Origin of the sequence: Mycolicibacterium bacteremicum (assembly GCF_002086115.1) — a bacterium.
In the GTDB taxonomy this organism is placed as follows: domain Bacteria; phylum Actinomycetota; class Actinomycetes; order Mycobacteriales; family Mycobacteriaceae; genus Mycobacterium; species Mycobacterium bacteremicum.
Window position 1 is genome coordinate 1 of sequence record NZ_MVHJ01000020.1, and the last position, 89846, is coordinate 89846.

The 89846-nt window shown below is 69.0% G+C and carries 89 protein-coding genes, 2 pseudogenes and 2 riboswitches; of the genes and pseudogenes, 39 read left to right on the forward strand and 52 right to left on the reverse strand.

Annotation, left to right across the window (positions count from 1 at the left end):
• Positions 1-476 precede the first annotated feature (476 nt).
• From BST17_RS20100 to BST17_RS20110, 3 genes are all read left to right on the forward strand, one after another.
• A complete protein-coding gene (locus BST17_RS20100; RefSeq protein WP_083060672.1) occupies positions 477-1148 on the forward strand; it encodes an SDR family oxidoreductase in 672 nt (223 codons plus the stop codon).
• A 68-nt stretch (positions 1149-1216) separates the two neighbouring features.
• Positions 1217-2143: an LLM class F420-dependent oxidoreductase gene (locus tag BST17_RS20105; protein ID WP_083060673.1), complete on the forward strand. Its 927-nt coding sequence runs from the start codon at positions 1217-1219 to the stop codon at positions 2141-2143.
• Between the two features lie 133 nt (positions 2144-2276).
• On the forward strand, positions 2277-3662 hold the full coding sequence (locus tag BST17_RS20110; protein WP_083060674.1) for a type II NADH:quinone oxidoreductase Ndh: 1386 nt from the start codon (positions 2277-2279) through the stop codon (positions 3660-3662).
• Here BST17_RS20110 and BST17_RS20115 read toward each other — a convergent pair.
• The 8 genes from BST17_RS20115 to BST17_RS20150 all read right to left on the reverse strand — a co-directional run bounded on the left by BST17_RS20115 (position 3659) and on the right by BST17_RS20150 (position 9423).
• Entirely contained in the window at positions 3659-4285 is a 627-nt protein-coding gene (locus BST17_RS20115) for an urease accessory protein UreD (RefSeq protein ID WP_083060675.1), read from the reverse strand. The genes BST17_RS20110 and BST17_RS20115 overlap by 4 nt on opposite strands.
• A 4-nt stretch (positions 4286-4289) precedes the next feature.
• On the reverse strand, positions 4290-4973 hold the full coding sequence (gene ureG, locus BST17_RS20120) for an urease accessory protein UreG (RefSeq protein WP_083060676.1): 684 nt from the start codon (positions 4971-4973) through the stop codon (positions 4290-4292).
• Positions 4974-4996: 23 nt separating this feature from the next.
• A complete protein-coding gene (locus BST17_RS20125) occupies positions 4997-5671 on the reverse strand; it encodes an urease accessory protein UreF (RefSeq protein WP_083060677.1) in 675 nt (224 codons plus the stop codon).
• Entirely contained in the window at positions 5671-7392 is a 1722-nt protein-coding gene (locus BST17_RS20130; RefSeq protein WP_083060678.1) for an urease subunit alpha, read from the reverse strand. Before BST17_RS20130 ends, BST17_RS20125 begins: the two co-directional genes overlap by 1 nt.
• Positions 7389-7712, reverse strand: a complete 324-nt coding sequence (locus tag BST17_RS20135) for an urease subunit beta (protein ID WP_083060679.1) — start codon at positions 7710-7712, stop codon at positions 7389-7391. The genes BST17_RS20130 and BST17_RS20135 overlap by 4 nt, the downstream gene beginning before the upstream one ends.
• Before the next feature lie 7 nt (positions 7713-7719).
• Positions 7720-8022 (reverse strand): urease subunit gamma, encoded by a 303-nt coding sequence (locus BST17_RS20140; RefSeq protein WP_083060680.1) that lies wholly within the window; start codon positions 8020-8022, stop codon positions 7720-7722.
• Between the two features lie 40 nt (positions 8023-8062).
• Complete coding sequence (locus BST17_RS20145; RefSeq protein WP_083060681.1) at positions 8063-8467, reverse strand: PaaI family thioesterase; 405 nt, start codon at positions 8465-8467, stop codon at positions 8063-8065.
• Between the two features lie 176 nt (positions 8468-8643).
• A complete protein-coding gene (locus BST17_RS20150) occupies positions 8644-9423 on the reverse strand; it encodes an iron reductase (RefSeq protein ID WP_083060746.1) in 780 nt (259 codons plus the stop codon).
• Positions 9424-9639: 216 nt separating this feature from the next.
• On the opposite strand from BST17_RS20150, the gene BST17_RS20155 reads away from it, so the two are divergent.
• The 9 genes from BST17_RS20155 (at position 9640) to BST17_RS20195 (ending at position 21995) form a co-directional block, all read left to right on the forward strand.
• On the forward strand, positions 9640-10056 hold the full coding sequence (locus BST17_RS20155; RefSeq protein ID WP_083060682.1) for a BlaI/MecI/CopY family transcriptional regulator: 417 nt from the start codon (positions 9640-9642) through the stop codon (positions 10054-10056).
• A 14-nt stretch (positions 10057-10070) separates the two neighbouring features.
• On the forward strand, positions 10071-11018 hold the full coding sequence (locus BST17_RS20160) for a M56 family metallopeptidase (protein WP_083060683.1): 948 nt from the start codon (positions 10071-10073) through the stop codon (positions 11016-11018).
• A 77-nt stretch (positions 11019-11095) separates the two neighbouring features.
• The gene (gndA, locus tag BST17_RS20165) at positions 11096-12550 is read left to right on the forward strand and encodes an NADP-dependent phosphogluconate dehydrogenase (RefSeq protein ID WP_083060684.1); all 1455 of its coding nucleotides are present in this window, start codon (positions 11096-11098) and stop codon (positions 12548-12550) included.
• Positions 12551-12650: 100 nt separating this feature from the next.
• Positions 12651-14087: a GuaB1 family IMP dehydrogenase-related protein gene (locus BST17_RS20170; protein ID WP_083060685.1), complete on the forward strand. Its 1437-nt coding sequence runs from the start codon at positions 12651-12653 to the stop codon at positions 14085-14087.
• A gap of 267 nt (positions 14088-14354) precedes the next feature.
• Positions 14355-15704 carry a hemolysin family protein gene (locus BST17_RS20175; RefSeq protein ID WP_234807746.1) on the forward strand — a complete coding sequence of 450 codons (1350 nt, stop codon included), beginning with the start codon at positions 14355-14357 and terminating at the stop codon, positions 15702-15704.
• On the forward strand, positions 15694-16746 hold the full coding sequence (locus tag BST17_RS20180) for a hemolysin family protein (RefSeq protein ID WP_083060686.1): 1053 nt from the start codon (positions 15694-15696) through the stop codon (positions 16744-16746). Before BST17_RS20175 ends, BST17_RS20180 begins: the two co-directional genes overlap by 11 nt.
• On the forward strand, positions 16743-17621 hold the full coding sequence (locus BST17_RS20185) for a class I SAM-dependent methyltransferase (protein ID WP_083060687.1): 879 nt from the start codon (positions 16743-16745) through the stop codon (positions 17619-17621). Before BST17_RS20180 ends, BST17_RS20185 begins: the two co-directional genes overlap by 4 nt.
• Before the next feature lie 41 nt (positions 17622-17662).
• Positions 17663-19879, forward strand: a complete 2217-nt coding sequence (locus BST17_RS20190) for a malate synthase G (protein WP_083060688.1) — start codon at positions 17663-17665, stop codon at positions 19877-19879.
• 46 nt (positions 19880-19925) lie between these two features.
• Positions 19926-21995 (forward strand): vWA domain-containing protein, encoded by a 2070-nt coding sequence (locus tag BST17_RS20195; RefSeq protein ID WP_083060689.1) that lies wholly within the window; start codon positions 19926-19928, stop codon positions 21993-21995.
• Here the strand turns inward: BST17_RS20195 and BST17_RS20200 are convergent.
• Together BST17_RS20200 and BST17_RS20205 are read right to left on the reverse strand one after the other, a co-directional pair.
• A complete protein-coding gene (locus BST17_RS20200) occupies positions 21992-22843 on the reverse strand; it encodes an endonuclease/exonuclease/phosphatase family protein (protein WP_083060690.1) in 852 nt (283 codons plus the stop codon). The two genes, BST17_RS20195 and BST17_RS20200, sit on opposite strands and share 4 nt — an antisense overlap.
• Before the next feature lie 10 nt (positions 22844-22853).
• Positions 22854-24248, reverse strand: coding sequence for an MFS transporter (locus tag BST17_RS20205; RefSeq protein ID WP_083060691.1), 1395 nt, complete (start codon positions 24246-24248; stop codon positions 22854-22856).
• A 57-nt stretch (positions 24249-24305) separates the two neighbouring features.
• Between BST17_RS20205 and BST17_RS20210 the strand changes: the two genes are divergently transcribed.
• A complete protein-coding gene (locus BST17_RS20210) occupies positions 24306-24728 on the forward strand; it encodes a winged helix-turn-helix transcriptional regulator (protein WP_083060692.1) in 423 nt (140 codons plus the stop codon).
• A gap of 63 nt (positions 24729-24791) precedes the next feature.
• On the opposite strand, the gene gcvP is transcribed toward BST17_RS20210, so the two are convergent.
• The 23 genes from gcvP to secA2 form a co-directional block, all read right to left on the reverse strand.
• Positions 24792-27620 (reverse strand): aminomethyl-transferring glycine dehydrogenase, encoded by a 2829-nt coding sequence (gene gcvP, locus BST17_RS20215; RefSeq protein ID WP_083060693.1) that lies wholly within the window; start codon positions 27618-27620, stop codon positions 24792-24794.
• Positions 27621-27655: 35 nt separating this feature from the next.
• Positions 27656-27751: riboswitch (glycine riboswitch) on the reverse strand.
• A riboswitch (glycine riboswitch) is annotated at positions 27752-27849 on the reverse strand.
• Between the two features lie 14 nt (positions 27850-27863).
• Positions 27864-28994, reverse strand: coding sequence for a M20 family metallopeptidase (locus BST17_RS20220; protein ID WP_083060694.1), 1131 nt, complete (start codon positions 28992-28994; stop codon positions 27864-27866).
• The gene (locus BST17_RS20225; protein WP_083060695.1) at positions 28984-29658 is read right to left on the reverse strand and encodes a DUF1028 domain-containing protein; all 675 of its coding nucleotides are present in this window, start codon (positions 29656-29658) and stop codon (positions 28984-28986) included. The genes BST17_RS20220 and BST17_RS20225 overlap by 11 nt, the downstream gene beginning before the upstream one ends.
• Positions 29655-30071 carry a RidA family protein gene (locus BST17_RS20230; protein ID WP_083060696.1) on the reverse strand — a complete coding sequence of 139 codons (417 nt, stop codon included), beginning with the start codon at positions 30069-30071 and terminating at the stop codon, positions 29655-29657. The genes BST17_RS20225 and BST17_RS20230 overlap by 4 nt, the downstream gene beginning before the upstream one ends.
• On the reverse strand, positions 30068-31528 hold the full coding sequence (locus BST17_RS20235) for a 4-hydroxyphenylacetate 3-hydroxylase family protein (RefSeq protein WP_083060697.1): 1461 nt from the start codon (positions 31526-31528) through the stop codon (positions 30068-30070). Before BST17_RS20235 ends, BST17_RS20230 begins: the two co-directional genes overlap by 4 nt.
• Entirely contained in the window at positions 31525-32052 is a 528-nt protein-coding gene (locus BST17_RS20240; RefSeq protein WP_165762314.1) for a flavin reductase family protein, read from the reverse strand. Before BST17_RS20240 ends, BST17_RS20235 begins: the two co-directional genes overlap by 4 nt.
• Before the next feature lie 100 nt (positions 32053-32152).
• Positions 32153-33172, reverse strand: a complete 1020-nt coding sequence (locus BST17_RS20245; protein WP_083060699.1) for a putative NAD(P)H-quinone oxidoreductase, PIG3 family — start codon at positions 33170-33172, stop codon at positions 32153-32155.
• Entirely contained in the window at positions 33169-33999 is an 831-nt protein-coding gene (locus BST17_RS20250; RefSeq protein WP_083060700.1) for an alpha/beta fold hydrolase, read from the reverse strand. The genes BST17_RS20245 and BST17_RS20250 overlap by 4 nt, the downstream gene beginning before the upstream one ends.
• A 141-nt stretch (positions 34000-34140) precedes the next feature.
• Positions 34141-35064 carry a LysR family transcriptional regulator gene (locus tag BST17_RS20255; protein ID WP_234807747.1) on the reverse strand — a complete coding sequence of 308 codons (924 nt, stop codon included), beginning with the start codon at positions 35062-35064 and terminating at the stop codon, positions 34141-34143.
• A gap of 4 nt (positions 35065-35068) precedes the next feature.
• Entirely contained in the window at positions 35069-36346 is a 1278-nt protein-coding gene (locus tag BST17_RS20260; protein ID WP_207573684.1) for a TRAP transporter large permease, read from the reverse strand.
• Positions 36343-36915 carry a TRAP transporter small permease gene (locus tag BST17_RS20265; RefSeq protein ID WP_083060701.1) on the reverse strand — a complete coding sequence of 191 codons (573 nt, stop codon included), beginning with the start codon at positions 36913-36915 and terminating at the stop codon, positions 36343-36345. The genes BST17_RS20260 and BST17_RS20265 overlap by 4 nt, the downstream gene beginning before the upstream one ends.
• Positions 36915-37706, reverse strand: a complete 792-nt coding sequence (locus BST17_RS20270; protein WP_234807748.1) for a maleate cis-trans isomerase family protein — start codon at positions 37704-37706, stop codon at positions 36915-36917. The genes BST17_RS20265 and BST17_RS20270 overlap by 1 nt, the downstream gene beginning before the upstream one ends.
• Entirely contained in the window at positions 37703-38695 is a 993-nt protein-coding gene (locus BST17_RS20275; RefSeq protein ID WP_165762315.1) for a TRAP transporter substrate-binding protein, read from the reverse strand. The genes BST17_RS20270 and BST17_RS20275 overlap by 4 nt, the downstream gene beginning before the upstream one ends.
• 506 nt (positions 38696-39201) lie before the next feature.
• Entirely contained in the window at positions 39202-39825 is a 624-nt protein-coding gene (locus BST17_RS20280) for a MerR family transcriptional regulator (RefSeq protein WP_083060703.1), read from the reverse strand.
• Between the two features lie 190 nt (positions 39826-40015).
• Positions 40016-40510 carry a bifunctional nuclease family protein gene (locus BST17_RS20285; RefSeq protein WP_083060704.1) on the reverse strand — a complete coding sequence of 165 codons (495 nt, stop codon included), beginning with the start codon at positions 40508-40510 and terminating at the stop codon, positions 40016-40018.
• A 48-nt stretch (positions 40511-40558) separates the two neighbouring features.
• Positions 40559-41278, reverse strand: coding sequence for a transcriptional regulator FtsR (ftsR, locus tag BST17_RS20290; RefSeq protein WP_165762316.1), 720 nt, complete (start codon positions 41276-41278; stop codon positions 40559-40561).
• A gap of 28 nt (positions 41279-41306) precedes the next feature.
• The gene (gene garA, locus BST17_RS20295; RefSeq protein ID WP_057166076.1) at positions 41307-41771 is read right to left on the reverse strand and encodes a glycogen accumulation regulator GarA; all 465 of its coding nucleotides are present in this window, start codon (positions 41769-41771) and stop codon (positions 41307-41309) included.
• Between the two features lie 203 nt (positions 41772-41974).
• Positions 41975-42370: a glycine cleavage system protein GcvH gene (gcvH, locus tag BST17_RS20300; RefSeq protein WP_083060705.1), complete on the reverse strand. Its 396-nt coding sequence runs from the start codon at positions 42368-42370 to the stop codon at positions 41975-41977.
• Positions 42371-42399: 29 nt separating this feature from the next.
• Positions 42400-43179: a DUF881 domain-containing protein gene (locus BST17_RS20305; RefSeq protein WP_083060706.1), complete on the reverse strand. Its 780-nt coding sequence runs from the start codon at positions 43177-43179 to the stop codon at positions 42400-42402.
• 2 nt (positions 43180-43181) lie between these two features.
• A complete protein-coding gene (locus tag BST17_RS20310; protein ID WP_083060707.1) occupies positions 43182-43514 on the reverse strand; it encodes a small basic family protein in 333 nt (110 codons plus the stop codon).
• A 16-nt stretch (positions 43515-43530) separates the two neighbouring features.
• Positions 43531-44439, reverse strand: a complete 909-nt coding sequence (locus BST17_RS20315; RefSeq protein ID WP_083060708.1) for a DUF881 domain-containing protein — start codon at positions 44437-44439, stop codon at positions 43531-43533.
• Positions 44432-45073, reverse strand: coding sequence for a CDP-alcohol phosphatidyltransferase family protein (locus BST17_RS20320; protein ID WP_083060709.1), 642 nt, complete (start codon positions 45071-45073; stop codon positions 44432-44434). The genes BST17_RS20315 and BST17_RS20320 overlap by 8 nt, the downstream gene beginning before the upstream one ends.
• 10 nt (positions 45074-45083) lie before the next feature.
• Positions 45084-47402 (reverse strand): accessory Sec system translocase SecA2, encoded by a 2319-nt coding sequence (secA2, locus tag BST17_RS20325; protein WP_456238128.1) that lies wholly within the window; start codon positions 47400-47402, stop codon positions 45084-45086.
• A gap of 148 nt (positions 47403-47550) precedes the next feature.
• Between secA2 and BST17_RS20330 the strand changes: the two genes are divergently transcribed.
• Positions 47551-49485: an ABC transporter ATP-binding protein/permease gene (locus BST17_RS20330; protein WP_083060711.1), complete on the forward strand. Its 1935-nt coding sequence runs from the start codon at positions 47551-47553 to the stop codon at positions 49483-49485.
• A gap of 93 nt (positions 49486-49578) precedes the next feature.
• On the opposite strand, the gene BST17_RS20335 is transcribed toward BST17_RS20330, so the two are convergent.
• From BST17_RS20335 to BST17_RS20345, 3 genes are read right to left on the reverse strand one after another with little or no spacing between them, the layout of a single operon-like run.
• The gene (locus tag BST17_RS20335) at positions 49579-51060 is read right to left on the reverse strand and encodes an FAD-binding protein (protein ID WP_083060712.1); all 1482 of its coding nucleotides are present in this window, start codon (positions 51058-51060) and stop codon (positions 49579-49581) included.
• Positions 51061-51079: 19 nt separating this feature from the next.
• Positions 51080-51574, reverse strand: coding sequence for a VOC family protein (locus BST17_RS20340; protein ID WP_083060713.1), 495 nt, complete (start codon positions 51572-51574; stop codon positions 51080-51082).
• 45 nt (positions 51575-51619) lie between these two features.
• On the reverse strand, positions 51620-52309 hold the full coding sequence (locus BST17_RS20345; protein WP_083060714.1) for a TetR/AcrR family transcriptional regulator: 690 nt from the start codon (positions 52307-52309) through the stop codon (positions 51620-51622).
• Positions 52310-52410: 101 nt separating this feature from the next.
• Here BST17_RS20345 and BST17_RS20350 point away from each other — a divergent pair, with 101 nt between their 5' ends.
• Positions 52411-52851, forward strand: coding sequence for a nitroreductase/quinone reductase family protein (locus tag BST17_RS20350; protein WP_083060715.1), 441 nt, complete (start codon positions 52411-52413; stop codon positions 52849-52851).
• Here BST17_RS20350 and BST17_RS20355 read toward each other — a convergent pair.
• The 5 genes and pseudogenes from BST17_RS20355 to BST17_RS20375 form a co-directional block, all read right to left on the reverse strand.
• Entirely contained in the window at positions 52764-53507 is a 744-nt protein-coding gene (locus tag BST17_RS20355) for an Rv1815 family serine proteinase (RefSeq protein ID WP_083060716.1), read from the reverse strand. The two genes, BST17_RS20350 and BST17_RS20355, sit on opposite strands and share 88 nt — an antisense overlap.
• A gap of 155 nt (positions 53508-53662) precedes the next feature.
• Positions 53663-53851: pseudogene (locus BST17_RS20360) on the reverse strand (LysM peptidoglycan-binding domain-containing protein); the annotation flags it as partial.
• 105 nt (positions 53852-53956) lie between these two features.
• Positions 53957-55363: an NAD(P)/FAD-dependent oxidoreductase gene (locus BST17_RS20365; protein ID WP_083060752.1), complete on the reverse strand. Its 1407-nt coding sequence runs from the start codon at positions 55361-55363 to the stop codon at positions 53957-53959.
• A 10-nt stretch (positions 55364-55373) separates the two neighbouring features.
• Positions 55374-56321 (reverse strand): sterol desaturase family protein, encoded by a 948-nt coding sequence (locus tag BST17_RS20370; protein WP_083060718.1) that lies wholly within the window; start codon positions 56319-56321, stop codon positions 55374-55376.
• Between the two features lie 30 nt (positions 56322-56351).
• Positions 56352-57905, reverse strand: a complete 1554-nt coding sequence (locus tag BST17_RS20375) for a carboxylesterase/lipase family protein (protein ID WP_083060719.1) — start codon at positions 57903-57905, stop codon at positions 56352-56354.
• A 109-nt stretch (positions 57906-58014) separates the two neighbouring features.
• On the opposite strand from BST17_RS20375, the gene BST17_RS20380 reads away from it, so the two are divergent.
• From BST17_RS20380 to BST17_RS20395, 4 genes are read left to right on the forward strand one after another with little or no spacing between them, the layout of a single operon-like run.
• Positions 58015-59268: an acyl-CoA dehydrogenase family protein gene (locus BST17_RS20380; protein ID WP_083060720.1), complete on the forward strand. Its 1254-nt coding sequence runs from the start codon at positions 58015-58017 to the stop codon at positions 59266-59268.
• Between the two features lie 12 nt (positions 59269-59280).
• Complete coding sequence (locus BST17_RS20385) at positions 59281-60375, forward strand: hypothetical protein (protein ID WP_083060721.1); 1095 nt, start codon at positions 59281-59283, stop codon at positions 60373-60375.
• Between the two features lie 20 nt (positions 60376-60395).
• Complete coding sequence (locus BST17_RS20390) at positions 60396-60734, forward strand: DMT family transporter (protein ID WP_083060722.1); 339 nt, start codon at positions 60396-60398, stop codon at positions 60732-60734.
• Positions 60734-61057, forward strand: coding sequence for a DMT family transporter (locus BST17_RS20395; protein ID WP_083060753.1), 324 nt, complete (start codon positions 60734-60736; stop codon positions 61055-61057). Before BST17_RS20390 ends, BST17_RS20395 begins: the two co-directional genes overlap by 1 nt.
• On the opposite strand, the gene BST17_RS20400 is transcribed toward BST17_RS20395, so the two are convergent.
• On the reverse strand, positions 61026-62228 hold the full coding sequence (locus tag BST17_RS20400; RefSeq protein WP_083060723.1) for an MFS transporter: 1203 nt from the start codon (positions 62226-62228) through the stop codon (positions 61026-61028). The two genes, BST17_RS20395 and BST17_RS20400, sit on opposite strands and share 32 nt — an antisense overlap.
• Before the next feature lie 81 nt (positions 62229-62309).
• On the opposite strand from BST17_RS20400, the gene malQ reads away from it, so the two are divergent.
• The 3 genes from malQ (at position 62310) to BST17_RS20415 (ending at position 66373) form a co-directional block, all read left to right on the forward strand.
• On the forward strand, positions 62310-64418 hold the full coding sequence (gene malQ, locus BST17_RS20405) for a 4-alpha-glucanotransferase (RefSeq protein WP_083060724.1): 2109 nt from the start codon (positions 62310-62312) through the stop codon (positions 64416-64418).
• 64 nt (positions 64419-64482) lie between these two features.
• On the forward strand, positions 64483-64923 hold the full coding sequence (locus BST17_RS20410) for a hypothetical protein (protein ID WP_207573685.1): 441 nt from the start codon (positions 64483-64485) through the stop codon (positions 64921-64923).
• A gap of 22 nt (positions 64924-64945) precedes the next feature.
• Entirely contained in the window at positions 64946-66373 is a 1428-nt protein-coding gene (locus BST17_RS20415) for a serine/threonine-protein kinase (RefSeq protein WP_083060725.1), read from the forward strand.
• Here BST17_RS20415 and BST17_RS20420 read toward each other — a convergent pair whose 3' ends face one another.
• Positions 66374-66850 carry an NUDIX hydrolase gene (locus BST17_RS20420; protein WP_083060726.1) on the reverse strand — a complete coding sequence of 159 codons (477 nt, stop codon included), beginning with the start codon at positions 66848-66850 and terminating at the stop codon, positions 66374-66376. It abuts the gene before it with no gap.
• A gap of 136 nt (positions 66851-66986) precedes the next feature.
• Here BST17_RS20420 and BST17_RS20425 point away from each other — a divergent pair, with 136 nt between their 5' ends.
• On the forward strand, positions 66987-67244 hold the full coding sequence (locus BST17_RS20425; RefSeq protein WP_133053559.1) for a hypothetical protein: 258 nt from the start codon (positions 66987-66989) through the stop codon (positions 67242-67244).
• A gap of 52 nt (positions 67245-67296) precedes the next feature.
• Entirely contained in the window at positions 67297-68088 is a 792-nt protein-coding gene (locus tag BST17_RS20430; RefSeq protein WP_109750225.1) for an SGNH/GDSL hydrolase family protein, read from the forward strand.
• Between the two features lie 14 nt (positions 68089-68102).
• Here the strand turns inward: BST17_RS20430 and BST17_RS20435 are convergent, their stop codons facing one another.
• The 3 genes from BST17_RS20435 to BST17_RS20445 are packed head-to-tail and all read right to left on the reverse strand — an operon-like array spanning position 68103 to position 69988.
• A complete protein-coding gene (locus tag BST17_RS20435; protein ID WP_083060728.1) occupies positions 68103-68471 on the reverse strand; it encodes a DUF732 domain-containing protein in 369 nt (122 codons plus the stop codon).
• 43 nt (positions 68472-68514) lie between these two features.
• Complete coding sequence (locus BST17_RS20440) at positions 68515-69117, reverse strand: hypothetical protein (protein ID WP_083060755.1); 603 nt, start codon at positions 69115-69117, stop codon at positions 68515-68517.
• 52 nt (positions 69118-69169) lie between these two features.
• On the reverse strand, positions 69170-69988 hold the full coding sequence (locus BST17_RS20445) for a nuclear transport factor 2 family protein (RefSeq protein WP_083060729.1): 819 nt from the start codon (positions 69986-69988) through the stop codon (positions 69170-69172).
• Between the two features lie 37 nt (positions 69989-70025).
• Between BST17_RS20445 and BST17_RS20450 the strand changes: the two genes are divergently transcribed.
• On the forward strand, positions 70026-70382 hold the full coding sequence (locus BST17_RS20450) for an Rv0313 family protein (protein ID WP_083060730.1): 357 nt from the start codon (positions 70026-70028) through the stop codon (positions 70380-70382).
• 65 nt (positions 70383-70447) lie between these two features.
• Positions 70448-70852: a hypothetical protein gene (locus tag BST17_RS20455; RefSeq protein ID WP_083060731.1), complete on the forward strand. Its 405-nt coding sequence runs from the start codon at positions 70448-70450 to the stop codon at positions 70850-70852.
• A gap of 108 nt (positions 70853-70960) precedes the next feature.
• Here the strand turns inward: BST17_RS20455 and BST17_RS20460 are convergent, their stop codons facing one another.
• The 3 genes from BST17_RS20460 to BST17_RS20470 all read right to left on the reverse strand — a co-directional run bounded on the left by BST17_RS20460 (position 70961) and on the right by BST17_RS20470 (position 75012).
• A complete protein-coding gene (locus tag BST17_RS20460) occupies positions 70961-72040 on the reverse strand; it encodes an NADH:flavin oxidoreductase/NADH oxidase (protein WP_083060732.1) in 1080 nt (359 codons plus the stop codon).
• 12 nt (positions 72041-72052) lie between these two features.
• Positions 72053-73030 carry an amidohydrolase family protein gene (locus BST17_RS20465; protein WP_083060756.1) on the reverse strand — a complete coding sequence of 326 codons (978 nt, stop codon included), beginning with the start codon at positions 73028-73030 and terminating at the stop codon, positions 72053-72055.
• A gap of 176 nt (positions 73031-73206) precedes the next feature.
• Positions 73207-75012 carry a helix-turn-helix domain-containing protein gene (locus BST17_RS20470; protein WP_109750226.1) on the reverse strand — a complete coding sequence of 602 codons (1806 nt, stop codon included), beginning with the start codon at positions 75010-75012 and terminating at the stop codon, positions 73207-73209.
• A gap of 126 nt (positions 75013-75138) precedes the next feature.
• Here BST17_RS20470 and BST17_RS20475 point away from each other — a divergent pair, with 126 nt between their 5' ends.
• The 5 genes from BST17_RS20475 to BST17_RS20495 are packed head-to-tail and all read left to right on the forward strand — an operon-like array spanning position 75139 to position 81385.
• On the forward strand, positions 75139-76629 hold the full coding sequence (locus tag BST17_RS20475; RefSeq protein ID WP_083060733.1) for an aldehyde dehydrogenase: 1491 nt from the start codon (positions 75139-75141) through the stop codon (positions 76627-76629).
• Between the two features lie 27 nt (positions 76630-76656).
• Positions 76657-78024 carry an MFS transporter gene (locus tag BST17_RS20480; protein WP_083060734.1) on the forward strand — a complete coding sequence of 456 codons (1368 nt, stop codon included), beginning with the start codon at positions 76657-76659 and terminating at the stop codon, positions 78022-78024.
• The gene (locus tag BST17_RS20485) at positions 78021-79211 is read left to right on the forward strand and encodes an FAD binding domain-containing protein (RefSeq protein ID WP_083060735.1); all 1191 of its coding nucleotides are present in this window, start codon (positions 78021-78023) and stop codon (positions 79209-79211) included. The genes BST17_RS20480 and BST17_RS20485 overlap by 4 nt, the downstream gene beginning before the upstream one ends.
• 24 nt (positions 79212-79235) lie before the next feature.
• Positions 79236-79670: a cupin domain-containing protein gene (locus tag BST17_RS20490; protein WP_083060736.1), complete on the forward strand. Its 435-nt coding sequence runs from the start codon at positions 79236-79238 to the stop codon at positions 79668-79670.
• A gap of 50 nt (positions 79671-79720) precedes the next feature.
• On the forward strand, positions 79721-81385 hold the full coding sequence (locus BST17_RS20495) for an acyl-CoA synthetase (RefSeq protein ID WP_083060737.1): 1665 nt from the start codon (positions 79721-79723) through the stop codon (positions 81383-81385).
• 14 nt (positions 81386-81399) lie between these two features.
• Here the strand turns inward: BST17_RS20495 and BST17_RS20500 are convergent, their stop codons facing one another.
• Positions 81400-82317: an SAM-dependent methyltransferase gene (locus tag BST17_RS20500; protein WP_083060738.1), complete on the reverse strand. Its 918-nt coding sequence runs from the start codon at positions 82315-82317 to the stop codon at positions 81400-81402.
• A 40-nt stretch (positions 82318-82357) separates the two neighbouring features.
• Positions 82358-82963, reverse strand: coding sequence for a TetR/AcrR family transcriptional regulator (locus BST17_RS20505; protein ID WP_083060758.1), 606 nt, complete (start codon positions 82961-82963; stop codon positions 82358-82360).
• 111 nt (positions 82964-83074) lie between these two features.
• On the opposite strand from BST17_RS20505, the gene BST17_RS20510 reads away from it, so the two are divergent.
• The 8 genes from BST17_RS20510 (at position 83075) to BST17_RS20545 (ending at position 89380) form a co-directional block, all read left to right on the forward strand.
• Positions 83075-84430, forward strand: coding sequence for an aromatic ring-hydroxylating oxygenase subunit alpha (locus BST17_RS20510; protein WP_407937759.1), 1356 nt, complete (start codon positions 83075-83077; stop codon positions 84428-84430).
• Positions 84430-84852 carry a hypothetical protein gene (locus tag BST17_RS20515; protein WP_083060739.1) on the forward strand — a complete coding sequence of 141 codons (423 nt, stop codon included), beginning with the start codon at positions 84430-84432 and terminating at the stop codon, positions 84850-84852. Before BST17_RS20510 ends, BST17_RS20515 begins: the two co-directional genes overlap by 1 nt.
• Positions 84849-85460: a carboxymuconolactone decarboxylase family protein gene (locus BST17_RS20520; protein WP_083060740.1), complete on the forward strand. Its 612-nt coding sequence runs from the start codon at positions 84849-84851 to the stop codon at positions 85458-85460. The genes BST17_RS20515 and BST17_RS20520 overlap by 4 nt, the downstream gene beginning before the upstream one ends.
• Positions 85450-85974, forward strand: a complete 525-nt coding sequence (locus BST17_RS20525; RefSeq protein WP_083060741.1) for a nuclear transport factor 2-like protein — start codon at positions 85450-85452, stop codon at positions 85972-85974. Before BST17_RS20520 ends, BST17_RS20525 begins: the two co-directional genes overlap by 11 nt.
• A 100-nt stretch (positions 85975-86074) precedes the next feature.
• Positions 86075-86635, forward strand: coding sequence for a hypothetical protein (locus BST17_RS20530; protein ID WP_083060742.1), 561 nt, complete (start codon positions 86075-86077; stop codon positions 86633-86635).
• Positions 86632-87036 carry a YybH family protein gene (locus tag BST17_RS20535; protein ID WP_083060743.1) on the forward strand — a complete coding sequence of 135 codons (405 nt, stop codon included), beginning with the start codon at positions 86632-86634 and terminating at the stop codon, positions 87034-87036. The genes BST17_RS20530 and BST17_RS20535 overlap by 4 nt, the downstream gene beginning before the upstream one ends.
• Before the next feature lie 11 nt (positions 87037-87047).
• On the forward strand, positions 87048-88379 hold the full coding sequence (locus BST17_RS20540; RefSeq protein WP_083060760.1) for a Dyp-type peroxidase: 1332 nt from the start codon (positions 87048-87050) through the stop codon (positions 88377-88379).
• On the forward strand, positions 88376-89380 hold the full coding sequence (locus BST17_RS20545; protein WP_083060744.1) for a hypothetical protein: 1005 nt from the start codon (positions 88376-88378) through the stop codon (positions 89378-89380). Before BST17_RS20540 ends, BST17_RS20545 begins: the two co-directional genes overlap by 4 nt.
• Before the next feature lie 18 nt (positions 89381-89398).
• Here BST17_RS20545 and BST17_RS29885 read toward each other — a convergent pair.
• A pseudogene (locus tag BST17_RS29885) lies at positions 89399-89846 on the reverse strand (hypothetical protein); the annotation flags it as partial.

Here is an 89846-nt window from a genome sequence, read left to right on the forward strand (position 1 = left end):
AGGCGGGGTGGGATCAGCGGGCGCCGGGGCCGGCGGAGCCGGAGCCGGCTCGGCATGCGACACCGGCAGCGTCAGCGCCGCCGCGGTCGCGCCTGCCGCGGCGGCCGCCGCCAGGCCCGCAGCAAGTCGCCTGCGGTGTGAGGAATTCACGTCCGACTGATCCATGGAGAAGAAAATACCGTGTTACGGCCGTGACGCAAGTGTGCGTTGCTTTCAGGAGTGTTTTACCCGAAGATAGCTGCACACTGCGTTTTTCGACGCAGACAGCCCAATGAGCCGTTGCTGGCTAGAAGCACTCCCGACGGAGTGCGGCAACGGCGACGACGCCCGGTCGGCGGGTCTCGACGATCTGTCGCCACACCGCCCGAATTCGTTACCGGGCGCGACGGACCGGGCGCGTCGGATTTCGCGCGCTAGCTACCGTCCAGTAACATCGACGGCGTTCGCTGACTCAGCGCTGAGCCAAGGAGGGTTCGATGCACGTGCTGCTCACCGGTGGCGACACCGACCTCGGCCGCCAGATCGCCGGCGGCTTCCGCGATGCCGGCCACAGCGTGGTCATCGCGGGCGCCCGTCGCGCCGAACTGGAAGTGGCGGCCAAGGAACTCGATGTCGATTTCGTGGTCCTCGACAGCATCGACCCGGCCAGCCTGGAAGCCGCGCGAGGCACGCTCCCCCAGCATCTCGACGGCATCGTCAACATCCCGGCCGCCCGGTGGAACGCCGGCGACCCACGCACGCACTCGCTGGCCGATCGGGCCGCAGCCTGGCGACACGCCCTGGACACGACCGTGCTCTCGGCGGTGCTGACCGTCACGGTGCTCGGCGATCAGCTCAGCTCGGGCGGATCGATCCTGAACGTGGTGCCCGAGAACCCGGCCGAGGGCAGCGCTGACGCCGCGATCAAGGCCGCGCTGTCGAACTGGACCGCCGGGCAGGCCTCGCACTTCGGCATCCGCGGGATCACGATCAACACCATCGCCGCCGGCCGCAGCGCGGAGGCAGGCTACCTCGGCACCGGCCCGGCGGCGGGTTCGACAGCCGACGAGATCACCCGTCTCGCACTGTTTCTCACGACGCCGTCCGCCCGCCACATCACCGGCGAGACGCTGCATGTCAGCCAGGGCGCGTTGGCAAGCTTCGGCTGAGATATTCCGGCGTTCGCCGGGAGCTAAACGGGGCGAATTCTCCGCTTCGATGTGGTTACGTGAGCCACATGACGATTCGACTCGGACTCCAGATCCCGAACTTCTCCTACGGCACAGCCGTTTCCGACATCTTCCCGACGGTCGTCGCGCAGGCGCGCGAGGCGGAACAGGCGGGGTTCGACTCCGTCTTCGTGATGGACCACCTCTACCAGCTGCCCGGTATCGGTGCCCCCGAGGAACCGATGCTGGAGGCGTACACGCTGCTGGGTGCACTGGCGTCGGCGACCGAGAACGTGCAGCTCGGCACACTGGTCACCGGCAACACCTACCGCAACCCGACGCTGCTGGCCAAGGAGATCACCACCCTGGACGTGATCAGCCAGGGGCGCGCCGTGCTGGGCATCGGCACCGGCTGGTTCCAGCTCGAACACGACAGCCTCGGCTATGAGTTCGGCACCTTCACCGACCGGTTCAACAAGCTCGACGAGGCACTCGAGATCATCCTGCCGATGCTCAAGGGCGACCGCGTCACCTACGACGGCCGGTACTACAAGACGCAGGAGGCGTTCGCCAATCCCCGCTTCCGCGACCATATTCCGCTGATGATCGGCGGCAGCGGCGAGAAGAAGACCATCCCCCTGGCCGCCCGCCACTTCGACCACCTCAACATCATCGCCGGCTTCGACGAGCTGCCCCGCAAGGTCTCGGTGGTCAACCAGGCGTGCGAGAAGATCGACCGCGACCCGGCCACACTGGAGACCAGCGTGCTGGCCGTCGCGCTGATCGGCGAGCAGTACACCGCCGACCTCATCCCGGACGATTTCAAGCAACAGGCCGTCTACGGCGCACCCGAGCAGGTGGCCCAGCAGCTCAAGGAGAAGGTGTTCGACGCCGGTGTCGACGGCGTGATCCTGAGCGGCTTCACCGTGGGCGGCTACACCCCCGGCGGCGTGACCGCCGTGGCCGAGGCGCTCAAACCGCTCATTTCGGGGTAACCGGCCCAGGGACAGCGCAGACGCGACAACCCCGGGGTGAACAGTCGGTGCGGTGCGCCATCTCACCGCGCTGGTGGGATGGCCACCGACTACCCTAGGGTTGTACTAACAAAGCACTTCTCTAGGAGCAGAAATGAGCCACCCCGGAGCTACGGCGTCGGATCGGCACAAGGTCGTCATCATCGGGTCGGGATTCGGTGGCCTGAACGCCGCGCAGGCGCTCAAGCGCACCGATGTCGACGTCAAGTTGATCGCGCGCACCACCCATCACCTGTTCCAGCCGCTGCTGTACCAAGTCGCGACCGGCATCATCTCCGAGGGTGAGATCGCCCCGCCGACCCGGCTCATCCTGCGCAAACAGCGCAACGCCCAGGTGCTGCTCGGCGACGTCACCCACGTCGACCTGGCCAACCAGGTGGTGCACTCCGAACTGCTCGGACATGACTACGCCACCCCCTATGACACGCTGATCCTGGCCGCCGGCGCCGGTCAGTCCTACTTCGGCAACGATCACTTCGCCGAATGGGCGCCCGGTATGAAGACCATCGACGATGCCCTGGAGCTGCGCGGTCGCATCCTGGGCGCCTTCGAGCAGGCCGAGCGATCCAGCGACCCGGAACGCCGCAAGAAGCTGCTGACATTCGTCGTCGTCGGCGCCGGCCCCACCGGCGTCGAGATGGCCGGGCAGATCCAGGAGCTCTCGGACCAGACCCTCAAGGGCAGCTTCCGCCACATCGACCCCACCGAAGCGCACGTCATCCTGCTCGACGCCGCCCCCGCGGTGCTGCCGCCGATGGGTGAGAAGCTCGGCCTCAAGGCCAAGGAACGCCTGGAGAAGATGGGCGTCGAGATCCAGCTGAACGCGATGGTGACCGATGTCGACCGCAACGGCATCACCGTCAAGGACAAGGATGGCACCCTGCGCCGCATCGAATCGGCCTGCAAGGTGTGGTCGGCCGGTGTGCAGGCCAGCCCGCTGGGTAAGGATCTGGCGGCGCAGTCCGACACCGAGGTGGATCGCGCCGGCCGCGTGGTGGTCAACCCCGATCTGTCGATCCCCGGACATTCCAACGTGTTCGTCATCGGCGATATGGCGTTCGTGCCGGGCGTGCCGGGTATGGCACAGGGCGCGATCCAGGGTGGCAAGTACGTCGCCGCGATCGTGAAGAACGAGGCGGCCGCCCGGGCACACGGCACCAAGCCGAAGCCGCGGGTGCCCTTCAAGTACTTCGACAAGGGGTCGATGGCGACCGTCTCGAAGTGGAACGCCGTGGCCAAGGTCGGCAAGCTCGAGTTCGGCGGGTTCATCGCCTGGCTCGCCTGGCTCGGCCTGCACCTGATCTACCTGGTCGGCTTCAAGACCAAGATCGCCACCCTGCTGTCCTGGGCCGTGACGTTCCTGAGCAGGCAGCGTGGTCAGCTGACCATCACCGAGCAGCAGGCCTACGCCCGCACCCGGATCGAGGAGCTACAGGAGATCGCGGCGGCCGTGCAGGAGAACGAGAAAGCCGCCAGCTAGAGCCGCTCGCCCTGCCAGGTGGACAACGCGCCACCGGCGGCGAGTTCCAGTACCGTGCCGGCGCCGTCGAAATCGGTCTGCGGATAACGTAATTCGCTGATGCAGGCACGGGGTGCGGTGATCTCGTCATCGGCCACCGAGTCGGTGCCCAGCTCCACCCGGTGCCGCAGCAACGGCGTGCCCACGACATCGGCGTGCAGGGATCCGGTCCAGTAGCCGTCCGGCTCGCCCTGCCTGCCGATCTGGATGCGCTCACGAATCCGCGCCCGCCCGGTGTCGCCCAGGTGCAACCGGGTGAGCGTGAGATGCCGTGAGCTACCGGCGATCACGGTCGGCTCGGGGTCGACGTCCAACGCCCCGTGCACCTGGAAGTCCCACGTGCTGTGCGATTCGGGGGTGGCGACGCTGGGCAGCACCAGGGTGGCCGCGACCGACCGCACCCGCAGCTTGGCCCCGGCCTCGACGATGATCCGGACCGCGATGGTGTCACCGCCGAGTGGGGTGGCCGCGGCCGAGAGCAGATGCACCGTGTCGGTGCCCGTGCGCCGGGCGGTCAATCCGCCGGTGCATTCGATGTGCGGCCCGCGCCCGGGTCGCGCCACCAGCAGGACATCGGAACGCACGATGTCAGCCCGACACCGGAACCTGCAGCTGGTCGCGCACCCACTGCAGCACCGGTCCCGCGGTCGGGTCGTCGGTCAGCGAGATGAGCACGAACGGCCGGTCCCCGCGCACCGCGGTCGAATCGCGGCGCATGACATCGAGGTCCGCCCCGACCATCGGCGCCAGGTCGGTCTTGTTGATCACCAACAGATCCGAGAACGTCACCCCCGGACCGCCCTTGCGCGGCACCTTGTCCCCGCCGGCAACATCGATGACGAAGATCTGGACGTCGATGAGACCGGAGGAGAACGTCGCCGTCAGGTTGTCACCGCCGGACTCGACGAGGATGAGATCCAGCCGCGGGTTCGCCGCGATCAGATCGTCGATCGCGTCCAGGTTCGCGGTGATGTCATCGCGGATCGCGGTGTGCGGGCAGCCGCCGGTCTGCACGGCGGTGATGCGCTCATCGGGCAACACGGCGTGCCGGCGCAGGAAATCGGCGTCCTCGGTGGTGTAGATGTCGTTGGTCAGCACGGCCAACGAGAGTTCGTCGCGCAACTGCCGGCACAGCGCGGCGGTCAACGCGGTCTTGCCCGAGCCGACCGGCCCGCCGATCCCGATGCGCAGCGGCTCCCCCGGCTGCCGGACCCGCTTGGGCCGGTCGTGCTGATGGGTGTGTGGTTCGCCGTCGATCAGGTGTGGTGGCATATCGGTCCTTCGGTAGATGTCGGTCAGGAGGAGAACAGCGGCCGCTCCCGGGCGGCGTGGTGCTCGGCCAGCACGTCGAGCAGGGGGTCGGACAGATCTGCGAGCTCCTTGACCGCCTGCGCGGCGGTCTGCTCGCACAGCGCGGACAGCTCGAAGGTCAGGGCGGCCACGTCGGCGGGATCCAGGGCCAGCAGGCGCTGCGCCGCGGTCGCCGAGCCGGTCATCGTGGTGTAGACGAGCGACAGCGCGGTGTGCTCGGGGGCGATGTCACTGGCGCGGCCCACCACGCCGGCCACCACCGGCAGATGGGGTCTGGCGCCCACCGATTCCCATACCGACGGGCCGGCGTTCGGCGCCCCGAACTGCGGCCACACCCGCTTCGCCAGCCGCAGCAGTCCGCGTCCCTGGGCGCGCGAGGCCGCGCGGGCCGCCGGAGACGGTGTGCGAGCGTCGGTTTCGGCGTCGGCCGATTCGACGGTGAGGCCCCCGGAGTGCACGGCCGCGGCCACCGAGGCGCTCACCAATCCCTGGGTGCCGATCCGGCGGCGCAGGTAGGCCCGCAGGGTGCCGAGGTCACTGACCCGGCCCGTGGTGATCGCCTCCTCGATCCCGCCGGAGTGCACGTGCCCGCCGGTCGGCAGCCGCGAATCGGCAAGGGTGAGCAGGGTGGCCAACTGGTGGGCAGACTGGGTGAACATCAGAACAGGAAATAGCGCTGCGCCATCGGCAGTTCGGCGGCCGGTTGTGCGGTCCACACATCGCCGTCGATGCGGACGGTGAAGGTGTCGGGGTCCACTTCGATGCGTGGCGTGGCATCGTTGAGCGGCATCTGCGCCTTGCCGATGTGCCGAACGTTCTTGACCGGAACCAGCTTTCGCCGGATGTCCAGGCGATCGGCCAGGCCGTCCTCGACCGCGGCGGGCGCGACGAAATGCACCGAGGTGGCCGCCGCGGCCACCGGGGCGGCGCCGAACATCGGCCGCGGCAGCACCGGCTGCGGCGTCGGGATGGACGCGTTGGCGTCCCCCATCGCCGCCCACGCGATCATGCCGCCCTTGAGCACGGCGTGTGGGCGCACACCGAAGAAGGCCGGTTCCCACAGCACCAGATCGGCGAGCTTGCCGACCTCGACCGACCCGATCTCGCCGTCCAGGCCGTGCGCCACCGCCGGGCAGATCGTGTATTTGGCGACGTACCGGCGGGCCCGGTTGTTGTCAGCCGCTCCGTCGCCTTCCAGCGCTCCCCGGCGCTTCTTCATCACGTGGGCGGTCTGCCAGGTGCGCAGCACCACCTCACCGATGCGGCCCATGGCCTGGGCGTCCGAGCCGATCATCGAGATGGCACCGATATCGTGCAGCAGGTCCTCGGCGGCAATGGTCGACGGCCGGATCCGGCTCTCGGCGAAGGCGAGATCCTCGGGAATCCGCGGGTTCAGGTGGTGGCACACCATCAGCATGTCGAGATGTTCGTCGAGGGTGTTGACGGTGTGCGGGCGGGTCGGGTTCGTCGAACTCGGCAGCACGTTGGGGTGTGCGGCGACGGTGATGATGTCGGGTGCGTGCCCGCCGCCGGCGCCTTCGGTGTGATAGGCGTGGATGGACCGGCCCTTGATGGCGGCCAGCGTGTCCTCGACGAAGGCCATCTCGTTGAGGGTGTCGGTGTGGATGTTGGCCTGCACGCCGGCGGCGTCGGCGACGGTGAGGCAGGCGTCGATAGCGGCCGGGGTGGTCCCCCAGTCCTCGTGCAGCTTGAATCCGGCTGCCCCGCCGCGCAGTTGCTCCCACATCGCCTCATGGCTGACGGTGTTGCCCTTGCCGAGCAGCGCGACATTCAGCGGCCAGGAATCCAGCGCCTCCAACATCCGGGCCAGATGCCACGAGCCCGGGGTGACCGTGGTGGCCTTGCTCCCCTCGGCCGGCCCGGTGCCGCCGGCGACGATGGTGGTGATCCCGCCGCCGAGCGCCTCCTCCATGATCTGCGGACAGATGAGGTGGACGTGACAGTCGATGGCGCCCGCGGTCACGATGCGCCCGTTGCCGGCGATGATCTCGGTCGACGGACCGACCACCAGGTCCGGGTGCACCCCCGACATGATCTCGGGGTTGCCCGCCTTGCCGATCGCGACGATGCGGCCGTCGCGGATACCGATGTCGGCCTTGATGATTCCCCAGTGGTCCAGGATCACCGCGCCGGTGATGACGGTGTCGGGCGCCCCGTCGGCCCGGGTCGCCCGGGACTGTCCCATGGATTCGCGCAGCACCTTGCCGCCGCCGAAGACGGCCTCGTCGCCGGCCAGACCGGGTCCGCCGCTGCGGTCCTCGGTGATCTCGATGACCAGATCGGTGTCGGCCAAGCGGATCCGGTCACCGGCGGTGGGACCGAACAGGGCGGCGTAGCGCTCACGGGAGAGGGCGGTCACTGCGGGGCGTCCAATCTTCCGGGCGGGTTCAGCGACAGGCCGTGGACCTCACGGCTGCCGCGCAACGGGACCAGCGACACGGTCTGGGCGATACCGGGTTCGAATCGCACCGCGGTCCCGGCCGGGATGTCGAGGCGGTGCCCGTGCGCCGCGGCGCGGTCGAAGGCCAGGGCGGTGTTGGCCTGCGGCAGATGCACGTGGCTGCCGACCTGGACCGGGCGGTCGCCGCTGTTGACCACCTCCAGGGTCAACCGCGGTGCGCCCTCGTTGAGCTCGATTTCACCCTCGCCGTAGAGGATTTCACCGGGTATCGAGGTCATGGCCGCCTCACGGGATCGGATGGTGGACGGTGACGAGCTTGGTGCCGTCGGGGAATGTCGCCTCGACCTGGACGTCGTGCAGCATCTCGGGGATACCGTCCATCACCTGCTCGCGGGTCAGCACCTCGCGCCCGCTGACCATCAGTTCGGCGACGGTCCGGCCGTCGCGGGCGCCCTCCAGGATGTGATCGGTGATGAGCGCCACCGACTCCGGGTGGTTGAGCTTCAGGCCGCGGTCCTGGCGGCGGCGCGCCAGGTCTGCGGCGTAGGAGATGAGCAGCCGTTCCTGTTCATGCGGCGACAAACGCATAGTGCGCGATCCTGCCACGCTGCCGCGAAATCGGCAGCGCTCAGTCGTCGGCGACGTTCTGCAGCCGGACCTGGCCGCGCGCGACGGTGCGGTCGTCCTCGTCGGTGATGGTGATCAACCACAGCTGCTGGCGTCGCCCGCGGTGGATGGGTGTTGAAACCGCCGTCACGGTGCCGGATTTGATGGCGCGCAGGAAGTCGGTGTTGTTGTTGACCCCCACGACGGTGCCGCCACCGTGCTCGGCCAGCCACACGTGGCCGGACACGCTGGCCAGGCTCTCGACGATGGCGCAGTAGACACCTCCGTGCACGATCCCCCACGGTTGCTTGACCTTGTCGGTGATCACCAAGCGGGCGCGCCCGCCGTCCGGCGTCACCTCCAGATACTGCAGTCCCAGTTCGCTGTCGAAGCCGGCGCCGAGGCCGGGCGGCACGGAAGAAGTCACGAGTCAGTGTCTACACCTCGCGACGCGCAGGCCGGCAGGGCAGTACCCGCCATATGCGGAAGGGCCCCACGCGTGATGCGTGGGGCCCTTCCTTCGAGTGGACCGGGGGTCTCTGCAGCCCTCAGGACTCCGGCTCGGTCCGTTAGCCTCGCATGAACAGGATAGGCAAGGCTGCCCTAATTTAGCAAGGCCTTCCCGGCGGCGTTCCTGCCCGAGCCGCGCACCGGCAGGCCGAACCCGACCAGGGCGTCCAGGATCGCCTGGCCACGGCACATACTCGTCAGCTCGCTGGACCCGGCCAGCAGTGGCACCTGGGTGGACGCACCCACCACGGCGGCACCCACGATGTTCCACATCGCCGCGATCGAGATGGCGCCCTCGCTCACGTCGTGCAACCTGGCGAACAGCGGGGCCAGCGCGCGGTGGCTGCGGTGGGCCACCCAGGTGGTCAGCGCCGCCTCGCTGGGCAGCGCCACGATGCCGTCGCGCCGGGAGCGCACCGAGCCGGCGGTGCAGCGTTGCACCAGCTGCGGGTCGTCGGGAAGCGCACGCAGGGTCGGGTCGACCACACCGACCCAGTCGATCGCGCCTTCGGAATCGACGTGCACCCAGAGGTTCTCCAGCCCGGTGTCCCAGGCGCGTCCCTCCAGCGCGACCAGGGGCACCACCCGCCCGATCACCACGTGCGACAACGTCGCGGCCAGCTGCTGGGCCACCGCGGCCCTGCTGTCGGTCTCGGCGACCGCGGCGTCGAACATGAGGCGCAGCCGGTCGGTGGTGACCACCTCGATGAGCGGCCACCAGCGCCGCCGGGACAGATCGCCCATCACGGCCACGCCATACACCCGCGGGCATTCCGGATACAGCTCGCGCAGTCGGCGGCTGGATTCGTGTAGCGGCAGCGCCCGCCGAATCGACATGCGTGCGATCAGTGGATCGTCGACCACGACCGTCATCAGCACCTCCTTCTGTGGTTAGGTTAGCCTTACTATAGTCACAGTCGGCAACGGGGCCAGTGCCTGTGACTGGACTCACAGGAAACCCGGAAATAGCCTTTGACCGGCACAGGAGGGTCCGCCGCCGAGCGGAGGACGCGGGTCGGTGATTGGATACGACGCACGGTAGTAACCGCGTAGTACGCTGTTTTCATTGCTCAGGGGAGTGAACGAAAGATGGCTAAGTTGACGCGACTCGGCGAACTCGAGCGCGAAGTGATGGACCACCTCTGGACCTCGCGCGAACCGCAGACGGTGCGCCAGGTTCACGAGGCGCTGGCCGCACGCCGCGACCTTGCCTACACCACGATCATGACGGTGCTGCAGCGCCTGGCGAAGAAGAACCTGGTCGTCCAGCACCGCGACGACCGGGCCCACCGCTATGCCCCGACCCACGGCCGCGACGAGCTGGTCGCCGGATTGATGGTGGACGCGCTCGATCAGGCCGCCGACTCCGGTAGTCGCGAGGCGGCCCTGGTGCACTTCGTCGAGCGGGTGGGTGCCGATGAGGCCGCCGCGCTGCGCCGTGCGCTGGCAGAACTGGAAGCCAAGCACATGCCGGTCACACCGACTGGCAATTCCGGTACCGACTGAGAGACACTGACGGCGTGTCCGCGCTGGCCTTCTCCGTCGTCGCGCTGGCGCTCGTCGGTCCGGTGCCCGCCCTGCTGGCACGTGCCTCCTGGCCGCTGCGGGCGCCCCGCGCGGCGATCGTGTTGTGGCAGGCCATCGCGCTGGCCGCGGTCCTCTCGGCGTTTTCCGCCGGCATCGCCATCGCCAGCCGGTTGTTCGTCCCGGGTCCCGACGGACGTCCCACCGCCACCTTGACCAGCGAGATCGCGGTGTTGGGCTGGCCACTGTGGGCGCTGTACGTGGTGGTCTTCGCGCTGACGCTGATGATCGGCGCCCGGCTGATCGTCGCCGTCATCCAGGTCGGCGTCGCCACCCGGCGCCGTCGCGCGCGCCATCGCATGGTGGTCGATCTGGTCGGCAGGTGCCGCGATGAGATCAGCACGCCGGCGCGGCGGCCGGCGGGTCTGCGCATCCTGGACGTGGCGCAGCCGATGGCCTACTGCCTGCCCGGCGTGCGCAGCCGGGTGGTGGTCAGCGAGGGAACCCTGACCTCGCTGTCGGAGAGCGAGATCTCGGCCATCCTCACCCACGAACGCGCCCACCTGCGCGCCCGCCATGACCTGGTGCTGGAGATGTTCACCGCCGTGCACCGCGCCTTCCCGCGCTTCGTCCGCAGCGGCAACGCCCTGGACGCGGTGCGCCTGCTGATCGAACTGCTGGCCGACGATGCCGCCGTGCGGGTCGCCGGCCCCACCCCACTGGCGCGGGCGCTGGTGGCCTGCGCCGGTGGCCGCACCCCCTCCGGTGCGCTGGCCGCCGGCGGTCCGACGACCGTGGTGCGGGTCGAGCGGCTGTGCGGCGAGGGCAATAGTCTTGCCCTGGCGGTGGCCGCCTACACGGCGGCGGCGGCCATCCTGATCGTCCCCACCGTGGCGCTGGCGCTGCCCTGGCTGACCGAACTGCACCGCCTGTTCAGCAGCTAGCGGATTACCCGGCGTCCCGATGGCGATCTGGTCAGGGAAAGATCAGCCAGACACACATCGACGCGAAAGGCTCCCGCATGACCAACTCGGGCAATACCGGTAAGGCACAGATCGGGGTCACCGGCCTCGCGGTCATGGGATCCAATATCGCGCGGAACTTCGCCCGGCACGGTTACACCGTTGCGCTGCACAACCGTTCGATCGCCAAGACCGACGCGCTGCTGGCCGAGCACGGCGCCGACGGCAACTTCATCCGCAGCGAGTCCATCGCCGAGTTCCTCGATGCGCTGGAGAAGCCACGCCGGGTGCTGATCATGGTCAAGGCCGGTGACCCGACCGACGCCGTGATCAACGAGCTCGCCGACGCCATGGAAGAAGGCGACATCATCATCGATGGTGGCAACGCGCTCTACACCGACACCATCCGCCGCGAGAAGGCCATCCGCGAGCGGGGCCTGCACTTCGTCGGCGCCGGCATCTCCGGCGGTGAGGAGGGCGCGCTCAACGGCCCGTCGATCATGCCGGGTGGGCCCGCCGAGTCCTATGTGTCCCTCGGCCCGCTGCTGGAGGAGATCTCCGCGCACGTCGACGGCGTGCCCTGCTGCACCCACATCGGCCCCGACGGCGCCGGGCACTTCGTCAAGATGGTGCACAACGGCATCGAGTACTCCGACATGCAGCTCATCGGCGAGGCCTACCAGCTGCTGCGCGACGGGCTGGGCCTGGCCGCGGCCGATATCGCCGAGGTGTTCGCCGAGTGGAACAAGGGCGATCTGGACAGCTATCTCATCGAGATCACCGCCGAGGTGCTCAAGCAGGTCGACGCCAAGACCGGCACACCGCTGGTCGACCTGATCCTGGACGAGGCCGAGCAGAAGGGCACCGGCCGCTGGACGGTCAAGTCCGCGCTCGATCTCGGCGTCCCGGTCACCGGCATCGCCGAAGCCGTCTTCGCCCGTGCACTGTCGGGCTCGGTCGCCCAGCGCACGGCCACCACGGGCCTGGCATCGGGGGACCTCGGGGAAAAGCCGAGCGACGCAGCGCAGTTCACCGAGGACATCCGCCAGGCCCTGTACGCCTCGAAGATCATCGCCTACGCCCAGGGCTTCAACCAGATCCAGGCGGGCTCGGCCGAATACGGCTGGGACATCACCCCCGGCGACATGGCACGGATCTGGCGCGGCGGCTGCATCATCCGGGCCAAGTTCCTCAACCGGATCACCGATGCGTTCGACAACAACGCCGACCTGCCGACGCTGATCGTGGACCCGTACTTCCGCGACGCCATCGAGGCGGCGATCGACAGCTGGCGCCGCGTCGTGGTCAAGGCCACCGAGCTCGGCATCCCGATCCCCGGGTTCAGCTCGGCGCTGTCCTATTACGACGGTCTGCGCACCGAGCGGCTGCCCGCCGCCCTGACCCAGGGCCTGCGCGACTTCTTCGGCGCACACACCTACGGGCGCATCGACACCGATCGCGACAAGCGGTTCCACACCCTGTGGAGCGGGGACCGCACCGAGGTCGAGGCCTGACTTTCTGCTGGTGAGCAGACGCGTACACCCCTTTTCTGCCACGGTTCCAGGGGTAGACGCGTCTGCTCGCCGGAGGGGCCGAGCGCACTAGACTCGAGGTATGCGTTTCCTCGACGGCCACCGGCCCCCGTACGACCTGACCTACAACGACGTCTTCATCGTGCCGGGCCGCTCGGAGGCCGCCTCCCGATTCGACGTGGACCTGTCCACCGTCGACGGATCGGGCACCACCATCCCGGTGGTCGTCGCCAACATGACTGCGGTGGCCGGCCGGCGGATGGCCGAGACGGTGGCCCGCCGCGGCGGCATCGTGGTGCTCCCCCAGGACCTGCCGCTCTCGGCGGTGCAGCACACCGTCGACTTCGTCAAGAGCCGCGACCTGGTGGCCGACACCCCTGTACAACTGGCCCCCGACGACTCGGTGTCCGACGCGCTGGCGTTGATCAACAAGCGCGCGCACGGCGCGGCCGTCGTGGTGTCCGAGGGCAGGCCCATCGGTGTGGTCACCGAGGCCGGCTGCGCCGGGGTGGACCGCTTCGCCCGGGTTCGCGACGTGGCCGTCAGCGATTTCGTCACCGCGCCGGCGGGAACCGATCCGCGCAAGATCTTCGACCTGCTGGAGCATGCCCCCGTCGACGTCGCGGTGCTGACCGATGCGACCGGTGAGCTGGCCGGGGTGCTCACCCGCACCGCCGCGGTGCGCGCCGGCATCTACTCCCCCGCCGTCGACGCGGCCGGCCGGCTGCGCATCGCCGCCGCGGTGGGCATCAACGGCGATGTCGGCGCCAAGGCCCGCGGGCTCGCCGAGGCGGGCGCCGACGTGCTGGTCATCGACACCGCCCACGGGCACCAGGCCAAGATGCTGGACGCGGTCGCCGCCGTCGCCGCGCTGGACCTGGGTCTGCCGCTGGCCGCGGGCAACGTCGTCTCGGCCGAGGGCACCCGGGACCTGATCAATGCGGGCGCCTCGATCGTCAAGGTCGGGGTCGGCCCCGGTGCCATGTGCACCACCCGGATGATGACCGGCGTGGGACGGCCGCAGTTCTCCGCCGTCGTCGAATGTGCCGCGGCGGCATCCGAACTCGGCGGCCACGTGTGGGCCGACGGCGGCGTGCGGCATCCGCGCGATGTGGCGCTGGCGCTGGCCGCCGGCGCGTCCAACGTGATGATCGGCTCCTGGTTCGCCGGCACCTACGAGTCCCCCGGTGATCTGCTGCGCGACCGCGACGGCCACCCGTTCAAGGAGAGCTACGGGATGGCCTCCAAGCGCGCGGTCGCCGCCCGCACCGCCGGCGACGGGGCGTTCGACCGCGCCCGTAAGGCATTGTTCGAGGAGGGCATCTCCAGCTCGCGGATGAGCCTGGACCCGCACCGCGGCGGCGTGGAGGACCTGCTGGACCACATCACCTCCGGTGTGCGCAGCACCTGCACCTATGTCGGCGCGACCACGCTGCCCGAACTGCACGACAAGGTGATCCTCGGCGTCCAGTCCGCCGCCGGATTCGCCGAGGGTCATCCACTGCCGACCGGTTGGTGACTGCGGCCGGTCCGCCGCAGGCGGCTGACATCCGGTGCGCCGCGGGCGGCTAACATATAGCGATTCCGTCGCCGGATGACATCACCGACCAACAGAGAGGGACCCCGTGCCACAGGCACCCGTGGAGACCCCCGGTTCGCAGGTGGGCCCGGGGATACCGCTGGGCACACCGGCCCCGGGCAGCGAACCGGGCGACGGCGAGCCGTCCCCTAGTCGGCCGGGCATGCGGCCCGGCAGCCATCCGGTGAGGTGGCCGTGAATCTCACCATGACCCTCCTGAGCCTGCTCGCGTTCGTCCTGCTGACCGCGGGCACCGCGATATTCGTGGCCGCCGAGTTCTCGCTGACCGCCCTGGAACGCAGCATCGTCGAGGCCAACGCCCGCGCGGGCGGACGACGCGACCAATTCGTCCGCAAGGCACACCGCTCGCTGTCGTTTCAGCTGTCCGGCGCCCAACTCGGCATCTCGATCACCACACTGGCCACCGGTTACCTCGCCGAGCCCGTCGTCGCCCGGCTGCTCTACACACCACTGACCGCGATCCGGATCCCGGCCGACTGGGTCAGCGGTATCGCACTGGCGCTGGCCCTGCTGATCGCGACATCGGTCTCGATGATCTTCGGTGAGCTGGTGCCCAAGAACCTGGCCGTCGCCAAACCGCTGCCCACCGCGCGCTTCGCCGCCGCACCGCAGTGGTACTTCTCCAAGCTGTTCACCCCGGTGATCAAGGCCACCAACGGCACCGCGAACTGGATCCTGCGCCGGCTGGGCATCGAACCGGCCGAGGAACTGCGCTCGGCCCGCTCCCCGCAGGAACTGGTGTCGCTGGTGCGCACCTCGGCACGCAGCGGATCGCTGGATGCCGACACCGCGCTGCTGGTCGACCGCTCCCTGCAGTTCGGCGACCGCTCGGCCGAGGAACTGATGACCCCACGCTCGAAGATCGAGTCGCTGGAGATCGAGGACACCGTCGCCGATCTGATGGCCGCCGCGATCCGCACCGGATACTCGCGGTTCCCGATCGTGGACGGCGACCTGGACCAGACCGTCGGGATGGTGCACGTCAAGCAGGTGTTCGAGGTGCCCGCCGAGCTGCGCGCACGAACCCCGCTGTCCCGGCTGGCGGTGCCGGTGCCGACGGTGCCGTCCACCCTGGACGGCGATGCGGTGATGACGCAGATCCGCGGCAACGGCATCCAGACCGCCATGGTGGTCGACGAATACGGCGGCACCGCGGGCATGGTCACCGTCGAGGACCTCATCGAGGAGATCGTCGGCGACGTCCGCGACGAGCACGACGACGCCACCCCGGATGTGGTGCAGAGCCGCACCGGATGGGAGGTGTCCGGACTGCTGCGCATCGACGAGGTCGACTCCGAGACGCCGTTCCGGGCGCCCGAGGGTGATTACGAGACCATCGGCGGGTTGGTGCTGGAGAAGCTGGGGCACATCCCCGAGGTCGGCGAGACCGTCGAGCTGACCGAGTTCGATCCGGACCGGCCCGGCGATCCGGCGGTGCGCTGGCACGCCCGGGTGCTCAAGATGGACGGCCGACGCATCGACCTGCTGGAACTGGTCCAGGTCGACGGCGATGAGGAGGACACCGATGGGCGGTGATCTGTTCGCGGTCGGGCTGACGGTGCTGCTGCTGGCGCTCAACGCGTTCTTCGTCGGGGCCGAGTTCGCGCTCATCTCGGCGCGCCGGGACCGCCTCGAAGCCCTCGCCGAGCAGGGCAAGAAGCGCGCCGTGACGGTGATGCGGGCCGGCGAGAATCTGTCGCTGATGCTGGCCGGCGCCCAGCTCGGCATCACCATCTGCTCGATCCTGCTGGGCCGCGTCGGCGAGCCCGCGGTGGCGCACCTGCTGGAGAAACCGGCCGCCCTGATCGGCATCAGCGAGGCGATGCTGCACACCGTGTCGTTCGTCATCGCGCTGGCCATCGTGGTCACCCTGCACGTGCTGCTCGGCGAGATGGTGCCCAAGAACATCGCCATCGCCGGGCCGGAGAGCACCGCGATGCTGCTGGTGCCGCCGTATCTGGTCTACATCCGGGCGGCCAAACCCTTCATCGCGTTCTACAACTGGGCGGCCAACACCACGCTGCGGGCCCTGCGGGTGGAACCCAAAGACGAGCTCGACGTCACGGTGTCGACCGTGGAGTTGTCCGACATGATCGCCGAGTCGCTGTCGGAGGGGCTGCTCGACCGCGAGGAGCACACCCGGCTGACCCGCGCCCTGCAGATCCGGGACCGCCATGTGGCCGACCTGGCCATCCCGCTGGACCGGATCCATGCGGTGCCGGCCGCCCGGCCCGGCGCGGGACCCACCATCGCCGCGGTGGAGCGGGCGCTCTCGGAGACCGGCTACTCCCGGTTCCCGGTCACCAATGCCGACGGTAGCTACCTGGGTTACCTGCACATCAAGGATGTGCTGCCGGTGCTCAGCGATGAGCTCACGGTGCTCGACGCCGCCATGGTGCGCCCGTTGATCCAGGTGCCCTCGACACTGCCGCTGCCCGATGCGCTGACCCGGCTGCGCCGCAACAAGAGCCACCTGGCACTGGTGACCAACGGCGGCCGGGTGACGGCGATGGTCACGCTGGAGGATCTGGTCGAGGACCTGGTCGGTACCGTGCGCGACGGGACACACCGGGTGTGATCGAGCTCGACGAGGATGTCTGGACGGCCCGCGAGGCCGCCCACCGACGGCGGGCCGAGACGTTCCTGGCCCCGCACTCCGAGCGGGCCCGGCGCGGCGAGCCGCATCCGGTGTGGGACTTCCTGTTCACCTACTACAGCCTGCGGCCGCGGCAGCTGCGCCGCTGGCATCCGGGCTTCGGGGTGGCGCTGACCGGACCGGGCGCGCGGCGGTTCCTGAACCGGACGGGTTACGTCGAGTCCGACGGTCTGGTGTCGGTGTCGCGGGATCTGCTGCTGTCCCGGCGCGACACCGTCGATTTCGTCGCGGGCCTATTGGGCCGCACCGCGGACCGGCCGGCCCGGTTCAACTGTTTCGGCCTGCACGAGTGGGCCATGGTGTACCGCTCCGACGATGTCCGGCACTCGGCCGTGCCACTGCGGCTGGGGTCGGCGGGCACCGATGCGGTGGTGGAATCGATGCCGCTGCGGTGCAGTCATTTCGACGCGTTCCGGTTCTTCACACCGGCCGCCGCGGTGCGCAACGCCGAGCCGTTGTCCAGGGACAGCCAGGTCGACCGCGAGCAGCCCGGCTGTGTGCACGCCGGGATGGATCTGTACAAGTGGGCCTACAAGCTGGGTCCGCTGGTGGACTCCGAGCTGCTGATGGACTGCCTGGATCTGGCCGCCGCCGCGCGCGTGCTGGACATGTGTGCCAGCCCATATGACCTCACCGACTATGGTTTTGCACCGGTGGCTGTCGAAACCGCCTCGGGCCGTGCCGAGTACGTCAAGGCCCAGCAGGACATCGCCGAGCGCGCCGCGCCGCTGCGGGCGCGGCTGCGGAGGCACTGTGACCAGCTGCTGGCGGGACTACCGGCGGACGTTCGAGCGTAGTTACCGACGGGTAAACTAGACCGACTGTTAAGGGAGGAATCATGACCGAACGCGTGACTGTCGGAAACCTGCGGGTCGCCAAGGTGCTGCACGACTTCATCACCAATGAGGCGCTGCCGGGCACCGGTGTGGACCCCGACAGCTTCTGGGCCGGCGTGGACAAGGTCGTCACCGACCTCGCCCCGCAGAACCAGGATCTGCTCGCCCGTCGTGACGACCTGCAGGCCCAGATCGACAAGTGGCACCGCGCCCGGGTCATCGGCCCCTTCGACGCCGCCGAGTACAAGCAGTTCCTCACCGACATCGGCTACCTGGCCCCCGAGCCCGCCGACTTCACCGTCACCACCTCCGGCGTGGACCCCGAGATCACCTCGACCGCGGGTCCGCAGCTGGTCGTGCCGATCCTCAACGCGCGCTTCGCGCTGAACGCGGCCAACGCCCGTTGGGGCTCGCTGTACGACGCGCTCTACGGCACCGACGTCATCTCCGACGAGGGCGGCGCCGAGGCCGGCTCCTCCTACAACAAGGTCCGCGGTGACAAGGTCATCGCCTACGCCCGCAACTTCCTCGACGAGGCGGTGCCACTGGCCGACGGGTCCTGGGCCGACATCACCGAGGTCAAGATCGAAGACGGGCAGCTGACTCTGGCTGTCGACTCCTCGGGCCAACCCTCGTCGGCGCATCTGGCCGATCCGTCGGCCTTCGCCGGCTACACCGGCGAGTTGGGCTCGGCGTCGTGGTCGGTGCTGCTCAAGCACAACGGCCTGCACATCGAGATCCTGATCGACCCGTCCTCGCCGGTCGGCGCAGGCGACAAAGCCGGCATCAAGGACGTCGTGCTGGAGTCCGCGGTCACCACGATCATGGACTTCGAGGATTCGGTGGCCGCCGTCGACGCCGAGGACAAGGTGCTGGGCTACCGCAACTGGCTGGGCCTGAACCGTGGCGATCTGGCCGAAGAGGTGTCCAAGGGCGGTAAGTCCTTCACCCGCGTGCTGAACCCCGACCGGGTCTTCGCCACCCCGGACGGCGAGGGCGAGCTGACCCTGCCCGGGCGCAGCCTGCTGTTCGTCCGCAATGTCGGGCACCTGATGACCAACGACGCCATCATCGACGCCGATGGGAACGAGATCCCCGAGGGCATCCAGGACGCCCTGTTCACCGGCCTGATCGCCATCCACGGCCTGCGCGACGCCGCCGACAACGACGGCGCCAACGGCCCCTACAAGAACTCGCGCACCGGCTCGGTCTACATCGTGAAGCCCAAGATGCACGGGCCCGACGAGGTGGCGTTCACCTGCGAGCTGTTCTCCCGTGTCGAGGATGTCCTCGGCGTGCCGCAGGGCACCCTCAAGGTCGGCATCATGGACGAGGAGCGCCGGACCACGCTGAACCTGAAGGCGTGCATCAAGGCCGCCGCCGACCGGGTGGTGTTCATCAACACCGGCTTCCTGGACCGCACCGGCGACGAGATCCACACCTCCATGGAGGCCGGCCCGATGATCCGTAAGGGTGCGATGAAGAGTCAGCCCTGGATCAAGGCCTACGAGGACGCCAACGTCGACACCGGCCTGGCGACCGGCCTGTCCGGTCGCGCCCAGATCGGCAAGGGTATGTGGGCGATGACCGATCTGATGGCCGACATGGTCGAGCAGAAGATCGGCCAGCCCAAGGCCGGTGCCAGCACCGCCTGGGTGCCCTCGCCGACGGCGGCCACCCTGCACGCGATGCACTACCACCAGGTCGACGTCTTCGCGGTGCAGCAGGAGCTGGCCGGCAAGAAGCGCGCCACCATCGACGAGCTGCTCACCATCCCGCTGGCCGGTGAGCTGGCCTGGTCGCCCGACGAGATCCACGAGGAGGTCGACAACAACTGCCAGTCGATCCTGGGCTACGTGGTGCGCTGGGTCGATGCCGGCGTCGGCTGTTCGAAGGTGCCCGACATCCACAATGTCGCGCTGATGGAAGACCGTGCCACACTGCGTATCTCGAGTCAGCTGTTGGCCAACTGGCTGCGCCACGGTGTCATCACCGAGGGTGATGTCAAGGCCAGCCTGCGCCGGATGGCCGCCATCGTCGACGAGCAGAACGCCGGTGACGCCGACTACCTGCCGATGGCACCTGACCCGGAGGCCAGCATCGCCTTCCAGGCCGCCCAGGAGCTCATCCTGTCCGGCGCGCAGCAGCCCAGCGGCTACACCGAGCCGATCCTGCACCGGCGCCGCCGCGAGTTCAAGGCGCGTGCCGCGAACCAGTGACTAGACTTCGGCGGGGCATGCGACACGACGAGACAAGAGGGTAGGGATGGGCAGGCACAGCATTCCCGATCCCGATGACCGGCCGGACGACGAAGCCGGAGTCTTCGGCGATCCCCGCCGCGACGATTCCCCGGCGGGGCCGTCGGGCGGGCAGCGTGACCAGCCCGAGTTCGGTTATGAGACCGACGATTACCGGTACGACGAGGCCGGCGGGTATCCGGCGCCGGGTGTGTACGACGCACCCGACGACCACCGGGCGTCGGGTGGCTTCGACGCACCCGGCGACTATGACTATGCGGATCCAGATCCCGCCCCGCGCGGTTTCCCGGCGGTCGCCGACGAGGACTCACCCACCCAGGCGTTCTCCGTCACCGGACGGCAGCGGGCATACGACAGTGGTGAGTGGACCGGTTCGCACCGGGCCGTGACCACCGGTCGGCGCACCGTCAGCCGGGGCGTCGTCATCGCTCTGATCACCGTGGTCGCGGTGGTGGGTGCGGTGATCCTGTGGCAGTTCTTCGGCAACGCGCTCTCCGACCGCAGTCAGGCCTCGGCCGACCGGTGCGTCGAAGGTGAGGTGACCGTCGCCGTCGTCGCCGACCCGGCCATCGCCGAACAGATCGGCGCGCAGGCCCAGGACTACCTCGGCACCAATCCCCGCGTCGGTGACCGGTGCGTCAAGGTCGAGGTGAAGTCCTCCGACGCCGAGGCCGTGGTGAACGGTTTCACCGGAGCGTGGCCCGCAGATCTGGGGGCGCAGCCCGCATTGTGGCTGCCCGCCAGTTCCGCCGCCGAGGCCCGGTTGGAAGCCGCGGCCGGACCGGAAACCGTGATCGACAGTCGTTCGCTGGTGAGCTCGCCGGTCGTGCTCGCCGTCCGACCCGAGCTCAAATCCGCGTTGGGTGAGCAGAATTGGTCGGCCCTGCCGAATCTGCAGACAAACCCGGCTGGCTTGGACGGCGTGGACCTGGTGGGCTGGGGCGGCCTTCGCCTGGCACTGCCGATGGCAGGCAACAGTGATGCCGGCCTGCTGGCCGCCGAGGCGGTGGCGGCCGCGTCGGCCCCGCCGAACGCGCCCGCCACCAACGGTGCCGCAGCGGCGCAACGACTCATGGGCGCCCAGCCCGAGCTGGCCGATGCCCAGGCCTCGACCGCGCTGGATGCGCTGGTCAATGCCGCCGATCCGGCCGCCGCTCCGGTGCACGCGGTCGCCACCACCGAGCAACTGCTGGTCCAGCGCGCCGACAACCTGGCCGACGCCGGCGCCAAGCTCGCGGCCTGGACACCGTCGGGTCCGGCGGCGGTCGCCGACTTCCCCGCCGTGCTGCTCAGCGGCGACTGGCTGTCCAAGGAGCAGGTCACTGCGGCAAGTGAATTCGACCGCTTCATGCGCAAACCCGAGCAGCTGACCAAGCTGGCCGAGGCCGGCTTCCGGGCCGAGGGCGCGACGAACCCGGAGAGTCCGGTCACCGACTTCCCGGCGGTGGGCCAACCGCTGTCCTTCGGCGATCCGGCCGAGCGGGCCACGCTGGCCGCCCGGTTGTCCGCACCGGTGCAGGACGGCACCGTCACCGTGATGCTCGGCCAGGCCACCCCGGGGCTGACCGACCTGGCCCGCGCGGTGAACGACCGTGTGCAGCAGCTTCCGCCGTCGGCGGCGGTGGGCTTGTGGACCTTCGACGGGGTGGCCGGGCGCTCGGCGATCACCACCGGACCGCTCAGCGATGATGTCGGCGGCACACCGCGGGCGGCGGCGCTGGGTTCCAGCCTGCAATCCCAGGGCGGGTCGGCCAGCGGTGCGGTGTCCTTCACCACGCTGCGCCTGGTGTACGGCGAGGCGTTATCCGGTTTCCGCCCCGATCAACCGAATTCGGTGCTGGTCATCACCTCCGGCCCGCACACCGACCGCAGCCTCGACGGCCCCGGACTGGTCTCCTACATCCGGGGCGCGGTCGACCAGCAGCGCCCGGTGGCGGTCGACGTCATCAACATCGGTGACGATCCCGACCGCGCGACCTGGGAGGCCGTCGCCGAGGCCAGCGGTGGTCAGTACCGCAGTGTGCCGAGTGCGACCGATCCGGCGCTGGGCGACGCGGTATCGGAATTGCTCGGTTAGCCGACCCGGACCAGCGTGCACCGCACCCCGAAGTGATCCGAGGGGAACACCCGGGGTAGGTCCGCGGCGATCGGCTCCCGCCCGAGCAGCGTCATGGCCTGCGGCGTCCAGTGCTCGCCCTTGAGCAGCACCCGGTCGAACCGCACGTGCCGGTGCTTGTCCTTCATGTCGTAGCGCATGTGATTGATCGTGGTGTCCTCGGTGAACCCCGGCTCGTCGGGATGCAGCGCCGGCCACACATCCCGGTAGTCGGCGGGCAGGATGCCGTTCTCGGCATCGCGGAGGTTGAAGTCGCCCATGATCGCCACGTCGCGGTGGCCACGCACCGAGTCGACGATCTGACGCAGCTGCCGGTCGCGCACTTGTGCTGCGGCCTTACCGCTTTCGAGATGCAGTCCGATGACGGTCAGCGGCCGTCCGGCGATGGTGAACCGGGCGGTCAGATAGCCGCGGGACAGTCGGGTCGGCAGCCGGGTGTAGGTGACGCGGTCGACCGGGATGCGTGACAGCAGCAGCATTCCGTAGTTGCCGATCCGCCCGCCGCTGACCGCCGCGCTGAGGTAGTGCTCCCGGATCCAGGGCTGGGCGAGCAGCACATCCAGGGCCGGCTCGGTGACCTCCTGGAAGGCCATGATGTCCGGGGGCCGGGTGGCCAGCGCGTCGGCGATGGCACGGTAGCGCCGCCGGGCGTGCAGGTCGTTGAACCAGATGTTGTAGGTGGCCAGGCTCAGCCGGTCGCGTTGGGTGTCGACCGGCCGCGGGCGGGTGTCGCGCCACCGACCGGAGGCGAACCGCTGGACCGGAACCGGGACCGGGCGACGGAACCGGTTGGGCCACAGCCACTGCATGCCTGACAACCTACGCGGCGGCGGCGCACTCCCGTGGGGTGCGCCACGCGCGCGGCGCTGTGACGGCGATCCCGATGACGCCGAGCACCAGGGGCACCAGCAGTGCCGCCCGGTACGAGTCGAGCAGGTCGGCTCCCCCGGCCACCGCCGCGACCTGCACCGCGGTGGCGCCGGCCAGTCCGATCGCCGCGCCGAACTGGAAGGTCGTGTAGAGCAGGCCGCTGGTCAACCCCTGCGCAGACGCCGGTACGCCGTCGGTGGCGGCGATGGTCAGCGGCCCGTAGGCGAGGGTAAACGCCAGTCCGAGGGCCAGCAGGCTCGGCAGCATGCTCAGATAGGCCCAGTCCCGCTCGACCCCCAGGAAGAGCGCGAAAGACAGCACGCAGAAGGCCATACCGGCCGCGATGACGCGCCACAGGCCGAAGATCCGCACCAGCACCGGGGTGAGCGTCGGGGCCAGGATGGCGTCGATCGCGATGACCAGCAGGGCCAGCGCGGTGGCCAGCGCCGACCACCCGCGCAACTCCTGCAGGTAGAGCACGACGATGAACTGGAAACCCATGAACCCGGCGGCCAGGCAGCCGGCGCCGACATAGGCGTTGATCAGCGCGCCGCTGCGCAGCAGCGCCGGCGGTACCAGCGGATCGGCGGCCGTGCGTTGCCGGTGGACGAATACGGCGAACAGCACGGCAGCGATGAGGCCGGCCGCCGCCGAGGCGAAAACCGGTCCGTGCGCGATGTTCTCGATCGCCAGGACGGTGAGCACCACCGCCGCGGTGATGAGGACTGCGCCGGGCAGGTCCAGCGAGCGTTTCTGCGCCGCCGCGACATCGCGTGGGATCAGCGGCGCGGCCAGCGCCAGCACCACCAGCGCGAGCGCGACGGGAGCGAAGAACACCCAGCGCCACCCGAACGCGGTCAGCACACCACCGGCGACCAGGCCCAGCGAGAACCCGGCCGCCCCGATCCCCGCGTACACCAGCACCGCCCGATCCCGTTGCGGGCCTTCGGGAAAGCTGGTGGTGATGATGGCCAGGCCGGCGGGCATCAGGAAGGCCGCCGCGATACCGGTGATGATGCGCACCGCGATGACGAGTTCACCGTTGGGCGCGATCCCGCCCAGGGCGGAGAAGCCGATGAACACCACGAGTGCGGTCAGGAACACCCGGCGCCGGCCGTACACGTCGGCGGTGCGCCCGCCCAGCAGCATGAACCCGCCGTAGCCGATGACATAGCCGGAGACGATCCACTGCAGCTGCACGGTCGGCAGATCCAGGGCCGCGCGGATCACCGGGAGGGCGATGTTGAACATCGCGATGTCGATGCCCTCCAGGAATGCCGCTCCGCACAGCGCCGCGAGCAACAGCGCCGAGCGGATACGTGAGCGTGTGTCGATGGTCGTCATACCCCAGCCTTCTGGTTCCTATTGGTAACTGACCACATCATCAGGCACCATGAACCGATGGCGGAAGAAGGCACTTCGAAGTCAGCCGGTATCCCCGAGGTAACCGACTGCTGCCCGGATGCCTTCCAGTGGGACCGGCGGGAGGACTGCGAGGTCCGGCAGATCCTGGACCGGATCGCCGACAAGTGGTCGTTGCTCATCATCGCGCTGCTCGATGACGGCTCCATGCGCTTCACCGAACTCAAGCGCATGATCGACGGCGTCAGCCAGCGCATGCTCACCGTCACGCTGCGCCAGCTCGAGCGTGACGGCCTGGTCCACCGGACCGTGCATCCGGTGGTACCGCCGCGGGTGGACTACGAGCTCACCGACCTGGGCCGCACCCTGCACCAGACCGTGCAGTCACTGGTGCTGTGGACCGAGCGCCACCAGGCCGATATCGCCGCGGCGCGCGAACGGTTCGACGCCGCGCACCGGTGAACGTCGGCGTGGGGTACCGGATTTTGCGAAAACCCGGCACCCGTACCGACATTCGGTGACGGATCAGGCGAAGGCCTCCACCGGCGGGCACGAGCAGACCAGATTACGATCACCGTAGGCGGCATCGATGCGACGCACCGGGGGCCACACCTTGGGCCGGAAGCCCTTGCCCAGCGGGTAGGCGGCTTCCTCGCGGGTGTACGGATGCGACCACTCGGTCACCAGCAGTGACTCCGCGGTGTGCGGGGCGCCGCGCAACGGGTTGTCCTCGCGCGGCCACACACCCGACCCGACCTTGTCGATCTCGGCCTTGATGGCGATCATGGCGTCACAGAAAGCGTCGACCTCGGCCAGGCTCTCACTCTCGGTGGGCTCCACCATCAGCGTGCCGGCGACCGGGAAGCTCATGGTGGGCGCGTGGAAACCGAAGTCCGCCAACCGCTTTGCCACGTCGTCGACGGTGACCCCGGTGGCCTTGGTGATGGCGTTGAGATCCAGGATGCACTCGTGGGCGACCATGCCGTTCTCGCCGGTGTAGAGCACCGGGAAGTACTCGTCGAGTCGGCGCGCCACATAGTTGGCCGACGCGATCGCGGTCAGCGAGGCGGCCCGCAACCCGGCCGCACCCATCATCCGGATGTAGGTCCAGGTGATCGGCAGGATGGACGCCGACCCGTAGGGCGCCGCCGACACGGTGTAGTGGTCACCGAGTTCGTCGGCCAGCGGGTGACCGGGCAGATAGGGCGCCAGGTGACTGCGCACCGCCACCGGTCCGACACCCGGACCGCCGCCGCCGTGCGGGATGCAGAACGTCTTGTGCAGGTTGAGATGGCTCACATCGCCGCCGAACCGGCCCGGCCGGGCCAGGCCGACCAGCGCGTTGAGGTTGGCACCGTCGACGTACACCTGACCACCGGCGTCGTGCACCGCGGCGCAGATGTCGGCGACGTCGTGCTCGTACACCCCGTGGGTGGACGGGTAGGTGATCATCAGCGCGGCCAGCCGCTCGGCATGCTCGGACACCTTGGCGCGCAGGTCATCCAGGTCGACGTCACCGTTGGCCCGGCATTTCACCACGACCACCCGCATGCCGACCAGGGCCGCCGAGGCCGCATTGGTGCCGTGCGCACTCGACGGGATCAGACAGACGTTGCGGTCGGCCTGGCCGTTGTCGCGGTGATAGGCCTGGATCGCCAGCAGGCCGGCGTACTCGCCCTGCGATCCGGCGTTGGGCTGCAACGAGATCTCGTCGTAGCCGGTGATCCCGGTCAGCCAGGCCTGCAGATCGGCGATCAGCCGGCGCAGGCCCGGGTTGTCCGATTCCGGCGCGAACGGGTGCTGCTTGGCGAACTCCGGCCAGGTGATCGGCTCCATCTCCGCGGCCGCGTTCAGCTTCATCGTGCACGACCCCAACGGGATCATGCTGCGGTCCAGGGCGATGTCCTTGTCGGCCAGCGAGCGCAGATACCGCATCATCGAGGTCTCGGTGCGGTACAGGTGAAATGCCGGGTGGGTCAGGAATTCCGTTGTACGGGTTTCGATATCGACCCCGGCCGGCTCGGCGGCATCGACACCGAAAACAGCCAGCACGGCGTCGACGTGCGCGTCGGTGGTCGCCTCGTCACAGGCCACCGACACGTGGTCGGCATCGACCCGCCACAGGTTGATGCCCGCGGCCTTGGCGGCGGCGACGACCTCGTCCGCGCGCCCGGGAACGTTGGCCAGCACGGTGTCGAAGAACGCTTGATGGACCACCGAATCACCAAGGCCGGCAGCGATCTTGGCGGCCTGGCCGTGCACCCGGCGGGCGATGGCGGTCAGTCCGGCCGCGCCGTGGTAGCTGGCGTACATGGCGGCGATCACGGCCAGCAGCACCTGGGCGGTGCAGATGTTGCTGGTCGCCTTGTCGCGGCGGATGTGCTGCTCGCGGGTCTGCAGACTCAGCCGGTAGGCCGATGATCCGTCCGCGTCCAGCGAGACCCCGACCAGCCGCCCGGGCAGTTGGCGGGCGTGCTTGGTGTGCACGGCCAGATAGCCGGCGTGCGGTCCGCCGAATCCCATCGGCACACCGAACCGCTGCGTGGTGCCGAAGGCGACATCGGCACCGAAATCCCCCGGCGGGGTGATCAGCGTCGCGGCCAGCAGATCGGCGCCGACCGCGACCAGCGCGCCGCGCTCATGGGCCGCGGCGACCAGATCCGACCAGTCCTGAATGCGTCCGCTCGCCCCCGGCAACTGGACGATCACACCGAAGAAGTCACCCTCGGGCAGGCCCTGGCTCAGGTCGGCGGTGACGATCTCGATGCCGAGTGGCTCGGCACGGGTCGCCAGCACGGCGGCGGTCTGGGCGTACACGTCGGCGTCGACTGCCAGCCGGTTGGACGGACCCTTCACCGCCCGGTGCATCAACGTCATCGCCTCGGCGGCGGCGGTGCCCTCGTCGAGCATCGAGGCGTTGGCCACATCGAGACCGGTCAGATCGCTGACCATGGTCTGGAAGTTCAGCAGTGCCTCCAGTCGGCCCTGGCTGATCTCGGGCTGATAGGGCGTGTAGGCGGTGTACCAGGCCGGGTTCTCCAGGATGTTGCGGGTGAGCACCGGCGGGGTCAGCGTGTCGTAGTAGCCCTGCCCGATCATCGACACCGCGACGGTGTTGGCGTCGGCCAGCGCCCGCAGCTCGGCGAGCGCCTCTTCCTCGGTGGCCGGCGGCGGCAGCTGCTCCAGGCCGGGTGCGATGCCGTCGGCGCCGACCGCATCGAGGATGCCGGCCGGCAGCGCCTTGTCGGCCAGCTCGTCGAGCGAACCGACGCCGATGACGCCCAGCATGGTGGCGATGGCATCGGAGTCCGGCCCGATGTGGCGGGCGACGAAACCGGATTGGTCAACAGACACGAGATCTCCCCTGGTCGAGGGCGCAGACAGCCACGTCCTCTCCCTCTGTCGGGGTGCCTGAGAGATTCAGCCCGAAAGCCGGGCCTTTCCCCATGGGCGGGTGCGCGGGGCACCGCTTTCCAGAGGCATCGTGGCCGTGCGCGGTCCGGGGGCCTGAGAGGTTGACGGAGAGGTGTTGCTCCTTCGGCGTCCGTGGCTGGCGGCCACGGAACTCTCCCGCGCATGGGCGATACGCGACCGATTCTAGCGGTTCACCAGATCCAGTGCCGTCCACGCCAGCGCGGTGGCGCCATCACGCAGGGCCGCCTCGGCCGACGGGCCCACCGCGGCGTCGGCGAACTCGCGCTGATGGTTGACCGCCGGTAGCGAGCCGATGCCCAGATACGGGTGGATGGCCCGCACCACCTGGGACACGTTGCCCATGTCCGTCGAGGCCGTCCGCATCGCCGCGGCCCCCTCGGCCGGCTCCGCGGTCATATCGCGGCCGACCGCCGCGGCATTCGCGATGAACAGATCCAGCAACTCCTCGTCGGTGCGGAACTCCGCATACGGTGCGGACTCCAGCTCGATGTCCAACTCGCAGCCGGTGCCCAGCGCGCCGGCGGCGAAGCAGTTGCGGATGCGACCCTCGATCCCGGTGAGGTCGGCCAGCGTGCGGGCCCGGACATACCAGCGGCCGGTCGCGGTGTCCGGGATCGCGTTCGGTGCGGTACCCGCCTCGGTGACCACACCATGCACCCGGGTGGTCGGCGGCAGCTGCTGGCGCAGCAGGCCGATGGCGACCTGGGCGACGGTGAATGCGTCGGCGGCGTTGACCCCCAGATGCGGGTAGGCCCCGGCATGGGCGGCCACGCCCCGATAGGAGATGCGCCAGTGCGCCACCGCCATCGGCTCGGCGCGTGGCGCGTCGACGGGGCCCGGGTGCATCATCAGCGCGGCATCGAGACCGTCGAACTCCCCGGCGTCGAGCAGGTGGATCTTGCCGCCGCCGCCCTCCTCGGCCGGGGTACCGATGACGTGCACGGTGAGGGCCTGTCCGCGGTCGGCGTGCTGCACCATCAGCGCCGCGCCGATCGACGATGCGGCGATCAGGTTGTGCCCGCAGGCGTGCCCGAGGCCCGGCAGGGCGTCGTATTCGGCGATGAACGCGACGTGCAGCGGACCGGTGCCGTACCGGGCGTGGAACGCCGTCTGCAGGTCGCCGGCGCGGGTATCGACGCCGAAGCCGTGTTCGGCCAGCACCGCGGTGAGCATCCGGTGGGCCCGGAACTCCTGCCAGGCCGGCTCCGGGTCGGCGTGCAGCGTCGTGCTGATCCCGCGGACCAGGTCCCAGTGGGCGGCCAGGTACTCCCCGGCGAGCTGTTTAGAGGTCACCGGGCACACCGAAGCTCGGCGCCGCCGCCGGGTCGAGGGCCCGCCGCACGTAGTCGTCACGTTGCGGTTCCCACACCGCCCACAAGTCGGCCAGCCGGGCGGCCGGGTTTTCGGCCCAGTCCACCCGCAGCGTGGTCTCGGGCCATCCGACATCCCGGTAGACCAACAGGCCCGCGGCGTGGATCGGCCCCTCTTCCCCGCCTGCGGCCAGCGCGGCATCCAACCCGTCGAGCAGTCTTCGTTCGAACTGCTGCGCATCGGAGGCCTCGTAGCCGGCGACCAGTGCGGTGATGGTGGCCGGGCCGGCGAGCATGTTTCCCGCAGCGACCACTCCGTCGCCGGCCACGTGGTGGTGGGTGCCGAGCGCGCCGGCACCGCTGAAGGCGGCCGTGCGGCCGTCGCGGTCGAGCACGGTCAGCTGCCGGTAGTCCCGCAGCGGGTGGCCCTCGACCACGGTCTCCAGTGCGGTCCGGGCATCGTCGCCGGCGGCCAGCCGGTCCAGCAGCAGCCCGCCGAGCCGTGGGTCGGTGACGTTCTGGCTGGCCGCCGCCCCCAGGTGCGGTCGGATGTTCAGGCAACGTGCGGCCACCGCGGGTGACGAGGAGGCGATCACCATGCCTAACGCCCCGGTGTCGCGGTCCAGCGCCGCCATCGAGAACGTCATGACGCCCGCTGCCGCACCGCGATGACATCCACCTCGACCAGCCATTCCGGCCGGGCCAGCGCGCTGACCACCAGCCCGGTCGAGACCGGATGCACACCCTTGAGCCAGCGTCCGATGACCCGGTACACCGGTTCGCGATAGCGCGGATCGACAAGATAGACAGTCACTTTCACGATGTCGTCGACAGCCGCGCCGGCCTCGCCGAGCAGCATCGCGATATTGGCCATCGCCTGTTCGGTCTGGGCTGTCACGTCGCCGACGCCGACATTGGCGGCGGTGTCGAGGTCCTGACCGATCTGGCCGCGCAGATAGATGGTGTCCCCGGCGACGACGGCCTGGCACAGATCGTTGTCGATGTCCTGCTCAGGGTAGGTGTCACGGGTGTTGAACGGCCTGATTCGCACGTGGGTCATGGCTTCGCCGCACCGTCCACCCGGTCGGACAGTTCGGCGGCGGCCTTGACCATGGCCAGCGGCCCGTCGAAGTCGAAATTGCGGTAGACGGCCTGGTAGTGCGCGAAAGGCGGTGCCTGGGCGAACAATTGGAAGGTGAGGCGGTGTCCGGCGTAGTCGCTGTTGAGCAGGTCGCGGGCGAAAGCCAGCAGCTTGCGCCGGTCCTCGGCCTGCCAGTCGTCGGTGATCGAGTAATACTTCTCCAGCCACGGCGCCGCACCGGGCACGCCGAAGGTCGCCGAATCTGGGGTGATGCAGATCTGCCCGCCACACAGCTCGCGCGCGGTGTGCATCATCTGCGGCAGTTGGGTCTGTGCCCACACCCGGCCCGCGTAGAGCAGCGACTGGTTCGGCATCAGCAGCCCGCCCGGGCTGGTCTCGGCGGTGGCCACGGCGGCGGTCAGATGGGCGTCGATCCCCTCGCGATAGCAGGCCAGCGTGGCGAGCTTCTCCTGGACGGCCGGGTTGTTGTCCAGGCCGGTCTGGCGCACGTTGTGCAGCGCAGCGCCGATCATCAGGTCGGCGAACCGGATCGAGCGGTGCACATAGGGCAGTGCGCTGTAGCGGTGCAGGCAGCTACGCACGAAGGTGGCTGCGCGGGTGTGCCGGTAGAACAGGATGTCGTCCCACGGGATCAGCACATTGTCGAAGATGACCAGCGATTCGACCTCGTCGACCCGGTTCGACAGCGGGTAGTCCGCGGCGTCACGACGGCCGGCAAAGCCGGTGCGACAGATGAACTTGAGGTTCGGCGCGTTCAGATCGGCGATGAATCCCACCGCATAGTCGGAGAGTTTGGCATCACCCCAGTTCGCGATGGTCGGCTTGGTGTAGGCCTGGGTGGCGTACGGAGCGGCGGTCTCGTATTTGGCGCCGCGCACGATGATGCCGTCATCGGTCTCCCGGACCACATGCAGCAGCATGTCCGGGTCCTGATCCTGCGGGCGTTTGGAGCGGTCGCCCTTGGGATCGGTGTTGGCCGAGATGTGGAACGGGTCGCCGGAGGCGGCCAGCTTGACGTGCCTGCGGATGTTCTCGGCGAAGCGGGGGTCGACCTCGTTGAGGACGTCCTGGCCGTCGTAGAGCGCCCACATCTCGCCGATGGTCTCGTCACCGACCCGGGTCACCACACCGCCCGCCTCGTCCAGCACCAGGTCGATCGCGGCCCGCTTGTCGATCCAATCCTGTTGTGTCAGCGGCATCTTGTTGGCGATCGAGTTGCGTTCGCCGTTCTCGTCGACGTAACTCATCACGTCGGCGGTGGCCGCGTCGTGGGCCAGATCGTAGATCCGGGCCCGGATGTCGACGATCGGGGCGAACATCGGGTGCTTGGTCACATCGTGGACCTGTTCACCGTCGATGTAGATCTCGCGCCCGGTGTCGATGGACGCGCGGTACTCGTCTCCGGTTTTGATCATGCGTGCTGTCCTTCCATGTGGTGGGCCGAGAGGGTGCGGTAGCTGCCGCGCAGGTGCAGCAGCGGTTCGGCATCGGTGTGCGCGACATGCCGCACCTCACCGAGGTAGAGATGGTGGGAGCCGACATCGGTGACGCTGAGCAGCCCGCATTCGAAGGACGCCACGCTGTCGGTGTAGACCGGAAGGCCGTTGCGGCCAGGGCCCCACTGCGTGTCGTCGAAGGTGAACGGCTCCCGTCCGGCTTGCCGGCGGCCGGCGAACGTGTCGGCGGTGCCGTGATGGCCGGGGCCGAGCAGGGAGACGTTGAAATCGGCGCTGTGTCGGATGGCCGCGTTGATGGGGCTGCGGCGGTTGATGCACACCCCGAGCACTGCGGGCTCGTCGGATACCCGGCTGACGGCGGACACCGTCTGACCCCAACGCAGATCGTGGGCCAGGGTGGTCACGATCGTCACCGGCGTCGCCGCGCAGCTGATCGCCCGGATGAATGCCCGGGCGTCGACGGATGACAGGGTGGATTTCATGGGGGTGCCTCGCGTTTCGGATTCGGGGCGGGAGCCGCGGATGACAGCGTCGGTATCCGCACACACCATGCTGCCCGGGCCGGGGTCATCTGACAAAGAGTTAGATCCGTTGATCTACATCGCTTTTGGAGATACCTTCGGTGGTCGTCACCACCACCTTGCCGACCCGGTCACCGGCACCGAAGCGCTTGTGCGCGGCAGCGATCTCGGTCAGCGTGAAGGCCTGCTCGTCGAGCACCGGCCAGATGTCCCGGTCCTTCACCCACGGCAGCACTTCGGTGCGCAGTTCGCGACAGATCGCGGCGCGCACCGGATCGGGCAGCCGACCCAGACTCGAAGCAGAGATCTCGGCGCCGCCGGCCATCAGCGCCCCGAGGTCCAGTGCGGCCTGGCTGCCGCCGGCGACCCCGACGATGACCAACCGTCCCCCGGGGGCAAGGGCACCGATGTTGGCGGGCACCGTGGGCGCGCCCTGGTTGTCCAGGATGATGTCGAACCCGTCCGGTCGCAGGTGTCGGGCCTCGTCGAACACGTCCTGCTCGGCGTAGTCGATCACCGCATCGCAGCCGAGGTCGCGACACAGCGCGGTCTTCACCGGGCCGCGGGCGGTGCCGGTCACCGATGCGCCCAGCGCGCGGGCCAGTTGCACCGCCAGCGAGCCGACACCTCCGGCCGCACCGTGCACCAGTACCCGGTCACCGGTCCGTAACCGGCCGCGGTGCACCAGGTTCCACCACGCGGTGGCCGCCGCCTCCGGCAGCGCAGCACCCACGCAGAGATCCAGATCGTCCGGTAGCGGCAGGCAGGTGTCGGCGGTCACGGTGACGTACTCGGCATAGGAGCCCGCCCGCGTCAGCGCCGCGACCCGGTCACCGGTGCGCACAGCGTGCACCCCGGGCCCCAGTGCGACGACGACGCCGGCGCATTCCAGGCCGGGTACCCCGCCGGGCGGTGCCGGCAGCACGCCCGCGCTCTGCAGCAGCTCGGCGTTGTTGAGGCCGAAGGCACCCACCGCCACCAGCACCTCGCCCGGCCCCGGCCCCGGGATCGGGCGGCTCTCGATGCGCAGCGGTCGCCGCCCACCGGGATCAGCGAGTACCGCCGCCGCCATCGCGCTCATGACCCCACCTCGATTCCGCGGCCCGCCCGCAGACCCGCGTGGAAGGCCAGCACCGCGGCGGCGAACTCGGCGGCACAGGTCTCGGGTGTGGCGATATCGCCCTGGGCGATGACGTGTTCGGTGGCTTGCGGGAAGGCGGCCATGATGGCTGCCCGCCGTGGGAAGGCCCGCGGGTCTCGCGCCGAGGCCAGGCACATCACCGGGCCCCGATAGCTGCCCAGCCGGTCCTCGGAGCGGTACGCCGCAACCGCGGCGTGACCGCGGTCGGGGTCCGGGTGGGCCAGCACATCACGCAGGTAGCGGGCCTGCACCGCCGGGGCGGGGGTGGCCAGGTACTCGGCGCGACGCTGCCACAGCACCGCGAGATGGCGCCCGTCCGGTTGCGCGGCAACGGCGTTGAAGGGCGCAGCGGTGCGCCGGCGCAGCCGTTCCTGTTCATCGATGAACGGCGTCGAGGACAACACCAGTGAGTGCACCCGGTCGGGATCCGACGCCGCCAACTGGTAGGCGACCAGGCCGCCGAAGTGGTGGCCGACAAGATGGGCCCGCGGGACGCGCAGCGCATCGAGCAGGGCCGCCACCGCGTCGGCGGCGGCTTCGATCGTGTTCTCGTGCGGAGCCGGTGATGCGCCGTAACCGGGCAGGTCGGGGATGACCAGCCGGTAGTCCTCGATCAGATGGGCCACCGCCGCGAATTCGTCCCAGCTGCGCGGGGTCTGGTGCAGCAGCACCAGACAGGGCCGGTCGGTGTGCCCGTTCTTGGTGACGACGTGCAGCCGTCCCGCCCGCGTCTCGACGTACATCGGTGTCAGCTCGCCGCCACTCACCTGGCCTCCAGTTCCGGATCTGTGTGCTGCTTCGATCCAAGGCCACCGGTGCCACGGCTGGCAAACAGTGAATTATGCTGCGCTGCATCGGATCAGCAGATGCAATGCAGCTGCGACGGCGATGCTGCGGGTGCGTCCGGATCACCCGGCTGCGGTGACCACCGCCCGGCACCGTTCGGCGAAGGCATTGGCGCGGCGACTCATTCGCATGGACTGCAATGCGGCCACCACCACGCGCAAGGGCACGACATCATCGGCGATGGGCACGGCGACCACGCTGCCGCCCGCATAGGTGCTGTCGGTCGCCGGCCGCTGGTGCAACAGGCTGTATCCGTGGTCCTGGGCCACCATGGCGCGGACGGTCTCATAGCTACTGGAGCGGTACTGCACATTGGGCTGCAGACCGCGTTCGGTGAAAACCCCGATGAAATAGTCACGGCTGTAGGGCAGGTCGACCAGGATCATCGGCTCGTCGGCCAGATCGGCGAGCCGCACGCTGTCCGCGCCGGCCAGCCGGTGCCCGGCCGGAAGGGCGGCGTAGGGCCGGATCTCGGCGAGCACATCGCGCCCGATACCGTCGCCGAGGGCCAGATCGTAGGTCAGCGCCACCTCGGCGCGGCCGGATTCCAGATACTCGCCGACCTCACCGGCGACCGCCTCGGTGACGTTGACCTCCAGGCCGGGGTGGTCGCGTTTGAGCCCGGCCAGGATGGCCGGGAGGTAAAACGGCGCGATCGGGCTGAAACACACGACCGACAGCGGTCCCCAGAACGCCTGCGACTCACCGGCTATCGACTCCAGGGATTCGGCCAACGCGGTGAGCGTCTGCCGGGCCCGCAGCAGCAGTTCCTTGCCGACCGCGGTGAGGATCAGCCCCTTGGCATGCCTGCGGATGAACAGCTGCACACCGAGTTCCTTCTCCAGGTGCGCCACGGCCGAGGACACCGCCGACTGTGCGACGAACAGGTCCTCGGCCGCGCGCGTCATGCTCTCGCGTTCGGCGACCCGGATGAAATACCGCAGCTGTGTCAGCGAGATGCCGCGCAGCTGATCCACCCCGGTCACCGCCTCACTCCCCCAGCGCCGTCGGCAACCAGGTGGCCAGCGCCGGGACGAAGATCACCAGCAGCAGCACCGCCACCGTGGCGATCAGGAACGGGGTGTTGGCGCGCAACACCCGCCACGCGTCGACACGCGCGATCTTGGCCGCGACCACCAGTGACATCGCCACCGGCGGGGTGACCTGTCCGATGATGACCGTCAGCACGATGATGACGCCGAAGTACACCGGGTCGATCCCGACGGCCAGCATGGTCGGCAGCATCACCGGCATGATCACCGGTATCAGCGGGTCGAACAACATGCCGGCCAGGATGGCCACGACGGTGAGGATCAGCACGTATCCGAGTTGGGCGTCACCGGGCACGATGGTGGTGGCGAAGTCGGTGAGCGCCTTGGGCAGCCCCGCCATGGCGAGCACCGCACCGAGGGCCACCGAGACACCCACGATGAGCATGACCTCACCGGTCAGCACAGCCGCCTCGACCAGACACCGGTAGAGCCTGCGCGGCCCCAGCGAGCGGAACACCACCGCAGAGATGACGATCGCGTACACCACGGCGAACGCGCCGGATTCGGTGGGCGTGAAGACACCCATCGTCAGGCCGAGCACCACCAGCAGCGGCACCCCGAAGGCCAGGAAGGCACCGCGGAAGGTGCGCCACACCTCGCGCCAGCTGAACGGGATCTTCTCCCCCCAGCCGTTGCGCCGGGCCTGCACGGCCACCACCACCATCAGCACGGCGGTGAGGATGATCCCGGGGATGATGCCGGCCAGGAACAGGGCGCCCAGCGAGGTCCCGGTGGCCGCGGCGTACAGGATCATCGGCGAGGACGGCGGGATCAGCGGGCCGATACCCGAGGACGAAGCCGTCACGGCCGCGGCGTAGGGACCCGGGTAGCCGTGCTTCTTCATCTGCGGGATCAGGGTGGAGCCGGTGCCGGCCAGGTCGGCGACCGAGGTGCCGACCATCCCACCGAAGAACAGGCTGGTCGACACGTCGACCTGGGCGAGCCCACCCGGTAGCGAGCCGAAAATCGCTCGGGCGAAGGCGAATACCCGCTCGGCCACCCCGCCGGCGTTCATCACCACTCCGGCCAGGATGAACAACGGCATCGCCAGGAGCACGAAGCTGCTCATCCCGTCGGTGACCTGCTGGGGGTACTGCAGCATCCACGATCCGCCGAGGGTGGCGTAGACCGCGACCCCGCTGGCCATCGCGATGATCAGCGGGGTGCCCAGCAGCAGCAGCCCGACGATCGCCACCAGGGTGAGGGTCAGGATCACGACTCGTCCTCCTCCAGTTGTCGCAGCAGGGCCGCGCGGCAACCGGGCAGTTGGAACAGCACCACCAGGGCGGCCACCGTCGCGCCGACCGGCAGCGCGGCGAGGAAGAATCCCTTGGGCAGCCGCAGATACGGGCTGGGGTCGCCACCGAACTTGGTGACATACAGGTAGGCGAACCAGGCCAGGTGCAGCAGCACGGCGGCCGTCAGCAGGTCGGTGGCCAGCTTGAGCCATACCTGGACGCGCACCGGGAACCGGCCGACGAAAGCCCGGATCTCGATCGATTCGCGCCGCCGCACCCCCAGGGTGAACCCCAGCATGGTCAGCCAGAGCATCAGTCCGGTCACCAGCTCCTCGGTCCAGCCCAGCGGTGAGTTGAACGCGAAGCGCAGCACCGCATTGGCGAACAGGATCAGGGTGATCGACGCGAGCATTGCGGCGCACAGTATTTCGAGGGTGCGGTCGATCAGCTTGCGGCTGCCGGGGGTGGGGTCGACGCCGAACGTGGAGTCCAGCTGCATCGCCACGTCGGTGGGTTCGGCAATGGGCTGGTGGTCTTTTCTGAGCATCAGCGTTCGCTTCCCAGCCGGGTGTCCAGCAACGATCCGAAGCCAGGCCGCGCGGCGTGCGCTCCGGCGACCTGCAGCGCGTACCAGAACGAGGCCTGCACCGCGCTGATCACCGGCTTGCCCAATTCGGCCTCCAGCGCGGCGATCGCGCCGACGCTGGCGAAGTTGGTACAGCTGATGAACACCGCCGACGCCTCGTCGGTGTCGGTCTCGCAGGCCAGGTCGTACACGCGTTCCAGCGGGACCTCGGCCAACTCGTGATCGCTGGTGATGCCCAGGCCGACCGAGGCCACCACGGGATGGCCGTTCTCGCCGAAGAAGCGGGTGGCCCGGTCGATCACCTCCTGGCGATACGGCGTGACCAGGCTGATGGTGCCGGCCCCGACGGCCGTGAGCGCGGCGATGCTGGCGGTCGAGGTGGTGGTGCAACGGCCGGTCAGGCCGCTCCACTGCTCCAGGTGGCCGATGAGCATGCGATCCCATGCGGTGCCGTGCAGAAAGGAGGCGCTGGTCCCGCCGAAGACCAGCACATCCAACGGCGCCTGGGCCACCAGCTCGGTCGCGGTGCGCAGCTCCGGTGACCGCATCATCGCGTCGATACCCTCGACGGTCACGCTGGGCAGCGTGACGCGGCTGGTGTGGACGGTGGCCGCCGGGGTCGCCATCGCGTACATCTCGGCCTCCATCAGCGTGCTGGACGCCATGTACACCAGCCCGATCCGCGTCGCGGTGTTCAGCGCGCCCAGCGGCAGCTGGGGACGGCGGCGGCTGCCGGAGCGCACCGGGGTCACTGGCGGTACTCGGCGAGCACGCGGTCGGCGAAGTCACCGGGGATCTCGGCGGCGATCTCGTCGCGCACGCCGGTGACCGCCTCGCTGAGCTGGTTCACGTCGGCCTCGTTGACCTGCACACCGGCCGCCTCGAACTTGGAGAGCAGTTGCTCATCGGCCGCGGCGCCGGCGCTGCGACTGGTGGCCGCGGCCGCGGCGGCGGCCGTCTGAAGGCCCTGCTGGATCTCCGGTGCGAGCCCCTGCCAGGTGTCCTCGTTCACCGTCAGGTAGACCGGGCTGTAGATGTGCGAGGTCAGCGACAGGTAGCGCTGCTTCTCGTAGAAGGAGAACGCGTCGATGACCTTCAGCGGGTTCTCCTGACCGTCCAGCACACCCTGGTCCAGCGCGAGGTAGGCCTCACCGATGTCGATCTGGGTGGGCGCGGCGCCGAGTGCCTCGAACAGCGCGACGCGGGCCGGATTGCCCGGCACGCGGATCTTCAGGCCGGCCAGGTCCGCGGAGGTGTTGATCGGGCGCACATTGTTGGTGATCTGGCGGAAACCGTTCTCCCCGAAGCCGATGACACGCGCGCCCACCGATCCCACGAGCGATTCGCTGAGCTCGTCACCGAAGGGGCCGTCCAGGAACTCGACCACCGTGTCGCGGTCGGTGAACAGGAACGGCATGTCCATGATGGTGAAGTTCGGGTCCAGGTTGGCCACCGAGCCGCTCACCGCGGCGACGTCGATCGCGCCGGCGCGCAGCCCCTGCAGCACCGCCTCCTCGTCGCCGATCGCGCCACCGGTCTGCACGGTGAGCTCGACGGAGTCACCGAGTTCGTTCTCGACCTCGTCGGCGAAGGCCAACAGCATGTCGGCCAACGGATCTCCCGCGCTCGTCTCCACGGCGAGCGTCAACGTCGTTGCACCGGAGGAGCTTTCGTTCGAGTTGGCGCATCCGGCCAGCACCAGCGCGGTGGCCGCACCGCATGCCGCGACTGCTTTCGCCAATGACTTCATCATATTCCTCTCGTGGGCCCAACGGGTTTCGGGTGTGACTGAAGATCCGGGCCGGCGCCGATGCCAACGCGATGAAGTCAAGATTCCGATGACGACTGGACCGCGTCAAACAGTCAAAAGCGAGCGTCTGCATCTGTCAAACAGATGCCCCGTAACACGAAATTAACTGCAGCAGTGGTCACTTCGACGTGACGCCGGCGTAACACAGCCGATGTTCACTACTGGGTTGGCGGTCGCCGATCGGAGGGTGCCACGAGCGCGAAAGCCCTGCTGGCGGACATCGGCCGATGCCGGTCCGGATGGCCGCGGCTCCGTGTCCACGGCCATGGTGACCAACATCATCGACGGTGAATGTGGCCAACGCCATGCTCACGGCGTCGGCTCCGGGACCGCGATGCGGCACGGCCGAGCCGGCGAGCGTGCGAGAAGGAGTCGCGACACACCGCGCGAGGTGCCGCAGACACGCACGCTCGCCGGGAAAGGAAGGGAGGGGCTGGCTAGCCGATCTTGCGGTCGCGGGTCTTGCGCCGCGAGGCGAGTTCGTCCTCGGGCGCGGCGATGGACTCGCCGCCGTCGGCGCGCTCACCCGGGAAGTCGGCGATGGCGCCGGTCAGCTCCCGCATGGCACCGGAGACCGCGATACCGAACACTCCCTGACCGCCCTGCAGCAGGTCGACGACCTCTTCGGCGGAGGTGCACTCGTAGACGGTGGTCCCGTCGGAGAACAGCGTGATGTTGGCCAGGTCCTGCACACCGCGCTGACGTAGGTGATCGACCGCGACGCGGATGTTGTGCAGCGAGATGCCGGTGTCCAGCAGTCGCTTGACGATCTTGAGGACCAGGACGTCCTTGAACGAGTAGAGGCGCTGGCTGCCCGAACCGGCCGCGCCGCGGATCGAGGGCACCACCAGTGAGGTGCGCGCCCAGTAGTCCAGCTGCCGGTAGGTGATACCGGCGATCTGGCAGGCGCTCGGCCCGCGGTAGCCGACCAGTTCGTCGGGGATCGAGTCATCCGGGAACAGGCCGCCCTGCACGGGCTCGCTGGGTGCGCTGCCCACGGACGGGCTGGACCCGCCGGCAGAAGACAGATCCAACTCCCCCTGATGTGGCGTCTCGCCCACAGTCCATCCTCTCGCCGTCGCCCCCGCGCTGTGGGACATACCGCGTCCCGCCCGGGTTCGAATGTGTCGAGCATACGCTCAACACATTGCCGCTACTGCTCGTCGTCGATCAAAATTATGGCTGCCCGTCCAACTCGCGGCTCACACACGCACCGCGTGTCGACATCACGAGACGCATCCGTGATCTTGGTCAGGTCGCCTTGAAATCATCGGGCGACACACTGTCGAGGAACTCCTTGAACTTCTCCACCTCGTCCTCGCGCACCGGCTCGGCGGAGTCCTCGTCGTTCTCGTCCGGGATCAACAGACCCGCCTCGGCGAGCACCGACTCCTCGACGTAGATCGGCACACCGACGCGCAGCGCAATGGCCACCGAATCCGACGGCCGGGCCGAGACCTTGATATCGCGGTCGAAGATCAGATCCGCATAGAAGGTGCCCTCGCGCAGATCGACGATGCGCACCTCTTTGAGCGAATGCCCCAACGCAGCAATGAGATCGCGGATCAGGTCGTGGGTCTGCGGTCGTGCCGCCTCGATGCCCTGCTGCTCGTGGGCGATGGCCTGCGCTTCCGGCTGGCCGATCCAGATGGGCAGGTAACGATCGCCGTTGGACTCGCGCAGCAGCAGCACCGGTTGATTCTGGGGCTGCTCCACGCGAATACCGACAACCCGAACCTCACCCATCGCCTGCCTGCCTTCCGCGAAGAAGCCGTCTGCGGAAAAGTCTAGTCCTCACCGGTCGAGAACGTCGCGCACGGCCGACTTGATCAACGATGTGTGCAAGGTGATCGCCAGCGCGGCGACCTCGCGGGCCAGATCGTCGGCGCGGTCGCGCGCACCGGCCTTGCCCGCCGCGGCCACCGGTCCGGCGATCTGGGCGATCAGGTCGGACTGCCGGTCGGCGGCCGACCGGAACGCCCGCAGATGGCGCGGCTCCACACCGTAGTCGGCGAGAGCCTGCGCGCACTGGGCGATGGTCACCGAATGCTCGTCGAAGAACCCGGCCGGTCCGGGTCGGATGACCCCGGCGGTGACGAGCGCCGACAGGGTGGTGTTGTCGATACCCGACCGGGACAGCAGATCCTCGCGGCTCAGTCGCACCTGCGCCGGGGCGATCGCCTCGTCGCCGGCCGCGCCGTCGGTCTGCACCAGGCGCGGGGTGGGGTAGCCGGAACTGGCCGGCAGTTCGCCGTCGGGCTGGGCATCGAGCTGGGCCTTGATGACCTTCAGCGGCAGGTACTGGTCACGCTGCGCGGTCAGGACGAACCGCAGCCGGGCACAATCGTAGGCGGTGAACCGCCGGTACCCGGCCGCCGAGCGCTGCGGGGTGACCAGGCCCTCGGCCTCCAGGAACCGGATCTTCGAGATGGTGACATCCGGGAAGTCCGGGCGCAGCAGATCCAGCACTGCTCCGATGGACATCCCGGCGGGCGCCGGGTCCGGTTGGGTCATCTGGTCCTCGCGCAGGCGCTCCGGCGCCTCAGCCGGCGTCGTCGGTCTTGGGACCGGTCAGGAAGACCAGCCGGAACTTGCCGATCTGCACCTCGTCGCCGTTGGCCAGCACGGCCGAGTCGACCGGTTCGCGGTTGACGTAGGTGCCGTTCAGGCTGCCGACGTCGACGACCTGGAACTCCCCGGACTCCAGCCGGAACTCCGCATGCCGGCGGCTGACCGTCACGTCGTCGAGGAAGATGTCGCTGTCGGGATGGCGACCGGCCGAGGTGGTGGCCTGGTCGAGCAGGAAGCGCGAGCCGGCATTGGGGCCGCGCTTGACGACGAGAAGTGCCGAACCCGCAGGCAAACCTTCGACGCCCGACACCGAACTCTCGGTGCCGGTGCTGGCCGGGGCATCCAATTCGTTGAGGAAGTCGGCGCGGAAAACCGAGGTCGTCTCCACCGTCACTTCGTCGGACTGGTCGGCCTGAAAGTTGCTGTTCTCCGTCACCCGCTGCTCCTCTGCTGGCTGCTGTGGCGTGCCTGGCCGGTGGCCGTCGGGGCTGTCCGGCAGCCCCCAACGACCGTGGTTTACGTCTTACGTCGACGGTACCGCGCTTGGCAGGCCGTTGGGTCCACCACCGCCGGATCCGTCTGACGCGGTCGTGCGCACGCCTGTCCTTGATGAACCGATCCGCAAAACCCTAACAACACCTACTCGGGCAGGATTGCCCGGTAGCCGTCAGCGTCCAACAGATCCGGCAGCGCACCGGGCTCCGGGGCCGTCTCGGTCTGCAGTTCCACCAGCCAGCCGGCACCGTACGGATCGGAGTTCACCAGCTCCGGATTGGTCTCCAGCTCACCGTTGACCGCAACGACTTTCGCGGTGATCGGCGCGTACAGATCCGACAGCGACTTGGTGGACTCCACCTCACCGAAACTGTCACCGGCGCTCACCGCCGTCCCGACGTCGGGCAACTGCACGAACACCACGTCGCCGAGCGCGGCCTGCGCGTAGTCGGTGATGCCCACCCGCACGGTGTCCGCACCGGTGCGGCGCACCCACTCGTGCTCGGCGGTGTACTGCAGATCGGACGGGATCTCGCTCACTGGGCTCCTTTGGGCGGATTCACGCGGACTCACTTGACGGGCTGAGCGTATTGGCGAGGTTTCGGTTGCCGCAAGGCGGTCACATCGACGACCTCGGACTGGGTGACCGTCATCGTCCCGCCGACCCGCTTGACGCTGTCCATCGCTCCACCGGGGATGTTCATCGCCGCCGCGAGCGTCGGGGGATCCCCAATGGCCAGAACCGAATACGGGGCGCCGACGGTGACACCGTCGATGATCAGCGCACCGGGGGCACCGACCACCCAGGTGTCCACCCCCACCCTGATCGCATCGACATTCCCCGATCCGCGCAGCTCCATCGCCTCGGCGCCGGCGGCCCGCAGCTCGTTGATGACATCGAGCATGGTTTCCGGCGACACGCCGCGGGTGGCGTCCTCGATGGTGATCGTCACACCCGGTCCGACGGCGGCGACGGTGCCGATGAGGATCGACAGCGCCTCGAGGCGGGCCTGGGCGTTCTCGATGGCCGCCTGGTCGCTGCTGCCGGAGGCCTGCAGCGAGTTGAGGGTCTGCTGCAGATCGGCGACCTCGGTGTTGAGTGCGGCCTCGCGCTGCTGCAGCGAGTCCAGCAGCACCAGCAGGTCGGCCGGGCGCGCGGAATCCAGCGAGTCCCCGGAGCTGGTCTGCCGGACCTGGGTGGCGATCGCGACACCGAGCAGCAGGCACAGCAGGACCCCGAGCGTGCCGAACACCAGCTGCGACCGACTGCGCCGGACCCGCGGCGCGGCATCGTCGGGCATCTCGTGCCTGCCGTGATCGGGCTCCTCGCGGACGGTGTGCTCGGCCATCATCACGCCCCGAACAGCCGACGGCGCAACGCGGCGGCGTTGCCGAAGATCCGGATACCGAGCACCACGATGATCGCGGTGGACAGCTGGGTGCCGACACCGAGCTGGTCCCCGACGTAGACGATGAGCGCGGCCACCAGCACGTTGAAGACGAAGGACACCACGAACACCTTCGAGTCGAAGATGCGCTCCAGATAGGCGCGCAGGCCACCGAACACGGCGTCGAGCGCGGCGACCACCGCGATAGGCAGATACGGCTGGATGGCCTCGGGCACGTCGGGGTGGAACACCAGCCCGAGCACGATGCCGACGACGAGTGCCGCGATGCCGATCATGTCTGCCCCATGGGGTTCATCGCCCGATCTCTCTGGCGAAGCGGATCTCGCGGGTCGAACCGCCCGGCACGTTGAGGGCCTCGCCGGTACTGACCGTAACGCCGACCCCGTAGGACTGCTGGAGCAGCGCGAGCCGTTGCATGCCGGGGCTGCGGGCGAACACATCGGCGATGCCGTGCGGCGGGCCCAGCGCGACCACCGCGTACGGACTGGTGATGGGCCGGTTGTCGACGAGGATGCCACCACCGGCCTGGCGGATGGTCACGTTGGGCCCCACCCGCACCCCGCCGACGGAGACGGCCTCCGCGCCGCCGACCCACAACGAGTTGACCACCAGCTGCAGATCGCGGTCCAGGATGACCTGCCGGCTGCCCGCGACCCGCTGCTTGCTGACATCGGTCAGATCGGGGGACACCCCGGGATCGGTGACGGTGACGGTGACGCCCGGACCGATCGCGGGGGTGACGGCGGCGGCGAATTCGGCCTCGTCGAGCCGGGCCAGCAGCGCCCGGCCCTGCTCGTCACCGGCCAGTCGGCTGCGCCGCTCGGTTTCCACCTCGGCGGACAGTTCGTCGCGGGACGCCTCGACCGCGTCGGTGCGCGATTCGGCGGCGCGCGCGCTCTCGGAGAGCACCAGCTGGGTCTGCCGGTTCGCCGGGGCCAGCGACTGAGCCTGCGATGCCGCCGCGGCGAACACCGCCCCCACCGTCAGTCCGGCCAGCAACGTCCATGCCCAATTCCTGGCGCGCCTGGGCGGCGCCGTCGCCCGGGTGGCGGCCGCCGCGGCATAACCGGGATCCAGATGGTCGGTGAGCAGCGAACGAAGCAGCGATGGCACCGGGATGCGTTGCGGCGCACCGGCTTCGTGAGCATTCAGTCCGGCCCGCGGGTTGTAGCCACCCAGCGAACCCGACCGCTCAACCATCGCCGACCCGCTTACGCGGCGGCGCGGCGCGGCGCGGCAGCCGTCGTAGCACCAGCCGGACCTGCGCCAGGTAGAGCACCGCCGACCACAGGTACAACGCCAGACCCCAGATCAGGAACGCCCAGCCGCAGGCCAGGATGACCCGGCTCCACAGCGCGTCGAACTGCCCGAGCAGCACCAGCGGCAGTCCGGACATCAGCGCGAAGGTGGCGCCCTTCCCCAGATAGGTGACCGGCAGCGCGGTCAGCCCGCGGGAACGCAGCAGCGGCAGGGTCGCCGCCAGTACCAGGTCACGACCCAGCAGCACGATGACGAACCACCACGGCACCACGCCGGCGGCGGCCAGCGCCACCGGGACCACCACCATGTAGATGCGGTCCACGGCGGGGTCCAGCAGCTCGCCGAGCCGGGAGGACTGGTTGTCCACCAGCCGGGCGATCTTGCCGTCCGCCCAGTCGGAGAACCCGCTGAACATGAGAATCGCGACGGCGAGTGCGATCTGATCGGTTATCAGCAGCAGGTACAGGAAGACCGGTACCAGGATCAGCCGGATCACCGAGAGCACATTCGGGATGGTGAGCACCCGATCCCGACCCGGGTCGCGCTGTGTCTCCCCCGCTTCGGGCCCGCCCATGGCTAGAAACCTAGCGGAACACACCCGGCAGGCTCAGCGCCGACATGGCGTTGTCGGCCAGCGGGTCGTCGTGGATCATGTACGTCCACGTCGAGGTGGGCCGCGCCAGCCGGGTTAGGTCCAGGCCGGCATCACCGTCGACGATGTTGGCGGTGTCGAAGGTCTGCTGGGCCGCCTCGATCGCGTCGGCGGCCAGCGAGGCGAACGCGTCGACCGCCATCCGGTGGAACTCGTCCAGCGGACTCTGGTTGCCCAGCGCGCGCAGGCTGATGCTCTCCCGGATGTCGGCCAGGTACGCCAGGTGGTCGGCCCAGCCGCGGTCCAGGTGATACAGCATGATCAGCCGGCAGATCTCGGTCAGGCGTTCCTGCGACACCTTCTCGGCGATCTCGGCGTACCGCTTGGGCGAACGCTCTTCGAGTTCCTCCCGGGCGGCGTCGGTGCGCAGCAGGGTGTCGCGACGGTCGACCAGGATGGCGCGCTGCTGTGCGGTCAGCTGGTTGTAGCGCCAGGTGTTGGCATGCAGGTCCAGGGTCTTGCCCTCGGCCACCCGCTGGGCGTGGTCCAGCAGCGCGGCGGCCTTGGGGCTGGTGATCCGGCCGTCCCCGTCGTGCTGCAGCGGCAACTTGGTCGGGTCCAGGTGGGCGACGACGACATCGTCCTCCCAGCTGGAGAAGAACACCGAGGATCCGGGGTCGCCCTGCCGCCCGGCACGGCCGCGCAGCTGGTTGTCCAGCCGTTCGGTGTAGTGCCGGCCGGTGCCGATGACGTGCAGGCCGCCGAGTTCGGCGACGCGCTCCTTCTCGGCGTCGTCCTCGTCGACGTCGGAGCCGCCCAGGCGGATGTCGGTACCGCGGCCGGCCATCTGGGTGGACACGGTGACCCGGCCCCGTGCGCCGGCCTCGGCGATGACGGCGGCCTCCTCGGCGTCGTTCTTCGCGTTGAGCACCACCGCCGGGATGCCGGCCTTGAGCAGCCGCTCGTGCAGTTCCTCGGATTCGGCGACATCGCGGGTGCCGACCAGGATGGGCTGCGAGGTCGCATGCACCTCGGTGATGTGCTCGACGATGGCGTCGTTCTTGGCCGCCACCGTGATGTAGACCCGGTCGGCCTCGTCCTCGCGCACGGTCGGGGTGTTCGGCGGGATCGGTGACACGCCGAGCTTGTAGAACTGGCGCAGCTGCTCACCGGCCGCCAGCGCGGTGCCGGTCATCCCGCAGACCCGCGGATAGCGGTTGATCAGTGCCTGCACGGTGATGGTGTCGAGCACCTCACCGGTCTCGGTGATGTCGATGCCCTCCTTGGCCTCGACCGCGGCCTGCAACCCGTCCGGCCAGCGCTGCAGGGAGGCGATCCGGCCACGCGAGGCGTTGATCAGGTGCACCGCATCGTCGCGGACGATGTAGTGCACATCGCGCTCCAGCAGCACGTGCGCGTGCAGCGCCACGTTGATCTCGGTCAGCGTCGTACCGACGTGCTCCTCGGAGTACAGGTCGATGTTGCCCAGCGCGGCCTCCAGCTTGCGCGCCCCGGCGTCGGTGAGCTGCACGTTGCGGCGGTCGGCGTCGGTCTCGTACTCGGTGCCCTCACGCAGCTCGCCGACCAGACGGATGATCTCCACCCGCGGGGTCTCGCGGTGCGAGGTGCCCGCCAGCACCAGCGGCACCAGGGCCTCGTCGACCAGCACCGAGTCCGCCTCGTCGATGAGCGCCACGTCCGGGCTGGGTGAGACCAGGTCGTCGACGGAGGTGACCAGCTGATCGCGCAGCACGTCGAAGCCGATCTCGTTGACCGACCCGTAGGTCACGTTGCACGCGTAGGCCGCGCGCCGCTGCTCGGGGGTGGAGTCCGCGGTCAGCCAGCCGACGGTGAGGCCGAGCGCCTCCAGCAGCGGTCCCATCCACTCGGCATCGCGGCGGGCCAGGTAGTCGTTGACGGAGATCACGTGCACGCTGCGGCCGCCGATGGCGTATCCGGCGGCGGCGATGGCGCCGGCCAGGGTCTTGCCCTCACCGGTGGCCATCTCGACGACATCGCCGGCCAGCATGCGCAGCGCGCCCAGGAGCTGAACATCGAACGGGCGCAGCGAGATCGCGCGTTCGGAGGCCTCCCGGACCAGCGCCAGGAACTGCGGGATGTCCGACGAGTCGGCGAGATCGTCGAGGTTCAGCAGCCCGGCGGCCTTGCGCAGTTGCTCGTCGTCGAGCCCGGCGGCCTTGTCGTCGAAAGTGGCCGATGCCCGCACCGCGGTCATGGACTTCGCCTGGTCCTTGTCGGTGCTGGCACCCAGCAGCTTCCAGAACCGGTTGCTCAACCGTCCGGTCTTCACGCCGCCGGATTTGGACGCCTTGGAGGTCTTGGAACTCACAGCCACAGTCATACGGTACGCGGGAGCAACACCGTGGCAGCAGCGCCGTGCGGACGGCGCCGCGGCTGCGCAACTCCCTCCGGACAGCCGCACGAGGTACCTTGCCCGCATGGAGATGTTCACCCCGACCCTGGACTGGGGCGACGAGCTGGTCACCTCGCTCATCTGGATCGCCCGGGCGTGGGCCATCGCGGCGGTGAGCACCCTGGTGGTGCTGGTGCTGTTGGCGAAGTTCACCACCTGGGGTCGGCAGTTCTGGCGCGTCACCGGTTCCTATTTCTCCGGTCGGGAATCGCTGAGGGTCTGGTTGTGGCTGTCGGCGATCCTGCTGTCGGTCATCGCCGGCGTGCGCATCGACGTGCTGCTGAGCTTCCAGGGCAACGACATGATGAGCGCGGCCCAGGTTGCGGTGCAGGGCCTGTCCGGCGGCGACGAGGCCGTCCGTCAGTCCGGGGTCGACGGATTCTGGTTCGCCATCTGGACTTTCGCGGTGCTGGCCACCATCCACGTGACCCGGGTGATGCTCGACCTGTTCATGATGCAGCGGTTCATGTTGGCCTGGCGCGCCTGGCTGACCGGGCGGCTGACCAACGACTGGCTCGACGGCAAGGCGTACTACCGCAGCCGGTTCATCGACGACACCATCGACAACCCGGATCAGCGCATCCAGGCCGATATCGACATCTTCACCGCCAACATCGGACCGCTGCCCAACACCCCGAACAACACCAGCGGCGCGACCCTGCTGTTCGGGGCGATCGAGGCCATCGCATCGGTCATTTCGTTCACCGCGATTCTGTGGAACCTGTCGGGCAACTACGAGATGTTCGGCGTCAACGTCCCGCGCGCGATGTTCTGGATCGCGATCGTCTACGTGCTCATCGCCACGGTCATCGCGTTCTGGATCGGCCGCCCCATCATCCGGCTGACCTTCGACAACGAGAAGTACAACGCCGCCTTCCGGTACGCGCTGGTGCGCTTGCGCGACGCCTCGGAGTCGGTGGCGTTCTACCGCGGCGAGGTCGCCGAAAGGGTGCAGCTGCGCAAGCGGTTCGAACCGATCGTCGCCAACTACAAGCGCTACCTGAACCGGTCCATCGGGTTCTACGGCTGGAACCTGACGGTCAGCCAGATCATCAATCCGTTGCCGTGGATCATCCAGGCGCCGCGCCTGTTCGCCGGCGAGATCCAGCTCGGCGATGTCTCGCAGACCTCGTCGGCGTTCGGCAGCATCCAGAATTCGCTGTCGTTCTTCCGTAACTCCTATGACGCGTTCGCCGGCTGGCGGGCGTCGATCATCCGTCTGCACGGCCTGGTGATCGCCAACGAAGAGGGCCGCGCGCTGCCCGAGCTGACCGTCGAGCCGTGCGGCAGCTGCCCGGTCGAGATCCAGGACGTCGACGTCCAGACGCCATCCGGCGAGGTGCTGATCGAAGACCTGAACCTGTCGATGTATCCCGGGGACACCCTGATCATCACCGGCCAGTCCGGCACCGGCAAGACGACCCTGCTGCGCAGCCTCGCCCAGCTGTGGCCGTTCACCAGCGGCACGCTGCGCTGCCCGGACGGCATCAACGAGACGATCTTCCTGTCGCAGATGCCCTATGTGCCGCTCGGTGACCTGCGCGCCGTGGTGTCCTACCCCAAGGGTCCCGATGAGCTCACCGACGCAGAACTGACGAGCGCACTGGAGAAGGTGTCGCTGCCGCAGTTGGCCGGCCGCCTGAACGAGGTGGCCGACTGGGTCAAGGTGCTCTCACCCGGCGAGCAGCAGCGCATCGCATTCGCGCGGGTGCTGCTGACCAAACCGCGGGTGGTCTTCCTCGACGAGGCCACCTCGGCGCTGGACGAGGGCCTGGAGTACACCATGTACAACCTGGTGCGCCGGGAGCTGCCGGACACCATCCTGGTCAGCGTCACCCATCGCAGCACCGTCGGTCAGCATCACGAGCAGCATCTGCATCTGCTCGGCGGCGGCCAGTGGGTGCTCGGTGACGTCGACGCCGAGACCGGCAAGCCCCGCACGGCGCCCGCACCGGAGTAGTCCCGGCCTGACGTCCTCGGTTCGAGTGTCGGCTTGGGTGCGAAGAATCGTCGAGATCTCGCACACAAGCCGACGTTCGGTGCGACGTCTCACCTACCGCTGCGCCGCGTGTCCGCCCGCCCGCCGCCCGAAGAACGAGCCCTCGCCCAGCTGTACCCCGCTGGCGTACCCCTTACCGTCACGGGCGATGTTGGACGCACACGCCCCCGCCGCGTACAGCCCGGGGATCGGGGCACCTGCCGCGTCGAGCACCTCGCCGTCCAGTGACACCGTCAAGCCACCCATGGTGAACCCGGAGTACATCGCCACCCCGAGCGTGAGGTCGAAGACCGCAAATGGCCCGGTGTCCTGGGCGGCGAGGTAATCCGGCTGCTTGTGGAAATCGGGGTCGACCCCGTCCGCTGCGTTGGCGTTGTAGCGCTCCAGGGTGGCCGCCAGATTTCCGGACGGGATCCCCAGCGCCTCTTCGATCTCGGCGACGGTCTCGTAGCCGTCGATGAACTTGATCAGCGGCATCTCGGGCATCTGCATGTGCGCCTCGTCGACGATGAGGTAGGCGGCCTGGTCGGGCTGCTCGAGCACGAACGCCGAGGTGCGGGAATGGTAGGAATCCTCGGCGACGAACCGCCGGCCGTCCTTGTTCACGATCACCCCGGTCAACAGGATCTCCGGCGGGTAGGCCGCCGCGGTGATGAACGCCTGGTCCAGATTCTTGGCCACCCCGCCCGCCGACACGCCCAGCTTGATGCCCAGGCCGTCGTCGTTCGGGTTGCCCAGGATGTACGGCGCCACCATGCCGTGATGCTTGGTTTTGCGTTCCTGCCCGAGCTCGGGGGTGTACTGCGCCACCATCTCGGCGTTCATCGCGAACCCACCCGCCGCGATGACGACCGATTTCGCCTTGACCGCACCGGTTTCGGTGAAGTGCTTCCACGCCACGCCGACCACGGCACCGTCGGAGACGACCAGGTTGGTGGCACCGGTCTCATAGCGGAACTGCACGCCGAGTTCGGCGGCCCGCTTGAGCAACAACTGGATCACCATGTCGGCGCCGCCGAGTTCGCCGGGCACCGGCACCGAATGGCCCCGCGGCGCCGGCCTGGCCTGCTCGATGAACGGCCACACCTTCTCATTGCCGGTGTAGGACAACCCCTCGGTGCCCGGCGGCACCACGACCTTGCCCGGGTAATAGCTGCGCTCGAACTGAAAGCCAAGCGACTCAAGCCAATCGAAGTGTTCGACACTCTGGTCGCAGTAGGCACGGATCTTGTCCAGCTCCGGATCCTCGGTCACCGCGACCAGATACTTGTACATCTCCTCGGGACTGTCCTCGTGCCCGGTCGCCTGCTGCACCGCTGTACCGCCACCGAGGTAGAAGTGCCCGCCGGCCATCGAGGTGGTGCCCCCCGCCGCGGCGGCCCGCTCCAGCACCAGCACCCGGGCGCCGGACTCGGCCGCCGTCACCGCCGCGCACCCCCCGGCGATGCCGAACCCGACGACCACCACGTCGACGTCGTCGGAGAAGGCGCCGGCTTCGGTGGCACCGACGGTGGCCGGGATCTGCTGCAGGGTCATGTTGTCTCCTCGGGCGCGGTCACTGTTGCTGCTGTTTGATGTGGTCGAAGAAGGCCTGAATCTCGTCCGGGATATAGGCGATCTCGAGGTAGGGCACGCCGGCGGCGGCGCCGTCGACGTAACCGAAGCGCATGCCGCCGGGCATCACGCCCCGGGTGACGACGGGGGCACCGGCGGCGCCGGCCTCGTGCAGCGCGGCCTCGAAGGCGTCCTCGTCGGGAACCGCGCGGCAGATGTGATGCAGACCGGGGCCGGAGGCCGCCAGGAATTCGGCGTAGATGCTGTCGCCGCGCACCGGGGCGATCAGCTCGAGCTGCAGATCACCGGCATAGCTCAGCGAGATGTCGGCGACGAAGTCCGCCGGCGCACCGCGATGGGTGCAGCCGTCCGGCCCGAAGTGCACACCGGGCATGCGGAACCACGACCGCGTACCGAGCAGCGCGGTGAGAAGCCGCTCGGTGGCGTCGAGGTCGCCGGTCACCCAGGCAACCTGGACAGGTGTCTGATCAGCCATCGCAGTGAGAATATCGCCAGCGCGCCGGGATGGCTAGAACAGGTTCTAGTTTTGCCCCGCGTCGCCGGTCAAGGTGCGCGCCAGCACCTCGATCTGGGCGTCGAACACCGCGCGCGGGTCGGTGAGGGTGTCCGCCCCGTACTGCCCGAACACCTCCAGGCTGATGGCACCGACCAGCGCGGCCCAGACGAGCAGGCACCGAATCATCAGCCGGTCACCGCCGGCAAAACCGAACTCCTGCCGGATACCGTCGAAATCGGAGGAAACCGGTTCGCCGACAGCACCTTTCGGATCCATCACCACTCCGTCGCGCACGCCGTCGGCGATGACCGCGAACAGTGTGGCGATCACCCGGGTGCCCGGCCCCACCGTCAACTCGGCCGGCGCGTGATACCCGGGCACCGGACTGCCGTAGAGCAGCGCCCAGCGCGCGGGCTGCGCCAGCGCCCAGGCGCGCGCGGCATGAGCCAGCGCTGCGAACCGGGTTCCCCACGGCCCGGACGCCGCGGCGGCATCGACCGCGTCGGCGAGTTCGTCGTAGGCATCGACCAGGAGCAGTGTCAGCAGATCATCGCGACCGGCGACATAGCGATAGACGGCCGAGGACACCATGCCGAGGTCGCGGGCGATCGCCCGCAGCGACAGACCGGCCGCCCCATCGGTGACCAGGTGCCGACGTCCGACCTCGATGATCGCCGCCTCGATCCGTTCCCGGGTGTCCTGCCGCTTGCCCACGGCGGCCAGTCTGCCACAAACGAGAACACTGCTCTTGAATTTCTGGCGAGTCGATGTCACAGTTGAAAAGAGAGCACCGCTCACACTTTGAAAGGATCGAGATGACCACTCGTTACGACGAACCGAACCGCCTCGCCCGGGCAGCCAACGCCGTCATCCGGCAACTGGCCGAATTGGGTGTCGAGATCGCCGGCAGTCGCGCGCTGCGGGTGCGCGGCCGCACGACCGGCAAGTGGCGGCCGGTCGTGGTCAACGTGTTGACCGTCGACGGCCGCGATTATGTGGTGGCCACCCGCGGGAACACGCAGTGGGTACGCAACGCCCGGGCGGCAGGGTTCGTGGAAACCGGCCCGCGATGGAGGCGCACCCGGCTACGCGTGGTGGAGATCGCCGATGCGGAGAAGCCGGATCTGATCCGGCGTTATCTGGATCGTTGGTTCTGGGAAGTGAAGGGTCACGCCGGCGGGCTGACGCCCTCGTCGACCGAATCCGAGGTCAGGGAGATCGCCGCCTCGATACCGGTGTTCGAGCTGGCCGGCTGAGTACCGACCGCCTCGCGGATCCGCGGGACGGTGGCCTGCCAGGACACCGCGGTCGGGGCGCCGCCCCAGGTGCTGTTGAACAGGCCGACGATGACGGCGTTGCCGTCGGGCCCCACGACGTACACCGGACCGCCGGAGTCACCCTTCTGACTGACCACACCGTCCTTCATGGTGAACCAGCCGTTGTTGACGGCGGCGACCGTCCCGCAGCTCTCGCCGGTCACGATGCCGAAGTGGCAGACCGGCTGCCCCGGCTGTTGCACCGGCAGCGACTGGTCCATCACCAACGGGCGCCCGCCGGGCAGCGCGGTGTTGACCGCGACATCGGGATGCAGGGTGATGGCGCCCCAGTCGGCGAGTTGGTGGTCGCCGGTGACCGTGGCACCGTCCGGGGTGTTGTCATCGAAGAGGGCCATCGCACCGACGACGTTGCCGAACCGATCGGTGACCGGGCCCTCGCCGCGGCAGTGACCGGCCGTGAAGGCCACCCGGGCCACGGGATCGACGAATCCGAGCGTGCACATCGTGCTGCCCTGCCGGATCTCCATGCCGGGGTGCACCGTGACGCCCGGATCGGCGCCGGCCGGGGCCGCCGGGGACAGCGTCACGGCCGCGGCGGCCGCCGCGACCATCGTCAGGAACCGCCGTGCACGCATCCAGCCCTCCGATCCTCCCACCCCTTGCGGACGAAGCTACCGGGGTGCTGTCAGGGGAATCGGATAACGGTCAGATCTCGTTACACCACACGTCTCGTAACAGCCCGTGTGTCACACCAGTAACACGCGCACCATAACGTAACGTTCTCGACCCCCTACGGCAGGGTGAGGATCTGTCCGGGATGGACCAGATCGACGTCGGTGAGACCGCTGGCATCCGCGATTCGCCGGCTCTGGTTGCCGTCGCCGTAGAACCGTTCCGCGATCCCCCACAACGTGTCGCCGGACACCACGGCGTAGGTCCGCGGCCCCGGGCACGGTGACGCCGGAGCCGGTTCGGGCTTCCTGGCGCGTTGAAGTCGAATCCCCATGGCGTTCTCCCCTCGTCCCACCAGCGTAGACACCACCGCGCGTGGGCGGCCCGGTTTGAACCCGCCACACAAGTCCGATCAGGAGTCGAAGCCCAGGCCCAGCTTGTCCAGGGTGCGCAGCAGCAGATTGCGCCGGCCGGCCGCATGGTCGGCGCGGTCCAGCGACCACCGGGTTGCCTGGATTCCCACCGAGGCGACAGGTTCCGGCGGGAATGGGAGCGGCTTCCTGCGCACCATCTCCAACCGGGTGCGCGGCGTCGACACCCCGTCCAACAGGTCGAGACAGACATCGGCGGCGAACCGGGTCGCGCCCACGCCCAGGCCGGTGAACCCGTTGACATAGGCGACCCGCCCGCGGTGTGCGGTGCCCCAGTGCGCGCAGAACCGGGTGTTGGTGTCGATGGCGCCGGCCCACCGGTGGCTGAACCGGACATCGTCGAGCTGCGGGAAGGTGATGAAGAAGTGCTCGGCCAACCGCCGGTAGGTCTGCGGCCGGTCCTCGTAGGCCGGATCGACCCGCCGGCCGAAGTGATAGACGGCGTCATAACCGCCCCACACGATGCGGCTGTCGGCGCTGAGCCGGTAGTAGTGGAACTGGTTGGCGCAGTCCCCGACACCCTGGCGGCCGGCCCAGCCGATCCGGTCGAGCTGCGCGGCGGTCAGCGGCTCGGTGGACAGCACATAGTCATACACCGGCACGGTGAACCACCGATTACGCCGCAGCAGGCTGGGAAACACGTTGGTGGCCAACACGACCTGCCGCGCGGTCAGCACGCCCGAGCCGGTGCCGACCCGCAGGCCACCGTCGGCCGACTCCAGCGACTGCGCCCTGGTCTGCTCGTGGATCTGCACACCGGCCTCCCGGCAGGCGCGCGCCAGTTCCACGGCCAGCTTTGCCGGATGCACCAGGGCACAGGTGTCCGGTTCGAACAGCCCCGCCCGGTAGGTCGGCGAGTTGACCTGCGCGCGCACCTGGTCCGCGTCCAGGAAGCTGCCCTCCCCCGCCGCCGCCGACTCGGCCAGCCAGTCCACCTGATGCGGTTCGGTGGCCACCGTGAGCATGCCGGTGCGCTCCCACTCGGCGTCGAGCCCGAGTCGCTCGATATCGGCGGCCATCCCGTCCAGGTTCTGCCTACCGAGTTCTTCGAGCGTATCGAATTCAGCTGCCCACCTTGACTTACCGTTCTCGGTCCCGTGGGTCAGGCTGGCGTCGACGAAGCCGCCGTTGCGTCCGGAGGCGGCCCACCCGATGCGGTCGGCCTCGATCAGCACGACCTTGCGGTCGGGGTGCCGTTCGGCGGCGTGCAGGGCCGCCCACAGTCCCGTGTATCCGCCGCCGACCACCAGCAGATCGCAGTCCTGCGAGCCGGTCAGCCGCGGATAGTCCGGGCGCCAGATGTCCAGCCACATGGGAGCGAACGTGCTTGTCGCCAGCGAACGTTCGATCAGCGCGGGGTCGACATGGGCATCGAAGACGGTTCTCACCCTGGGCACCCTACGTGCTCGGTGCAGCGGCCGCCGACGCTTCGGTCGGTGACACCGCCGGCCCATCGCCGACCGGTCGGGGCGACCACCCGGGCGGGCCGAACGCATAGCCGAGCTTGTCCCGCCAGCGGCGCGCGCGGCGTACATCACGGGCGATGGCGACGTACTCGTGGGTCTGCAGCGTCCAGATGTTGAAGGTCTCGACCTGTTTGGTCAATCCATAGTGCGGCCGGAACAACTCGTCCTGATAGCTGCCGAACATCCGGTCCCAGATGATCAGGATGCCACCGTAGTTCTTGTCCAGGTACTCCGGGTCCATGCCATGGTGCACGCGGTGGTGCGACGGCGTGTTGAAGACGAATTCGATTGGCCGCCACAGCTTGTCGATACGCTCGGTGTGCACCCAGAATTGGTAGATCAGGTTCACCGAAAAGCTGGCGAACACCATCCAGGGCGGCACCCCCAGCAGGGGCAGCGGAATCCACATCAGGATCTCGCCGCTGTTGTTCCACTTCTGCCGCAGGGCGGTGGCGAAGTTGTAGTACCGGCTGGAGTGATGGGCCTGATGGGTGGCCCAGATGAGCCGGACCCGGTGCGCGACGCGGTGATAGGTGTAGAACAGCAGATCCACCCCGAGCAACGCGATGACCCACGTGTACCACCGGTCGGCGGGCAGCTGCCAGGGCGCGAGGTAGGCGTAGATGGCTGCGTAGCCCAGCAGCGCACCGGCCTTCCACGCCGCGGTGGTGGCCACCGACACCAACCCCATCGACAGGCTCGCCCACGCGTCGCGCCGCTGATAGGCCCCCGCCGGGCTGCGCTGCGAATCCAGATGTTCGAGCCGGCGTGCGGCGGTCCACTCCAGGATGAGCAGCAGCAGGAAGAACGGGATGGCGAACAGCACCGGATCGCGCATCTGCGGCGGCAGCGCGTCGAGCAACCCGGCGACGGCATCCATGCCTGGAGCCTATCGGGTCACATATCCGGCTCAGCGGAAGCTGAGTACCTCCGTGCCCCAGGTTCCGCGCTGGACGCGGTCGGGGTCGGAGACCACCTGGTCCACGCGGCCGATCAGCAGGTTGGCCCGGTCCTCGTGGTCGTAGCGGCGCCACGGCGGCGCGCCCTCGGCGGCGGGGGTCCCGCCTGCGGCGAAATTGCACCAGCGCGCCCGCATCCGGCGGGACACCTCGGTACCGGCGGCCAGCCCGCCCAGCTTGAAGGTCGGGTCACGGCGGCCGGCGACCAGGTTGCCGAAGACGTAGGGCAGCTCGGTGGCGTGCGCGCCGCCCAACCCGACCGCGCGCAGCATCGGGGTGGACCAGTCGAACCGGTACATGTAGACGGGGGCGACCTCGCCGTGTCCCTCGGCGAACCAGATCGTCGGCATCCGGAACCCCACGTCGCGCGCGACGCCGAGCCCGGGCTTCTTGCCCCGCCCCCGGTACACCGCACCGATCTGCGCCTGGTCGGGGATCTGCAGCTCGGGCTGCTCGGCGGCGATGGCAGCGAACATCTCGGTGATGGCCCGGCCGGTGATCGGCAGCAGCGGTGAGCGCATCCAACGGAACAACGCTGCCTCGTGCTCATTGGTCCCGATGATCAGGGGTACCGGAAGGGTACGGCCGGCGCGGGCGACCTGTACCGGATAGTCGGGTACCAGGTCGCCGTCGACGATGGGCGCGAAACCCAACGTGCCGGGCGAGAGTCGGGGTACATCGTTGAACAACTGCTTGGACGCGGCGATGATCGCAGGCACCGGCAGCGTGCCCAACTGATCGGATTGTCTAGCCGTCATCCCGAGTTCGCCGAGGAACTGCGCGCCGATGCGTTGTGCCCGCTCCCGGTCGTAGACGGAGGTCACCGGCGAGCTCTGCGCGATGGCCCGACCGAACAGACCCTCGGCGGCCGGGCTGGCCAGCAGGGTGGTCACCACACCGGCACCGGCCGATTCGCCGAACAGCGTCACCCGTTCGGGGTCGCCACCGAAGTTGGCGATGTTGTCGCGGACCCAGTGCAGCGCGAAGAGCACGTCGCGCAGACCGGGATTGGTGTCGAAGCCGTCGCCGAGCCAGGACAGATCCAGGAAGCCGAATGCCCCCAACCGGTAGTTGACGGTCACCACGACGACATCGCCGTCGGCGGCCAGCACCCGGCCGTTGTAGAGCGGCTGCGCACTCGAGCCCAGCACATAGGCGCCGCCGTGCACCCAGACCAGCACCGGCTTCGGTTGTCCGGTCCGGCGCGGCGCCCAGATGTTCAGCGTCAGACAGTCGGTCCCCTGCGGAGCGCCCAGATCCAGCGGCACCCGCGGATCGGTCGGCTGCGGGCACACCGGGCCCATCCGGGTGGCGTCAGCGGGCTCGGTCCACTGCTGCGGCGGCTGCGGCGCCCGCCAGCGCAGGTCGCCGACCGGCGCGGCGGCGTAGCGGATGCCCAGCCAGTGCTCGACGGTGCCGTCGCCACCCCCGCGCACGGGGCCGTACCGGGTATCGACGACGGCGGCGTCGTCCACCGCATTCTGCGTATCGGTCACGTCCTCCATAGTGGCACCGCGCCGGTCCCGCGCACCGATTCGTGATGCGACCCATACATTCACTCGCGCTGCTCACAACCCTCGGCACCGGCCCGACGTGACCGTAGCCTCACCGGCCATGGCCATCGACATCGCTGAAACCGCCACCACCGTCCCCGTTCTGGACACCGCCGAGGCAGCGCTGGCCGCTGCCGACGCGGTGGCCACCGAGTTGGCCGCCCGGTCAGCCGAATACGAGCGTGCGGGCACCTCGCTGGAGCCGCAGCTGCGCCTGGTCGCCGAGGCCGGTCTGCTCTCCGTTCCGGTGCCCGCCGCGCACGGCGGGCCCGGCCTGCCCGCCTCGATACAGATTGAGGTACTGCGCAGACTGTCCCGCGGCGACGGGTCGGTCGGGCAACTGCTGCTGGCACATTTCGTTATCTCGCAGGCGATTTCGGGCCTGCCCATCGACCAGCAGCCCGCGCCCCGCATCTACGGCGATATCCTGGCCGGTGGTCAGCTGGGCAACGCGACCGCCGAACGCGGCACCGCCAGTGCGCTGGACCGGCGCACCACCGTGACGCGCCGCGCGGACGGTACCTGGGAGCTCAACGGTGTGAAGTACTACGCCACAGGAACTCTGGGGGCACGCTGGATCGCGGTGGCCGCGCTGGTGGCCGACAAACCCGGTGAGACGGCGACGATGTTCGTCCGGCCCGACCAGGACGGCGTCACCCTCGATCTGGAGAAGTGGTCGGCGTTCGGGCAACGCGGCACCCGCAGCGGTGAGGTGCGCCTCGAACGTGTTGTCGTCGAGGACGACCTGGTCATCGAGGAGGGGCCGGCACCCGATCCGGTAGACGGCCCGCCGACCGTGCTGGGCGCCTACGACCAGGCCCTGCACGCCGCGATCGACATCGGGATCGCCCGCGCCGCACTCGAAGACGGCGCGCAGTTCGTGTCGACACGGACCCGGCCGTGGAAGGAGGCGCTCGACGCCGGGATCGACCGCGCCGACGAGGAGCCGCACATCGTGCGGCGGTTCGGCGAACTGACCGCACGGTTGTGGGCGCTGGAGGCGCTGCTGGCCCGCGGCGCGGCGCTGGTGGACGAGGGTCAGGCCGCCGAGGAGTTGTCCCGCGACGCGGCGGCGCAGGCCAGCCTTACCGTCGCCGCGGCCAAGGCGCTGGCCCAGGAGTTCGGCGTCGAGATCGCCGGCGGCATCTTCGAACTCACCGGCACCGCCGGCACCGACGGTGAGGTGAACCTGGACCGGCACTGGCGCAATGTGCGTACCCACTCACTGCACGACCCGGCCCGCTGGAAATACGTCCACCTGGGCAACCACACGCTGCGTGGCACCCGGCCGCCGCGGCTGGGCCTGGTCCTCTAGGAGGTACCGATCATGGGATATGACAACAACTTCTACCTGACCGGCAGCATCAACCAACCCACCGTCGAGGATGCCTTCCGGTTCGTCGGTACCCGGTTGCAGCGGCGCGACGCGGGACGCACCGCCGGGGTGAAGCGGGTACCCGATGGTGAGCCCGGCGACCGGGCCAACTGGGTGCTGACGCAGACGCCCCACTTCCTGGACAACCCGACGCTGGACGTGGTCGACATCGCAGGCCGCAGGCTGGCCCGACTCAAACCCGGTAGCACCGCGGCGGATATCCGATTCCCGGCATTCGACTACGCCGACCACGCCATCGCCTCGTATGCAAAGTTCCGTGCCGCCCGGGACCGCGGCGAACTGGCACCCGAGTCCAAGTTCCTGGTGTCCATCCCGACACCGTTCAACGCGGTGAACTTCTTCGTCGACTTCGATTCGCAGGTCGAGGTGGCCCGCGCCTACGAGGTGCCGTTGCGCGACAGCGTCGAGCAGATCCAGGCCGCCATCCCACACCGGGATCTGGCGATCCAGTGGGACCTACCGGTCGAGGATGCCACCGTCGAAGGGTGGTTCCCCAACCCGTACAAGGACTTCGAGGAGATCTATGCCGTCACCGCACGCCCGGCCTCCTGGGTGTACGAGGACGTCGAGCTGACCTTCCACCTGTGCTACGGCGACTCCAAGTTCGGGGCCTCACCCTTCATGGGGGACCCACCGGACGAGGCGGCCGCCGCCCGCGGCGGTCGGCACGTCCATCCGCGGGACGCATCGGTGATCGTCGCGGTGGCCAACGGGTTGTCCCGCCACGTCCCGCGGCGCATCGATGCCATCCAGGCCGCCACGGTCACGGCCTGGAACCGGCTGGCGCACTGGCAGCCGCTGGCGAATCTGGCGATCGAACCGGAAACCGAGTTCTTCCTCGGGCTGCTGCATGCCGAGGACGGTGCCGCCGGTGCCCGCTACCGGGCCGCGCTGGCCGCGAAGTTCCTGCCCCACTTCGGCATCTCGACCGAATGCGGGCTGGGTAGGCATTCGGCCGACCAGCTCGATCAGGTGGTGGCGGCGGTGGACGAACTGTTCGAGACCCGGCAGGCCGCCCCGGCGTGATGCCCGGCTAGGTTAGCGGCGTGCGCAAGTGGGCCTTGTTGGGTGCAGCGATTGCCGTCGAGGTCGCCGCGACGTTGTCTCTGCGCGCCTCCCAGGATCATTCGGCGTGGTTGATCGTCGTGGTGACCGGTTACGTGTCGGCGTTCGTGCTGATGGCGGCGGTGCTGCGCGCCGGTATGCCGATCGGCGTGGCCTACGGCATCTGGGGCGCGACCGGTACCGCCGCGACGGCCACCATCGCGGCGGTGGTCTTCGGTGAGGCCTTCACCTGGCCGCTGGCGGTGGGGATCGCGCTGATCATCGCCGGCGTGCTGCTGGTCGAACTGGGATCGCACCCCGCCGCCGAGGTGTCGCCGTGATGTGGCTGGCGCTGGCCGGCGCCATCGGCATGGAGGTGCTCGCGACGCTGGCGCTGCGGGCCTCCGACGGATTCCGTCGCCGACGCTGGATCGCGCCGGTGGTCACCGGCTATGCGATCTCATTCACCCTGCTGTGGCTGTCCTTGTCGCTGGGCATGCCGGTCGGCGTCGCCTACGGCGTGTGGACGGCCTGTGGTGTCGCGCTGGTCGCGGTGGCCGCCCGGGTGCTCTTCGCCGACCCCCTGACCTGGAAGATGGCCGCCGGGATCGCGCTGATCGTGGCCGGGGTGCTCACGATCGAGATGGCCGGCGTGGTCCACTGAGCACACCGGGGATGCCGGCGAGTACCGCGACCAGCAGACCCACCGCAGGCACCAGCAGAAGTCCGGTCCGCAGCCCGGCGGCATCGGCGATCAGCCCGATCACCGGTGGCGAGGCCACGAATCCCAGCCGCATCAGCCAGGCCACCGCGGTCAGCCCGGTACCCGGACGCAACCCGGGCAGCCGGTCGGCCCCGTGCATGGCCGCCGGCACCAGCGTCGCGACACCCAGACCGACCGCCGCAAAACCGGCGATCGTGCCCGGCACCGACGGAAAAGCAAGGGCCAGGCCCATACCCGCGGCGATCACCAGACCGCCGGTCCCCGTCACCGCCCGCTCACCGAACCTGTCCACCATGCGATCACCTGTGAGCCGTCCGACGAACATGCACCCGATCAGTGCGACGTAGCCGAGCACCGCAACCGGCCCCACGGCGCCGACCCCGTCGCGCAGGTAGAGCGTGGCCCAGGTACCGCCCACATCCTCGATGACGGCGCCGGCAATGGCGATCATGATCAGCGCGGCCAGCAACGCGTACACCCGCGGGCCGGCCCGGCGCCCGGCGCCGACGGCACCGTCGCGATGTTCGTCGACATGATCCGGGCCGGACAGCAGAAACCGATACGCCGTCAGTGCCACCGCGGCGAACAGCACGGCGACGATGCCGAGGTGGACCGCGCGGTCGATCCCCAGGGCGATGGCCGCGGCACCCATCGAGCCGCCGAGAAGGCCGCCGGCCGCCCACACCGCATGCAGGGAGTTGATGATCGACCGCCCGTAACGCTGCTGAACCCGCAGGCCGTGGGCGTTCTGCGCGACGTCGGTGACCGCATCGCAGGCACCGCCGACGAACAGCGCCCCGGCCAGCAACGCCGGTGTGCCCGCCAGACCGGCGGCCGCGATCAGAGCGGCCAGCAGCACCGAGGAACCGACCGCGGCCCGCGCCGACCCGAACCTGCGGATGACGGCGCCGGCGGTCAGCCCTGCCACCAGCGCGCCGGTGGCGAATGCCGCGACGACGGCACCGTAACCGGCATTCGACAGGCCCAGGTCGGTCTTGATCTCCGGGTACCGGGGCAGCAGGTTGGCGAACATCGCGCCGTTGGTCAAGAAGAGCGCGGCCACCGCGATCCTGGCCCGGCGGTCCTGCACGGTCATGACTCCGGACACCATGGCCGACGACGATACTGACGCCGGGGCCGGCGACTCCGGCCGGTCCGGCGTGGCCGCCGGCGATCCGGCAAGATTGGGTGCATGACCGAATTGGCCGATCTCGCACAGCGGTACGCGGTGGCAACCGAGTTCGTCGACTGGCGTGGCCAGAGCATCCCGGTGCCCGAGCACACCTTGATCGCCGTGCTCGCCGCGCTCGGGGTGGCGGCGGGCACCGCGGAGGAACGCGAACAGGCCGCGCATGCGCACGACCGCGAGTACTGGGGTCGCGTGCTGCCGCCGACGGTGGTGACCCGGTCGGGCAGCACATCGGCATTCCGGGTGCACGTCACCCATGGTGAGCCGGTCGGTCTGTGGATCCGGTTGGCGGACGGCTCCGTGCGCACCGGGCTGCGCCAGCTCGAAAACAATCGTCCGCCTTACGATCTGGACGGTCGGCTGATCGTCGAGGCCACCTTCGAGTTGCCCGCCGACCTACCGCCGGGCTACCACCGGCTGCACGCCCAGACCGGCGGCCAGGACACCGACACGACGCTGATCGTGGCGCCCGCGAAGCTCGCGCCGCCGCCGCAGCGACAGTGGGGACTGGCCACCCAGCTCTACAGCGTCACGTCCGAACAATCGTGGGGCACCGGCGATCTGACCGATCTGACCGACCTTGCCGTGTGGTCGGCCACCCGACACGGCGCCGGCTTCGTGCTGGTCAATCCGCTGCACGCGGCCGCCCCGGTGGCGCCGATGGAACCGTCGCCGTACCTGCCGACCTCGCGGCGCTTCGTCAACCCGCTGTATCTGCGGGTCGAGGCCATCACCGAGTACGCCCAGTTGCGCAAGCGCGGGCCGCTGCGCAAGGCGCGTACCGAACTCGCCGTCCGGGCCCGCCGCCGCGACGGGATCGACCGTGACGCCGCCTGGAAGGTGAAGCGGGCCGCCCTGCAGCAGGTGTACCGGGTGCCGCGGTCGGCGGGCCGCGAGCTCGCGTACACGGCCTTCTGTGACCGCGAGGGGCGCAGTCTCGACGACTTCGCGACGTGGTGCGCACTGGCCGAGGTACACGGTCCGGACTGGCGTTCCTGGCCGGCCGCGCTGACCCATCCGGACAACCCGGAGGTCGCGGCGTTCGCCGCGGCCAACCGCGTCGCCGTCGACTTCCACCGCTGGCTGCAGTGGCTGCTCGACGACCAACTGACCGCCGCCCAGGCCACCGCCCTCCAGGCCGGTATGGACCTGGGCATCATGCACGACCTGGCCGTGGGCGTGGACCCCGGCGGCGCGGACGCCTGGGCGCTGCAGGATGTGCTGGCCCGCGGCGTCAGCGCCGGCGCACCGCCGGACGAGTACAACCAGCTCGGCCAGAACTGGTCGCAACCGCCCTGGCGGCCCGACCAGTTGGAGCGGACCGGGTATGCGCCGTTCCGCGCACTGGTCAACGCGGTGCTGCGGCACGCGGGCGGGGTCCGCATCGACCACATCATCGGGTTGTTCCGGTTGTGGTGGATTCCGCAGGGCGCGGCCCCGACCGAGGGCACCTACGTGCGCTACGACCACGACGCGTTGATCGGCATCGTGGCGCTGGAGGCATACCGCACCGGTGCCGTCGTGGTCGGCGAGGATCTAGGCACCGTCGAGCCCTGGGTGCGCGACTACCTGAGCGACCGCGGTGTGTACGGCACCTCGATCCTGTGGTTCGAGCGCACCGATGACGGCGCCCCGTTGCCTGCCGAACGGTGGCGCGAGGCGGCGCTGTCGGCGGTCACCACCCACGACCTGCCCCCGACGGCCGGCTACCTGGCCGGCGAGCACATCCGGCTGCGGGAATCGCTGGGCCTGCTCACCCGTCCGGTCGCGGAGGAGATCGCCGACGACCGCACCGAGCAGCAGGCCTGGCTGACCGAGCTGCGCCGCCTGGGTCTCATCGGTGCGGACCCCGACATCGACGAGACCGTCCGCGGCCTGCACGCCTACCTGGGCCGCACCCCGTCGAAACTGCTGGCCCTGGCGCTGCCGGACGCCGTCGGCGACATCCGCACCCAAAACCAGCCGGGCACCACCGACGAGTACCCGAACTGGCGGGTACCGCTGTCCGGACCCGACGGCCGGCGGCTGACGCTGGAGGAGGTGTTCGCCGATCCGCGCGCCAACGCTCTTGCCGAGGTAATGAAAGCGCAGGTACCGACGATGGACACGTGACTGGAGTTTCTACAGGTGTGGTTCTGCGATATGTTCGCACCGCACCGCGACACCCGGAGGTCACGTGAAGAAGCTAATCGGCTTGGGGCTGGGCGCCTGCGCCATTGCGTCGGCGGCCGTCGTCACCGCAGGCACGGCCAGCTCGGACCCGCAGGGCGCGGCTGTCCCGCACAATGTGGTCGGCGAGCCGTATGCCCAGGCCGTCGCGATCCTCAAGAGCATGGGCATCCCGTCGATGTTCGGTGGCGCGGTGGGCAGCGATGTCCAGCAGAGCCTGTGCATCGTCGAGAAGCAGAAGTACATCCCCTCCGGCAAGATGCAGCTGATGCTCAACTGCACCCAGGCGGCCTTCGACGCCGCCGGTGCCAGCCGCTCGACAGGTTCGGGGCCCGGCGGCCGCACGGTCGGCGCGAACGGTGTCACCACCGTGACGCCCACCCCGGTCCCGCCACCGGGGGCCGGCGTGCCGACCTCGCCGAAGCCCGTTCCTCCGCCCGCTCCCTGAGCCGGGCGTCTAGTATTCGCCCATGCCATTGGCGCCTGGGGCGACGTTTGCCGGATACACCATCGTCCGGGCACTCGGCGCCGGCGGGATGGGCGAGGTCTACCTGGCCCAGCATCCGCGGCTACCGCGTCAGGACGCGTTGAAGGTCCTGCTGGCGCAGGTCTCCACCGACGACGAATACCGGCTGCGTTTCGAGCGGGAGGCCGATATCGCCGCCACACTGTGGCATCCGCACATCGTCGGTGTGCACGATCGCGGTGAGAGCGACGGTCAGTTGTGGATCGCGATGGACTACGTCCCGGGCACGGACACCGCGCGGTTGCTGCGCGAAGAACACCCGCACGGCCTGCCGGCCGAACAGGTCACCGAGATCATCACCGCGGTCGCCGCCGCCCTGGACTACGCCCACCAGCGCAACCTGCTGCACCGCGATGTGAAGCCGGCCAACATCCTGTTGTGCCATCCGGAGTCCGGTGACCGGCGGATCATGCTGGCCGACTTCGGTATCGCCCGGTGGTCCGACGACGTGTCCGGTCTGACCGCCACCAACATGACCGTCGGCACGGTGTCCTACGCCGCGCCCGAACAGCTGATGGGCAGCCCGCTGGACGGCCGCTCGGACCAGTACGCCCTGGCCGCCACCGCCTACGAACTACTCACCGGCACACCGCCCTTCCGCAACTCCAATCCGGCGGTGGTCATCAGCCAGCATCTGTCGGCCTCGCCCCCCGCCATCGGCAGCCGCAAGCCCGAGCTGGCGCACCTGGACCCGGTGTTCGCCAAGGCGCTGGCCAAGGACCCCGGTGATCGTTTCGACCAGTGCACCGATTTCGCCCGCGCGCTGGGTCATCAGCTGGCCGGGGACACCTCCGAGCAGACCCGGCTGGCACCGACCCGCGCGCCCGAACCGAAGGTGCGCCGCAAGCGCCCGGCGACCGCGATCGTGGTGGCCGCGGTACTCGCGGTGCTGCTCTGCGTGGCGGTGGTGGTGGCCGCCTTCGAATTCGGCCGCGCCGACGATGAGCAGCGCCCCGCCGCCGCGCCAACCACCACGACCGGCACCCGGCCGTCGACGACCACCGCGCCGGCACCCCCGCCACCGCCTGCCACGACCACCGCGACCGACCCGACCGTCACGGTGACCACCGATGTCAGCACCCCGGCCGCGGTGCCCGTCGTCGGTGCCGACTGCGATCCGGCCGGCGGTACCGGGACCACCGCCGACGGGTCGACCGTCTACTGCGAGACCCTGGCCGGTACCCAGGCCACCATCTGGTCACTGACCTCGGGCACCGTGCCGAGCCCCACCGTGACGACCGACCCGCCGGCCCCCGACGAGGAACCGCTGCCCGGGGTACTGGAGTCCCCGGTGCGCGTCTGCATGCAACAGACCGGTCAGACCCGCCGCGAGTGCCGCGAGCAGATCCGCATCAGCAACGGGCTGCCCTGATCATTCGACCGCGCGCCCGGCCAGCTGCTGCATCAGCTGATCCAGCAGCGGCCGTTGCCCCTTGAGCAGTTTCACGCGGGCCTGCCCGACCGCGAACCACTGCACCCGGTCGAGTTCGGGGTACTGACGCAGCCTGCCGGATCCCCGCGGCCACTCCATCTCGAAGGTGTTGCTGACGGCGTCGGTGACGTCGAGGTCGGCCTCGACGGCGAAGGCCGTGATGACTTTCCCGCTCGGTTGACGCAGCGGCGGGAAATCGATCCGCGGACCGTCGGGCACTGCCAGGCCCACCTCTTCGGCGAACTCCCGTTGCGCCGCGGGCCAGGCCTGCTCGGACCCGTCGAACTCCCCCTTCGGAATCGACCACGCGCCATCGTCTTTGCGCGCCCAGAACGGCCCGCCGGGGTGCCCGATGAGCACTTCGGCTGTGCCGTCGGTCACCCGGAACAACAGCAGTCCTGCACTTGCTTGCGGCATCACCGCAGCGTACTGGGTGTCCGTGACCGGTGGACGCCACTGTTCATCTGCTGTCAACCCTTACGTTCCATGGAATTAGCACCGACCCCGACCGGTTGCACACAGCAGCAGTTGTGAGAAAGAAGGCAGTAAAGCCATGCAGGCAAGAGGATTCGCCGCGTTGGGGGCGGTACTGGCGGGGTCGATGGTCGGGCTGGCGGCGCCGGCTGCGGCGGCCCCGTCCGGACCGGGTAACGCCGAGGATGCCGTGACAGAACTGGAGAGCAGTGGCGTCGTGGTGATCGTGCAACCACACACCAGTGCGCCACTGGATCGTTCGACCGTGCTGAGCGTGCGCCCGGGTGAGAACTACCGGCCGCTCGGCGGCAACCTGGTGTACCTCGACGTCGGCTGACGTAGCGCACGTCATACGGCACCGCGGGGCCCTCGCCGCTACAGTCACCACCGTGGCCGACACCCGGTACAGCCGATATGTCGCGGTGGGCGACAGTCAGACCGAAGGACTCTGGGATCTCGACGATTCGGGGACGCTGATCGGGTTCGCCGACCGGCTGGCCCGGATGGTGGACGCGCACTCGCCCGGGCTGCAGTATGCCAACCTGGCGGTCCGCGGCAAACGGATCGCCGATGTGCTGGAAGTGCAACTGCCGCAGGCCCTGGCGATGCAGCCCGATCTGATCACCGTGTGCGTCGGCATGAACGACGTGACGCGCCCCGGACGCCGGTTCGCCCGCGCCCTGCGGGATCTGGACACCCTGCACGACACCCTGGCGAGCTCCGGTGCGACGGTCGTGACGACCACCTTCCCCGACATCGCCCGGATCCTGCCCGCCGGCCGACTGCTGATCGCGCGGGTGCTGCGCATCAACGACGTCATCCGCGCGGCGGCCGACCGGCACGGGTTCCGCCTGGTCGACCTGTACGACGCCGCGTCGATGACCGATCCGGTCGTGTGGAGCCCGGACCGGGTTCACGGATCGCGCACCGGCCACATGTTGTTCGCCGCCGCCGCGGCGGAGGCCCTGGAACTGCCTGGCGCCAACCATGATTGGGCCGACGTACCGGCCGGCGACGAGAGTCCGACGCTGCGCTCGCGGATGTACTCACAGGTGCTGTGGACGCAGAACATGTTCATGCCGTGGATATGGCGTCATCTGCGCGGACGCAGCGCGTTTCACGGCCACGAGCCGCGGCATCCGCGACTGATCCCGATCTCGGTGCGATCAGAGGCCCAGTAGTCCGGGCGGGGTGATCAGAGCCCGAACGGGTCGAATCCGAAGATCTTGCCGTCACCGATACCGGCGACCGCTGCCGGGCAGAACATCGAGATCGCCACACCGGTGAACATGGTCGCCGGACCGAGCGACATACCGGCGCGGTCGGCGACGGTGGCCGCGGCGTTGGCGGCATTCTGGCCGGGCTGCGACAGCATCGGGCATACCGACTGGCCGAGAGCCAGGGTGTCGACGGCGTTCATGGTGTTCGGCGCCGTCACCCCGGCGGCGTCCAGCGCGTTGAGGAAGACATCGGCCGCGGACTCCGCCCGCGCCGGAGCGGCGAGGGCGAGCACGGCACCGACCGACACGGCGGTGGACAGCACACAGGTGGCGAAACGGCGCATGGCTGGCAATGCTATGCCATCGCGGCGCCCGCGCCGGCCACCGTCAGCTGTGCCAGGCGCCCTCGATCTGCTGGGCGACATCGATGATCCGGGCCTCGCGCGCACCGGGACTGTCGATCTCACCAGCGACGTGTGCCGAGATGAACCGCTTGATCTCGGCATCGATACCGGCCATCACCCGCAGTACCTCGGCGCGCAGCGTGCCCGATGTCACATGGATCGCGATATCGCGGGGTCCGGGCTTTCCGACATCGATGATCAGCAGCAGCGGTTCGGCCGCGCGGGCGGTCGCCTGCAGGACGATCTCCCCGAAGACCATGAAGCGCGGCTTGTCGATCCGCAGATCGATCACCATGTTGATCTCCAGCGGAATCCGGATGTCGAAGGTGATGCTGTCGCCGACCCGGCGGGTCACCCGCGGATACTGCACCCGCACCCGAGCGGTGACCTTGGCGATCCCGCCCGGGCCCTGACCCATCGGTCCCATCTGGAACTCATCGCCGGCGATCGCCCCGATGGCGTCGGCGACACGCTTCTCCGAGACCGCGACCTCGAAGAACTGACGACCGAACTCCTCGTAGCTGATGTACCGGCCCGGCGTGCCTGCGCCCGGTTGGGCGGGTGGGGAACCCTCGGAACTGTCCATGGTGGACATAACGCTCTCACGTACCCGGTACGGCGCTGCGCGACACACCCATCTAACCGGCTTCGTCGGCGAACAGCCGCACCCGCCGGATCCGGGTGGGCCGCACACCCACATCGGCGATCAACACCGCGGGCCCGGGCGCACCGGTGAGACTGACCGCGACATGCCGGCCGGCGGTCAGCAGGGTCTGTCGGTGCATCCCCGCCAGCGCCGCGACGAGCTCGCTGGGCCGCAGCCGCTCGGCGTCCCCGGCGGTGATCTCGACGTCCGGTCCGAGCCTGCGCTTCACCGTCATCTCGTCACCGGCGGTGGCATCGTCGATCAGCTGCCCGATCAGGCGTTTGCCGCGCCCTCCCACGCCGCCCAGACCGCTCGCGAATCCGAACACCCCCGCGGGTCCCTGATTGACCAACAGCGCCCGGGTCAGCTGGACCGCCGCGGGCACCGCCGCCGGGCCGTTGCGGGTGAACTGCCACGCCATCGCCGGCAACTCCCAGAAGGCCTGCAGCCGGTCGATGGCCAGGCCGTCGCCGACATCGGTGACGTCATAGCGCAGCACCGCCGGGATGCGCATGGTCACCATCCCGAAACCGGTCGGGCTGCCCATGCCGACCTCCAGCACCAGGTCGCGCAGCACGGTGTGACCACGCACGATGTCGATATCGCGGTGGAAGGTGATGGTGCGCGGTCCGATGAAGGTGTCGTAGAACTGTTCGATCTCGGCACGTCCGCTGTGCGGACGCGACCCGACCGGGTCCTCGATCCGGCCGTCCGGGGTGAACAGGCCCACCCAGCCGGACCGATCGTGCGCGGCGGCCGCCGCCGGCGAGCGCTCCACCGCCGCCAGAACCGCACTACGTGTTGTGGACATATCCTTGGTTACCACCCCTGCGTGAAGGAGGACGGCAATGAGCCAGAACGGGCCGTTCGGTATCGACCCAGAAGAGTTTGACAGGCTCGCCCGTGAGGCCGGCGAGGGCCTACGCGACGCGCTCGACCGGTTCGGCAAGCGGGCCGGCTGGGCCACCCTGATCGACCAGTTCACCCAGCAGGCCAGACCGGCGACCCCGGAGACCACCGGTGACGCCGGCGACGGGGTCTGGGCCATCTACACCGTCGATGCGGCCGGCGGGGCCCACATCGAAGAGGTGTATCCCAGCGAGCTGGACGCGCTGCGCGCCAACAAGAACAACACCGATCCGGCGCGACGGGTGCGCTTCCTGCCCTACGGCATCGCGGTCAGCGTGCTCGACGCGCCGGAATAGCCCACGAACCCGGGGCCGGCGCCACTAAGCTTTGCCGAGACGATCGGCCACGGTGAAGGTGGGACATGTTTCGTGAACTGACGGTTGCTGCGTCGATGGCGGTCGCCGCGTTGGGTTTTGCTGCGCCGGCCACCGCCGATGACGAGTCCGGCCACTACCCCAACGATGTGCCCGGTATGAACTATCACGCCGCGCTGGGCGCGCCGTGCGAGAACACCCAGCTGTTCACCTTCGGCCGCGGTCGTGGCGGACAGCCGATGAAGTGCAGCTGGATCCCCAACCAGTGGCCGCCGGTCTACACCGGGTTCTGGACGGTGTCCTACGACCTGCACGGTGTGCAGGAGATCGGCGCCCCGTGCTCGGTGCCCCAGGGCGCGGCCCAGACCGCCGACGGCCGGCCGATGCTGTGCCTCGGCGCGCGGGGCTGGCAGCCGGGTGTGCTGACCGGCGACGGATTCTTCCCGGCCTAGGCGGCTCGGTCCGGGCGGCTCGCTCCAGGCGGCCGGCAGGCTGCGGCGAAACCCCCGTACCCGGGGTGTTCTCGTGCGAATCGACCCCGGGTACGCGAGTTTCGCCGGTCAGCGGAAGGCGCGGCTGTAGGCCGGCGGATGCCCGATCTCGACGCCCAGATGCTGCGCCGCCTGCCACACCCAGCCCGGATTACGCAGCAACTCGCGGGCCAGGAACACCGCATCGGCGTCCTCGCCGGCGATGATGCCCTCGGCCTGCTCCGCACCGGTGATCAACCCGACGGCGCTGGTCGCGATCTCGGCCTCCTTGCGGACCCGCGCCGCGAATGGCACCTGGTAGCCCGGCCCGACGGGGATCACCGCATCGGGTGCCGATCCCCCGCTGGACACGTCGACCAGATCCACTCCGAGTGTCTTCAACCGCGCCGCGAGGGTGACGGTGTCGGCCACCGTCCAGCCCGGGCGGGGGTCCTCGGTGTCCCCGCCGAGCCAGTCGGTCGCCGACACCCGGAAGAACAGCGGCAACTCCTGCGGCCACGCCGCACGCACCGCGGTGACGACCTCCAGCGCGAAGCGCATCCGGTTCGCCGGCGAGCCACCGTAGTGATCGGTGCGGGTGTTGGAGTGCGGGGAGAGGAATTGGTGGATCAGGTAGCCGTGGGCTCCGTGCAATTCCAGGACCTTGAACCCGGCCTGGGCGGCCCGGCGCGCGGAGGCGGCGAACGCGGCGACGAGCGCGCCGATTTCATCGACCCCGAGCGCGGCGGGCGCGGGCAGTCGACCGAACGGCACCGCGCTGGGACCCACCGTGGGCCAGCGTCGGTCGTCGGTTCCCCACGGTCGGCCGGTTGACCCCTTGCGGCCGGCGTGCACGATCTGGATGCCGGGCACCGAGCCCTGCGCGCCGATGAACTCGGCGATCCGCGCCAGCCCGTCGGCCTGCCGGTCGTTCCACAGCCCGAGGTCGAAGACGCTGCTGCGCCCGGCCGAGTGTACGGCGGTCGCCTCGACCATGACCAGCGCGGCGCCGGCGACGGCGCGCGATCCGAGGTGCTGCAGGTGCCAGTCGGTGGGCGATCCCTCGGCCGGGCCCGAGGACACCGCGGCGAACTGCATCATCGGTGACATCCACGCCCGGTGGGCGAAGGTCACCCCGCGCAGGGTCAGGGGGCTGAACAGCTGTGCCATGTCTTCTGCTCCTCAGTTCAGGCCGAGATAGGCCAGGGCGGCACGGATGATGCTGTCCCGGCCGGGTCCGTGCTCGACGGCGAAGCGGGCCGGGTCGGCATCGGCCATGTCGAACGGGTAGTCGCTGCCGCACACCACCCGGTCGGCGCCCGCCACGGCGCGCAGCAGGTCCAGCTGCGCGGCGCCGTGGGTGACGGTGTCGAAGTACAGCTCGCCGAACACCTCCTGCGGGGCCCGCGCCCCGGCGGCGCGGACGTCGGCACGCGCGGTCCAGCCATGTGTCCACCGGCCGAGCAGACCCGGCGCGCACCCACCGCCGTGCACGAAGCAGATCCGCAGACCGGGAAGTTGATCCTTCAGGCCGCTGAGGATCAGCGAGGCGACGGCGGTGGCGGATTCGGTCGGGTTGCCGATCAGGTTGTTCAGGTAGTACCGGGACCACTGCGGCTGCGGCAGCTGCATCGGGTGCACCAGCACCGACAGGTCGAGCCGGGCCGCCTCCCGCAGCACGTGCCCGAGCGCCGGGCCGTCCAGTGACTCGCCACCCAGCAGGGGTGGAATAGCCACGCCCGCAATGCCTTCGGTATCGGCGAGCTGCTGCAGCTGCACCGTGACGGCCGCGCTGTCGGCCAGACTGACCAGCCCCAGACCCAGCAGCGCACCATCGGCGTCGGTGACGATATCGGTCAGCGCGCTGTTGAACGCGGCGACATAGCCGTCGGCGTCCGCGCCGGCCTGTAGTGGGAACGCGAACGGCGGTGCGGACAGCACGCGGACGCCGACCTCGTTGCGCCGCATGTCATCCCGGATGGCCGCGACATCGCTCATCGCGTCGGTGGCGATGGACAGCGGGATCTCGCCGAGGAACAACTGGCCGTCCCGGTCGTGCATACGACCGTGCGGGCCGGCCCCGGGGAGATCGAACAACTCCCGCGGCAGCCAGTGCGCGTGCACGTCGATCACTCCGGGCGCCAGGTCTGCGCTGATCATCATGGGTCCTTCCTCGCGATGTCGCTACGAGTGTCATCCGGTGCGGGCACACGCTCAATGTCACCGAACACATAAATCGGCGATCGGTGTGTACTGGCGACCATCAATATGCCATCGGCGGCGGCCACGATCTTGCTCGCCGCCCAATGAAGCCATTTAAGTGCCGGCCGTACCGCTCAGAGCTGCGCGGCGACGTCGTCCACGGTGAGCGCGGTGGCGAACTGCAAGACCGCCGCGGGATCCGACAGCGACACCCGGCACAGCGTCTCGGCCCGCTGCAGCCGTTGGGTCAGCGTGTTCGGATGGATGTGCAGCACCGCGGCGCCCCGCTTGCGGTCCTGGTTGCAGGCCAGGTAGGTGCGGATGGTGTGCACCAATTCGGTCCCGTGGGTCCGGTCGTAGTCACGCAGCGGTCCGAGTGTGCGGGCCGCGAAGGCGCTGAGCAGAGTGGGGTCGTCCAATTGCAGGAGCAACCCGGCGACGCCCAGATCCTCCAGCGCCACCACGCCGTCGCAGCGGTCCGCGGCCACCGCGATGGTCAGCGCACCCTTGATGCTGCGGAAGGTCTCGGCGTAGGTTCCGCGGCCGGGGGCGACGCCCGCCACGGTGACCTCGATCCCGTCGACACCGCCGACGATGGCGGCATGCACGGCCGCCGCGGTGGCCGCCGCGGACGCCTGCCCGTCCGATCCCGGCGGGCTCGCCCCCTGCGGCCACAGCACCACGATGTCGTCCCGGATGGATGCCGCCAACGGTCGCGGCCGGTGGTCGGCGGCCAAGTCGGTGACGCGCCCGAAGATGCGCTCGCGCAGTAATTTCGGAGACCGGCCCGGTAACCGGTTGATCCGCGCGACGATGACATGGTGCGGTTGACTCAGGTCGTGCCCGAGCAGTTGGGCACGGCGCAACACCGCGTCGGGAAGCTCGGCGGCCTCGCTGAGCACCTCGGAGAGCAGTTCGCCGCGCAGCCGCTGTTCCACCTCGGCGGCGGTGCGCGCCCGCAGCAACTCCAGCGATACGACCATCGAGGCGTGCTCGACGGCGCGTACGGTCATCGGGTCCGGTTCGCTCGTGCCGTCGGGAAACCAGATGCGGGCCACCAGCTCTCCGTCGAGCTTGGGTGAGGAGACGAAGAACTCACCGTCGCGGGCCCGGACCGGTCGCGACGATCCGGATTGCTCCGGCACCCGGTCGACGCGCTGCCGACTGTCCGGTAGCAACGTGAGCTCCCCTGCGGTGGCGAGAATTTCGTGCAGCGGGTCCTCGATCAGGACAGGCCGGCCGATGAGATCGGACAGCGCCGCGGCGACCCCGGCGAGTCCACCCGAGCGCAGGGTCACCGCCAGCAGGCTGTTGTGGATCTCCTCCGATCGCGCCAACGCGTCGCGCTGCTCGCGTAATTCGGTGTTCAGCCTGCGCAGCTGGTCCAGCCGGTCGGCCGAGGTGAGGGCGATCGCCGCGTGGTTGGCCAGCAGGGTCATCCGTTCGATCTCGAACGGGGTGAAGGTGTGCACCGGCATGAAGTAGCCGTTGAGCGTGCCCAGCGTACGACCGCCGGCGATCAGCGGCACGCTGATCAGCGCCCGGTAGCCCTGCTCCTGCGCCGCGCCACCCCATGGCGTGAACTCCGGGTCGGCGGTGATGTCGCGGATGGTGACCGACCGGGAGCTGTGGAACGCGCGGGTCGACGGGGCTCCGCCGTCGAGCCGGATGGGCCGGTCGCCGTTGACCCGCTGCACGTAGTCCTCGGACAGCCCGCTCCACCCGGCGACCACGAGCCGGGTGCGCTCGGGGCCGGGTATCAGCACCCCGCAGAAGTCGAATCCGAGCAGCGCCCGCGCCGTCGTCGCGACCTGGCCGAGCAGTTCAGCCAGGCCGGCTGCCGAGGTCGCGGCCGCACTGAGCTCCCGCATGGCACCGAGCCAGGTCGACAACTCGGCGCCCGGTCGTCCGCCGGCACCGCCCGATTCCGATGTGGTCACCGGCCCAGCATGCCACGGTCATGTACAGCGCCACATAGAGATCGGCTTCTTATGGTCATTTCGACATTGTCTCGGTCACGGTGCGTGACGACACTCATAACCACGCCGAGCAGAAGGACACACCACATGACCAGCAGCACCGACGCCGCACCCGTCATCACCCAACCACCGGCCGCGGACGTCCGGGAGATCATCGATCCCGCCACCGCGACGGTGATCACCACCGTCGCCGAGATGGGCGCCGCTGAGGTCGACGCCGCCGTGGCCACCGCCAAGGCCGCCTTCGCCGCCGGCGTGTGGGCCGATATGCCGCGCAGCGAGCGCGCCCGGCTGCTGCTGCGGATCGCCGACGCCATCGAGGAGCACGCCGAGCGGCTCTACACCCTGGAGGCCCGCAACAACGGCCGCCCCATCACCGAGACCAGGGCTCAGTTGTCCCGCGTTCCAGAATGGTTCCGCTACAACGCCGGACTGCTTGCTGCACAACGCAACTCGGTGCTGCCAGGGGACGGTCCGTATCTGACCTACCAGCAGCGGCTGCCACTGGGGGTATGCGGCATCATCACCCCGTTCAACCATCCGCTGCTGATCCTGGCCCGCAGCCTGTCCGCCGCGCTGGCCAACGGCAACACCGTGGTGGTCAAACCGTCCGAACTCACCCCGCTGACCACCCTCGCGCTGGCCGACATCCTTGCCCGCGCCGGCGTTCCGGCCGGCGTGGTGAACGTGGTGACCGGCGGCCGGGAGGCCGGCATCCGGTTGACCGAGCATCCGGACGTCGCCAAGATCACGCTGACCGGCGGCACCGAGGCGGGCCGGTCGGCCGCCGTGGCCACCGCGTCTCGATTCGCCCGGGTGACAGCAGAATTGGGTGGCAAGACCCCGGTGATCGTCTTCGACGACGTCGATGCGGTCAGTGCCGCCGAAGGCGCCGCCTTCGCCGCATTCGTGGCCGCGGGGCAGTCCTGCGTGGCCGGTTCACGGTTTCTGGTGCACCGCAACATCTATGACGCGTTCGTCGCGGCGCTGGTGCAGCGGGCCCAGGCCATCGTGGTCGGCGACCCCGGCAGCCCGGACACCCAGATGGGCCCGCTCATCAGCGCCCGGCAGCGCGACAAGGTGCGCCACCTGATCCAGACCGGCGTCGACGAAGGTGCCCGCCTGGCAGCCGGTGGCACACCTCCCGACCTGCCCGCAGATATGCGCGACGGATTCTTCCTGGCCCCGACCGTGCTCTCGGAGGCCTCCATGACCATGACCGTCGCCCGCCAGGAGATCTTCGGCCCGGTGGCCGTGGTCATCCCGTTCGACACCGAGGCCGAGGCCGTCGCGATGGCCAACGACAACGAGTTCGGGCTCGGCGCCGGGGTGTGGACCCTGGATGTGGCGCGCGCCCACCGCGTCGCGGCGCGGATCACCGCAGGCATGGTGTGGGTCAACGACCATCACCGGCTGGAACCGTCGCTGCCCTGGGGCGGGGTCAAGGAATCCGGCACCGGAAAGGACGCGGGCACCGAGTCCTTCGACGACTTCTCGTGGATCAAGACCGTCGTGGTGCGCACCGCCGCCGAACCCGTCGACTGGTACGGCAACTTCGGCCAGCGTCGCCTCAACTGACCCCGACTCCTCGAGAAAGGCTTTTCCGTGAACCACAACACGTCCCGTGCGTCGGCCGGCCCCGGCTGGCGGCACGAGATCACCCGCGTGCAATGGCTGGTGCTGGCCGGTACCACCCTGGGCTGGGGCCTCGACGGCTTCGCAGGCAGCCTTTACGTGCTGGTCCTCGGGCCCACCATGACCGAACTGCTCCCGCACAGCGGGGTCGCGGTGTCCTCGTCGTCGATCGGCCTGTACGGCGGTCTGACCGTGGCGCTGTTCCTGCTCGGCTGGGCCGTCGGCGGCATCATGTTCGGGATGTTGGCCGACTACTTCGGCCGCACCCGGGTGCTGTCGGTGGGCATCCTCACCTACGCCGTGTTCAGCGCCCTGGCCGCCTTCGCCGACACCTGGTGGCAGCTGGGCATCTTGCGCTTCATCGCCGGGGTCGGGTCGGGCGTCGAGGCGCCGGTGGGTGCCGCGCTGATCGCCGAGACCTGGCGCAACCGCTACCGCGCCCGCGCCGGCGGGGTGATGATGGCCGGCTATGCCGGCGGGTTCTTCGCCGCCGCGGCGGTGTACGCGCTGCTGGGCGATCACGGGTGGCGCTTCATGATGCTGCTGGCCGGCCTGCCCGCGCTGCTGGTGTGGTTCATCCGCCGCTACGTCCCGGAACCGCCGGAGATCAACGCCGGCATGCACGCCCGCAGGCAGCGCAAGGCCGCGGGCACCCGCGAACAGTTCGTGCTGCGCCGCCTCATCGCGCCGCCGCTGCGCCGGCCGATGCTCGTGTGCACGGCGCTGGCGTCCGGCGCCCTGCTGGCCTTCTGGAGCGTGTCCACCTGGTACCCGCAGATCATCCGTCAGATCAGCGCCGATGAGGCTGTGCCGCAAGCGGTCACCGACCACCGGGTGGCGGTCACGGCCATGCTGTTCAACGCCGGCGGCATCATCGGCTATGCCACCTGGGGTTTCATCGCCGACGCCATCGGGCGGCGCCGGACCTTCCTGATGAGCTTCGTCGTGTCCGCCGCCTCGATCGCCTGGACCTTCCCCTTCGACCGCGGGTACACCGAATTCCTGTTCGCCATGCCGTTGTTGGGATTTGGCTTGTTCGGCGCGCTGTCGGGCACGTTCATCTACGGACCCGAGGTGTTCCCGCCCAGCGTGCGGGCCACCGCACTGGCGGTCTCCAACAGCGTCGGACGGTTCGTCACCGCACTGGGACCGCTGGGCGCCGGCGTCATCGCCACCTCCTGGTTCGGCGGCGATCTCGGCGTGGCCACCGCCGCCGTGGCGGCCCTCGGCCTGATCGCGGTGGTGGGCCTGGCCTTCGCCGCCGAGACCCGCGGCGAGCCGTTACCCACCGACAGCCATTTCCAGCCCGTCACCTCTACCGAAAAGAGCCACTCATGAGCGATCACGCAGGCGCGTCGGCGATCGTCGTCGGCGGATCCATCGGCGGGCTCACCGCGGCCCTGCTGCTACGCGACCTCGGCTTCACCGTCGATGTCTACGAACGCACCCCCGGCCCGCTGGACGGCCGCGGCGGAGGCATCGTGCTGCAGCCCGATACCGTGCGCTGGTTCACCGAGCGCAGCAGTCAGGATCTCGACGACCTGCACACCGCCACCTCGCATGTGCAGTATCTCGACGCCGACGGCAGCATCGCCCACCGCGAGCCGGCGCGCTGGACCTACACCTCCTGGGGCACCTTCTACCGGGCGCTGCTGGCCGACTTCGGCTCCGAGCGCTATCACTACGGCGAGTACGCCTGCGGCTTCGGCCAGGACGACGAACGCGCCACCGTGCGCTTCGTCAGCGGCCGCACCGCCTCCGCCGATCTGGTGGTGTTCGCCGACGGCATCACCTCGGCGGCACGGCAGCGTTTCGACCCGAGTGCCGAACTCACCTATTCCGGGTACGTCGGTTGGCGCGGCACGGTGCCACAGTCGGCGCTGACCGAGGCCACCCGCGCAACACTGCACGACGCGATCACCTATGACGTGGTCCCGAACTCACACATCACCATGTACCCGATCCCCGGCGAGGAGGGGCTCGACGAGGCACACCGGCTGATCAACTATGTCTGGTACCGCAATGCCCCGGCCGGTCCCGACCTCAGCGAGATGCTGATCGACAAGCGTGGGTTCACCGGTTCGGTGTCGATCCACCCGGGCCAGGTACAGGACCGCTACATCGACGAAATGCGCCGCGCGGCAACAGATCTGTTCGCTCCGGCCGTCGCCGAGGTGGTGGTGCGCACCGAGACCCCCTACATCCAGGTGCTCTGCGATGTCCGGTCCACCCGGATGGCGCTGGGGCGGGTGGCGCTGATCGGCGACGCGGCATGTGCGTCGCGGCCGCACGCGGCTGCCGGCACGGCCAAGGCGGCCGCCGACGCCTGGACCCTGGCCACCGCCCTGGCCGAGACCGTCGGCGACATCCCCTCGGCACTGGCCAAATGGGAACCCGCGCAACTACAGCTCAGTGACTCCCTGCTGCGGCGCGTGGTCGCCATGGGCGAACGATCCCAATTCCACAACACCTGGGATCCCCGGGACCCCGATCTGCGCTTCGGCCTCTACGGCCCCGGCATCTGAATCTCCTCACGAAAGGCACACCCGATGACCGACAACAACTTTCTGACCGATCTTCCGCTCGCCGGTGAACTGGTCGCCGAAGATTTCGACACCTGGCCGGACTGGCTGAAGACCGAGTTCGAGGAGCACTCCCACGACGGTGCCGTCGGATCCCGGCTGCTCAGCGAGAACGACCGGGTGCGGGTCTGGGAGATCCGGCTGGCGCCGGGGGAACGCTGGCACGCCCACCGGCACGTGCTGGATTACTTCTGGACTGCGGTCAACGCCGGGCGCAGCCGTCAGCACACCCACGACGGCACGGTGCGGGAGGTCGCCTACGACGCCGGCGAGACCCGCCACTTCCACTTCGGCCCCGGCGAATACCTGCTGCACGATATCGAGAACATCGGTGACGGCGAGCTGGTATTCACGACGGTGGAGCACCTCGACAGCGCCAACGCGCCACTCCCGCTGCGCTGAGACGGCGGACTTGACCATACGCTTGTCCGTTCAATGTATGGTCGAGTGTCATGAGCGGAGTGACCTTCAACCTGTCATCGGTCTTCGGTACCGTGGCCCGGGCGATCGGCGACCAGACGTTCGTCGTCTGGCGGGATCGCAGACTCAGCTATGCCGATGTCGACACCCGGGTCGACGGGTTCGCCCACTTCCTGGCCGCCCAGGGATTGGGCGCCCACACCGAGCGCGCTGCGCTGGCCGGCCACGAGTCCGGTCAGGACCATCTCGGCATCTATCTGCGCAACGGCAATGAGTACCTGGAGTCGATGATCGGCGCCTATCGCGCCCGCGTCGCACCGTTCAACGTCAGTTACCGCTACGTCGAGGAAGAGTTGGTCTACCTGCTCAACGACTCGAAGGCGCGGGCGCTGGTCTACAACGCCGAGTTCGCACCGCGGGTCGCCGCGATCCGGGACCGGGTACCGCATCTGCAGGTGCTCATCCAGGTCGCCGACGACACCGGCCACGACCTGCTGCCCGGCGCGGTCGACTACGAGGCCGCGCTGGCGACCCCCGCCCCGGCCGGCGGACTGCCCGAGCCCTCCGGCGACGATCTCTACATCCTCTACACCGGCGGCACCACCGGCATGCCCAAGGGTGTGCTCTGGCGCCAGCACGACATCTTCCTGTCCTCGATGGGCGGCCGGCCGTTCGGCAGCGATCAGCCGCTGGCCTCCTATGACGAGCTGGCCGCCAAGGCCCGCGCCGGCGCGGGCGCCCTGGCCATGCTGATGATCCCGCCGTTCATGCACGGCGCCGCGCAATGGGCTGCCTACAACGCGATCACCATGGGCGGGCGGCTGGTCATCCCCGACGACGTCGAGCGGTTGCGACCCGCCGAGGTGCTCCGCCTGGCCGAACGCGAACGCGTACTGACCATTCCGGTGGTCGGCGATGCGGTCGCCCGGCCGCTCGTCGAGGAGATCGAGCGTGGTGACTACGACCTGTCCGGTTTGTTCACCATCACCAACGGCGGGGCCGCGCTGTCACCGACGGTGCGCGCACGCATCCTCGCCGCGCTCCCCCACGTGACGCTGCTCGACGCGGTCGGCGCCTCCGAATCCGGGGCGCAGCTCAGCACGTTCTCGACCGCCGGTGGCGAGACGACGCCCGCCGTGTTCGACGCCCAGTCCGACACCGCCGTGGTCGCCGAGGACCTCTCACGGGTGCTGACCCCGGGCGAGGGCGGCGGTTGGCTGGCGCGCCGGGATCTGATCCCGCTGGGGTACCTGGGCGATGCGGCCAAGACCGCCCGCACCTTCCCGACCATCGACGGGGTGCGCTGGTCGGTGCCGGGCGACCGGGCAAACGTGTTGGCCGACGGCAGGATTCACCTACTCGGCCGGGACTCGGTCACCATCAACTCCGGCGGGGAGAAGATCTTCGTCGAAGAGGTCGAACGCGCCATCGCCGCACACCCGGCCGTCTACGACGTCGTGGTGGTCGGGCGGCCCTCGGAACGGTGGGGCTCAGAGGTGGTGGCCGTGGTGCAACTGGCCGAGGGCGCCGAGGCCGACGACGACGATCTCGCCGCGGTGTGCGGGCAGTCGGTGGCCCGCTACAAGGTTCCCAAGGCCTTCATCCGGCATCCCAAGATCCAGCGTTCACCGGCCGGTAAGGCCGACTACCGGTGGGCCAAGGCAGTCGCCACCGGTGAGGTACTGCCCGCCGGCTGATCGGACACCGCGGCTCATTCCAGGGTGGCGTAGAGGTAGACGATGTCGCCGAAGGACGCCGACGCCGCACTGGTCGGCGCCAGCCCGTACTCGACGAACAGATCCGAACTCTGCCGCAGCGACACCGCCCAGCCGGTGTCGGACAGGTGCGTCGCGGCGGGCGTGCGGTCGCCCGCGTAGAACAGTTCGGCGACGTCGACCTCCTCGACGAGGTCCAGACCCTGCTCGCGCCACTCCTGCTGGGTCGCGCGCATCCGCTCGCTCATTTCCTGCAGTTCCTCGGCGGTGATGGTCGACGTGTTCTCGGTGGCGAGCCGGCTGCCGGGAGCACTGAGTGCAGTGACGTTGTCCAACAACCGATCCTGTGCCTCGGGCGGAAGGTAGATCAGCAGTCCCTCGGCCAGCCACGCCGTCGGGCGCCCGGGATCGAATCCACCGCGGCGCAGTGCGGCCGGCCAGTCGTCGCGCAGATCGACGCCGATCGCCTCGTGCCGCGGGACGGGAAGCGCGCCCAGGTCGGCCAGGGTGCGGGTCTTGAGGTCGATGACCTCGGACTTGTCCAGCTCGAAGACCGTGGCGTCCGCGGGCCAGGGCAATCGGTACGCGCGGGCGTCCAGCCCGGAGGCCAGGATGACGAACTGACGGATACCCGCCCCGAGCGCGTCGATGACGAACTCGTCGAACCACCGGGTGCGGACGGCGATACCATCGGCCATCCGTAGTGCATCGGCCGGCCCGTCGCCGTCGAATTCACCTCGTGCATGGCGGGTATAGGTCGGTACGCCGACCGCGGCGACCAAAGGCTCGGCGTAGGGGTCATCGATCTGCGCGACGCCGGTGCGGGTCGCGATGGCCCGCTGCATGGCGACCACGGTGGCGGTCACGCCCACGCTGCTGGTCAGATCCCAGGTGTCATCATCGGCTCGTCCCATAGTTAGACAGCCTACGCTTCATCGCGCAGATGCCACCGGCTCAGTCGTCGGGGGCCCCGACGCTCGACATCACCAGTTGCAGGAAGGTCCGGTACAGATCCTCGCCGTCCAGATGGCTGGCCAGCGTCACCCCGTCGTTGGTCGCCAAGATCACCCGGGCCAGCGACTCCGCCGGCACGATCAACGAACCACCAAGCCGGGCAACACCCTTGGAGATGTACTCGGCCAGTGAGCGGACCGTTTCCCGACGCTGGGCCGCCACCCGCTCGCGTGCTGCCGGGTTGCGCAGCAGGAACAGGGTGAACTCGTAGTTGAGCGCGGCGGCCTGCTGGGCGTCGGTACCACTGAGCAGTCGCCAACGGTCGGCGAAGCCGTCCACCTCGATATCGGCGAACCGGTCGAAAGAGGCCATCACATCGGCGAACCCGTCCAGGAACCGCTGCCGATGCCGCTCGATCACCGCGAGGAAGAGTTCGTCCTTGCCGCCGAACTGCGCATAGATGGCACCCCGGGTGTAGCCGGCGGCCTCGGCGATGTCCTCCAGCGAACCGGCATAACCACGCCTGGCGAAGATCTCCTCGGCCGCATCGAGCAGCACCGTGCGGGTCTGCTCCATGCGCCGCTGCTTGGTCCATCGCTCAGCCATCGCCATATTCTCCCAAATTCGAGCGTCAGATACATCCTTGTATCTGAAAACCACTTATGTATTATCGTGACTGCCGTCACAGCCCGACGCGCTTCGCCTGAAGGGAACCCGATGTCTGTCGATTCCGCACGATCCGCCCGGCCCGGTGACTGGGTCGACACCCAGGGGCTGACCCCCGATGCGGCGAGCGCGTTGTTCCGGATGCAGATCCCCACCGACCGCTACACGTCACCGGAGTTCGTGGCCCGCGAACGGCAGGCCATCTGGATGCGGGTGTGGCAGGTCATCGGGCGCGAGGACGAATTCGCCGCCGCGGGCGCCTTCAAGGAGTACCGGATCTTCGATCAGTCCTTCGTCGTGATGCGTGGAAAGGACGGCGGGTTGCGCGGATTCGTCAACGCCTGCCGGCATCGCGGTAATCCGCTGTTCACCGGACAGGGGCAGGCCAAGCAGCGGATCGTCTGCCAGTACCACCTGTGGTCCTATGACCAACAGGGTGCCCTGCGTGGTTGTTCGAAGCCCGAGATCGACAAGGACGCCTACGGTCTGCTCGAGGTGGGGGTGGACACGTTCGCCGGTTTCGTCTTCCTCAACCCCGACCCGGATGCCGCGCCACTGCGAGAGTTTCTGGGCGAGGACGTCATTCGCATCCTGGAGCCCTACCACCTGGACCAGATGACCACGGTGCTCGATGTCCGCGAGGCGCTGGACTGCAACTGGAAGGTGGTGATGGACGCGTTCGAGGAGGGCTATCACGTCTCGGGCATCCACCCCCAACTGCTGCGGGTGTTGGTCATCGACCCGACCAAGACCAGATACCGATTCCTGGACAGGCACAGTGTCGCCGTGGCACCGTTCGAAGTCGCCCATGTCGAGGGCATGGGTCCGGACAAACAGGTCGAGGGCATCATGGAGCTGCCGGAGACCTTCCCCGGTGTCGTCCGGGTGCTCCCCCGGTTCACCGAACTGGTCGACGGCCACCGCAGCGCCGATGGCACCCTGACCTTCCCCGAGGGCGTCACCGGACGCACACTGCTGCAGCAGGCCACCCGCGACACCCTGTCCCGCGACGGTCTGGACGTCGACGGACTGACCGACGCACAGATGAGCGACAACCACGGCTGGGTGCTGTTCCCCAACTTCTTCATGACCATCCGCGCCGGCGAGGCCACCGTCATCATGTCCACCCCGCACCCCGACGGTGACCCCAACCGGTGCATCTGGCACATCACCAGCTTCATGTGGTTGCCCCCGGAGCACCGCACCGCGTTCGCCGCCGAGCTGGTCGACGTGCAGGAACCGGGCAGCTTCAAGTATTTCGAAGCGTTGCAACAGGATTACGAGCAGATGCCGCGCCAGCAGATCGGCCTGCGCAACGATCGCCTGGACCATATGGCACTGGTCAACGAGGAGGTGGTGATCGCGCATTACCACTCGGTGATCGACCGCTACCTGGCCACCGTCTGATGCCCGAGCTCGCCGAGATACTCACCGCGCACACCGGCCGCAGCCGCACCGTGCTGCAGTACGCCGCGACCACCGGGCGACTGGTCACCGAAGCCAAGGGCGTGGACTTCGGCACCGAGTCCTGGGCACCGCTGGCCGACCTCGTCGACACCGAGAACTTCCTGCGGGTCGGGGCGTTCAAGGAGGAGATGGACTGGGCCGGTTACGTCGAGTTCCTGACCGGCTGGGCCACCACCTCGGAGTGGGAGTGCACCTTCAAGCGGATCACCGAACACAATGATCTGGTGTTCCTGGAACTGGAAGAGCGCAGTGCGGTCGGCGATTTCCGCAGTGTGGTGAACTCGCTGTCGGTCTACGCATTCAACGAACAGGGCCGCATCCGTCGCCTCGACCTGTACCTGCAGATGGCGCTGCCGGCATGACCGACGAACAGCGGATGCCGCCCCTGACCGCCGACCAGTGGGGAGATGCCGAGTACGCCGCGTTCGGCGCCCTGCTCGGCCTCCCGGGCGACAAGGTGCCCAGAGCCGGCTCGGGAGACCACTACGATCCGCTGAACTTCGACATCATCGGCATGCTGGCTCATCACCCGGAGATGGCGCGGATGTTCCTGCGCTTCAACGGCTTCCTGCTACAGCGCGGGGAGCTGCCCGCACGGCTGCGTGAGCTGACCATCCTGCGGGTGGCCCATCGGCACCGCTCGGCCTTCGAATGGGGTCAGCACGTCCGCCTCGGCGCCGCCGTCGGTGTCACCGATGCCGATGTCGCCGCGCTCGCCGAGGGCAATACCGGGTTCACCGGCACCGACCGTTCGGTGCTCGACGCCGTCGACGAATTGATCGCGAACGGAAGAGCCGACTGGTCCACCTGGCAACGACTCGTCGACGAGCTCGGCGAACACGCCGCGATGGAACTGATCTTTCTCGTCGGCACCTACACCCTGACCGCAATGGCGTTCGGCACCTGGGGCCTGGCGCCCCAACCCGGCAGCGCCGCACTACCGGAGGAGAAGAGAGGCCATGAAGCTTGAGGACCGGATCGCCAAACACCGCCGGATGGCCGAGAGCTACCGCGACAAGTACGTCCTGCAGAAGGTCGCCGAGGGCGAGACCTACGACGAGTGGGAGTTCACCGACGACGCGGTCTACACCTCACCGTATTTCGTCGCCGAGCAGGAACTGGTCCTCAAGGATGTCGCCACCCACTGGGATACCGCGGCGACCGTGGAGGCCAAGGCCTACGGCATCACCTTCCCGGACTGGAGACCCGTCGACTACAAGGTGTGGCCGGCCGAGAACGGTTTCGTGATGCGCTACCGCTGGCAGGGCACCAATGTCCACGACGGCACGGTCATGGGCTTCTACTCCATCAGCTTCGTCGACACCAATGACGACGGACAGATCACGCACTGGTCGACCTACGTCAACGACGAGGAGTACGGGCCGTTCCTGGAGGCCGCGATCGGCGCGCGTGGCCCGTTCCACGGGGACGGGTACATGCAGGCGCTGGCCGCGCATTTCGAGAAGCACGGCCTGAGTTTCTGACCTGACAAATACTCGGTTTCCGGACCCCGCCGATCGTCAGGTGGCCTGCGCTCTCAGGTGCTAGGTTTCTCCCCGAACGCGGTCGAGACGGGGGTGCGTGATGGCACATCAGGAGCAGGACTGGTCCAAGCCGGCAGCGCTGGCGATCCCGCCCGAGGGCTACTTCGTCGAAGAGCGCGGCCGCTACGGTCCGATCTTCCCGCGGACGCCGGCCTGCCACGGCTTCTCCATCATCGCCAAGGTGAAGGAGGGCCGCGAGGCGGCGGTGCGCGCCTACGGCAAACAGATCGAGGACACCATCCAAGCCAGCCCCGAAGCACTGGCACCGCTGCGCCTGCATTACCTGCGCTGGAACCTCTTCGACGTCGGATCGGGCCTGCACTTCCAGTACATGGGCATCTTCGACACCGACTTCGACAAGTACACCGAGGACGCCGTGCAGCTGTTCAGCGCCACCGGCATCACCACCGTGTTCACCAACCTCGAGGGTTTCCCCGAGGATTGGAAGGAGAATCCGGACTCGTTCATCAAATTCGTGCGGGAACATCAGGTGCCCAGCTTCCTGGAGTACGGCGAGTACCCCTACGTCACCGCCGACGAGATCAAGAAGGCCCTGCGGCTCAAGGCGGCGTTCTCCGACATGCTGGATCAGATGCAGTGAACACGACGCCGCTGGCCGCGGTGCAGACCTACCTCGACGCCTTCAATGCCGGTGACGCCCAGGCGATGTCGGCCGCCTTCGTGCCCGACGGATCGATCCTGGACGGGATGGCACCGCACGTGTGGACCGGGCCGACCGCGGTGACCGACTGGTACCGCGACGTGATGGCCGAGAGCGCCCACCTCGGCGCGTCGAACTACCACGTGACACTCGGCGAACCGCTGCACAACGACATCGGTGACGACAGCGCCTACATCGTCGCCCCGGCCACCATGACATTCGATCTCAACGGCACCGCGCGCACCCAGTCCGGTGCGGTGTTCACCCTGGCGCTGCGCCGCCTCGCCGACGGCTGGCGGGTGGCGGCCTGGGCGTGGGCCAAGGGCGCACCCCGCGAGTGAGGGAGCACACCGTGCTCGAGTTGGACGATATCCAGCACATCCTGCTGACCCGCACACCCGCCATCACGGGCCGCTACGAGTTCCTGACCTTCGACACCCCAGCCGGCGGCCGCGCCTGGCTCACCGAACTGCTCGACAAGACCCAGTCGGCGACGGAGGCCGTCGCCACCATGGACGAGTCCGACCGCTGGGTGACGCTGGCCTTCACCTGGACGGGGTTACGCGCCCTCGGGGTCCCCGAAGACTCGCTGGCCACCTTTCCCGCCGAATTCCGCGAGGGCATGGCCGCGCGGGCGAGCATCCTCGGTGACACCGGCGGCAACGCCCCCGAGCACTGGGTGGGCGGCCTGGCCGGTGCCGACCTGCACGCCATCGCGATCCTGTTCGCCCGCACAGATGAGCAGTGCGCCATGTCGATTGCGGCACACGACGAACTGCTCGCCCGCACCGCCGGTGTGCGCAGCCTGTCCCATCTCGACCTGAATGCCACCCCGCCGTTCAACTACGCCCATGACCACTTCGGGTTCCGTGACCGGCTGTCCCAGCCGGTGATGAAGGGCTCGGGTGAGCAACCGACGCCGGGTTCGGGAGACCCGCTGGAACCCGGTGAGTTCATCCTCGGGTATCCCGACGAGAACGGGCCGGTGGCCGGTCTGCCGCAGCCGCAGGTGCTGTCACGCAACGGCAGCTATCTGGCGTATCGACGGCTCTACGAGGATGTGGCGCTGTTCCGCGACTATCTGCGGGAGAACGCCGATGGCGCCGAGGGCGAGGAACTGCTGGCGGCCAAGTTCATGGGTCGGTGGCGCAGTGGCGCTCCGCTGGTCCTCGCACCGGACAAAGATGATCCCGAGCTGGGCGCAGACCCGATGCGCAACAACGATTTCAACTACAAGGACGACGACCCGTTCGGCTATGCCTGCCCGCTGGGCTCCCACGCGCGCAGGCTCAACCCCCGCGACACCGCGCACTACATGAACCGGCGACGGATGATCAGGCGTGGCGCCACCTACGGCGAGGCACTGCCGGACGGCGCTCCCGATGACGGTGTCGACCGCGGTATCGCGGCGTTCATCATCTGCGCAGATCTGGTGCGTCAGTTCGAGTTCGCCCAGAACGTGTGGATCAACGACAAGACCTTCCACGAACTGGGCAACGAGCACGACCCGATCTGCGGCACCCAGGACGGCACCATGGACTTCACCGTGCCCAAGCGGCCGATCCGAAAGGTGCACAAGGGCATTCCCGCGTTCACCGCACTCAAGGGTGGCGCGTATTTCTTCCTGCCGGGTATCTCAGCCCTGCGGTATCTGACCGAGCTGACAGGCGAGGATCAGCCATGACCGGCGCCCGCACGTACAACCAGACCCACGTCCCCCGCCCGCACAACGGGCAGCGGCGGATCAGCATCTACTGGTCGTGGAGTTATCCCTGGGAGGCGCAACGTGATCCGGGGGCGATGGAGAACCGGTTCTCCACCATCACCGAGGTGCGCAACGCGCTGTGGCCGGCCTATGAGACACCCGAGTACGACGCCGCCCACTTCCTCCAGGGCATCGCGGGCACCTTGGAGCTCTTCCATCGGTCCACGCTGGCCTTCCAGGAGGTCGGCGAGGCCGCCACCGGGCACCCGGTGGCGGTCTTCCAGCGCATCGACCAGGCGGGCTACAAACTGCCCATCGATGAACGCATCCTCGACGACTGCGACACCCTGATGGTGTTCGGACTCGACCACCTGCTGGCGCAGGAGGAAGCGTCGGCGGCGGAGGTCGAGGCGTTGCGGCGCTGGTTGTCCCGCGAGGGCACCTGCCTGCTGATCGCGCCGCATCACGATGTCGGTGATACCGATGACTACGCACAGCGCCAGGTCGAGTACCTGCATCACGGGGACCCACTGGTCCCGCGCCAGCAGCGGTTCAGCCAGTACACCCGATCGCTTATCCGGGCGCTGGACGTCCCGATCCACAACAAGTGGGGTCTGCGACCCGCCGTCGTGCCCGGCACCAAGGACATCGCGCCGCTGGAGGGGCGACTCGACCTGGACGATCTGGGACTGCTCGCCGGTGTCAGCACGTTCAATTTCCACCCGCATCTACCGCACTACGAACTGACAGCGCCCGAGAGTGCAGCGCTGCGGGTGCTGGGCCGCCAACCGGTCGACGTGAACCGCCCGCACCCGTTCGTCGATGCGGGGAACGCGGCCTTCAATGCGCTGGTCTGGATGCCTCCCGAGGCTCAGCGGGCCGGCGATATCGTGCTGGTGGATTCCACGCACTTCACCACCCTGTTCGGCGGCACCGACAGCTTGCAGACCTTTTGGCGCAATCTCGCCACCATGCGGTGACTTCCCCGGGCGTCGACGTCAGGGCAGCGCGCCGAAGATCGGGTTGACGGGCAACGGCGCGGGCGCCGGTGGCGGGGGCGGCTCGACAGGCGCGGGTGCTGCTTCGGGTGCCGGGACGACCGTGGGTTCGGGGAGCGGCGGCGCGGCAGGTACCGGCGCAGGCGGTGCGAACAGCGGGAACGGAGCGGGCGGCACCACCGCCGGCGGGGCGGCGGGCAGCAGCGGGTCCGGCCCGGGTGCGGCCGGCGGGACCGAGGGGTCGGCGACATGCGGCACGGCTTCGGTGACCGCCTCGGGTGCGGTGACCACCTCGGGTGCGGTGACGACCTGGGGTTCGGCGACCACCGGGGCGGCGTCCGGCACGACCGGCGGGACCCACTGCGCGGTGGGCACGGTCTGCGCGACGGGATCCTCCACCGCGGGCGCGGCCTGCGGGACGGGCGCCGCCTGCGCCACCGGGGCGGCC

Coding starts and splice junctions, on each gene's coding strand:
- BST17_RS20100 (WP_083060672.1), top strand. CDS start 477: ATGCACGTGCTGCTCACCGGTGGCGACACCGACCTCGGCCGCCAGATC.
- BST17_RS20105 (WP_083060673.1), top strand. CDS start 1,217: ATGACGATTCGACTCGGACTCCAGATCCCGAACTTCTCCTACGGCACA.
- BST17_RS20110 (WP_083060674.1), top strand. CDS start 2,277: ATGAGCCACCCCGGAGCTACGGCGTCGGATCGGCACAAGGTCGTCATC.
- ureG (WP_083060676.1), bottom strand. CDS start 4,973: ATGCCACCACACCTGATCGACGGCGAACCACACACCCATCAGCACGAC.
- BST17_RS20125 (WP_083060677.1), bottom strand. CDS start 5,671: ATGTTCACCCAGTCTGCCCACCAGTTGGCCACCCTGCTCACCCTTGCC.
- BST17_RS20135 (WP_083060679.1), bottom strand. CDS start 7,712: ATGACCTCGATACCCGGTGAAATCCTCTACGGCGAGGGTGAAATCGAG.
- BST17_RS20140 (WP_083060680.1), bottom strand. CDS start 8,022: ATGCGTTTGTCGCCGCATGAACAGGAACGGCTGCTCATCTCCTACGCC.
- BST17_RS20150 (WP_083060746.1), bottom strand. CDS start 9,423: ATGACGGTCGTGGTCGACGATCCACTGATCGCACGCATGTCGATTCGG.
- BST17_RS20155 (WP_083060682.1), top strand. CDS start 9,640: ATGGCTAAGTTGACGCGACTCGGCGAACTCGAGCGCGAAGTGATGGAC.
- gndA (WP_083060684.1), top strand. CDS start 11,096: ATGACCAACTCGGGCAATACCGGTAAGGCACAGATCGGGGTCACCGGC.
- BST17_RS20170 (WP_083060685.1), top strand. CDS start 12,651: ATGCGTTTCCTCGACGGCCACCGGCCCCCGTACGACCTGACCTACAAC.
- BST17_RS20175 (WP_234807746.1), top strand. CDS start 14,355: ATGACCCTCCTGAGCCTGCTCGCGTTCGTCCTGCTGACCGCGGGCACC.
- BST17_RS20180 (WP_083060686.1), top strand. CDS start 15,694: ATGGGCGGTGATCTGTTCGCGGTCGGGCTGACGGTGCTGCTGCTGGCG.
- BST17_RS20190 (WP_083060688.1), top strand. CDS start 17,663: ATGACCGAACGCGTGACTGTCGGAAACCTGCGGGTCGCCAAGGTGCTG.
- BST17_RS20195 (WP_083060689.1), top strand. CDS start 19,926: ATGGGCAGGCACAGCATTCCCGATCCCGATGACCGGCCGGACGACGAA.
- BST17_RS20200 (WP_083060690.1), bottom strand. CDS start 22,843: ATGCAGTGGCTGTGGCCCAACCGGTTCCGTCGCCCGGTCCCGGTTCCG.
- BST17_RS20205 (WP_083060691.1), bottom strand. CDS start 24,248: ATGACGACCATCGACACACGCTCACGTATCCGCTCGGCGCTGTTGCTC.
- BST17_RS20210 (WP_083060692.1), top strand. CDS start 24,306: ATGGCGGAAGAAGGCACTTCGAAGTCAGCCGGTATCCCCGAGGTAACC.
- BST17_RS20225 (WP_083060695.1), bottom strand. CDS start 29,658: ATGACGTTCTCGATGGCGGCGCTGGACCGCGACACCGGGGCGTTAGGC.
- BST17_RS20230 (WP_083060696.1), bottom strand. CDS start 30,071: ATGACCCACGTGCGAATCAGGCCGTTCAACACCCGTGACACCTACCCT.
- BST17_RS20235 (WP_083060697.1), bottom strand. CDS start 31,528: ATGATCAAAACCGGAGACGAGTACCGCGCGTCCATCGACACCGGGCGC.
- BST17_RS20240 (WP_165762314.1), bottom strand. CDS start 32,052: ATGAAATCCACCCTGTCATCCGTCGACGCCCGGGCATTCATCCGGGCG.
- BST17_RS20245 (WP_083060699.1), bottom strand. CDS start 33,172: ATGAGCGCGATGGCGGCGGCGGTACTCGCTGATCCCGGTGGGCGGCGA.
- BST17_RS20265 (WP_083060701.1), bottom strand. CDS start 36,915: ATGCTCAGAAAAGACCACCAGCCCATTGCCGAACCCACCGACGTGGCG.
- BST17_RS20285 (WP_083060704.1), bottom strand. CDS start 40,510: ATGGGTGAGGTTCGGGTTGTCGGTATTCGCGTGGAGCAGCCCCAGAAT.
- ftsR (WP_165762316.1), bottom strand. CDS start 41,278: ATGACCCAACCGGACCCGGCGCCCGCCGGGATGTCCATCGGAGCAGTG.
- BST17_RS20305 (WP_083060706.1), bottom strand. CDS start 43,179: ATGGCCGAGCACACCGTCCGCGAGGAGCCCGATCACGGCAGGCACGAG.
- BST17_RS20310 (WP_083060707.1), bottom strand. CDS start 43,514: ATGATCGGCATCGCGGCACTCGTCGTCGGCATCGTGCTCGGGCTGGTG.
- BST17_RS20315 (WP_083060708.1), bottom strand. CDS start 44,439: ATGGTTGAGCGGTCGGGTTCGCTGGGTGGCTACAACCCGCGGGCCGGA.
- BST17_RS20320 (WP_083060709.1), bottom strand. CDS start 45,073: ATGGGCGGGCCCGAAGCGGGGGAGACACAGCGCGACCCGGGTCGGGAT.
- BST17_RS20330 (WP_083060711.1), top strand. CDS start 47,551: ATGGAGATGTTCACCCCGACCCTGGACTGGGGCGACGAGCTGGTCACC.
- BST17_RS20335 (WP_083060712.1), bottom strand. CDS start 51,060: ATGACCCTGCAGCAGATCCCGGCCACCGTCGGTGCCACCGAAGCCGGC.
- BST17_RS20340 (WP_083060713.1), bottom strand. CDS start 51,574: ATGGCTGATCAGACACCTGTCCAGGTTGCCTGGGTGACCGGCGACCTC.
- BST17_RS20350 (WP_083060715.1), top strand. CDS start 52,411: ATGACCACTCGTTACGACGAACCGAACCGCCTCGCCCGGGCAGCCAAC.
- BST17_RS20355 (WP_083060716.1), bottom strand. CDS start 53,507: ATGCGTGCACGGCGGTTCCTGACGATGGTCGCGGCGGCCGCCGCGGCC.
- BST17_RS20370 (WP_083060718.1), bottom strand. CDS start 56,321: ATGGATGCCGTCGCCGGGTTGCTCGACGCGCTGCCGCCGCAGATGCGC.
- BST17_RS20375 (WP_083060719.1), bottom strand. CDS start 57,905: ATGGAGGACGTGACCGATACGCAGAATGCGGTGGACGACGCCGCCGTC.
- BST17_RS20380 (WP_083060720.1), top strand. CDS start 58,015: ATGGCCATCGACATCGCTGAAACCGCCACCACCGTCCCCGTTCTGGAC.
- BST17_RS20385 (WP_083060721.1), top strand. CDS start 59,281: ATGGGATATGACAACAACTTCTACCTGACCGGCAGCATCAACCAACCC.
- BST17_RS20395 (WP_083060753.1), top strand. CDS start 60,734: ATGTGGCTGGCGCTGGCCGGCGCCATCGGCATGGAGGTGCTCGCGACG.
- BST17_RS20400 (WP_083060723.1), bottom strand. CDS start 62,228: ATGGTGTCCGGAGTCATGACCGTGCAGGACCGCCGGGCCAGGATCGCG.
- malQ (WP_083060724.1), top strand. CDS start 62,310: ATGACCGAATTGGCCGATCTCGCACAGCGGTACGCGGTGGCAACCGAG.
- BST17_RS20415 (WP_083060725.1), top strand. CDS start 64,946: ATGCCATTGGCGCCTGGGGCGACGTTTGCCGGATACACCATCGTCCGG.
- BST17_RS20420 (WP_083060726.1), bottom strand. CDS start 66,850: ATGCCGCAAGCAAGTGCAGGACTGCTGTTGTTCCGGGTGACCGACGGC.
- BST17_RS20425 (WP_133053559.1), top strand. CDS start 66,987: ATGCAGGCAAGAGGATTCGCCGCGTTGGGGGCGGTACTGGCGGGGTCG.
- BST17_RS20435 (WP_083060728.1), bottom strand. CDS start 68,471: ATGCGCCGTTTCGCCACCTGTGTGCTGTCCACCGCCGTGTCGGTCGGT.
- BST17_RS20440 (WP_083060755.1), bottom strand. CDS start 69,117: ATGGACAGTTCCGAGGGTTCCCCACCCGCCCAACCGGGCGCAGGCACG.
- BST17_RS20445 (WP_083060729.1), bottom strand. CDS start 69,988: ATGTCCACAACACGTAGTGCGGTTCTGGCGGCGGTGGAGCGCTCGCCG.
- BST17_RS20450 (WP_083060730.1), top strand. CDS start 70,026: ATGAGCCAGAACGGGCCGTTCGGTATCGACCCAGAAGAGTTTGACAGG.
- BST17_RS20455 (WP_083060731.1), top strand. CDS start 70,448: ATGTTTCGTGAACTGACGGTTGCTGCGTCGATGGCGGTCGCCGCGTTG.
- BST17_RS20460 (WP_083060732.1), bottom strand. CDS start 72,040: ATGGCACAGCTGTTCAGCCCCCTGACCCTGCGCGGGGTGACCTTCGCC.
- BST17_RS20465 (WP_083060756.1), bottom strand. CDS start 73,030: ATGATCAGCGCAGACCTGGCGCCCGGAGTGATCGACGTGCACGCGCAC.
- BST17_RS20475 (WP_083060733.1), top strand. CDS start 75,139: ATGACCAGCAGCACCGACGCCGCACCCGTCATCACCCAACCACCGGCC.
- BST17_RS20485 (WP_083060735.1), top strand. CDS start 78,021: ATGAGCGATCACGCAGGCGCGTCGGCGATCGTCGTCGGCGGATCCATC.
- BST17_RS20490 (WP_083060736.1), top strand. CDS start 79,236: ATGACCGACAACAACTTTCTGACCGATCTTCCGCTCGCCGGTGAACTG.
- BST17_RS20495 (WP_083060737.1), top strand. CDS start 79,721: ATGAGCGGAGTGACCTTCAACCTGTCATCGGTCTTCGGTACCGTGGCC.
- BST17_RS20500 (WP_083060738.1), bottom strand. CDS start 82,317: ATGGGACGAGCCGATGATGACACCTGGGATCTGACCAGCAGCGTGGGC.
- BST17_RS20505 (WP_083060758.1), bottom strand. CDS start 82,963: ATGGCTGAGCGATGGACCAAGCAGCGGCGCATGGAGCAGACCCGCACG.
- BST17_RS20510 (WP_407937759.1), top strand. CDS start 83,075: ATGTCTGTCGATTCCGCACGATCCGCCCGGCCCGGTGACTGGGTCGAC.
- BST17_RS20515 (WP_083060739.1), top strand. CDS start 84,430: ATGCCCGAGCTCGCCGAGATACTCACCGCGCACACCGGCCGCAGCCGC.
- BST17_RS20520 (WP_083060740.1), top strand. CDS start 84,849: ATGACCGACGAACAGCGGATGCCGCCCCTGACCGCCGACCAGTGGGGA.
- BST17_RS20525 (WP_083060741.1), top strand. CDS start 85,450: ATGAAGCTTGAGGACCGGATCGCCAAACACCGCCGGATGGCCGAGAGC.
- BST17_RS20530 (WP_083060742.1), top strand. CDS start 86,075: ATGGCACATCAGGAGCAGGACTGGTCCAAGCCGGCAGCGCTGGCGATC.
- BST17_RS20545 (WP_083060744.1), top strand. CDS start 88,376: ATGACCGGCGCCCGCACGTACAACCAGACCCACGTCCCCCGCCCGCAC.